The sequence below is a fragment of the Streptomyces sp. NPDC028308 genome (genome assembly GCF_055565855.1).
Genome location: NZ_JBVHTO010000006.1, coordinates 1 through 114,750 on the forward strand (window position 1 = coordinate 1; position 114,750 = coordinate 114,750).

Sequence of the window (114,750 nt, forward strand, 5' to 3'; positions counted from 1 at the left end):
TGATTTTTGGCACGCTGTTGAGTTCTCAAGGAACGGACGCTTCCTTTGTACTCACCCTCTCGGGCTTTCCTCCGGGCGCTTCCCTTCGGTCTTGCGTTGCAAACTCTATCAGTGATTTTCCGTCTCCCTGACCACCGGCCCCCGGACATGGGGAACGGATCCCGAGATAGGATCTGACAAGTTTGGGTGCTGCCGGGCAAGGACGCGTTGCCGCATCGCTCAGCCCCAAGCAGGTCTACGACTGTACCTCCGGCCCCCGAGTGGGTGCAAATCCGTTGGAGAGGTGGTCTAGACCTCTACTCGGGAGCTATCGTGCGGAACCGGCAGTTCATCTGACATACGCTGCTGAACAGTGCGCCGTCCGATACAGGGAGTGACGGCTCATTTGGATCTCCACCCCTGGGAGGCTTCCCATGACCACCGTGACGTCCCCTCTTGCAGGTCGCGCCATCGGGCTCGCCGCAGTGCCGGACCCCGTCTTCTCCGGAGCCATGGTCGGCCCCGGCACGGCCATCGACCCCGTGCGTGAGCCCTCCGAGGCGGTATCGCCCGTGGACGGAGTCATCGTCTCGCTCCACCCGCACGCCTTCGTCGTGGTGGACGGTGAGGGCCACGGCGTCCTCACCCACCTCGGCATCGACACCGTGCAGCTCAACGGCGAGGGCTTCGACCTGCTCGTCAACAAGGGCGACACCGTGACCCGCGGCCAGTCCGTGATCCGCTGGAACCCCGCCGCCGTCGAGGCCGCCGGCAAGTCCCCGGTGTGCCCGGTCGTGGCACTGGAGGCGACGGCCGAGTCCCTCTCCGAGCTCCGCGAGGACGGCGACGTGAAGGCCGGCGACAGCCTCTTCGGCTGGCAGTGACGGCAGTGCCGTCCCCGGGCGGCGACAGGACAACCACCGCGGCGGCGGGGCTCGCCGCACTATCGGAGACGGGTGAGATGGAGACAATGCTGCGAGGCGTCGGCGTGAGCCACGGTGTGGCGATCGGCGAGGTTCGGCACATGGGAACGGCGGTCCTCGAACCGCCTGCCAAGCAGATTCCCGCGGAGGACGCGGAGCGCGAACAGGGGCGCGCCCGCAAGGCCGTGGAAGCTGTGGCGGCCGATCTGACGGCACGCGGCAACCTGGCCGGCGGCGAGGCGCAGGCGGTGCTCGAGGCGCAGGCCATGATGGCCCAGGACCCCGAGCTGATGGCGGACGTGGAACGGCGTATCGCCGTCGGCAGCACCGCTGAGCGCGGCGTCTACGACGCGTTCGCCTCCTACCGTGCGCTGCTCGCCGGTGCCGGTGAGTACCTCGCCGGGCGGGTGGCCGACCTGGACGACGTACGGAACCGTATCGTCGCCCGGCTGCTCGGGGTGCCCATGCCGGGTGTCCCGGACAGCGACGAGCCGTACGTCCTCATCGCGCGTGACCTCGCGCCGGCGGACACCGCGCTGCTCGACCCGACGCTCGTCCTCGGTTTCGTCACCGAGGAGGGCGGTCCCACCAGCCACAGCGCGATCCTGGCGCGGGCGCTCGGTGTGCCGGCCGTGGTGGCCCTTCCCGGTGCGGGCGAGCTCGCCGAGGGCACGGTCGTCGCCGTGGACGGCAGCACCGGTGAGATCTTCGTGGAGCCGAGCGCCGAGAAGAAGGCGCAGCTGGAGGCCGCGGCGGCCGAGCGCAGGGCGGCGCTGTCCGCGTCGACGGGCCCCGGCGCCACCTCCGACGGGCACAAGGTGCCGCTGCTCGCGAACGTCGGCGGTCCCGCTGACGTGCCGGCCGCGGTCGAGGCGGGTGCCGAGGGCGTCGGCCTGTTCCGTACCGAGTTCCTCTTCCTGGACGACAGCGAGAACGCGCCGTCCGAGGAGAAGCAGGTGGAGGCCTACCGCCAGGTGCTGGAGGCGTTCCCCGAGGGCCGTGTGGTCGTGCGGGTGCTCGACGCCGGCGCGGACAAGCCGCTCGACTTCCTGACCCCGGCGGACGAGCCCAACCCCGCGCTGGGTGTGCGGGGACTGCGCTCGCTGCTCGACCACCCCGACGTGCTGCGCACCCAGCTGACCGCGCTCGCCAAGGCTTCCGAGGGTCTGCCGGTCCATCTCGAGGTCATGGCGCCGATGGTGGCGGACCGCATCGACGCGAAGGCGTTCGCCGACGCGTGCCGCGAGGCCGGGCTGCGGGCCAAGTTCGGCGCGATGGTCGAGATCCCGTCGGCCGCGCTGCGGGCGCGCTCGATCCTGCAGGAGGTCGAGTTCCTGTCGCTCGGGACCAACGACCTCGCGCAGTACACCTTCGCGGCCGACCGGCAGGTGGGTGCGGTGTCCCGGCTGCAGGACCCGTGGCAGCCCGCGCTGCTGGACCTGGTGGCGCTGTCCGCCGAGGCGGCCAGGGCCGAGGGCAAGAGCTGCGGTGTCTGCGGCGAGGCCGCGTCGGACCCGCTGCTGGCCTGTGTGCTGACGGGTCTCGGGGTGACCTCCCTGTCGATGGGGGCGGCGTCCATTCCCTATGTGCGGTCGACGCTGGCGAAGTACACGCTCGCGCAGTGCGAGCGGGCGGCCGCCGCCGCCCGGGCCGCGGACACCGCCGAGGAGGCGCGGAACGCGGCTCAGGCGGTGCTGTCGGGCGAGTAGGGCCGCATTCCGAGTGATCGGCTGTGGGCGAGGGGCGCTCCACCCGCGGGTGGGGCGCCCCTCGCGCGTTCAGTGCCTGTGCCCCCTGCCGGGTTCCTCCTCCCCCAGGTCGGGTGGTACGCAGTAGTCGACGCCGGACTCCGGGGAGACGAGGTCTCCGGAGTCGATGTCGGTGCAGTAGGCGTCGAAGACCTCGGCGGCCGTCAGCGGTACCAGTCCTTCGCCGCGCAGGCGCCAGCCGTAGATCCGGTCGGTGGTGCCGGGAGCGCTGGTGCGCATGACGAGTCCGCCCGGGGCCTGGGTGGCGATGCCGAGGGCCAGGACCGTGGCGAACTCCAGGGCCTCGCTCTCGTCCAGGCCGGCGGCGTCCTCGGTGGCCTCGGCGTGGAGGACGGCCATGAGCGACTCCGGCGTGGTGGAGACGCTGCACACCAGGTGGCGCTCGCCGGGGCCCGCGGTGTCGAGGATGCGGGTGAGCAGGTGGGTGGCCCGGGCGAAGGCGGCCTGTCCGATGTCCTCGCCGCAGGACGCGCAGTCGCCGATGCCGGCCAGGACGGTGGTCGCGTACTCCCAGGTCGCCTGTCGTACGGCCTCGTCGACGAGGTCCGGGACCAGGTCGGCGAGGGGCTGGCCCTCGTACGGGAGGGCGGGGCCCGTCGCGGCGAGCTCGGCTGTGAAGCGGGTGCGGCTGGCCGGGGCGTCGGGGTCGAGGCCGGTGTCGGAGCAGAACGCGGCGTACTCCTCCGGGTCGAAGAGGGCGACGGTGGTGTGGCCGCCCTGGGCGGCGAGTGTCCTGAGCAGGGCTTCGACCTGCTGGAGGTAGGTCCGGTGGTCGTCGAAGGTGAAGGTGCGGTAGCGCCGCATCGCGGCGAAGTCCTCTTCGTCGGTGAGCAGGCCGATGGTGCCGGCGATCTCGCGGCGCAGCACGCGTCGCATGGTCTGGTGTCGGGTGTGCGGCATGGTTCCCCCTGTGCACGGTCGATCAATGCTCACTCACAGTAATCGGGGGCACTGACAACGGCTGCTCTCGGAGCCGGTCGCGGACCAGGCGGTGCTGGAATCCGCAGGTCAGGGCGATGACCGCGCCGAAGACGGTCCATCCGGCGGGGCCGGTGGCGATGGCCGCGGTCACGGCGAGTGGCCCGAGGCTGCGCTGGACGGACTGGGCGAGCCCGTGGACGCCGAGGTAGCTGCCCTGTGCGGTGTCGGGGGCGAGGGCGACGGACAGGTCCCAGGAGACGGTCGCGTGCATCATCTCGGCGACGGTGAAGGCGACGGCCGCGGCGGTGAGAGTCAGGGTCGCGGTCACGGTTCCGCCGGTGCTGGAGAGGGCCATCAGGACGCCGCCGAGGGCGAAGACGGCGGAGAGCGGGAGGAGCAGGGCGCGGGCGGCCGCGGTGGTGGCGCCGAATCTGGCCAGGGGGACCTGGAGGGCCACGACCATGACGTTGTTGAGGACCATGAGCAGGGGTGCGAGGCCGTGCGGTGCGTCGCTGCCGTGGGCGATCCACAGGGGCAGGCCGACCTTGAACACCGCGTCGTCGAGGAAGAGGACGGTTTCGGTGGCGACGTAGGCCAGGTAGGTGCGGTCCCGCCAGGGGCCGGTCGTCCTCGCCGTCGTCGGGACGGGTTTTCCGGAGGCGGCGACGGTGCGCGACGGGGACGGCGGCTCGCCGCAGCGGCGGGTGAGGAGTGCGACGACGGCGAAGGAGAGGGCGTCGCCCACGAGGAGCCACCGGTAGGCCGCCGTGGTGCCGACGGCGAGGGCCGCCGCCGCGACCAGGCCGCCCACGGCCCAGCCCGCGTTGGCGACCGTGCGGTTCACGGCCTGGTAGCGGACGCGGTCGGGGCCCGCCACGCGTGCCGCGTAGAGCTTGGTGAGGACGTTGGCGGCCCGGTCGCCGAGGCTGCCGGCCGCCGAGAACACCAGCAGGAGCACGTAGTCGTCGGTGGTCAGCAGGGCGAGGGAGGCGGCGGCGCGCAGGAGTTGCAGGGCGATCAGGACATGGGTGAGCGGCAGGCGGTCGGCGATGCGGCCGCCGAGCGGTGCGCCGGCGATGCCGATGGCTCCGGAGACGGCGACGAGGGTGCCGACCTCGGCGACGGAGAGGCCGGTGACATAGGTGAAGTACAGGACGGAGACGGAGGCCCACAGGCCGCTGCCGATCCGGTCGACGAGCGCGATCCAGAGCATTCTCCGGCCGTCGGGGCCTCCCGGTATGCGTGTCGCCCATCCGGCCGCGCGGCGTGTCGGACTCACTGCTCCCCCTTGCTTCCAGTTATGTATTGATACATACTTGGTAACGTGGCAACACAATATGGGATCGCTGGTACGACAGCCAAGGGAATTGCCGCGTCCGTCGAACGCGGCGTGGCCGAAGGGGCGTTGAACCCCGGGGACGCCCTGCCGCCGGTGCGGCGTCTCGCCGACGGACTCGGGGTGAGCCCGGGGACGGTCGCGACGGCCTATCAGGAGCTGCGCCGACGCGGGATCGTGGTGACACGTGGGCGCGGCGGGACCGTCGTCGCCGCCGCGCCCACGGTCGCCTCGCGGCGGCCGCCCAAGGTGCCACCCGGCGTGCGCGACCTGGCCGGCGGGCATCCGGACCCCGCGTTCCTGCCCAGCCTGGTGCCGCCCTCGCGCCTCTCCCCCGGGGCGCGGTCGCACCGTGGCACGCCCCGGCTGGCGCAGCTGGAGCAGGCGGTCCGCGCGTGGCTGGCTCCGGACGGCGTGCCCACCGAGGGCGTGACCTTCGCGCACGGCGCGCTGGACCTGATCGGGCGGCTGCTGTCCGTGGAGCTGCGGCCGGGCGACGCCGTCGCGATGGAGGACCCCGGCTACCACCACCTGCTGGACCTGGTCACGGCGCTGGACCTGCGTACGGTGCCGGTGGCGGTGGACGACCAAGGGATCCGCCCCGACGCGTTGCGCGCCGCGGTGCGGGCGGGTGTGCGCGCGGTGGTGTGCAGTCCACGGGCGCAGAACCCGTACGGCGGCTGCTTCTCCGTGGCGCGCCGTGACGCGCTGGTCGCGGTGCTGCGGGAGCGGCCCGAGGTGCTGGTCGTGGAGAACGACCACGCGTCCGCCGTGGCGGGCGCCCCGCTGCACACGCTGACGTCCGGCGGTCTGGCGCGCTGGGTGCACGTGCGGACGGTGAGCAAGTTCCTGGGGACGGACCTGCGGTGGGCCGCGGCGGCCTGCGATCCGACGACCCTGGCCCGGCACGACGGCCGGCTGCTGCTGACCTCGGGCTGGGTCAGCCATCTGCTGCAGGAGACCGTCCACGGCCTGCTGGCGGACGAGGCCACGCGCGCGTCGGTGGCGCGTGCCGGGGAGAGCTACGGGCAGCGCCGGAGCGCGCTCGTCGGCGAACTCGCCCGGCACGGCGTCGAGGCCCGCGGAGTGAGCGGGATGAACGTGTGGGTGCCCGTGCGGGACGAGTCCGCCGTCGTCAACGGGCTGCGCTCGCACGGCTGGTGGGTCGCGGCGGGGGCGCGGTTCCGGCTGGCGTCCGGGCCGGGTGTGCGGATCTCGGTCGCGGATCTGGAGCCGGCCGACGCGCTGCGGCTGGCCTCGGACTTCGCCGCCGTGCTCGGCGAGTCCGAGGCCACCTACGGGGGTTGATCAGGAGCGCTTGCGGGCCAGGTCCTCGTAGAAGCGCAGGAGTTCGACGTCGTCCACGGACCCGACGTTGACGGCCTTCTCCAGGGAGGCGCCCTGGAGGAGGCGCTTGACCGGGACCTCGATGCGCTTGCCCGTGAGGGTGTGCGGGACGCCGGGGACCTCGATCACCTCGTCGGGCACGTGCCGTGGCGAGAGCTGCTCGCGGATCGTGCGCCTGATGCGGTCCAGCAGGGCGTCGTCGAGCACGGCGCCGGGCGCGAGGTGCACGAAGAGCGGCATCCAGTAGCCGCCGTCGGGCTGTTCGACGCCGATGACGAGCGATTCCTTGATCTCCGGGATCCGTTCGACGGCCTCGTAGATGTCGGCGGACCCCATGCGCACGCCCTGGCGGTTCAACGTGGAGTCGGAGCGGCCGTGGATGACGACGGAGCCGCGCGAGGTGACGGTGATCCAGTCGCCGTGGCGCCACACCCCGGGATACGTGTCGAAGTAGCTGCCGTGGTAGCGGCTGCCGTCGGGGTCGTTCCAGAAGCGGACGGGCATCGACGGCATGGGGTTGGTGACCACGAGCTCGCCGACCTCGTCGATCACGGGCTTGCCGGCCGGGTCCCAGGACTGGAGGTCCGTGCCGAGGCCGGGCGCCTGGAGTTCGCCGATGTGGACCGGGAGGGTGGGCACGGCGCCCGCGAAGCACGAGCACACGTCCGTGCCGCCGCTGACCGAGGCGATCCACAGGTCGTCGCGGACCTCGTCGTGCAGCCAGCGGAACCCGTCGGGAGGCAGCGGCGAGCCCGTGGTGGCCACGCACTGGACGCGCGAGAGGTCGAAGTCCCGGGAGGGGTGGACGCCCGCCTTGCGGCAGGCCATGACGTAGGCCGCCGAGGTGCCGTAGAGGGTGGCTCCCGTGCGCTCGGCGATACGCCACTGGGCTCCTGTGTCCGGGTACCCGGGGCTGCCGTCGTACAGGACGATCGTGGTGCCCGTGAGCAGGCCGGAGACGAGGAAGTTCCACATCATCCAGCCGGTGGACGTATACCAGAAGAAGCGGTCCTCCGGTCCCAGGTCGCAGTGCAGGCCGAGCTGCTTGAGGTGCTCGACGAGGATGCCGCCCTGGGACTGGACGATCGCCTTCGGTAGGCCGGTCGTGCCCGAGGAGTACAGGACCCACAGCGGGTGGTCGAAGGGGACCTGCTCGAAGACGGGCTCCACGTCGGCGGCGGTCAGCGCCGACCACTCCAGGGCGCCCTCGGGGGCCTCGGTGCCCAGCAGCGGGATGTGCACGACGGCGCGCAGGGTGGGCAGTTCGCGGCGCAGCTCGGCGACGGTGTCGCGGCGGTCGTGCTCCTTGCCGCCGTAGCGGTAGCCGTCGACGGTGAACAGTACGACCGGCTCGACCTGCTGGAAGCGGTCCAGGACGCTGCGGGCGCCGAAGTCCGGGGCGCACGAGGTCCACACGCCGCCCACGGCGGCCGTGGCGAGCAGCGCCACCACGGCCTGCGGGATGTTCGGGAGGTAGCCGCTGATCCGGTCCCCGGGGCGCACCCCGAGGGAGCGCAGCTCGGCTGTCAGGGAAGCGACCTGGCGGCGTAGCTCCGCCCAGGTCACGGGGCTCGGCTCGTGGGTCTCGTCGACGTACAGCAGGGCGGGCTCGTCCGCGCGGGTCCCCGCCGCGCGCAGGGCGTGCTCGGCGTAGTTCAGGGTGGCCCCGGGGAACCACTCGGCGCCGGGCATCGAGCGGTCGCCGAGTACGCGCGTGCAGGGGGTGGAGAACCGTACGTCGAACCACTCGGTGACGGCTTTCCAGAACGTGTCCAGCTCGTCGACGGACCAGCGGTGCAGCGCCGCGTAGCCGCCCGAGGCCGGGGCTCCGTGGTGTTCGGCCGCCCAGGACTGGAACCTGGTGACCTGTGCCCGGTCGATCCGTTCCCGGTCGGGCTGCCAGAGCGGCGAGGCGTTCGCTGAGGACATGGGGCGGCTCCCGGACTGTGCGCGTCGTGTGCGTCGGTCGCGCACGGGCAGGGGTGTGCGCGTCACGCGGCTGACACGGACGATGCCATGTGATCGACTTCCGCACCAGGGTGCGCCGCACATAGTCGGTGTCGTGAAGATGTGCCCACACCACGGGTGAACGGCAGTTGAACGGCCCTCCTCCGGGGCCTCGTGAATGGCAGGCTGAACAGCATGGACGGTCGTGACCTGGTGCGTTCGGTGATATCGGTCGGCTCGGGGGGTGCCACTCAAGGGTTGCGCACCGTGCGGGCCGCGTGGCGCAGGAGGCGTACGGACGCCGCCGGTCTGCCGCGGCGGGGGGCCGAGCGGGCGCGGGTGCCCGGCCCTGTGCTCGGCGTCGAGCCGGGCCCCGGGGGCGGCGTCATCAAGTTCACGCGCTCGGAGCTCCAGGTCAGCGTGGCGGCGAACGGGTCGCTGTTCTGGGGCTGGGACGGGGCCGGGCCCCTGCCGTCGCACGCCCTGTCGGGCGGCTGCCCCGAACCGGACCCCCGGGCCGTGCTGGAGCCCGACAAGGACGGGGGGTGGCGGATCGTGGCCGAGCGCCTCACCGTCGCCGTGTCGCGGCACGGGGCGATCGAGGTGCGTACGCCCGGCGGGGTGACGCTGCGCCGTGATCTGCCGCCCCGCTGGTGGGAGTCGGCCGAGGGGGGCGCGGCGCGCTGGATGCAGCGCTCTGAGGTGGCGGCGGACGCGCGGTTCTTCGGCCTGGGCGGGCGCGCCGCCGGGGCGCGGCTGCGCGACGGCACCTACCGGCTGTGGAACACGGATCCTGGGCGCGCCCTCGTGCCGGGCGACGACCCGCTGCACATCACCATGCCGGTGCAGCTGGTGGTGTCCGACGCGGGCACCCATCTCGTGTTCCACGACAACCCGTGGGATGGCGCGGTGACGCTCGGGGAGGGCGAGGAGGGCGCCGGTTCCGGGCACGACCGGCTCGGCACGTGCCGGCTCCGGATGGAGGGCGGGCCGCTGCGCTGCTGGGTCCTGGTGGGCACCCCCGCGCGCGTGCTGCACGCCTGGTCCGCGCTCACCGGGGCGCCCGCGCTGCCGCCGGCCTGGGCGCTCGGGCACCACCACGGGCGGTCGGACTTCGGCGGCGAGCAGGAGGTGCGGCGGATCGTCGGGGGCTACCAGGAGCGCGACCTGCCGCTCGGGGCGGTCCACCTCGATGTCGACCACCACGAGGCGCGCCGGGTGTTCACGGTGGACCGGGAGCGGTTCCCCAAGCTGCCGGTGCTCGCCGACGAACTGCGGCGCGACGGGATCCGGCTGATCTCGGTCGTGGACCCGGCGGTCGCCGCGGCGCCGGGCGTCGCCGTCCACGACAGCGGGGCGGCCGAGGACGTCTTCCTGCGCGACGGCGGCGGGAAGCCGGTCGAGGCACCGGCCCGGCCCGGCCGGTCCGTGTTCCCGGACTTCACAGACCCGCGGGTGCGGCGGTGGTGGGGACGGCTCTACGAGGAGCGGCTGGCGCAGGGGTTCGCCGGGTTCCGGCACGACATGAACGAGCCGACGTCGTTCGCGGCGTTCGGGGAGAACACCCTGCCGCGTTCGGCCCGGCACTTCCTGGAGGGCACCGGCGGGGACCATCGCGAGGCGCACAACGTGTACGCGCTGGGCATGGCGCGGGCCGGGTACGAGGGGCTGCGCGAACTGGCGCCCGGGGAGCGGCCGTTCGTGCTCTCGCGTTCCGGATGGGCCGGGATGCAGCGCTACGGTGGTGCCTGGTCGGGCGGTGTGGCGACGGGCTGGCCGGGGCTGCGGGCGTCGCTGTCGCTGGTGATGGGCCTCGGGCTCAGCGGGGTGCCCTACTCGGGAGCCGACGTGGGCGGGTCCGACGGACGCCCGTCACCGGAGCTGTACCTGCGGTGGTTCCAACTGGGCGCCTACCTCCCGCTGTTCCGTACGCACGCCGGGCCCCGGGCGGGCCGCCGGGAGCCCTGGGAGTTCGGTGACGACGTGCTGGCCCACGCGCGTGTGGCGCTCGCCGAACGGCGCCGCCTGCTGCCGTACTTCATGACACTGGCGCACCTCGCCCGCCGTACGGGGGCGCCCTACGTGCGTCCTCTGTGGTGGGGTGCGGCCGAGGACCGGGCGCTGCGCGACTGCGAGGACGCCTTCCTGCTCGGTGACTGTCTGCTGGTGGCTCCGGTGCTCGGTCCGGGGGCGGACCGGCGTGCGGTGCGGCTGCCGCGCGGGCGCTGGTACGACACCGTGACGGGAAGGGCGTACGAGGGGCCCGCCCAGGTGCTGGTCGACGCCCCCCTGTCACGGATTCCGGTGCTCGCGCGCGCGGGTGCCGTGGTGCCAGTGCGGGGCGACGACGGGGTTCTGGAGCTGGAGGTGTGGGCGCCCGCGCGGGGCCGCACCGGGGGCGGGCTGGTGGTGGCCGACGCCGGGGACGGGTGGGACGAGCCGGAGATCGAGCGCTATGTGACGCGCTGGGAGGGGCGGCGGCTGGTGGTCGAGCGGGAGTCCGACGGCGGCCCGGGCGAGCCGCTCCACCGGGTGCGGCTGCGCGGGCTCGGGGCCGGCTGAGCGGCGGCGGGGCCGCGGACGTATGGCATGCCCCGGGCTCGGCGGCCCGGGGCGTCGCTCAGATGTAGCGGCCGTCGAACCAGGCCCGGACGGCCAGCGTGTGCAGGGGGAAGGCGAGTTCGGTCGGCCTGCGCAGCAGGTGCCAGCCCTCCGTCTCGTCCGTGGCGGCGGACTCGGGGAGTCCGGCGGCGGGGCGTTCGGGGAGGAGCCCGAAGAGCAGCAGGTGCCCGTCGGGAGAGCTCATCGCGTCGATGAGCCGCACTTCGCGGCTCGCCGCCTCGATGCCCGTCTCCTCCTGGAGTTCCCGCACGACGGCGTGCCGCCAGTCCTCACGGTGGTCGACGAAGCCGCCGGGCAGGGCGATGCCTCCGCGCGCGGGGGCGATCGTCCGGGTGATGACCACCAGGGCGGCGCCCTGGGTGTCGTAGACGGGCTGCAGGGCCACCGCGACGGGAAGTGGGTTGCGGTAGGCGACCGTGGCGCACGCGGCGCAGGTGCGGGGCCAGCCGGAGACGCCCTCCCCGTAGGGCGCTCCGCAGCTCGAACAGTGGGAGTCCGGCGCGGGGCGGGCCGTCGGCGGGTGGTGGGTTACGGACACGCGCGGACTGTATCCGATCAAGTCGGGAGCCCCGTCGGGGAGGTGTCCGGAGCGCCTTCGGACTCTCGGCTCAGTGGGACGGGTTCAGCGACTTCCGGGACACCGGGAAGTCGAAGTAGGTGTCCGGGTAGGGCTCCGGCTTGTACGTGTAGTGCCACCACTCCTCGGCGAGGTTGACGAAACCGAGGCCTTCGAGGGTGCTCTTCAGAAGCAGCCTGTTGGCGCGCTGTTCGCCCTGGACGCGCGGGTCCAGGGTGTGCGCGAGGGTGTCGAAGCAGTCGTAACCCGTGCCCATGTCCACGGAGTTGTCGGGGAAGCGCTCCTTCTGGGGCGCGTAGCAGGGCAGAAGGGGCTGCCCGGGGACGTAGGGGCGCGTCGGGCGGGCCGGCAGCCGGACGATGGTGAGGTCGGTGGTGGAGCCGCGGCTGTGCCCGGACTTCTCGGCGATGTAACCGTCCTCGAACAGGCGGGTCTTGTCGACCCGCGGATAGAACTCCGCCTTCATCCGCTGGTCGTCGAGGTCCTCGGCCCAGCGCACGAAATGGTCCACCGCTCGCTGCGGGCGGTAGCAGTCGTAGACCTTGAGGCTGTAGCCGCGCCGCAGCAGCTTCGTCTGCGCCTTGTGCAGTGCCTCGGCGGCGGGCCGGGTCAGGATGCAGAGCGGCTGACGGTATCCGTCGACGCGCTCGCCCACGAAGTTGTGCGGCGTGAAGTACCGCATGTCTTGGAGGATCGTAGGGTCGACGGACCTGAGGGCCACGAAGTCCTCGGGCGCCCTCGGTCCCGGTTCGGCGCGGGCGGTGGCGGAGGCGGCGGTCACGGACAGCAGGGCCGCGAGTGTGGTCACCAGGCCCCGCAGCGCGGTGGAGAGTCGTGTCATGACCCTTGCGTCTATCAGGCCGGGGTTCCGTCTGGGAAGGGATCGCATACGGTCCGCGCGCCTCGGGGGATCTGGAGCCCGACGCGTCGCACGTCCGAGGATGCCGCGACACCCCGTGGCTGTGGACCTCCGCGCGCCGGGGTGTCCGGTTCTCCGCGGCCGCCCTGCCCAATCGGCGGCACCCGTGACACACTTCTGACGTCCCGTCAGATCCCGTTCTCTGGAGGACCCTTGCCGCGTACCCGCACACCGGTGGTGGCCGGCTGGTTCACCCAGGAAGAGGACGAGGACGGTTTCCGCCTGCTCGGCACGCGCTGCTCGGCGTGCGCCAGCGTCTTCTTCCCCCGCGAGGACGTCTGTTGCCGCAATCCCGGCTGCGGCGGGGGCGACCTGACCGAGACGCCGCTGTCCCGGCGCGGTCGCGTCTGGTCGTACACGGACAGCCGCTACCGGCCGCCTGCGCCCTACGTGTCCGACCCCGAACTCCCCTGGCAGCCCCGCACGTTGATCGCCGCGGAACTGGAGGCCGAGCGCATCGTCGTGCTCGGACCGGCGCCTGACGGGGTCACCGTCGCCGACCTCGCGGTGGGCATGGAGGTGGAACTCGTCCCCGGCGTGCTGAACGAGGACGCGGGGACGACCTGGACGACCTGGCACTGGCGGCCGGTGAAGGAGGCCGGGACGGCGGATCGAGGCGTGTCCGGCGGGCCGGGGGTGACGGCATGACCGGCGAGGTCGCGGTACTCGGCGCGGGCATGCACCCGTGGGGCAAGTGGGGCCGGGGCTTCGTCGAGTACGGCACCGTGGCCGCCCGGGCCGCACTGGCCGACGCCGGCCTGGACTGGCGGGACATCGGCTCGATCGTGGGCGCCGACACCGTACGGGGCGGATATCCCGGGTACGTGGCGGGCGCGACGTTCGCCAGAGCGCTGGGCTGGCAGGGGGCCCGGGTGACGAGCGTCTACGCGGCCTGTGCCTCCGGGGCGCAGGCCGTCGACACGGCGCGCGCGCAGATCCTCGCGGGGCTCGCGGACGTCGTGCTCGTGGTCGGCGCGGACGCGGCACCCAAGGGTTTCTTCCGCCCGGCCGGCGGGGAGCGCCCGGACGACCCGGACTGGCTGCGCTTCCGGATCCTCGGGGCGACCAACCCCGCGTACTTCGGGCTGTACGCGCGGCGGCGGATGGCCGTGCACGGGGACACGCCCGAGGACTTCGCGCGGGTCAAGGTGAAGAACGCCGCCGCGGGCGCCCTGAACCCGAACGCCCGCTACCGCAAGCGGGTCACGGCCGAGGAGGTCGCCGCCTCGGCGGTGGTGGCGGATCCGCTGCGCCTGCTCGACATCTGTGCGACCTCGGACGGCGGCGCGGCCCTGGTGCTGTCCAGCACGGAGTACGCCCGGCGGCACGGCGCGGCCGGGGCCGTACGGATCCGGGCCGTGTCCACGGTGACCCCCCGCTATCCCAACACCCTGTTGGACCTGCCGGACATCGCGACGGACTCCGCCGCGGCCGTGGCCGCGACCGGTGAGACCTTCCGCGCGTCGATCGCCCGTGCCGCGTACGAGGAGGCGGGCGTCGGGCCCGAGGACCTGTCGCTGGCCGAGGTGTACGACCTGTCCACGGCGCTGGAGTTGCAGTGGTACGAGGATATGGGGCTGTGCGGTGAGGGCGAGGCGGCGAAGCTGTTGCGGGAGGGCGCGACGGCGCTCGGCGGACGGACACCGGTGAACGCGAGCGGCGGCCTCGCGTCGTTCGGGGAGGCCGTCCCGGCGCAGGCCATCGCCCAGGTGTGCGAGCTGACTTGGCAGCTGCGGGGCGCCGCCGGGGGCCGGCAGGTGGCGGGGGCGCGGGTCGGCATCACCGCCAACCAGGGGCTGTTCGGGCATGGTTCGTCGGTGATCGCGGTGCGGTGACCCGGCGGCGCCCGGACGGGTGTGCGTACGCAGTGTGACCGGGCGGGAATGCTGCGTGAACAGCGTGTGAATCGCGTTCCGGCGTGCGCGAGCGGCGCCATCATGCTGTCCGTGCACTCCTGGACGGATACTCTCCGCTTCGCTTTCCAGCCGGTGGTCAACCTGACGACCGGAGGGGTCGCGGCGCTGGAGATACTCGCGCGTCCGGAGGCCGGGGACGTCCTCGCGCAGGCCCGCCGGGACGCGGAACTCGACGGACGGGTGGCCGCGTGGGCCGTGCGCGCCGCCGCCCGCAAGGAGACGCTGCTGCCCTTGCACGTCAACGTGTTCGCCGGGACGCTGGCGGATCTCGGGCGCCTGGCCGACCTGCGCGAGGCCGTACGGCAGGCCGGGCGGATGACGTGGGAGATCACTCTCGACATCGGCCCGCCGTACACGCACGTGCCCCGGCACGCGCTCCTGGAGGCGGTGGCCGGGCTCCGGGCGGAGGGCTTCCGGATCTGCGCGGACGGCGTCGGGGACGGCGACGTGCCCCTGCGGCTGCTCGCGGACCTCGATCCCGAACTCGTCAAGCTCGACGCGTCGTTGCTGAGCCGCCCGGCGGCGGTGCGGGCGATGCGCACGTTCTGCGAGCACTCGGGAGCGCTGCTGTCCGTCGAGGGCGTGGAGACGGAGGCGCAGTGCGCGGCCGCGGTCGCCGCCGGTGCGCAGCTCGCGCAGGGACAGCTGTTCGCCCCGCCGGCGCGGCTGCCCGCCGCCGACGTGTACGTGCCGCCCGTCTCCCCCGCCGTGACGGCCGTGCCCCGGTCGGGGCCCTCCGTACGGCAGTTCGTCCGGCCAGCCGCGCTGCTGCCTGCGACGGCGTCGGCGGGACGCGTGCGGGCGCTGCTCACCGGCTCGCCCGACGTGTCCGGGGTGCTGCTCGTCGACGCCTCCGGGGTGCCCGTGCGCTCGGTGCACCGGTCGCGGTTCCTGCTGTCGATGTCGGGGCGGTACGGGCACGCCCTGTACGCCGACCGGCCCGCCGCCAAGCTCGGTGACCCGCCGCGCACGGTCGGCGTCGACGCGACGGCGTGGGAGGTGCTGGACGTGGTCGCGGGCGGCGACCGGGACCGTACGTCCGACGATGTCGCCGTCGTCGACCGGCTCGGGCGGTGCGTGGGCGTCGTCCGTCTCGCCGACCTCGTACGGGCGCTGGCCGAGAGCCGGGTCGAGGAGGCGGCGGGGCTCAACCCGCTGACCCGGCTGCCCGGTTCGGACGCGATCACCGAGGAGGTGGACCGGCGGATCGCGGCCCGGCGGCCCTTCGCGCTGAGCTGGCTGGACGTCGACCACTTCAAACGGGTCAACGACGGGGCCGGGTTCGCGGCCGGGGACGAGCTGATCCGGGCGGTGGGGCGGGTGTTGCAGCACGCCGCGTCCGAGGCCACGCGCGTGGGGCACATCGGGGGCGACGACTTCCTGGTCCTCGCCGACCCCGGCGGCCTCGACCAGGTGGCCGCCTCGGTGCTCGACGCCCCCTGGTCGGCCGGCGGAATGGCGGTGACGCTGTCCCTCGCCACGGTGCTGTGCGCGCCCGGCGCGGTGACCGACCACCGGCAGGCCGCCGCGTGCCTCGCACCGCTCAAGCAGGCGGCGAAGGCCCTGCCGGGCGCGAGCTGGATCCTGGGGCGGGCGGGACTGCCCGGTCACGAGGTGCGCCGCGGCCCGGGCCCCATGGCGGCACAGGCGGGATGCGGGGCGGCCGAAGTGGGGTGAGGCGTCCGGGGCCGGGGCCGGAGCGCCGAGGCTCACCGACTTGTTCCTCCCGTCAACCACCTTTCCACGCAAGGGTGTTGACGACTCGGCGTGCTCGGCGTACCGGCTCCGGGAGCTGAACGGTCGCCGCACCGGCCCGGGCGCCGCCGTTCGCAGGCCCCGGCTCGCACACGGTCGCGAACGGTTCCGGTCGGCGACCTTGACGCCCTCTGAGTGCCGGTGAACACTTCCCGGTGTCAGTCGGCATCGCCGCATTCGGGCGTCTTCAGGCGCTGTACCGTCCGGGTTCCCGCCTGCACGAAGGGCCATCCCCCCACGGGCGATTCCGCTGCTACGGCACGCTCGTCACGGACGCCGGGCGGGGCGCGGGACCTCCCTGCCCTCGGCTGAAGTAGCCATGGGAAACGCACCCTGCACGGTGGACCGGGGCGGACCGCCCCGGGCGAGGGCCTAGGAGCCGCCATGAGCAACGGAGACATATTCGTCGGTGAGGTCATCGGCACCGCGATCCTCATCCTCTTCGGCGCGGGAGTCTGCGCCGCGGTCACTCTCAGATTCTCGAAAGCACAGGCGTCGGGCTGGATCGTCATCGCGTTCGGCTGGGGATTCGCCGTGCTGGCCGGCGCCTACACCGCCGCCCCGCTGTCGGGCGGCCACCTCAACCCGGCCGTCACCATCGGCGTCGCCGTCGACACCGGCGTGTGGGACAAGGTGTGGGTCTACCTACTCGGCCAGATGGTGGGCGCCATGCTCGGCGCCGTCCTCGCCTACCTGGTCTACCTCGCGCAGTTCCAGGCCAACGTCCGCAAGACGGGCACCACGGAGGGGACGGCGGACGAGCCGACACCGACCCTCGGCATCTTCTCCACCATCCCCGAGATCCGGAACCCGGTCGCCAACCTCCTCACCGAGGTCATCGCGACCATCGCCCTCGTGCTGCCGATCCTCGCCTTCGGCAAGAACATCGGCATCGGCATCGGTCCGGTCCCCGGGGAGCAGGGCATCTACGGCTCGGGCATCTCGGTCCTGCTGGTGTCCCTGCTCGTCGTCGGCATCGGGCTCTCGCTCGGCGGGCCCACCGGGTACGCCATCAACCCGGCGCGCGACCTGGGCCCGCGCATCGTGCACACGTTCCTGCCCATCCCGAACAAAGGCACCTCCGACTGGGGCTACTCCTGGGTCCCGGTCGTCGGCCCGCTGATCGGAGGGGCGCTCGCGGGCCTCCTCTACAACGCAGCCTTCTGACCTCGAGCGACCAAGGGGTATCCATGCCGGACAACGCCGAGAAGTACGTCGCCGCAATCGACCAGGGCACCACCTCCAGCCGCTGCATCGTCTTCGACCGGGCCGGCGCGATCGTCGCCGTCGACCAGCGCGAGCACCGACAGATCTTCCCCAAGCCCGGCTGGGTGGAGCACGACGCCACCGAGATCTGGTCCAAGGTGCAGGCCGTGGTCGCGGGAGCGATCGCCAAGGCCGGGCTGCGCGCCGACCAGCTCAGCGCTCTCGGGATCACCAACCAGCGTGAGACGACGGTGCTGTGGGACCGCGCCACGGGCAAGCCGGTGCACAACGCCATCGTCTGGCAGGACACCCGTACCTCCGCCCTCTGCGGCGAACTGGGCGGCACGGACGGGCAGGACCGTTTCCGCGAGCAGACCGGACTGCCGCTGGCCAGCTACTTCTCCGGGCCCAAGGCGGCCTGGCTGCTGGACAACGTGCCGGGTCTGCGCGCGCGTGCCGAACGCGGCGAGATCGCCTTCGGCACGATCGACTCGTGGCTGATCTGGAACCTCACCGGCGGCACGGACGGCGGACGGCACGTCACCGACGTCACCAACGCCGGGCGCACCATGCTGATGAACCTGGAGACCCTCCAGTGGGACCCGTCCATCCTCTCCGCGATGAACATCCCCGAGGCGATGCTGCCCGAGATCCGGTCCTCCTCCGAGGTGTACGGCACCGCCGTGGGCCAACTCGGGGGCGTCCCGGTCGCGTCGGCGCTCGGCGACCAGCAGGCGGCCGTGTTCGGCCAGGCCTGCTACGACGTCGGCACGGCCAAGAACACCTACGGCACCGGCAGTTTCCTGCTGCTCAACACCGGCAACCGGCCCGTCCCCTCGAAGAACGGCCTGCTGACCACGATGGGTTACAAGATCGGCGACGAGGCGCCGGTCTACTGCCTGGAGGGCTCGATCGCCATCACCGGGGCCCTGGTGCAGTGGTTCCGCGACCAGTTGGGGATCATCCGCACCGCGGACGAGATCGAGACGCTGGCGGCGAGCGTGGAGGACAACGGCGGGGCGTACATCGTGCCGGCCTTCTCGGGCCTGTACGCGCCCTACTGGCGTTCCGACGCGCGGGGTGTCGTCACCGGCCTCACCCGGTACGTCACCAAGGCGCACCTGGCCCGCGCGGTCCTGGAGGCCACGAGCTGGCAGACCCGCGAGGTCGTCGACGCCATGTACCAGGACTCCGGGGTGCAGATCACCACCCTGAAGGTCGACGGCGGCATGACCAAGAACAACCTCCTGATGCAGCATCAGGCGGACGTCCTGGGTGTGCCGGTGATCCGTCCGAAGGTCTCCGAGACGACGTGTCTGGGCGCGGCCTACGCGGCAGGACTGGCCACGGGCGTGTGGAGCGACCTCGACGAGCTCAAGACGCACTGGCGGAAGGACGTCGAGTGGACGCCGGTCATGGAGTCCGCCGAGCGCGACCGCGAGTACCACAACTGGCACAAGGCGGTGGAGAAGAGCTTCGGCTGGCACGAGGAGGGCGTGTGATCCGGCCGGTGAGGCACGCGCGCGTGGCATGACGTGAGCCGCGCGCGTACGACCCCGGTCGTCGGCGCTGCGTGCGTGTGGGTCCCCGTGGGCCCACACGCGCGTGCAGGAGTGCGGCCCGTACCCCGGTCGGCGGGGGTACGGGCCGCACGCACGGGCCGGCCGGCGCGGCGTACGGGTGCCGTCAGCCGGTGGCGGCCTCGCGGCGTACGGCGGCCTGGTCCATCGCGTGCTGGACGACCCTGATGAGTACTTCCTTGGCCGATTCGCGGTCCCGGGCGTCGCAGAGCACCACGGGGACGCCCTCGTCCAGGTCGAGCGCCCGGCGGACGTCCTCGGCCGGGTAACGGGCCGCGCCCTCGAAGCAGTTGACGCCCATCACGAAGGGGATGGAGCGCCGCTCGAAGTAGTCGACCGCGGCGAAGCAGTCCTCCAGGCGACGGGTGTCGGCGAGGACGATCGCACCGAGGGCACCGGTGGCCAGTTCGTCCCACAGGAACCAGAAGCGGTCCTGTCCCGGCGTCCCGAAGAGGTACAGCACCAGGTCCTCGCGGAGGGTGATGCGGCCGAAGTCCATCGCGACGGTGGTGGTCTTCTTGCTCTCCACACCGCTGATGTCGTCGACCGGACGCCCCGCCTCGGTGAGCATCTCCTCCGTCCGCAGCGGCCTGATCTCGCTGACCGCGCCGACGAGGGTCGTCTTCCCGACGCCGAAACCGCCGGCGACGAGGATCTTGAGCGTGACGGGCTCGACCGGAGGCTTGCCGCGCTCAGTTCGCCCGAAGATCATCGGTCTCTTCTCCTGCTTCGCTGGGGTCGGGCGGGGCGGACCGTGGCCGCCGCGCGGAATGTCGATGACAGGTACGTCTCCGGGGCGGGCATCCGCCGTCTCACTTCCGCCGGGTTCCGTGGCGGTCGTCCCGCCCTCGCGGCCGGGACGCCGTGCCCGCGCGGACGGCGGCGGAGCGGGTCCGGAGAGAGCGCTTCCCGGCCCGCCCTCGGCGGCCGGGCCGGGGCTGCCGGCCTGTCACGTCCTCACCCCGGTTCCGCCGCTCACAGCGCCCGGAGGCCGCTGATCACATCGCGCAGGATGCTCTCGTCCGGCAGCTCCGCGGGCGGTACGGGACGGGTCACGTGAACCAGTTCCTCGTCCACGAGGTCGCCGATCAGGACCCTGACCACGCCGATGGGGAGGTCGAGTTCCGCGGCGAGTTCGGCGACCGACTGCGGGGCGTCACGGCAGAGTTCGACGATGTGCACGTGCTCCGGGGACAGCGTCTGGTCCGCCTCGGGGTCGTCCGCGTGGGTCTCCGTGACGACCACCGCGATCAGGTCGAGCCGGTGCTGGGCCGGGCTGGTGGTGCGCCCGCGCGTCATGGCGTACGGACGGACCACCGGTCCGGCTTCGTCGTCGAACCAGTGGCTGGTCCCCTGACCGTCTCCGCTCATGCCATCCCACTACCCGTCGGTGGGCAGCTCGGTGCGCGGAGCCGCGCCCAGATGCACGCCGACCCGCTTGACCAGGAGCGTCATCTCGTAGGCGACCTGTCCGATGTCGGATTCGGCCTCGGAGAGGACGGCCAGGCAGCTGCCGTCGCCGGCGGCCGTGACGAACAGGAACGCGTCGTCGAGCTCCACGATCGTCTGCCGGACGCTGCCCGCCTCGAAGTGCCGACCGACCCCCTTGGCGAGGCTGTGGAACCCGGAGGCGACGGCGGCCAGGTGCTCGCTGTCCTCCCGGGTCAGGTCCTTGGAGACACCCGTGGGCAGTCCGTCGCCGGAGAGCACGATCGCCTTGCGGATGCTGGCGACCCGGTCCACCAGATCGTCGAGGAGCCAGTTGAGCTCCCCCGACGTCGCGCTGCTCACGGGGTGCCCTGCGGCCTTCGGTGCGGTCATCGACCGTCTCCCTCTGTCGTTCCTTGTGCTGAGCCGCCGTGGGCATCGTCGCCCCCGGCGTTCTCCTCGCGGCCGCGCTGCCAGCCCCGCTGGAGGGAGGCCATGCGGCTGCGTACGTCGTCGGCGTCACGTTCGGCGGGAAGCGGACCTTCACCCGCGGTCCTGTCGCGCTCGGTGCGCCGCTCGGGTCCGTCCTTCAGCTGCGGGGCGAGGCTGGCCTGCCGTACCCGGCGGGGCAGCGCGCCAGCGTCCGGGCTCTCCAAGCCGGTCGCGGCCGTCTCGTCCGTACCGCCCGGCCGGTCGGAGCGGCGCCCGCGCGCGGGGACGACGCCGTGGGCCTGACCGGGCTCGCCGTGCCGCCCGGAGGTGCCGGTGCGCTCGCTCCCGAGGGGAGCCGACGCTTCACCGAGTCCGCCGTCCGGCCCGCCCAGGGGATCGCCGCGTCCGCCGCCGAAGCGGCGCGACGACACGGGGCGCTCGGCGACGGCGCGTGCCGTGTCGGCGCGCGCACCGCGGCGGGCCGCCGAGGGCGCCGCCTCCTCGAACTCCGCGTGCCTGGACGGCAACGGCTCCGTACTCTCCGTCGACTCCCCCTCCGCGTCCCCGCGCCGGGACCGCGCCTCCGTCACCGGGCGCCCGTGCGAGCTGACCAGCTTGGGGGCCCTGCGGCGCTGCGGCAGCGGTACGGGGGCGTCGGGGTGGACCGGGTCGGCGGGGCGCGCCGACTCGCCGTGGCCCTCACGCGCCTGCTGGTGCTGCTCGCCGGGGACACCGGTGACGGAGCGGCGCGGCCGGAAGAGGCCGCCTCCCTCGCCGTCGTCCTCGCCCAGGACGCCGGGCAGGTCGCCCAGCGCGTCGAGGCCGACGGGGGCCTCCAGTTCGACGGGACCGTCCAGGATCGAGGCGGGCAGGCCCGGCAGCCGTACCGGGACCTGCGCCAGCGCCGCCTTGCGGTCCTGCTCGCTCCCGGTCTCCTTCGCCTGCGTCGCGCGGTCGAGGCGGAAGCCGGTGCCGTTCGTGTCGGGCACGTCGTCGGTGAGCAGCACGTCGGGGATGAAGACGACGGCCGTGGTGCCGCCGTACGGGGAGGGCTGCAGGGAGACGCGGACGTTCTGCCGCTGGGCGAGCCGGCTGACCACGAACAGGCCGAGCCGGTCGGTGTCGGACAGCTCGAACTCGGGGGTCTCGGCGAGCCGGAGGTTGGCGTCGAGCAGCGCCTCGGCGGCCATGCCGAGGCCGCGGTCGTGGATCTCCAGCGTGAAGCCGTTGGCGACGCGCTCCCCGAGCACCTGGACTGCGGTGTGCGGGGGCGAGAACACGGTGGCGTTCTCCAGGAGTTCGGCCACGAGGTGGGTGAGGTCGGCGACCGCCGGGCCGGTGACGGCGACCCGCGGCAGACGGCGTACCTCGATGCGCTCGTAGTCCTCGACCTCGGCGACGGCGGCGCGCACGATGTCCATGAGCTGGATGGGTTTGCGCCACTGCCGTGAGGGTGCCGCGCCCGAGAGGATGACGAGACCCTCGGCATGGCGGCGCATACGCGTCGTCAGGTGGTCCAGGCGGAACAGGTCGGCGAGTTCGTCGGTGTCCTCGGTCCTGCGTTCCATGGTGTCGAGCAGTGTGAGCTGCTTGTGCAGCAGGACCTGGCTGCGCCGGGCGAGGTTGACGAAGACCTCGGAGACGCCCTCGCGCAGTTCCGACTGCTTGACGGCGGCCTCGACGGCGGCGCGCTGGAGGGTGTTGAGGGCCTGGCCGACCTCGCCGATCTCGTTCTTGTCGTACTCCAGGCGCGGCACTTCCGTCTCCACGTCGACCTGTTCGCCCGCGGAGAGCCGGCGCATGACGCTCGGCAGCCGTACGCCGGACGCCTCGTGGGCCTCCAGCCGCAGCCTGCGCAGGTCGCGGATCAGGGTCCGGCCGATGCGCACGGACATGAACAGGGAGACGAGCAGGGCCGCCAGGCCCAGGACGCCCGCGATGGCGGCCTTGACGATGACGTTGACCGCCAGGGGGTGGACCCGGTCCCGGTAGCGGTCCTGGGCCTCGTCGTCCATTCGTCCCAGTTCGACGAGGGTCGCCCCGGCCGTCTCGTCCCAGCTCTTCGCGGTGATCCCGCGGGGCGCGCCCGGGGTCGCGGCGATGACGGCCTGTTCGGCGTTGCGCAGGGGCGCGGTGCCGGCGTTCTTCCAGTAGCGCTCGAAGCGGGCGCGTTCGGAGCCCGGCAGCAGCGGCAGGCTGGTGTCGTACAGCAGGCTGCGCTGGGCGACGAGGTCCGACACGTCGCGGATCTCGTCGTCGGTGATCCGGCCCGCGACGAGCGCCGAGCCGAGGAGCGCGTCCTCGCGGGAGAGCAGCTCCCGGGCGCGCCCGACGTTGGCCAGGGCCCGGCCCTGCTTGTCCATCTCGACGTTGTCCAGCACGTGGAGGTTGGCCAGGAGGACGTAGCAGGGGTCGACGATCCGGTTGTAGAGGTCGAGTGCCTGGGTCCGGTCGACGGTGCCCTCGTCGACGCCGTGGCGCAGCGAGTCGAGCCCGTCCAGGGCGTCCAGGATCGAGGCGACGCGCTCGCCGGTGCCCTCGCTCATCTCCCCGCGCACGTCCGGGTCCTCGGCGTTCCTGCGGACCTTGGCGACGGCCTTGTCGGTGGCGGCCCTGCTGCGCCTGAGCGCCGCCTGGGCGTCCGAGGCACGCGGGTCGGCGAGGTGGACGAGGCTCTGGCGGCGTTCCTGCTGGAGGACGCCGACGGTGTCCTCGGTGGCGAAACCGACCTTCTCGACGACGTCGGACACCTCGAACAGGTGGATCGCCTCGCGCCCGGTGAGCACCGTGGCGAAGCCCCAGATCGCGGTCAGGGACACGAGCGGCACGAGCAGCAGCGCCACGATCTTCCGGCGGATGGACTTCCCGCGAAAGCGCATGGCCTCCCCCAGCTCGACCCCCGCCGGCCCGGGGGCACACATGTGCGTCAACAAACGGCGTGAGCCTACTACCGACACAGCGGTATCTCGAAGGGCTGTCCGAACCTCCATCTGCCGTGTACCGCACGGGACATCAGCAGTTGTCCGTGCATTGCGGGAGATTGCCTCCCCGTTCCGGCACCCGCGTCGGGGCCACAACGCGTTCAACTGCCCGGCCGGTTGGCCGGAAAGCTTCGGTCGCCGGGAATCTTTGCCGGAGGTCGTTCGTCTTTCTGTACGGGAACGAGGGGCGGAACCGGCCACAAGGTGCCGCAGGCCGCGTCCAGGTCGCGTAAAACAGCGCAACCCGGGCAGGCCACTGGGAAGCGGGAGTCCTGAGGCACCAGGGCGAGCGGTCTGCTGGGGATGGGGAGTGACGAGTTGATGGGCACGGTGGAGCGCGAGGCGCTCAGGAGCGGCGTTGCGACGCCGGTGGCTGCACGACGGGGACCGCAGGCCCCCGATCCCGGCGCCACGACGGGCGGACGCGACGCGACGACGGCCGGGCCACGGGGCCCCCAGCGCGCGGGCGACGCCACTGGTCCACGCCCGGCCGACCCGCGCGGGGACGACAGCGGCACCCACCGGCTGGTCCAGGCGGACGAGGTGCTGACCGCGCCCCGGTCCACGGCGGAGAGCGGTGACCCGAGGGCGGGCGCGGGGTCCGGCGGAGCGGCCCGCGAGCGCGCCGAAGAGCGGTACTACTACCGGCCGTTGTGGGTCGAGGAGCCCGCGCGCAGGCGCCGGCTGCCCGATCCGGTGCGTACGGCGGCCGTGCGCGCCGTGATCATCATCGCGGTCACGCTCATGCAGGGCGTGGTGGCCTTCCTGTGCACCCTGGCCGGCTCCTGGCTGGCCTTCCCGATGGTCCTCAGCAGCGTCGCGAGCACCGTGGTCGCCACCTGGGCCGCCCTCGACGTCTGGGTCACCCGCCAGGTGTGGAACCAGCGGCACGGAGTGGTGTCCGTCCCGAGCAGCACGGCACGCGCGCTCAGGCGCGAGCGTCGCACGGCCCGCCGGCACGCCCGCACGGCGGAGCGCGCCCAGCAGCGGATACGGCGCCGGAGCGGCGCCCGCCGACTGTCGCACTCGTAGGCGCGAGGCGGAACGGCGTTCGCGGGTACGGGGTTGGCGCTTCGGCCTGTCGGTACGCGTTGTCGTGCCGACCTTGCCGGTACGGGGTTGCCAGGGCGGCCCTGAGTGCGCGGGGCCTCTCAGGGCCGGCCTTGTCGGTACGGGGTTTCCGGGTACCGGTCGGGGTAGCCGGGGCCGGGACAGTCGGTACGGGACTTGCTCGGCGGTCCGCGCTTGTACGGGGATTGCCGGATAGGCCTGACTGGTACGAGAGTTGCGCGTCGGCCTGATGAGGGTGGAGTCGCCGGGCGGCCTGCCAGCTGTGGGCGTCGCCAGGCGAACCGGCAGGGTCCCGCACGGGTCGTCCCCGCTCGCCGATCCAGGAGGCCGCTCATGACGACCCGTCCGCCCACGACCGGGCAGAACGACGACTCCGAACTGGCCGAGTTCGGCTACCGACCCGAACTCAAGCGCACCCTCGGCAACTTCCACACCTTCGCCGCCGGCATCAGCTACATCTCGATCCTCACCGGCACCTTCCAGCTCTTCTACTTCGGTTACGGCAGCGGCGGCCCCGCCTACTGGTGGTCCTGGCCGATGGTCTTCGCCGGACAGTTCATGGTGGCCCTGTGCTTCGCCGAACTGGCCGCCCGTCACCCCGTCGCCGGGTCCGTCTACAACTGGTCGAAGAAGATGGGCAATCCGCACCTCGGCTGGCTGGCCGGGTGGATGATGCTCGTCGCCTCCATCGTGTCGATCGCCGCCGTGGCCCTCGCCTATCAGCTGACGCTGCCGCAGATCTCGTCCGTCTTCCAGTTCGTCGGGGACGGCACCGGGAAGTACGACGTCGCGACGAACGCCGTGGTCCTGGCCACGGTGCTCATTCTCTTCACCACCCTGGTGAACGCCTTCGGCGTGAAGCTCATGGCCACCATCAACAGCGCCGGCGTCCTCGTCGAGCTGATCGCGACCGTCGTCCTCATCGTGCTGTTCGCCGTCCACATCACGCGCGGACCGCAGGTCGTCATGGAGACGCAGGGCCACGGGACCGGCGAGTCGTTCGGCTACCTCGGCCCGTTCCTCGTCGCCTCACTCGCGTCCGCGTACGTCATGTACGGCTTCGACACGGCTGCCTCCCTGGGCGAGGAGTCCCTGGACCCCTCGCGCAACGCCCCGCGCGCCATCCTCCGCGCGATCGTCGCCTCGTTCGTCCTCGGCGGGCTGGTCCTGCTGCTCGCGCTGATGAGCGTCGGCGGCCTCAAGGGCGAGAAGCTGTCCACGGACGGGCTGCAGTACATCGTCCTCGACGTGCTCGGACCGACGGCCGGCAAGGCGATGCTGTGGTGTGTGCTGATCGCGGTCACGGTCTGCGCGCTCGCGGTGCACACGGCGGCGATCCGGCTGGCCTTCGCGATGGCCCGGGACAACAACCTCCCCGCGTCCGCCCTGATGGCCCGGGTGAGCCCGCGATTCCGGACGCCGGTGCTGCCCGCGGTGATCATCGGCGTGCTCGCCGTGGCGATCCTCGTCGTGAACATCCGCCAGCCGCAGATCTTCACCGTCGTCACCAGCATCGGCATCGTCATGGTCTACCTCGCCTACCTCGGCGTGACCGTCCCGATGCTGGTGGCGCGTCTGCGCGGCACCTGGCGGCCCGCGGGCGACGGCAAGTTCTCGCTGGGCCGCTGGGGCCTGCCGGTCAACGTCCTCGCCGTGCTCTGGGGCACGGCCATGACCGTCAACCTGATCTGGCCGCGGTCCGAGGTCTACAACGCGGCGGCCCCGTACCACTGGTACCTGCGCTGGGGCGCGGTCCTGTTCGTCGCGGTGATCGCCGGTGGCGGGTACGCCTACTACTGGTTCGTCCAGCGGCACCGCACCGGCGTCCTCGCCGAGCACCGGCTGCACCCGCAGACGTCCGCCCCCACCGCCGCCCCCGCGACCGACTGACGGCGGACGTCTCCCCAAGGACGCGGAGCCCGGGCACGGTCACACGTGCCGTGCCCGGGCGAACGGCCGTCCGCTACGAGGCGCTCGGCGCCGGCCGCTTGTACATCCGCGTCGCGGTGATCTCACTGTGGCCGGGCTCCCCCGGGGCCGACTCCCGCGGCAGACCGGGCCGCAGGTGCTCCTCGACGCTGATGTACTTCAGCCCGGCCCGCAGGTCGGCGTCGTTGCGCAGCCGGATGACGAGCGGGAACTCGGCGAGCGCGGTCGTGTCGAACAGGCCGGTCGTGTAAAGGAGTTGGACGCCCAGCGCGTCGGACACGGCGCGCTGGAGCTCCAGCAGGTACGTCGCGTTGGCCCGCCCGATGGGGTTGTCGAGGAAGAGCGTGCCGGCGTGCCGGTGCTTGTCGCGGCCCCGGTCGTTGCTGCGCAGCGCCGCCATCGTGCAGTACAGGGCGATGGCGGCGGTGAGCAGCTGGCCGCCGGAGAAGACGTCGCCCATCTGCCCGACGGGGACGCGCTCGGCACGCAGCACGGCGTCCGGCTTGAGGATCTCGACGGCGACGCCCTTCGGGTGCAGTGCGGCGCTGACGCCCCGCAGCAGCAACGACATGCCGTCGCGGCGCATGTCCGAGTTCTTCTTGACCGCCGCACGCGTGGCCTCGTCGACGACCTCCCCGAGGCGCTCGGTGAGCGTCGCCTGGTCGGGCTCCTCGAAGCGGATGCGCAGGAACTCCTGCCCTGACCACTCGCCGAGCCCCTCGGGCAGCCGGGAGAGCCGCTGCGCGGACCGCAGGGTGGCGAGCGACGACTCCACGAGCCCCCGCAGCCGGTCGACGATCGAGTCCCTGTTCCGCTCCAGCTGCGCCAACTCGTCGGTGAGCACGCGCAGTCGGGGCGCGAAGGCGTCCGCCCACTTCTGGGCGTGCTCCGGCAGCGCGGCGGCGGGCAGCTCGCGGATCTGCTGCCGTGCCGGGGTGCGCACCTGCTCGTAGCGCGTGGAGTTGGCGTGCCGGACGAGGATGTCGCTCGCCTCGCGCACGGCGGCCTCGGCGGCGGACAGGTCGGCGGCGCAACCGCGCAGCGAGCGGCGGGTCTCGGCGGCGGCGTGCCGCGCCTCCTCCAGCGTCCCGGGGTAGGGCTCGGTCTCCTCCTGCTCCTCGTCCGGGTGCTCGCGCAGCAGGTCCCGGAGCAGGGCGGCCGTCTCCTCGAAGCCGCCGGCCGCGTCCTCCGCTGCGCGGTGCGCGTCGAGCAACTCGGAGTGCGCCTCCCGTGCCTGGCTCAACGCCTCGGTGCGGGCGGCGAGTTCGCCGGTGGCGGTGCGCAGCAGGGTCTGGGCGTGCTCGGCGTCCCGGGGCGTCAGCTCCTCGGGCAGTTCGGTGTGGGCTCCGCCGTCCTCGGGTGCGTGCCGCTCGGCCTCGCCGCGCAGCCGGCCGAGCTGCTCGCTCGCCGTCGACATCCGGGTCTCCAGGAGCTGGACCAGTTCCTCGGCGCGGGCCGCCGCGGCCTGCCGGGACGGGCCGTCGGAGCCGTCCGGCGACTCCAGGAGCTGTGCGGCGCGCGTGCGCACCTTGTTGCTGAGCCGGTCGAACTCGGCGATCGCCGCGCTCTCGTCGCTCTCGGCCCGGGCCTGTTCGGCGCGCAGGTCGGCGCCGACACCGACCTTCTCGTAGAGCTGGGAGGCGGCGCGGTAGGCCTCGCGGAGGGCGGGCAGTGAGGACCTGGCGGCGCCGTCGGTGCCCTCGGTGCCGTCTTCGGCTTCGACACCTTCGGGCACGCCCGCGATCTCGGCGCGCTCGGCGCGCAGCGCGCGGGCCGTGCGGCGGGCGTCGTCGGCGGCGCGCTGGGCGCCGCGCCGGTCCTCGTCGGCGGCACGTGCGCGCTCCAGGCAGTGCTGGGCGCGGCCCTCCGACTCGGCTGCCTCGTCGGCGAGTTCACGCAGCTTGACCTGCCAGGCGGCCCGTTCGCGCAGGCGGAAGGCGAGTCCGGCGAGGGCGTCGGCGGCACGCCGGGCCCGCTGGGCGGCCTCCTGCCGCTCGTCCCGTACGAGGGCCGCCTCGGCGGCCTCCTCGTCGGCCTCGGCGCGGACGGCCCGCGCCTCGGCCAGCTCGGCCTCCGCCTCCTCGGCGAAGGCGCGGGCGTCCCGGGCGGCGTCGGCGAGCTCCACGAGCCGCCCGGCCGGGCATCCGGCACGCCAGGACGCCAGGCGCGCCGCCAGCTCGCGGTCCTTGCCGAGCCGGGCCGCGAGGGTGCGGATCTCCTCGTCCCGGCCGGCCGCACGGACCCGCAGTGCCTGCCGCTCCTCGTCCGCGGCGTGCTCGTCGTGCATGGCCGGGTTGGGCGGTACGAGGAACACGTCCCCGCCGTCACCGGCACCCGGCGCCGGGGTCGGCGCGAGCAGTGCGGCGGCCGTGCCGACGGCGACGGCGGAGCGCGGCAGCAGCGCGGCCTCGGCGAGCGCCTGACGGGCCCGGGCGTGGGTGTCCGGGTCGGTGATGATCACGCCGTCGACGAGCTCGGGCCGGGCGGCCAGTACGCGGGCGTGGTCGACGGGGTCGACGGCTTGCGCGAGATAGCGCCAGCCGGGCAGCGCCGGGATGCCGTGCTCGCCCAGGTACTCGACGGTGGCCAGCACGTCCGGCCCCGGCGGCAGCAGCCCGCCGTCACCGAGCGCGCCGAGGATCCGCGCGTCGTCGGCCGCGGCGGTTCGCAGGTCGAAGAGCTGGCGCTCGGCGGAGGCGACGCCCTCGTCGAGCATGCGGCGCAACTCATCGGCGTAGCCGTCCAGTTCCTCCGGGCTGAGCGGGCTGCTCTGCCCCGGGTGGTCCGGCTCGCCGGCGCTCTCGTCCCGCCGGGGCTGCGGCACGCCCGCGCGCGCGGGGGCCCCGGGCAGGCCGAGCAGTTCCGTGAGCCGCTCCTCGCCCGCGAGGCCGAGTGCCGTGCGCCGCTCCGCGTCGTGGGCGCGCTCCGCGGCCGTCGCCGCGTCCGCCGCGCGGGCCGCGGTCAGTTCCGCGCGGGACTCGGCGGCGGCCGCCTCCCGGGCGTGCTCCGAGGCGCGTCGCGAGGCGTCCCGGGCGGTGTCCCAGGCGGCGACGGCGGATTTCTCGGCGTCGCTGGCGGCCAGCGCGGCCCGCGCCGGGTCGGCGTCCGGGGCGCTGTCGTCGAGCCAGCCGGCGCGCACCGCCTCGGCGGTCTCCTGCTCGACCTCGGCCAGCCGCTGGCGCAGGTGGCCGATCTCGCTGCGGGCGCGCTGCGCCTCGGTGGCGGCGGCCGTCGCGTCGCGGTGCGCCGCCTCGCCGACCTCCTGGAGTCCGGCGGACCGCTCCTCCTCCTCGTTGGCGAGCGCCTCGGCCCCTTCGGCGGCGCCGTGCAGGGCGCGTACGAGGTCGACGGCGGCCTTCGCCCGGGCGGCGAGCGCGGGTGCCGCGTCCCGCTCGGCCTCGCGGATCGCCGCGGCCACGCGCGCGGAGCGGTCGGCGGCGGCGCGGTGCCGCAGGACCAGTTCGGCGGCCTGCCAGGCGGCGTGCAGGGTCCGCGCGTCGGCGAGTTCCCGCTTCTGGGCCGCCGCGGACCTGTCGGCGGCGGCGAGGGCCAACGAGGCGTGCCGGTAGGCGAGTTCGGCGGCGACCAGTCCGCTCCGGGAGCGGGCGCCCTCGGCTTCGGTGACCGTGTGCGCGGCCGCGGTGACCTGCTGGGCGAGGTCGCCCACGCGGTGCCGCTCCTGGACCGAGCGCGCGGAGAGCCGCCTGGCCAGGGTGCGGGTGCGCCGCTCGGCGCCCGTGTGGATGTCCCGCGCGCGGCCGCGGGCCTCGGCGGCCTCGACGATCCTGCCGAGGAGATCCACGGACCCGGCGGTGAAGTCCCGTTCGGCGATGAGTTCGGCGCGCCTGCCCAGCTTGTTGCCGAAGCCGCCGACCAGGTCGGCGAGCCCGTCCGTGTCCCGGGTGTCGGTGACGGCGCGCAGCAGCAGGTCGGTGAAGTCGGAGTCCTTCTTGACCGCGAACAGGCCGGCGGCCTCGCCCTCGTCCGCGTTCATCTCGCGCTGGTAGCGGAAGAGTTCGGGGTCGAGGCCCAGGTCGCCGAGGTGCTCGTTCCAGCGGTCGTGGATCTCCTCCCAGTGCACCTCCAGGTGGGGGTAGGCCTTGCCGGCCTCGGTGATCGCGTCCCGGAAGCCCTTCATGGTGCGGCGCCGGCCCTGGGCGCCGGAGACGCCCTCGACCGGCGGCCGGACGGCGGTGGCCTCGGCGACGGGCAGGTTGTCCAGGCTCAGCCCGGGACCGGGCCGGAAGGAGTACCAGGCCTCGGCGAACTTGCGCGGGTCGTTGGAGACCTGCCGTCCCCGCCACTCGCTGACCTTGCCGACGACGACGCACTCGCCGGTCAGGGTGTGCTGCCACTCCAGCGCGACGTGTCCGCAGTCGTCCGCGAGGAGGAACTTGCGCAGGACGCCGGAGCTGGCGCCGCCCAGGGTGTTCCGGTGTCCCGGCAGCATCACCGAGAAGATCAGCTTGAGCAGGACCGACTTGCCGCCGCCGTTCTCCAGGAAGAGGACGCCCGCGGGTGCCGGGCGGCGCGGCGGCCCGACGGGCTCCTCCTCGAAGAACTCCGCCTGGGTGGGCGCGGGGTCGGGCACGGGCTCGCCGACGCCCCTCAGGTCCAGGACGGTGTCGGCGTAGCGCGCACCGGCGGGCCCGATGGAGTAGAGGCGGACCCGGGACAGCTCGTACATGGCGGCGGACTCTCGTGATCGTGTGGGGGGGGCGGTGCGGTCAGGAGTGGAACGGCAGTCCGGCGTCGGCGACGAGTTCCAGGTCGTCGGTCTGCTCGGCGGGCAGCAGGCTCGCGGTGCCGTCGGTGACCGGGACGACGCCCAGCTCCAGGAGTTCGGCCATGGCCGCGCTGCCCGCCATGTCCCGTACCTGGAGCTGGTAGCGGGCGGTGGTCCGGTACGTGCCCCCCGAGTCGTCGCCGGTGCGCTGGAGGAAACCGGAGTCGGTCAGGAACGCGACGGCCTTGCCGACGATGCCCGTCGTCGAACCGGCGAGTCTGCGCGCGTCCTTGGTGGCGCCGGTGGAGCTGCGCCGCGCCCAGATCCGCCAAGCGGCCTCCAGGCCCGGCGCGTCCGTCGCCGGGTCGGTGTTCTCGCCGGTCTCGTCGGCCCGCTCCTCCAGGCGCCGGCAGGCCTGCCGGACGAAGGCGTCGACGCCGTTGACCGTCACGCGCCCGATGTACCCGTCGTCGGCGAGGTCCTCGGGGCGCGGGAACGCCATGGCGGCGACGGCGAGATGCGCGAGGCCGTGCAGGAACCGGTCACTGGAGTCGGCGGACGTCCGGCGCGCGTAGTCGCCCATGCGGACGGCGAACACGGAGTCCTCGGCGGCGGTCACCGCCATCCCCGCGCGCGGGGAGACCTCCAGGACGACGAGGCCGAGCCCGGCAGCCACGGCGTCGGCGAGCCGGGCGAAGGGCGGGTCCTCGCGGTAGCGGCGCAGCAGTTCGGTGTACTCCTGGTCGCGGGCGGGCTGCAGTTTGGGCTGCAGTCCGAAGGCTACGAGCCGCGCCGCGTCGGCGGCGTCGGCGGGGGTGACGGCGGCGCTCGCCGGAGCGGCGGCTGCCTCCGGTTCACTCCACTCGACGTGCTCGGTCACGGCTCAGGCTCCTCGGTTCATCGGTACGGGGGTGACGCCCCGGTAGGGGGCGCGGGGTGCGGGGGCGGGCGGACACGCCACACCGGCGTGTGCGTGCCGCGGGCCCGGTCCGGCGGCCTGACCGGTCGAGCCGAGGCGGAAACCGAGGCCGGTCCACCGGGGCCCGACGCGCGGCGCGACACCAGGCCGGGCCGTCAACCGGCCCCCCGGGGCACGGCGGCGCGGGTGCGGTGCCTCTCCGGCCTGGGGTCGGTCGCCGGCTTGGGGCCCTGGACGCACGTGGGTGGACGGGGCAGGGCCTGCGGGCCGCCCGGGCTCGGTGTTCACGCCGCCTCCGTCCGGCCGGCGGCCATCCCGGCCGCGTCGAGCAGCGCCGTCCCGACGATGAGGTCCGCCCCGCCGAACTCGGGATCGTCCAGCTCGGTCCCGTCGTCCACGGCGAACAGCAGCTTCTCCTCGCCCTGACGGTAGGCGGTGCCGACCGGCGGGCTGGCCGCGTGCACGGCCAACAGGGCGACGAGGTAGGGCAGTTCGGGGTCCTTGCGGCGGGCCTCGGCGAGCAGCCCGGACAGCCGGCGGGGCGCGTCCGCGGGGAGTTCGAGCAGGTGCATGGCGGCGGCGAGCTGCTCCTCGCTGAACCGGCTGTCGTCCGGCGTGGCGATCAGGTCGGGTTCGGGCATCTCGGCGCCGAGGTGCTCCCGCTCCATGGGCGGCGTCAGCAGTATGTCCACGAGGTCCCCGACGCGCACCGAGACCGGCGTGCGCAGCCCGGTCCCGCGCGCGAAGAAGGCGTCCGTGACACGCGTCGCCTGTTCCACCGGGAGCGGCAGGACGGGCGCGACGAGGTGGCCGTACAGATCGATGCCCGAGGTGGTCATGGGCGTCGCGAAGGCCTGCCGGTCCTGCTCGGCGCGGAACAGCGGCCCCGCCTCCAGCAGCCGGGACTGCAGCAGGGTGTGCCGGCGGATGCAGTCCTTGACGATGTCCACGAGCTCGGCGGCGCGCCGCTTCTGCTCGGGGTCCTCGGACTCGTCTCGGGCCTTGCGGATGTTGGTGAGGATCGCGTTCTCGTGGCGGTAGCGGTCGGCGACGTGGTCGAGGGCTTCCGCGATCATGTCGGGGACGGCCTGGAGCCAGTCGACCGCGCGTACGTTGCGCCGGGTCGCGTCCAGTGCCCTGCGCAGCGTCTCCGAGTACTGCACGGTGCGGTACCGGGCCTGCTCGGCGGCGAGCTGCGCGTCGGCGAGCCGGCCCCGGCTGATCAGCACCTCCAGCTTGACCTCGGCGGCGATCTGCGCGCTCGTGACGTCCGTGTCGAGGGCGCCGACGAGGACGTTGACCGCCTCGTCGGTCGTACGGAGGTAGACGGTCCCCCCGTAGCCGGGCACCTCCTCGATCAGCTTGAAGTCGTAGTCGCGGCGGACGTAGGAACCGTCGGGCGCGAAGGTGCCGTACACGGCGCGGAAGCCGCGGTCGACGCTGCCGACGTTGATCAGGTTCTCCAGGACCCAGCGGGCCACGCGCTCGTGTTCGGCGACGGGCCGCTGCGGGGCCTGGGCCGCGATGCGGGGGATGAGGCGGGCCACTATCTGGTCGTGGTCGGCGCCCGTGTCGAAGTCCATGTTCAGCGTGACGAGGTCGATGGCGGCGAGGGCGACCTCCGCCATTCCGTACACCGAGTACTCCCCCGCGAGGTTGACCTTGCGGGCGTCGAGGTCGTGCAGCGGCGCGGTGCAGGCGAGCGCGCGAAGCCGCCGCGCCAGACCCTCGTCGGCGGCCGGGCCCGGGGCGGGGCGCGGCCCCGCGCTGAGCTGGGGCGGAACACGGTCCGTCGGTGCAGGCGAAGTCACGGTGCACAGACTAGGTCCTCGGTCTGACAACGGTCGAAACGACTCAGAAGCGCCCACGCTCCCGCGGCCCCGCCCCTCGCCGCCACAGCCCACGGGCCCCGCTCCCCGGACCCTCGCTCTCCCGCCCCGCCCCTTCGCGGCACACCCCGCGGCCCGCCTGCGGAACCCTCGCTTCCGCACCCCGCCACGCCATCGCGCGGGCACTCACGGACGCAGCGGATCGCGCGCCCGGCCGGTCCCGAGGACGTCAGCCTCAGGCCCCGCCCGTTCCTTGGTCGGAGACGCGTCGCGCGTACACCTCCACCAGTCCTTCGAGCGAGTCGTCGAGGTACTCCGCGAGGAGCTTCTCGGCCTCCTCGCCCCGGCCGGCCTCCAGGCTCTGGAGTATCCGCCGGTTGCGGGCCAGGTAGGGCTCGTGCAGCCGGCGCGGGTCGTCCACGACGTGGAAGGCGAGGCGCAGTTCGGCGAAGACGCTGCGCATGACCTCGTCGGTGCGGGTGCTCCCGGCGAGCGCCACGAGTTCCCGGTGGAAGTGGATGTTGGCCGTGGAGACGCCTTTCCAGTCGCCTTCCCGCGCCGCCCGGCGGCCCTCGGCGACGGCCGCCGCGAGCCCTTCGACAGCGTACGGCGGTGCGCCGAGGCCCCGGACGACGGCGCACTCGACGAGGGTGCGGGTGCGGTAGATGTCCCGCACGTCGTCGACGGTCAACACTCGTACGAAGACACCGCGGTTGAGCTCGTGCACGAGCAGCCGCTCATGGGTGAGCAGCCTGAACGCCTCGCGCAGCGTGTTGCGGGAGACGCCGAGCGCGCCGCCGATGCTGTCCTCGGACAGCCGGGTCCCGGGCGGGAAGAAGCCCTCGGCAATGCGGCTCCTGAGGATGTCCGCGACCCGCTCGGCGGTGCTGGTGCGGCCCAGCAGGGCGCGGTCGTCGGCCAGTCCGGTCAGCTCTGCCATGCCCGGAATTCAACCGCAGACCGCAGAACGAGACAACAGGGGTATTGAAGGATCGTTCAACGATCCTCTACCTTGGCGAGCAGGCGCCGACCGCACCCGTCCGGCGCCACCGCTTCCGCACGGCACGGCTCAGTCCTCACGCACCCTCCGTCCCTCACTGCGAGGTGCCCATGAGCACGACTCCTCCGCCACCGGCCCTGAAGACCGGCCCCTCGGCCGGCACGGGTGAACCGCCATCCTCCGACGGCCCCTTCGGGTGGCTGCGCGCGCTCGGCCCGCGGGGCCGCCGCGCCTTCGCCGGCGCGTTCGGCGGCTATGCCCTGGACTCGTACGACTACTTCACGCTGCCGCTGAGCATGGTCGCGCTCGCGGCCCACTTCGGCCTGGACAGCGGCCAGACCGGCCTGTTCACCACGGTCACCCTGGTCGTCTCCGCGATCGGCGGGGCCGTCGCCGGTGTCGTCGCGGACCGGATCGGCCGGGTCAAGGCGCTGATGATCACGGTGATCACGTACGCCGTCTTCACCGTGGCCTGCGGCTTCGCCCCCAACTACGAGACGCTGCTGGTGTTCCGGGCCCTTCAGGGGCTCGGTTTCGGCGGCGAGTGGGCGGTCGGCGCGATCCTCGTCGCCGAGTACGCGAGCCCCAGGCACCGGGGGCGCACCCTGGGCGCGATCCAGAGTTCCTGGGCCGTGGGCTGGGGCCTCGCGGTCGTCGTCTACACGCTGGTCTTCCAGTTCGTCGGCGACGATCTCGCGTGGCGGGTGATGTTCTGGACGGGCGCGCTGCCCGCGCTGCTCGTCGTGTGGGTGCGCCGCCGGGTGCACGACGCTCCGGAGGCGGCCGCCGAACGGCGGCGGAACCCGCAGAAGGGCTCCTTCGCGGCGATCTTCAGGCCCAGGAGTGCCGACGGTCCCGGCCTGCTGCGGACCACAGTCTTCGCGGGCCTGCTGTCCACCGGCGTCCAGGGCGGCTACTACACGCTGGCGACCTGGGTGCCCACCTACCTGAAGACCGAGCGGGGCCTGTCCGTCGTCGGCACCGGCGGCTACCTCACGTTGCTGATCTCCGGGGCGTTCCTCGGCTATCTGACCGGCGGCTATCTCACCGACCGGCTGGGCCGCAAACGCAACATCCTGCTCTTCGCGGTCCTCTCCGCCGCCGGCATCCTCACGTACGCGAACATCCCGAGCGGCGCCAACATCCTTCTCCTGGTGCTCGGTTTCCCCCTCGGCTTCTGCATGTCGGCCATCTTCAGCGGCTTCGGCTCGTTCCTCAGCGAGCTGTACCCGACGGCGGTGCGCGGCACGGGCCAGGGGTTCACGTACAACACGGGCCGCGCGGTGGGCGCCGTCTTCCCCACCCTCGTCGGCTTCCTGGCCGGCAGCTGGGGCGTCGGCGGCGCCCTGGTGTTCGGCGCGATCGGCTACGCGCTGGCCGCCCTGGCCCTGCTGGGACTGCCCGAGACGCGCGGGACGGAGCTCCGGTGAACCGCACCTCTCAGGACCGCCCCGTGACCCTGCGGGACGCCCACGCGCACGCGTGGAGCCCCGCCGACGCGCGGGCGCGCTTCCGCTCGGGCCTGTCGGGACCCACCGCCGGAGTCGCCGCGGGCCACACGCAGGCCAACCTGATCTCCGTCCCCGCCGACTGGGCGTACGACATGCTGCTGTTCTGCCAGCGCAACCCCAAGCCCTGTCCGGTCCTCGACGTCACCGACGCCGGGTCCTGGACCACACCGCTGGCACCGGGCGCGGACCTGCGCACCGACCTGCCCCGCTACCGCGTGTGGGAGCACGGCGAGCTGGTGGCCGAACCGACGGACGTGCGGACCCACTGGCGCGAGGACCTGGTGTCGTTCCTCATCGGGTGCAGCTTCACCTTCGAGTGGGCGCTGACCGAGGCGGGCGTGCCGATGCGTCACATCGAGCAGGGCCGCAACGTTCCGATGTACGTGACCGGCAGGCAGTGCCGTCCGGCGGGGCGGCTGCACGGCCCCATGGTGGTGTCGATGCGTCCGGTCCCGCCCGGGCACCTGGCCGCCGCGATCAGGGAGACCAGCCTGCTCCCCGCGGTGCACGGCAGTCCGGTGTACTGCGGGGACCCGGCGGGGCTCGGCGTGGGGGACCTGTCCGTCCCGGACTTCGGCGACCCGGTGGACACCGAACCGGACGACATCCCGGTGTTCTGGGCCTGCGGGGTGACGCCCCAGGCCGCGGTCATGGCGTCGCGCCCGCCCTTCGCCCTCACCCACGCCCCTGGGCAGATGTTCGTCACCGACGCCCGTGACGAGCAGTACCGCGTAGCCTGAGAAGGAGAACGGACACCCCATGACCCTGATCGATCTGAACGCCGACCTCGGCGAGGGCTTCGGCCGCTGGCGGCTCACCGACGACGAGCAGTTGCTGTCCGTCGTCACGAGCGCCAACGTGGCCTGCGGCTTCCACGCCGGGGACGCGATCACCATGCGGCGGGTGTGTGAGCTCGCGGCCGGTCGGGGCGTGCGGATCGGGGCCCAGGTCTCCTACCGGGACCTGGCGGGATTCGGGCGGCGCGCGATGGACGTGCCGCCCGACGAACTGGCCGCCGAGGTGGCCTACCAGATCGGCGCCCTGGAGGTCTTCGCCCGGGCGGCCGGCACGCGCGTGTCGTACGTGAAACCGCACGGCGCGCTCTACAACCGCGTGGTCCACGACGAGGCGCAGGCGCGTGCCGTCGTGGACGGCGTCCTGCTGGCCGGGGGCTCGCTGCCGGTCCTCGGGCTGCCGTCCTCCCGTCTGCTGGAGCTGGCGGCGGAGGCCGGGTTGCCGGCCGTCACGGAGGCGTTCGCGGACCGCGCCTACACCTCCGCGGGCACCCTGGTGCCCCGCACCGAGGAGGGCGCGGTGATCACGGACGGGGACGTGGTCGTCGAGCGGTCGCTGGGCCTGGCCCGCACCGGTGAGGTCGCCACCCGCTCCGGGGAACGCGTCACGGTCCGGGCCCGCTCCCTGTGCCTGCACGGGGACACCCCCGGCGCGGTGGACCTCGCCCGCCGGGTCAGGGCCGGCCTGGAGTCATCGGGCGTCCGCGTGGAGGCGTTCGCATGAGGACGCTCGCGGTCGGCGACCACGCCCTGCTCGTCGAGGTGGGCTCCGGCGAGGAGGCCCAGGCCCTGCACGCCGAGCTGCTGCGCCGCCGCGCGGAGGGCGACCTGAGCGCCGGGGAGATCGTGCCGGCGGCGCGCACGGTCCTGCTGGACGGCGTGCCGGACCCCGCCCGGCTGGCGGAGCGCCTCGGCGGCTGGACGATCCCGCCCCTGGCCGCCCGCGCGGACACGGCCGTCGAGATCCCGGTGCGCTACGACGGCCCCGACCTGGCCGAGGTGGCCGCCCTGTGGAAGGTGCCGCCGGGGAAGGTGGCCGAGATCCACGGGGCCACCGCGTTCCGCGTGGCGTTCTGCGGGTTCGCGCCCGGCTTCGGCTATCTCACCGGACTCCCCTCCCACTACGACGTCCCCCGGCGTGCGACCCCGCGGACGGCGGTCCCCGCGGGGTCGGTCGCCCTCGCGGGCCCGTACACGGGCGTGTACCCCCGCTCCTCGCCCGGTGGCTGGCAGCTCATCGGCACCACCGACGCCGTCCTGTGGGACCACCGGCGGGAGCCCGCCGCGCTGCTGGCCCCGGGCACGCGCGTGCGCTTCGTCCCGGCGGGCCCCTCATGACGGACCTGGCCCTCGCCGTCGTCCGCGCCGGCGCCCTGACCACTGTGCAGGACCGCGGGCGCCCCGGCCACGCCCACGTCGGTGTGCCGCGCTCCGGGGCACTCGACGGGCCGGCGGCCGCGCTGGTGAACCGGCTGGTGGGGAATCCGCCGGACGCCGCCGTCCTGGAGACCACGCTCGACGGCTGCGCGGTGCGGCCTCGGTGCGCGGTCACCGTGGCGGTGGGCGGCGCGCCCTGCCCGGTCACGGTGGACGGCCGGCCGGTGCCCTGGGGCGCGCCGGTCCGGATCGCCGCCGGGTCCCTCCTGGACGTGGGTCAGGCACGCGCGGGCGTACGCAGCTACGTGGCCGTCTCCGGCGGGCTGGCGGTGGAAGCGGTCCTGGGCAGCCGTTCCACCGACCTCCTCTCGGGTCTGGGCCCCCCGCCCCTGACCGACGGCGCGGTCCTGCCGCTGGGACCCGGGAACGGCACGCACGCGCGGGTGGACGTCGCCCCGCAGCCCGCCCCGCCCACCGAACTGGTGCTGCGCGTGACCCTCGGCCCGCGCGACGACTGGTTCACGGAGGCCGCCCTGCGCACCCTCACCGGCCGCACCTACGCGGTGTCCTCCGCGAGCAACCGCATCGGCCTGCGCACGGAGGGACCCGCCCTGGAGCGGGCCGTGCCGGGCGAACTCCCCAGCGAGGGCCTCGTCCTCGGCGCGGTCCAGGTGCCGGCGGACGGCAGGCCCCTGGTCTTCCTCGCGGACCATCCGACCACCGGCGGATACCCGGTGATCGCGGTCGTGCGCCCCGCGGACCTGCCCGCCGCCGCCCAGGCCGTCCCGGGCACACCGCTGCGCTTCGTGGCGGTGCGCCGGCGCGGCTGAGCACCCGAGCCCGGCGAGGGCGGCGCCCGGTCAGCCCGGGAGCGGCACGGGCGTGCCGAAGGCCCGGGGCGCCGCGTCGTGGGCGGCGAGGAAAGCGTTCACCGAGCCGGCCCAGCCGAAGCACTCGGCACGCGCGCGTGCCGCCCTCCTCCGTTCGGCCTCCGGCTGCGCCAGGAGCGAGCGCACCGCGTCCGCGAAGGACCCGCCGTCGTCGGCTGCGGTGAGACCCGCGGCCCCGATCACCTCGGTGAGCGCCGACGAGGCGCTGGCGACCACAGGGGTGCCGCAGGCCATCGCCTCCAGGGCGGCCAGCCCGAAGGTCTCCGCCGGACCGGGCGCGAGGCAGACGTCGGCGGACGCCTGGAGCGCGCCCAGCGCCGCCCGGTCGGCGACGTGCCCGAGGAAGGTCACGGGCAGTGCCCGCTCCCGGGCCCGCAGCTCCAGCCGGGCGCGCAGGGGACCGTCCCCGGCGACGACGAGCACCGCGCGCCGGCCGTGCCGCAGCAGTGCCTCCAGCGCGTCGAGCGCCGTGCCGGGCCGCTTCTCGACCGACAGCCGGGAGCACATCACCAACAGAGTCTCCCCCACGCGCGCGTGCCGTGCCCGCACCCCCGGGTCCCGCAGCGCGGGATGCCGTCCGGCGAGGTCGACGCCGAGGGGAGCCCGTACGACGTTGCGGGCGCCGATCCGCACGAACTCCCGGGCGGCGAACTCCGTGGTGCACACCACGCGCGCGTAGGTGTGCGCCGTACGGGTGTTGAGGGCGTCGGCGGCGCGCCGGGCCAGGCCCTCGGGGAGACCCCAGGTCCGCAGCACTCCGTCGGCGGTCTCGTGGGAGACCATCACGGCCGGCACCCGGGCCCGCCGCGCCCAGACCCCGGTCCAGCGCAGCGTGGTGCGGTCGCAGACCTCCAGTCGGTCGGGCGCGAGCGACTCCAGCAGCGCGGCGACCCGCCGCCGGTCGGTGAGGACCCGGTAGCCGCCGGTCCCGGGCAGCAGCGGCCCCGGCAGGGTGATCACGCGCCCCTGCTCGGTCGTGTGGTCGGTGAGGCGTTCCCCCGGGACGATCAGCACGGGCCGGTGCCCGGCCGCGAGGTAGCCGGCGCCCAGCTCCCGCAGCGCGGTCCGCAGGCCGCCCGAGGCGGGGGCGACGAAGTTGGCGAGCCGCACGATCCGCAGGCCCGTACCGGGGCTCGTACGGTCCTGGCCGGTGAGGGGGTTCATGCCGCCACCGCCGTCCGAGTGGAGAGCACGTCCGTGTAGTGGCCGATGAGCTGGTCGCCGACGGCGGCCCAGGTGCGGGTCTCCACCGCGTCTCGGCCGGCGGCCCCGTAGGCGGCGCGCAGCGCGGGGTCGGCGGCGAGCGACCACACCGCGTCCCGGACCGCCGCCGGGTCGCGCGGCGGGACGAGGAGCCCGGTGCGTCCGTGGGCCACCAGGTCCAGCGGTCCGCCCGCGGCGGGCGCCACGACGGGCACCGCGCTCGCCATCGCCTCCTGCACGGTCTGGCAGAAGGTCTCGAAGGGCCCGGTGTGCACGAAGACGTCCAGTGAGGCGAAGATCCGGGCGAGGTCGTCGCCGGTGCGGCGGCCGAGGAAGACGGCGCCCGGCAGAGCCCCGTCGAGCGCGGCCCTGCTCGGTCCGTCGCCCACCACCACGACCCGCACGCCCTTCATCCCGCAGACCCCGGCGAGCAGCTCGACCTGCTTCTCGGGGGCGAGCCGCCCGACGTAGCCGACGATCAGCTCGCCGCCGGGCGCGAGTTCACGGCGGAGCGCCTCGTCGCGCCGGTCCGGGCGGAAGCGGACGGTGTCGACGCCGCGCGGCCACAGCCGCACCCGGGGCACCCCGTGCGCCTCCAGGTCGTGCAGGGCGGCGCTGGAGGGGGCCAGCGTGCGGGCGGCGGCGGTGTGGACGGCGCGGATGCGCCGCCAGGCGGCGCCCTCCCCCGCCCCCATGTACGTACGGGCGTAGCCGGCGAGGTCGGTCTGGTAGACGGCCACGGCGGGAATCCGCATCCGGGTGGCGGCGGCCATGCCGCGCACGCCCAGCACGAAGGGGCCGGCCAGGTGGACGAGGTCGGCGCGGTGCTCGGTGATCGCCGCGGCGACGCGGCGGCTGGGGAGGGCGACCCGGACCTGGGGATAGCCGGGCAGCGGCAGGGAGGGGACCCGGACGACGGGGCACGGCGCGAGGGCGTCGGGCCCGCTCCCGGCCGCGGTGGCCGGGGCGACGACGAGGGGGGCGTGCCCGCGCTCGGCGAGGTGCCGGGCGGTCTGGAGGGCGCAGTGGGCGACGCCGTTCACGTCGGGCGGAAAGGACTCGGTCACGATGACGACACGCATAACCGTGTTGTCGTCGCGCCGGACGTGGACGCGTCAACGTGGATCTTTCCGGACGAGGAACGTCCCATGAGCGTTGCGCTGCGCGCCCGTCCGGCCGGGCCCGCGGCCTCGGCCGCCCGTCGTCAGGTCATCCGGCGTTCACACGGCGGGCATGTCCGGTCCGATCCGGCTGCGTACGGCCGTCTGCACCTCGGCCTCCTCGGCGGGGTCCGCGGCGAGCCGGCGCAGCTGGTCCACGACACGGGCGTCACCGGTCTCGGCGTGCCGGGCGGCGACCTCGCGGGTGGACTCCTCGCAGTCCCACAGGCACTCGACGGCGAACCCGGCGGGGAAGGAGGGGTCGGTGGCGGCCAGGGCGCGCGCGGCGCGGCCGCGCAGCTGGGACGAGGCGGTCTCACGGTAGATGTGGCGCAGTACGGGTCCCGCGCAGGCGATGCCGAGGCGTCCGGCGCCGTCCACGAGCGTCCACAGGGTCGGCGCGTCGGGCCCTTCGCCCCGTACGGCCTCGCGCAGGGCCTCGAGGACGAGGTCGCTGTCCTGTGCGCCGCCCCGGCAGGCCAGCATCCGGCCCGCGGCGGCTCCCAGGGCGTCCGGGCGGTGTGCCCAGCGCCGGGCCCGGTCGACGGCGGCGACGCTGCGCATCCGCTCGAAGGCGTCCACGGCGGCCTCCACGACCGGTGCGGTGCCGGCGGCCGCGGCGCCCTCGATCAGGTCGAGGACGTCCGGATCATTGCTGTCGGCGAGGTAGCGCAGGGCGGTGCAGCGGGCTCCGTCGTCCCCGTCGCGGGCGGCCTCGACGATCTGCGGACGGTCCTCGGGGCCGGCGACGGCGGAGAGGCAGCGGGCGGCCGGGACATGGAGCGCGGCTCCACGGTCGAGGCCCTCCTGGGCCCAGTCGAAGACGGCCCGCACGCTCCAGCCCGGGCGGGGCCCGGCCGGTCGCATCTGCCGTTGCCAGCGGTCGAAGGAGCCCTGTTCTTGGGCGGCACGCACGCGTGCGCCGATCGACGGGCGCGGATCCTCGGCCCACAGCCGCCAGGGCCGGGGTTCGAAGGCGTCGCGCACCTGCGCGGCCAGCTCGGCCTCACCGGCGGGATCGGCGGGGAACCGCGCGAGGACGGGGGCGGCGAGACTGCGCAGGCCCGCGTCGTCGTCACGCAGGGCGAGCTCGTCCAGGGCCCAGGCCCAGTTGGTGCCGGTGGCGGCGTAGCTGCGCAGCAGTTCCAGCGCGTCGCGCCTGCCGTACGAGGCGAGGTGGCCGAGGACCGCGAGGGCGAGGCCCGTGCGTGACTCGCAGGTGTCGAGGATGTCCTCGGCGTCGAAGAGGTGCCGCTCGATCTCGTCGAGCTCACCGCTCAGGTCGAGGAAGAGACGGGCGTAGTAGAGGGAGCGGTTCTCCACCTGCCAGTCGTGGCGGGGGTCGCGGAGCACGCACTGGTTGAGCGCCGCGAGCGCTTCGGCTCGCGGTGCGGTGAGCGCGTGCAGCGTGCCGTCGCCGCGGCCCCTCTGGAGCAGGCCGAGCAGCGTACCGCTGGGCGCTATGACCGGATCGAACATGGGAAACAGCCTCACATCAAGCGTCGACGCAACCGGGGATCGTGCTTTACCTGGCCGCGTGACAACACGTCGGGGCGCCCGCCGTTTCCTGCTTGCTGTAGACCATCTTCCTCTGCCTCTCGTCGGTGGCCCGTGCGGGCCGCGTCACGGCCCGCGCGGTGCGGCAACACCTGCCCAGCCATCGCGTCCGTGAATCACGACGTCATGATGACCCAGCGGTTCTTCCCGCCGCGACCGCATTTCCGGCGGCCCCGTACCGCCTCCCCCGTTTTCAGCGTTCTGCCTGGTCAGGGCAGTGAGTTCAGTGTGCGCCGAACAGTTCGAGCAGTTCTGTCCGGGCGAACATGCGGGCCGTGTCGACGGCCGAGGGGGTGCCCGCGGCCGGATCGGCACCGGCGTCCAGGAGGACCCGGATCACGGCTTCCTCGCCCTTGAAGACGGCTCCGGCGAGGGGGGTCTGCCCGCGGTCGTTGATCCGGTCCGCCTCGGCGCCGCGCTCCAGCAGGGCCCGCACCGCGTCCGCGTGGCCGTGGTAGGCCGCGAGCATCACCAGGGTGTCCCCGCGGTCGTTCGTGAGGTCGGCGGGGACGCCCGCGTCGACGTACTCCACGAGGGCCTCGGTCTCGCCTCGGCGCGCCAGATCGAAGATCTTGGTCGCCAGCTCCACGACCTCGGGGTCGGGGGCTTCACTCATCGGCCGGACCGCCTCTCACTTACGAGTGCTTCTGGGGACTGCGGGAGCTTACGACAGCGAGCGGCACCGTCGTGCCCGGGAGGGTACGACGGTGAACGGCGCGGCCGTACGGGTGAATCGCCAGCGTACTGGCTTCGGCGGCACATGAGCGGTGCCGTCCGAGGCAAAGATCACCACGGGCGCCGCCGGAGGCGTCAGCGGGTCCCGGGCGGCTCCGACGGCTCGGCCGTCCGGGCGAAATCTGGGGAATTTCACTCAGTTGCACCTTTTATCGTATGGATACATGCTGTGAGCCTGGAAGAACTCATGGTGACTGTCCCCACAACCAGGAGCCAAAAATGATCCTGTCCATCTCCGGCGTCGTCCTCCTCGGCATCATCGTCTTCCTCTTCTTCCGCAAGGACGGCCTGAAGGCGTCACACGCCATGGTCTCCGCGCTCTTCGGCTTCTACCTCGCCAGCACGGCCATCGCGCCGAGCATCAAGGCGGGCGGCGAAAGCCTCGCGGGGCTCCTCGGCGGAATCAAGTTCTGACGCCCCTCCCCTACGCACGCACGATCAGGAGACACCAGTGGCGCGGCGCCCTCTTCCCCGCATTCTGAGCAACGGCAGCGCACAGATCGCCCGGAGCCGGGAGCTGGCCCGGACGGCGGCCGACAGCGCCACCGATGTCCTCCACCCACTCATCACGATCACTCGTGGTCTGCGCCGGCTGGCTGGAGCCGGGCGGCGCAGGTGGGCCGACACACCGAAGGACCGGCGCGGGCCGCTCCTGTTCCTGGTCGCTTCGGTGGTACTGGTCGTGGCCCTCGTGCCGTACGGGCCGCTGCTCGCCGTCGTCACGGTGATGGCGGCGGCGGCCTGGAAGGGCCGCGAACGGCGGCCGTCGCAGCCCACGGGCCCCGACGAGCCGCAGACCAAGCGCCTGCAGTCGCTGTACGAGGCGCTCGTCCCGTACTTCTCGACGGCGGAGGACCCCGCCCCCCTCTACGCCCACGGCGGCGAGTGGGAGCAGGCATTCCCGTCCTACGAGTTCGACGACACCGGCCGCGTCTCGCGGCTGCTCGTCCGCTACCCGGCGTACTTCACGGACGGCGAGGCGGAGTCCCGCGCCCGCGTCGAACAGCTGCTGCACACCAAGTCGGGCCGCGGCCGCGAGTACCACTTCGTCTGGGACGAGGAGGGCAACGAGCTCTCCGTCTCCGTCCTGTCCCCGCTGCCCACCGACATCGCCGCCCAGCGATTCGTCACGGCGCCCGGCGAGACGGTCCTCGGCTTCACCGACCCGAGCGACGTCCAGCGCACGCTCCCCGTCACCCACGGCGAGGAGCAGCGCGACGTTCCCCCCGTCGTCTGGCGCACGGGCGTCCGCTCGACGGAGCCGCACCTGCTCGTCGCGGGCGAGCCGGGCAGCGGTACGACCACCCTGCTCCGCTCGATCGCCCTGCAGGCCCTGCAGCAGGGCGACGTCCTGATCGTCGAGGGCGGTGGGACCGGCGAGTTCGCGTGCCTGACCGGCCGCGACGGCGTCCTCGCCGTCGAGAGCGGCCTGACCGGCGCGTTCACGAGTCTGGAGTGGGCGGCGCACGAGACGGAGCGGCGGCTCGTCGCGGCGAACCGCGCCCGGCAGGCCGGCCGCCCGGCGCCCGACGACATCAGGCGCCCGCTGTGGATCCTGCTCGACCGTCCCAGCACGCTGGGGCTGCTCGCCGCAGCCGACGGGCGCAAGGACCCCCAGTCCCTGCTCCAGGTCCCGCTGCGGCACGGGCGCGCGGCCAACGTGACCGTCGTCGTGGCCGACCAGTTCGACAGCCTCGACGCCCTCTCCGACGCGGTGCGGCAGCACACCCGCGCGCGCGTGGTCCTCGGCCCGGCGTCCGCGGCGCAGCTCCAGGCGGTGCTGGGTGTGCCGCCGCACACCACGCCCACCCCGGACACCCCGCCCGGGCGGGGCTACGCGCGGCTCGGCTCGGGCCCCGTCCACCGCCTCCAGGTCCCGGCCACCCCGGACCCGTTCGACGACGCGACGAGCGAAGCCCATCGCCGCGCCGTGCTGGCCCTGCTGCCGGAGCGCACGACTCCGGTCGGGCCCGAGCACCTCGTCCCGGGAGAGGCGGACGCGGACGCGGAGATGGAGGCGGAGCTGGAGAAGAAGCCCGCCGTGGAGACGGAGAAGAAGCGCCCCGTCCCGGTCCTGGAGCCCATGCCGACCGAGGTCGCCGTCGCGGAGAGCTGAGGCGCCCGGCCCGGCCTACGCCACGAACGTGCGCGGCGCGTCGGACCCGCCGCCCGCGCCGGTCTCCACCAGCCGGGCCGCCGCGGCCAGCCGGACCGCCGCCTCCTCGGCCACCGCGCCGGACACCGTGAACGGCAACCGCACGTACCCCTCGAAGGCCCCGTCCACCCCGAAGCGGGGCCCCGAGGGCACGCGCACCCCGACCCGCTCCCCCGCCTCGGCGATCCGCGAGCCCGACAGGCCCCCGGTGCGCACCCACAGCGTGAGCCCGCCGCGCGGGACGGAGAACTCCCACCCGGGCAGCTCACGCCGCACGGCGGCGACCAGCGCGTCGCGGTTCTCCCGCGCCTGTTCCCGACGCACCTCCACGGCCTGCTCCCAGCCGCCGGTGCTCAGCAGCCAGTTCACCGCGAGCTGCTCCACGACGGGGGTCCCCAGGTCGGCGTAGGCGCGCGCCGAGACCAGGCTGCGGATCACGTCGGGGGCCGCGCGCACCCAGCCGATGCGCATCCCGGCCCAGAACGCCTTGCTGGCCGAGCCGACCGTGATCACCGTCGACCCGGCGGGGTCGAAGCCGCACACCGGGCGCGGCATCTCGACGTCCGCGTCCAGGTGCAGTTCGTTCATGGTCTCGTCGACGACCAGCACGGTCCCGGCGGAGCGGGCGGAGTCCACCAGCCGCCGCCGCTGGTCCTCGTCGGCGAGGGCGCCGGTCGGATTGTGGAAGTCGGCGACCACGTACGCGAGGCGGGGCGCGGACTCCCGCAGCACCTGGCGCCATCGGTCCATGTCCCAGCCCGCGAGGCCCTCCGCCATGGCGACCGGCACCAGTCGGGCCCCGGCCTCGCGCATCAGCTGGAGGATGTTGGCGTACGAGGGGGACTCGACGGCGATGCGTTCGCCGCGGCCGGCGAACAGGTGGCAGATCGCGTCGATCGCGCCCATCGCCCCGGTGGTCACCATGATCTGTTCGGGCATGGTCGGGATGCCGCGGGCGGTGTACCGCTCGGCGAGCATGGAGCGCAGGGCGGGCAGGCCGGCCGGGTAGTCGCCGTGGGTGTGCGCGTAGGGCGGCAGTTCCTCCAGGGCGCCCTGGACGGCGCGGGTGAGCCACGGCTCGGGCGCGGGCAGGGCCGCGGTGCCGAGGTCGATCATGGAGCCCAGCGCCTCGGGCGGCAGCGGTTCCAGGCCCCGCGCGGGCAGCGGGTTGCCCGCCGGGACGGCGGTCCAGCTGCCCGCTCCGCGCCGGGACTCCAAAAATCCCTCGCTGCGCAGCGCCTCGTACGCGGCGGCGACCGTGGTGCGGCTGACGGTCAGGGCCAGCGCCAGTTCACGCTCGGCGGGCAGCCGGGCGGCGACCGGTACGCGGCCCTCCAGCACGAGCAGCCGGATGCCGTCGGCGAGCGCGCGGTAGGCCGGCGGGCGGCGGGTGCCGGGGCCGGCGGGGCGGTCCTGCTGCGAGGTGAGGAGCCGGGCGAGCTGCGCCGCTCCCACCGCCGAAGTCCACTGCACCATGTCGACCAGTCCACCTTCCCCGAATTGGCCATGGATGACGACCGTTTCCACGCCACAGAGTGTCATGCGTCAGGCCACTGCCACCACACGGGGGATTCCTTTGTCCACACATTCCGGGTCCGGGCGGCTGCCCCTCCGGCTCGTCAAGCTGTACGCGGGCCTCGCCCTGCACGGCGCCAGTTCGGCGCTCCTGGTGCGGTCCGGCCTCGGTCTGGAGCCGTGGAACGTGCTCCACCAGGGTCTCGCGGAGCTGACCGGGCTGACCATCGGAGTGGTGTCGATCATCGTCGGGGCGGCGGTGCTGCTCCTGTGGATCCCGCTGCGCCAGCGGCCGGGGCTCGGCACGGTCTCCAACGTCTTCGTGGTCGGGGTGGCCATGGACGGCACCCTCGCCCTCGTGCCGGAGGCGCACGGCTTGACGGTCCGGGTCACGCTGCTGGTGGCGGGCATCGTGCTGAACGGAGTGGCGACGGGCCTCTACATCACGGCGGGCTTCGGTCCCGGCCCGCGCGACGGCCTGATGACGGGCCTGCACCGGCGCACCGGCCGCTCGATCCGCCTGATGCGCACCTCTGTCGAGGTGACCGTGGTGGCCACCGGCTTCGCCCTCGGCGGCACCGTCGGGGTGGGCACCGTCCTGTACGCGCTGGCGATCGGCCCGCTGGCCCAGCTCTTCCTGCGCGTGTTCGCCCCCGCGCCGGCACCGCCCGGCAGCACGGTCGTCGCCGCCGGTCAACCGGAGCGCGCGATACTGCCCGGGTGAGCACCCGCATACGCCATCCCTACCTCGACCACCCCGGCCCGATCCCCTTCGCCCACCGGGGCGGGACGGCGGAGGGCCTGGAGAACACCCTGTTCCAGTTCCGCCGGGCGGTCGAGGCGGGGTACCGCTACATGGAGACGGACGTGCACGTCACGGCGGACGGCCGGCTCGTCGCCTTCCACGACAGCACCCTGGACCGGGTGACGGACGGGGCGGGCCGGCTCGCCGACCTCCCCTGGGACGAGGTGCGCCACGCGCGCGTGGCGGGCCGCGAACCGGTACCCCTCTTCGAGGAACTCCTCGACACCTTCCCCGGGGTCCGCTGGAACGTCGACGTCAAGGCCGAAGGGGCGCTGCTCCCCCTGCTGAGTCTCATCGAGCGCACGGCCTCCTGGGACCGCGTCTGCGTCGGCTCCTTCTCCGAGGCGCGAGTGGCCCGCGCCCAGCGCCTGGCAGGACCCCGCCTCGCCACCTCCTATGGCACCCGCGGCGTCCTCGGTCTGCGTCTGCGCTCGTACGGGATGCCCGCCGTCCCGCGCCGTCCCGCGGTCGCGGCCCAGGTGCCGGAGACCCAGTCCGGCGTGACCGTCGTCGACCGCCGCTTCGTGCGCACCGCCCACGCGCGCGGCCTCCAGGTGCACGTGTGGACGGTGAACGAGCCCGCTCGCATGCACCGGCTCCTGGACCTGGGCGTGGATGGCATCATGACCGATCACATCGACACGCTGCGCGAAGTCCTGGAGGACCGGGGCACCTGGGTCTGAGCCCCCGCGCACCGTGCATCCACGGAGAGCGAGGGGCGCGGGTTGGGCACCGACACCGTGCGGGCGACGGAGGCCGACGAGGCCACCGGGCGGCGACGCGAACAACGCGGCTGGTACGTCTACGACTGGGCGTGCTCCGTCTACTCGACGAGTGTGCTGACCGTCTTCCTCGGCCCCTATCTGACCTCGGTAGCCAAGTCGGCGGCGGACGCGGACGGCTTCGTGCACCCCCTGGGCGTCCCGGTCCGCGCCGGCTCCTTCTTCGCGTACTCCGTGTCGGCGTCCGTGATCCTGGCGATCTTCGTGATGCCGCTGGCGGGAGCCGCCGCCGACCGCACGGGCCGCAAGAAGCCGCTGCTGGCGGCCGCCGCGTACGTGGGCGCCGCCGCCACCGCGGGCATGTTCTTCCTGGACGGCGACCGCTACCTCCTGGGCGGACTGCTGCTGATCGTCGCCAACGCCTCGCTGGCGGTCTCGATGGCCCTCTACAACTCCTACCTGCCGCAGATCGCCCCGCCCGAGGAGCGCGACGCGGTCTCCTCCCGCGGCTGGGCGTTCGGCTATGCGGCGGGTTCGCTGGTCCTGGTCGCGAACCTCGTCCTGTTCACCGCCCACGACAGCTTCGGCCTCTCCGAGTCGGCGGCCGTCCGCATCTGCCTGGCCTCGGCGGGCATCTGGTGGGGCGCCTTCACCCTCGTACCGCTGCGCGCCCTGCGCGACCGCCGTACGGCGCCGACGGGGCCCCCGGTGAACGGCTGGCGGCAGCTGGCCTCCACGGTCCGGGACATGCGCCGGCAGCCGCTCACGCTCGCCTTCCTGCTCGCGTACCTCGTCTACAACGACGGCATCCAGACGGTGATCTCGCAGGCGTCGGTGTACGGCTCGGAGGAACTGGGCCTCGACCAGTCCACCCTGATCGTCGCCGTCCTGCTGGTCCAGGTGCTCGCCGTGGCGGGCGCGCTCGGCATGGGGCGCCTGGCGCGCACGTACGGCGCCAAGCGCACGATCCTCGGCTCGCTGGTCGCCTGGACCGCGACCCTCGGCGCGGGATACTTCCTGCCGGCCGGCGCGCCCGTGTGGTTCTTCGTCCTCGCCGCCGGCATCGGTCTCGTCCTCGGCGGCAGCCAGGCCCTGTCCCGCTCACTGTTCTCGCATCTGGTGCCGAGCGGGAAGGAGGCCGAGTACTTCTCCACGTACGAGATGAGCGACCGCGGGATGAGCTGGCTGGGCCCGCTCCTGTTCGGACTCACCTACCAGCTGACCGGAAGTTACCGGGACGCGATCGTGTCCCTCGTGGCCTTCTTCGTCCTCGGGTTCGTGCTGCTCGCGCGGGTCCCGGTACGGCAGGCCGTCCGCGACGCGGGCAATCCCGAACCGGCCAGGATTTAGCGCGCGACGCCAAAGGCCGGTAGTGTACGCGTTTGGCCTGCCTGGCGTACCGTTACTGCGCGTCAAAGAACACGAAACGCCGGGTGACATCTTCTGTCAGATGTGACAAACCGGGCGCTGGTGGGTACAACAAGGGGCGGCTACGACGGCGACGCATGACCCACAACGGGAATCTTTACCGCCGACCGGACGTTGACCGGATGACGACGACAGCGACACCTGTCCTGTGGGCGACAAGCCCGGGAGGCACGATTCATGAGTGAGCGAGCTCTTCGCGGCACGCGCCTCGTGGTGACCAGCTACGAGACGGACCGCGGCATCGACCTGGCCCCGCGCCAGGCCGTGGAGTACGCATGCGAGAAGGGGCACCGGTTTGAGATGCCCTTCTCGGTCGAGGCGGAGATCCCGCCGGAGTGGGAGTGCAAGGTCTGCGGGGCCCAGGCACTCCTGGTGGACGGCGACGGCCCTGAGGAAAAGAAGGCCAAGCCCGCGCGTACGCACTGGGACATGCTGATGGAGCGGCGTACCCGAGAGGAACTCGAAGAGGTCCTCGAGGAGCGTCTGGCGGTTCTGCGCTCAGGCGCGATGAACATCGCGGTACATCCGCGGGACAGCCGCAAGTCCGCGTAACTCCTCCGGGAGCTGGGCGGCATACCGACACACGCACGACGACCGCGGGCACCGTACGTTCAGTACGGTGCCCGCGGTCGTCGTGCGTTCTGTTCTCTTCTGCGCCCCGGTCGGCTCTGTTCTGCGCCCGGTCGGTCGGCCCTGGTTCCCGCGCCGCCGTGGCGGCGCGGGAGCGCCGGTCAGCGGCCGAGCGGCGGGCGGCTGTCCACGGCCGGACCCTCGTCCCGCGGGCCCTCGTCCCTGATGACCTCGCCCTGGACGACCTTGCCGTCGGGACGGTGGATGCGGGACTGCCGGAAGGCGTCCTGGAAGGTGCCGGGGACGGCCGCGCGCATCCTGCGGTCCACGGCGCGCTCCGTGTAGGCGCTGACGGCCTTCTGGACCGGCGGGACCAGCAGCAGGAGACCCAGGGCGTCGGAGATCAGCCCCGGCATCATCAGGAGCAGACCGCCGAGCATCATCGGGCCGTTGCCCCGGGTGCCGCCGCCCGTGGGCGGCACCCCGCTCTGCTGTCGGCGCAGCGTCTCGTTCAGGTTGCTGAAGGCCCGGCGTCCGGCCCGCTTGACCACGACCGCGCCCAGCACGAAGCCCGCGAGGATCAACAGCAGGACGGTGCCCCCGCCCGCCGCGCCGGCCACCACGGTCAGCAGCCAGATCTCCAGCACGAGCCAGGCCGCGACGCCGAGCGGCAGGAAGGTACGCAGCCGCGAGCGCCGGGGCCGGGCGGGCTGCGTGGGGGTCGGAACGCCAGTCGTCATGCTCCCAGTGTGCCTGGGCGCGGCTCAGCGCGGGATAAGGGAATGATCAGTCGGGGCCGGTGCCGGGGGCCGTTCAGGTGGTCTTGCGCCCGAGGACCTTGCCGACCCGCTCCCCCACGCCCCACGTGGTGACCCGCCACAGTGCCTCGACCAGGATGTCGCGGCTCATCTTGGAGTCGCCCAGCTCCCTCTCGACGAAGGTGATGGGCACCTCGACGACGTGGTAGCCGGCCTTCACGGCACGGCGGGCGAGGTCGACCTGGAAGCAGTAGCCCTGCGAGGCCACCTCGCCCAGACCGAGGCCCTTGAGGGTCTCCGCGCGGAAGGCGCGGTAGCCGCCGGTGACGTCCCGGATCGGCACGTCGAGCAGGACGCGGGAGTACAGGCTGCCGCCGCGGGAGATGAACTCGCGGGACTTGGGCCAGTTGACGACCCGGCCGCCCGGCACCCAGCGGGAGCCGAGCACGAGGTCGGCGCCCTTGAGGGCGGTCAGCAGCCGGGGTAGTTCCTCGGGCTGGTGGGAGCCGTCGGCGTCCATCTCGATGAGCACGCCGTAGCCGTGCTCCATGCCCCAGCGGAAGCCCGCCAGATAGGCGGCGCCGAGGCCCTCCTTGCCCTTGCGGTGCAGCACCTGGACGTGCTCGTCCTCGACGGCCAGCTCGTCGGCGAGCTTGCCCGTGCCGTCCGGGCTGTTGTCGTCGGCCACGAGGACGTGCGCGTCGGGCACGGCGGCCCGCACCCGGGCGACGATCTTCTTGATGTTCTCCGCCTCGTTGTAGGTCGGAATGATCACCAAGGCCGTCCCGAGGGGGCCGAACTGTCTCCCCTGGGCTCCTGCCGCGAGGGTCCCGTCGCCGTCGTTCACCACTGCCCCTTCATGTCCGTACGCAGGGGTCCACCATAATGGCCGCGGCCCGCGTTGCCGCTCCGGCACGTACGTGTACGGGGTGTCCGTTCCCCCGGAGCGGCGAAGGCGGAGCGGCCGGCCGCGGACCGGCCCGGCGCCTCCGCTGCGGATCGGGGCCCGGCGCCCTTCGGGCCGACCAGGGACCCGCTGGCTGCGGGTCGACCGAAAGCCGTTGTCTACTGGACGTCCGGGCCCCACCCGGGTCGCACCTTCCCCCGCGCTCCGGCGGAGCGGGGAGGGACCCATCCGGCCGGAACGTTCCCTCGCCCCGCGGCTCGTGCGCTGGGCCTGGCACCCAGTGGTGGTGTGCCGGTGCGGCACACCATCCCTGACCCAGCGGCGCTGCGGCGACTGCGTGAAGTTCCCCGGCCGGACCTCCGGTGGTGGACCCGGCCGAACCTACCCGCCTCCCGCAGTCGGCTGTCAACAGTCGCCTGACCTGCGGTTATTCGGTCAACTGCCTGGTCAGTGCGGAGGATGCCCAGGTCGCGCACCGCGTCGGAGAACCCCGGCCAGCGCCGCGCGGGCCCGGCACATCACTCGTCCGGCCGTACGAATACCGTCCGGCCGCCGACGACCGTGCGCAGGCAGACCGGGAGGTCGGCGCCCGGGGTCAGGTCGGGCAGCCCGGGCGTGCCGGAGCGGGGGTCGGTGGACCAGCGCGCCACACGGTCGTCGGGTGCCTGGACGACGAGTTCCTCGGTGCGCCACACGGCGTAGTCCGCGGGGGCTCCGGGGACCAGAACACCCGCGTCGTCCCGTCCGACGGCGCGCCAGCCGCCGCGCGTATGCGCCGTGAACGCGGCGCGCACGGACACGCGGTGGGCCGGGGTGCGGTGGAAGGCGGCGGCGCGGACGGTGCCCCACGGGTCGAGGGGGGTCACGGGGCTGTCGGAGCCGAAGGCGAGCGGGACGCCGGCGCGCAGCAGCGCCGCGAACGGGTTGAGGGTACGGGCCCGTTCGGCGCCGAGGCGCTGGGCGTACATGCCGTCCTCGCCGCCCCACAGGGCGTCGAAGGCGGGCTGCACGGAGGCGGTGAGGCCCAGTTCGGCGAAGGCGGCGACGGTCTCGGGGGTGAGCATCTCGGCGTGCTCGACGCGGTGGCGGGCGGCGCGCACGCGGGCGAGTCCGACCTTCTCGGCGGCGGCGCGCATGCCGTCGACCACGGCGGTGACGGCGGCGTCCCCGATGGCGTGGAACCCCGCCTGGAGTCCGGCCTCGGTGCACCCGACGACGTGCGCGGCGACGGCGGCGGCGTCCAGGTAGGCGGTGCCGGTGTGGGCGGTGTCGGCGTACGGCTGGTGGAGGCAGGCGGTGTGCGAGCCGAGCGCCCCGTCGACGAAGAGGTCGCCGGCGGCGCCGACCGCGCCGAGGGCACGGGCCCGGGCGATGCCCTCGTCGCCGTGCTCTGCCCAGTAGCCGACGACGCGGGGGCCCGGCTGCTCGGCGGCGAGGGCCAGCAGCCCGGTGAAGTCGTCCTCGGAGGAGATCTCGGGGCCGGCGCACTCGTGGACGGAGCCGATGCCGAGCGAGGCGGCGTGGGTGAGCGCGGCGCGCTGCGCCTCGGTGCGCTGCGCGGGGGTGACGGCCCCGAACGCGGCGGCGCGCACGGCGTGGTGGGCGTCGCGGGTCAGCGGTCCGTCCGCGTACCCGGCGCGGCCGGTGACGCCGGGCACCAGGTCGAGCAGCGCCGTGGTGACGACGGCGGAGTGGACGTCGATGCGGGAGAGGTAGAGCGGGCGCCCGCCGGTCGCCTCGTCGAGTTCGGCGCGGGTCGGGGGCCTCCCGTCGGACCAGCGGGCGGCGTCCCAGCCGTGGCCGAGCAGGACCCGGTCGGCGGGGCGGGCGGCGGCGAAGTCGCGGACGAGGGCGAGGGCGGCGTCCAGGGAGGGGGCACCGGACAGGTCGAGGCCGGTGAGGGCGAGCCCGGTGGCGGTGGTGTGGACGTGGGCGTCGGTGAACGCGGGGGTGACGAGGGCGCCACCGAGATCCACGACGTCGTCGACGCCGCTCGCGAAGGCGTCGGCCGCGCCCTCGGAGCCGACCCAGGCGATCTGCCCGCGCTCGACGACCATCGCGGTGGCGAAGGGGTCCGCGGGGCTGTGGACTTCTCCACCGCGCAGCAGCACGGTGTCCGACGGGGCGGTGCTCTCACTCATGGGCACCAGTCTCGCCCCTAGGAGCGCCCCGGCCGCGCGCGGGGGCCGGGAAGCGGGCGGGGCGCCGTCAGATGCGCGGCGGCCGTGCCTCGTACGGGGTGGAGAGCACCACGGTGGTGCGGGTGGAGACGCCGGCGAGGGAACGCACCCGGGCGAGCAGCTCCTCCAGTTCGTGCGGCGTCGAGACGCGCACCTTGAGGATGTAGTTCTCGTCACCCGCGACGCTGTGGCAGGCCTCGATCTCGGGGACGCCCGCCAGCCGTTCCGCGATGTCGTCCGGGGCGCTGGGGTCGAAGGGCTTCACCGAGATGAAGGCGGTCATGGGCAGCCCCACGGCCGCCGGGTCGACGACCGCGGCGTAGCCACGGATCACGCCGCGCTGCTCCAGCCGGCGCACCCGCTGGTGCACGGCCGACGTGGACAGGCCCGTGGCCTTGCCCAGGTCGGTGTAGCTCATCCGCCCGTCCTCGACGAGCAGCTGCACGATCTGTCGGTCCAGCTCCTCCATGGCGCAAGAACCTACAGGGCGTTGATCCCGGCGGATACCGAGCGGCCCAGGTCATAGCCGGTTCGTGATGTCGGCGCCCGCCGCCGGGGCGCCGTCCGGGAGGGACGATCCGGCCAGGTCGGGCACCTGCGGGAGGCATGTGACGAACGCCACAGTTCCGCGGCGCACTCCGTGATGTTCTCGCGATTACCTCGCAGGCCCGACGGGAAGTGCTTGGTGTGGTCGAGGTCGCAGCGCCTTGTCGGCCCACCCGAGGGGGAGAATCCCATGCAGAGTCTTAAGCGCCCTGGTCGTTCCACGCCCAAGAGGCAGCAGCCCGTCCTTGAGCCCGAGCCGGAGGGTGTCGAACCGGACGCCCTGGACGGCGAGGAGTTCGACGCGTACGACACCTTCGAGATGTACCGGGTGTTCTGCCCGGACTGCGCGCAGCCGATCGCGCTCCTCGCGGACGAGGAGGTCCTGCCCGAGCACGCGCTGTGCGCCTCGCCGTGGAACCCCTTCGGGCTGACGGTGTGCGCCGGTACGGGCCGTTCGGCCGCCGACGCCCGTCCCGCCGACGAGACGACGGAGCCTCAGGAGCAGGACACCGCGCTGCTGTTGACGCTCCCTCAGGGGCTCGACTGGCGGAAGCAGCCCTTCTCGCACGTCGGCGGTCCGGGCTCGCGCCCGATGAGGGTCCCCGGCATGCGGCGTCACGCCGCCTGAGTCAGTCCTCGTAGCTGCCCTGCACCATGGCCCGCAGGCTGCCGTGGTGCAGGATCAGTGTGTCCGGGTCGGCCGGGACGGCGGTCTCGCCGAAGTGCACCTGCCGGTGGGCGACGCGCAGCATGACGATCGCCTGCCGCAGCGCCGCGTAGAGGACGTAGAAGTCCATGTGGCGGGGCTGTCCGAGGCGCTCGGTCAGGTCCTGGAAGAAGCGGTGGAGGTAGATCGTCCAGCCGAGGTCGACCTCGCGCGGGGCGAGGGCCGCCATCTCCCAGTCGAGGACGGCCGCGGGTTCGAAGCCGTCGTAGACGACGTTGCCGATGCGGGCGTCGCCCCAGGTGAGCACCGGCTCGCGCGGCCACAGCTCCTCCAGCCGGTCGAAGGCACTCTCGATGAGCGGTGAGCGCGGCAGGCCCTCGACGACCCAGTCGTAGTAGGCGCGTTGGGCCGTGACGTGCTCGCGCAGCCCGCCCGTCCCCCATGAGCGCAGGTACGGTTCCCGGCGCACGTCGATCCCGTCGTGCAGCCGCGCGAGGAGTCCGACCGTCGCGGCCTCCAGGTACTCGCGCTCCTCGTCGCTCGCGGCGTGCAGCCAGTTCCCCTCGTACGTGTAGGGCATCACGTCGGGCGGCACCCTGCCTTCGACGCGCTCCATGACGAAGAACGGCGCCCCGAGGGGTGCCGGGTCCTTCTCCAGCCACACCACTCGCGGCACCGGCAGCGTGGTGCGCTCGGCGACCAGGCGCATCGTGTGGAACTGCCGCGGCATGTCGTAGACGGGGAAGACCGCGTACGCGGCCGGGTCCGCCGCCAGTCGCAGCGCGCAGGCGCGGACGGGCGCCCGGGGGTGTTCCAGGTCGAAGAGCAGGGTCTCGCTGGACATGCCGTTCGACTCGGGGACGGTCACATGGGCGGCTTCGGCGCCCGGCAGCCGGGTGGTGAGCCAGGCGTTCAGCCGGCGGGTCAGCTCCTCCGGGTCCCGGGTCGTCGTGCGCGGACGGGGTGCCGTGGTCATCTCGCCACTCCCTTCAGGGCGCGACCGAGTCGAATCCGGTGAAGCCGCTGGGGTCGTGCCGGCCGAAGGAGGCGTGCTCGAAGATCCCGTGGCCGACCTGTCCGTCGAGCGTGAAGCGGGCCGCGTGGTCGGTCACGCCGTACGCGGCGAGCGGGTGCGCTCCCGGTCCGGCGAGGTCGTAGCGGCGGCGGTCGGTCCAGCCGCGCCCGCGCCAGGTGCCGTGCTGCCAGTCGTCGGCGGGCGGATAGCCGGCGCCGACCGCGAGCGGGGACGAGGTGAGCACCCGCACGCCCAGTTCGAGGGGCGCGCGGTGCCTGGGGTGGGTGAGGTGGACGACGGCGGACTCGGGGTGGCGCGTGCCGGGCCGGTAGGTGATGTCGGCCCGGGGCCAGCCGAGTTGGAGGTCTCGCTCACCGTGGCGCACGAGGGTCGCGTCGTTGAGCGAGCGGTGGCCGTCGGCGTCCTCCTCGGCGACGACCATCAGGAAGCGGTCCTCGAAGCGGACGGGCGACCAGATCCAGTGGAATCCCTCGGTCGGACTCTCCTCGGCGGTCCGGCCGCCCTCCTCGCCCGGGATCGGGCGCACGCCCCAGCTGCGGTCCCGGGTGCCGGTCCACTCCCCGCCGGACAGGGCGATCTCCTCGCCGCCGACCCGGATCCAGCCGTCGCAGTGCCCCGCCTGCACGAACCGCCTGCCCTCCAGCGTGAGCCGGCCGCCGCGCCGCTGGAGGTGGTGCGGTTCCCACAGTGCGGGGAAGTCCGCCGTCCAGTTGATCTCGCAGGACAGCCCGTCCGGGTCGCCGGGATCGGCGGCGCAGACCAGGACGAAGTCCTTGAGCGGGCGTTCGACGACGATGCGGAGCGGGCCGACGGACAGATTCATCCGGGTGTCGTCCCGCAGGGCGTCCGAGGCCCGTACGGCGTGCAGGGTGTCGCCCAGCCGCAGGGTCACATAGGCGTCGGTGACCCCCGTGTTCGGATACACGCCGAGGCCCATGATCAGTAGGGCCCGGCCTCCGTGGTCGAAGACGTGGAAGATGCAGCGGTCGTACGCGTTCCGGTCCCCTGTCGCCACGTGCTTCATGGACAGCGGGACCTGGTGCACGGGGTACTCGTCGAGGGCGATGGGGCGGTCGTCCGGCACGCAGGCCTCCTCGGGCGCACGGCAGTTGACGTCGCCCGGAGCGGTGCGGTGTCCCGGCGGCACAGCTGACGGTACGTCAGGTGGCGCCGCGGGGCCAGAGACGGGACGGCGGGCCCGGGGCGCCCGGGCCCGGGGCGCCGGCGCCCGCCCGAACACCCCGGTAGGGGCCCACCGCGAACTCAAGCCCGAATTCCCGCGCCGGTTACCTGCCCGCCGGTGCGCGCGTTGCCCGGGTATGACCCCCAGCTTCCCGGCCACCGGGCGTCGGCGCCGCATCTACGTCCCGCCCCCGGCGGCACCGGTTCCCCCGGGGCCTCAGCAGTACCAGGACCCGCCCATCTACCGCGCGCTGATCCGGACCTGGGCCGACCGCGGCCGCACGCTCCCGGGGCACGCCGACCCGGAGTGGGCCCGGCTGGCGGCGCCACCGGCCGGCCTGAGCCAGTTCGGCTCGGGCCGGGACCCGTTCAGCGTGAGTCCGGACCCGCGAGGTGACGGGCGATGACCATCCGCTGGATCTGATTGGTGCCCTCGACGATCTGGAGCACCTTGGCCTCGCGCATGTAGCGCTCCGCCGGGAAGTCCGCCGTGTAGCCGTACCCGCCGAGCACCTGGACGGCGTCCGTGGTGACCTTCATGGCGGCGTCCGTGCACAGCAGCTTGGCCATCGCCGCCTGCTTGGAGAAGGGCCGCTCCGCGTCGCGCAGCCGGGCGGCGGCCAGGTACAGCGCCCGGCCGGCCTCGATCTGCGTCGCCATGTCGGCGAGCATGAAGCGCAGCCCCTGGAAGTCGGAGATCGGCCGCCCGAACTGCTGCCGTCCGTTGGCGTACGCGACCGCCTCGTCCAGTGCCGCCTGGGCGACGCCGATCGCGCAGGCCGCGATGCCGAGCCGCCCCGAGTCGAGGGCCGAGAGCGCGATCGCGAAGCCCTGCCCCTCCTCGCCGATGCGCCGGTCGTCGCCGACCCGGACGCCGTCGAAGTGGACCTGCGCGGTGGGCGAGCCCTTCATGCCCATCTTCTTCTCGGGTGCGGCGGCGCTGAGGCCCGCCGCGTCGCCGGGCACCAGGAAGGCGGAGATGCCCCGGGGGCCCTCCCCGCCCGTGCGTGCGAGGACGGTGTAGAAGTCGGCGACCCCGCCGTGCGTGATCCAGGCCTTGGTGCCATTGATCACCCACTCGTCGCCGTCCCGGACGGCCTTCGTGCGCAGGGACGCGGCATCCGATCCGGACGAGGGCTCCGAGAGGCAGTACGCGCCGAGGAGACCGCCGCCGAGCATGGCCGGCAGGTGCTCGGCCCGCTGCTCCTTGGTGCCGTAGTTCGCGAGCGCGTGGCAGGACAGGGAGTGCACGCTGACGCCGAGGCCGACGGTCAGGCGGGCGGCGGCGAGCTCTTCGAGGACCTGGAGGTACACCTCGTACGGCTGGTCTCCCCCGCCGTACTCGGAGTCGTACGGGAGTCCGAGCAGGCCCGATCCGGAGAGGAGCCCGAAGACGTCGCGCGGGAACCGTCCGGCGTCCTCCTCGGCGGCCGCCTTCGGTGCGATCTCGCGCTGCGCGATGTCGCGGACGAGCGAGATCAGATCCCGCGCCTCGTCCGTGGGCAGTTGACGGTCCACCGGCTGCGGGGCGCGGTCAGGCATGTCGACGCTCTCCTCCCTGTCGGGCACGTCGGCGGCGCACGCCTGGGATGGGGCGGGTCCACCGGGTCTTTCAGTGCCCAGCCGATGCTGCCCGTCCGGGTCGCGGAAGGTGCTGATCAGCGGCTGTGGCGCTGTGAGTATGCCCGATCGGAGGCACCGAGTCACCAGTTAACGACCGCTTACTAAAAGAAAGGGAAATTGGTCCGAACCATTGACGCACTGGTCTAGTCCTCCTACTGTTCCTGCAACGCGTCACCGCGTTCATGCCAAACGGCAACCGGGGGCCCGGACCGCGCCTCTCCGCATCACCTCAGGCACCTCCCCCGCGGGTCCGGCAGCACGGCCCCCACACGTTCCCCTCCCCCCACGAGGAGACACGATGTCCCTACCGCACCGCTCCCGTCTCAGGACGCTCCTGTCCGCCGCGTGTTGCGCCGCCCTCGGCGCCGGACTGCTCGCCGGCGCGGGCGCCGCGGCGGCCGACGAGTCCGGCACCGCCACGGCCGCGCGTCAGACCACCGCCGCCGCGGCCGGCTCCAAGGTCGTCGGCTACTTCACCGAATGGGGCGTCTACGACCGGAACTACCACGTCAAGAACATCGAGACGTCCGGTTCGGCCGCCAAGCTCACCCACATCAACTACGCCTTCGGCAACGTCACCGGCGGCAAGTGCGCCATGGGCGACGCCTACGCGGCGACCGACAAGGCGTACACCGCGGCCCAGTCCGTCGACGGCGTCGCCGACACCTGGGACCAGCCGCTGCGCGGCAACTTCAACCAGCTGCGCAAGCTCAAGAAGCTGCACCCGAACCTCAAGGTGCTCTGGTCCTTCGGCGGCTGGACCTGGTCGGGCGGCTTCACCGAGGCCGCGAAGAACCCGGCGGCGTTCGCCCAGTCCTGCTACGACCTGGTCGAGAACTCCAAGTGGGCCGACGTCTTCGACGGCATCGACATCGACTGGGAGTACCCCAACGCCTGCGGTCTCACCTGTGACACCAGCGGCCGGGCCGCCTACAAGAACCTGATGGCGGCGCTGCGCGCGAAGTTCGGCAGCGGCAACCTGCTCACGTCGGCGATCCCGGCCGACGCGACCAGCGGCGGCAAGATCGACGCGGCCGACTACGCGGGCGCCGCGCAGTACGTCAACTGGTACAACCCGATGACGTACGACTTCTTCGGCGCCTGGGACGCGACCGGCCCCACGGCCCCGCACTCGCCGCTGAACTCCTACACCGGGATCCCGAAGGCGGGTTACCACACCTCCGCGACGATCGCGAAGCTCAAGGGCCTCGGCGTCCCGGCCTCCAAGCTGCTGCTCGGCATCGGCTTCTACGGGCGCGGCTGGACCGGCGTGACCCAGTCGGCACCCGGCGGCACGGCCACGGGCCCGGCGGCGGGCACGTACGAGCAGGGCATCGACGACTACAAGGTGCTCAAGACGAAGTGCCCGGCGACCGGCACCGTCGGCGGCACGGCGTACGCCAAGTGCGGCAGCGACTGGTGGAGTTACGACACCCCGTCGACCATCGCCGGGAAGATGAACTACAAGAACGCGCAGGGCCTGGGAGGCACCTTCTTCTGGGAGCTGAGCGGTGACACCTCGAACGGCGAGCTGATCAAGTCGATCAACTGAGCTGTTCGGCACCACACTTGGGGCGGGGGTCCGGCGGCTCCCGCCCCTTGGTCAGCCGTCCCGGCGGGCGGCGGCCGGAGTCACGTACGACGGGTCGATCTCCTCGACGGCCCGCAGCGCGCCGCCCAGCATCTTCACGAGCAGTTCGCGCATGGTGTCGCGTGACAGGTCCCGGCGGTCGATCCAGTCCAGGGTCGCGCCCTCGACACTGCACAGCCAGGCGAGCAGCGCCGCCCGGGGCAGCGGCGCGACGGCCGGCGGGCCGCCTCCGGCCCCGGCCGGGCGCATGGGTCCCCACGCCCCCTCGGCGATCGTGGTGATGATCGCCTCGCGCACGCCGTCACGGATGGCCTGCACCTCCGCGTCGAAACCGACGCCGCCGCTGATGATCGTGCGGTACGCGGCCTGGTGGTGCTCGGCGAAGCGGAGATAGGCGTCGATGGTGCGGTGCACGCGCTGGTCGGGGGGCAGGTCGAGACCGCCGGCCGCGCGGGAGACCAGGTCGGCGACCGAGTCCTCGACGATGGCCAGGTAGTAGCCGCGCTTGGACTGGAAGTAGTAGTAGATCAGCCCTTTGGCGACCTGCGCCTGCCGGGCGATGTCGTCCATCGACAGCGCGTCGTAGGACCTGTCGGCGAACAACTTCCGTCCGACCGCGATGAGTTCGGCGCGGCGGGCCACCGAGCGGTCGGTGCCTCGCGCACGTGGGCGGTCGAGACCGCGCTGCTGGCTGCTGTTCAATTCCGGCCCTGGTCTCCAACTGCCGACGGGACATCGGCAGTATGGCAGAGCCAGGTCAGCCGCCTGTTCGACGCCGACCGGCGGCTCCTGGGGCGCACCGGCCGCTTCGGCCGCGGTCGCGGTCTCGCGAGCCGGCGCCGGCGTCGCCGCCTCGGGTCACAGCAGTCCGAGCTGGGTGACGAGCATCGCCAGGACCACGACGAGGACCCAGCCGACGGCGTGTTCGAGGATCTTCGGCCCGTCTTCGCGGGGTCCGCCGGTGCGGGCACGGGCACGGGCGGCGGTGGCGGAGGTCGCGGTCATGGCTTCTCGCAGACGTGAGTGGTGCGGTGGCTCCCCGCCCGCCGGCTCCCCACCGACCCGACCACCTTGCCACCGGAGGAGGCCGTCGCGGTAGAGAGCTTGGTCACGCCGGCGCTTCCCGGGGTTCTCGGGCCCTGCAATCCCGTACGTACGTGCGGGGTGTGCGACCCCTCACACGTCACGCCCGGCTCCGGACCGGCTGGTGGACCCCGGTCCGGAGCCGGGCATGTGGGACCGCCCCGACGCTCCGCCGGACCCCTTCTACCGGACGCCCACCGCGGCGAGCGCCTTGCGCTGGCGCGCCGAGGCGTGTGCGGGGAAGTACAGGTAGCAGACCCCGCCGGTGCCGGAGACGACCTTGCCGGAGGCGTTGTAGCGCTTGGTGCGGAGCCAGATGTTCTCGAATTCGCGCCTGTTGTAGACCCGGCGCACGGCGTCGTCGCTCGGTGACGCCGGGTCGTTGGCGATCACGTCGCCGTCCGCGGTGAAACCGATGACGGTCATCAGGTGGCCCGAGGTGCCGTAGCCCGCCCCGGTCAGCTCCGTCTTGAGGAACGACTGCGACGTTATGGCCGGGATGCCGGCCGCGATCAGCGTCTCCAGGTCGGTGAGCGAGCCGAGCCGGGTCACCACGCCCTGGAGGTCCTTGTACGTCGCCGCGTAGGCGGCGTTGAAGGGCCAGTTGCCGCAGCCGTCGTACTGGTAGTCGTAGGTGAACCGGGCCGCGTGGCACACCTGCGGGTCCCGGTAGGCCGGGTCGACCCAGGCGAGCTGCTCCGCCGTGGGCCGGCGCCCCCAGTACTCGATGATCATCTGGGAGGAGGTGGGGCTGCACCAGGCCTCGCCGCCGTTGTCGTACTGCGGGTACTGGCCGGCGTGGATCTCCTGCGAGTACCGCGGGACGCTCAACTCACCGGCGAGGCCGGGCGTGGAGGCCGGGACGGTGAAGCGGTCGGGGACGTCGGAACCCATCACGCCGGCCCGCCACACCGTCGGCGTCAGGTCCGTGCCCGGGGTGCGGTACAGCGTGAGCCGCAGCCGGCAGGAGACCAGGCGCAGGCCGGAGGCGGCGTCGTCGACGGCGAAGGTGTCCGTCCAGACGGTGCTCTTGCCGTCGCTCTGGTCGTCGACGGAGGTCCGCCTGATGTCCTGGTCACCGGACGCCCAGCGGCCCATCACGTACCAGGGGGTGTCCGTGCCGTCGGAGTAGGTGCCCGTCAGCTCGATCTGGAGCCAGGTGCCGGCCGGGGTCCGCGCGTTCCACGAGGCGATGACCTCGGTGGCGGGGACGGTGAGCCGGTGGACCGGGGACGTCCAGGTCGCGTACTCCCAGGTGGCGGTCTTCTGGGTGTGCGGGTCGGTGTAGTCGGTGGTGCCCGCCGGGGTGGCGACGACGATGCCCGGCCGGGCGCCCGGGACCGCGCGGGTCCCCCGGGCGGCGCCCGCGCGCCAGTCGCGGTACGAGGTCCAGGCGTGGTTGTCCACGAGGCCGCCCGGGGCTTTCGCCGGGCGCGTCGGGGTGGCGGCGGCCGCCGGCCCCGCCGCACCGGCGGCCGCCACGGCCACGGCGGCGGCGAGGACGGTTCTACGGGACGGTTCGGAAGCTCTGGTCATGGGTGAGTGACCCCCAGTAGTCCGGAAGGGGCGGTTCGACAGCACGGCTGTGGCCCAACTATGGATGCCGGAGGCCGACTTCTGCCAGCACTTCGGGCCTCGCCGCGCCCACCAATATTGGTCGGGACCACTGGCATGACCTGCGCGTCCCGGTCCGGGCCGCGTCCAGGGGCCGGACGGGCGGGGGCCCCGGCGCACGGGAGTGCCGTGTGCCGGGGCCCGGTGGCGGCGGGTCAGATGAGGTCCATGGCGGCGACCTCGTCGGGGCGGCCGTAGCTGACCGGCCCCTGGAAGCGGCGGCGGGCGGTGGCGAACCACCAGACGGTCGCGATCACCAGGACGGCGGCCAGGGCGATCGGCGCGTAGTTGAACGTGTCGACGGTGATCGGCGAGGCCTGCGGCAGCATGAACAGGACGCTGCTGAGGAGGATCCAGGTGACGGCGAGGACACCGACCGGCCTGCTCCAGCGGCCCAGGTGCCAGGGGCCGGGGCGGAACTCGTCGCCGAGCCGCAACCGCAGGAAGATCGGCACGGCGTAGGCGAGGAAGAGCCCCACGACGTTCACGCTGACGATCGCCGTGAACGCGGTGTGGGACCACCAGCCCGGCAGCACCAACGCGAGGGAGCAGCCGACCGCCAGCCAGACCGCCTTGACGGGTGTGCGGGTGCGCGGTGAGACCGAGTGCCACCAGCGCGAGCCCGGCATGGCCCCGTCCCGGGAGAAGGCGAAGATCTGCCGGGTGTTGCTGGTCAGGTTGGCCAGGCCGCAGAAGAGCATGGCCCCGATGACGATCAGCAGGATCAGCTTCGCGGTGGCCGGGCCGAGGCCGTCCAGGAGGATCTGCACGGGCGGCGCCGAGGAGCCCGCGACCCGGTCGTAGTCCTGGATGCTGAGGACGAGCGCGAGCATGAGGACCAGACCGGTGACCGCCGACCATCCGATCGCGCGGGTGATCCCCTTCGGCGCGTTGACCGTGGCGCGGACGGTTTCCTCCGACATGTGGAAGCTGCCGTCGAAGCCGGTGAAGGTCCAACTGGTGACCAGCAGGCCGAGCATGCCGCCGTAAATCCCGTTGGTGAAGCCGGTGTTGTTCGCGAAATGCGTGACGAACGACGTCGGCTGATGATGGTCGGGCATCACGGTGAGCGTGCCGACGATGACGACGAGTCCGATCAGCAGCCACCACACGGAGATGCGGTTGAGGAGTGCGACCACCCGCACGGTGTAGGTGTTGGCCAGTCCCTGGAGCACGATGATCAGCGCCGTGATCAGGACCGTCTGGTGGGCGGTGGGCTCGTACGAGGGCCACTGCAGCGCGACGAACGCCTGGATGAAGGTGGCGGCCGCGTATCCGGTGGCGGCCGTGCCGCCGACCTGGCCGACGAAGTTGAGCCAGCCCGTGTACCAGGACCAGGCGCCCTTGTGCCGTCTGGCGAGTTTCCCGGCGGAGAAATAGAGAGCTCCGCTCGTCGGGTAAGCGGAAGCGACCTCCGCCATCGCGGCCCCGATGAAGAGCACCATGACGGAGACGCCGATCCAGCCGAAAACGAGAATGCGCGGGCCGCCCGCGTTCATTCCGTATCCGAAGGAGGAGAAAATACCCGAGACGATGTTGATGATGGTGAACGAGATCGCGAAATTGTCGAACGCCTGGAATCGGCGGGTGAGTTTCCGTGGATATCCCATCGCATGGAGCGTGGCGTCGTCGTCGAGCGCCGCGGCGTCCGCGCCGCCGCGGGCTCTCGTGCGCGGGGCCGATAACCGTTCTGACACAGCCGGGCCTTTCTCGTGGGGGGGGGGGAGGTGGGGCGGAGGACCGGGACGGATGGGTCAGGCCGCTCCGGGGACGGGCAGCCCGCAGGTCCGCCGGGCTCGGGAGAGCTGGTCCTCGGGATCGCCGAACACGCTCCAGGGCATCCGGGACGCGTACGGGCCCATGGCCATGAGGACGGCCCGCGCCTCGAACTCGCGCTGGGCCATGACCAGTGCGTGCGCCAGGTACGCCAGGTCGAGCACGGGCGTGAAGCGGTAGCCGGCCACGTGCGGCAGCCAGTTCTGGTAGACGGCGAGCGCGGCAGACCGCCACTGCGGCTGCTCCCAGACGCGGTCGGCGAGCAGCTGGGAGGGGTCGTAGCTCTCGACCAGGGCCACCAGCGGCAGCAGCCGCAGAGGTGAGGAGACCGGCGCCCGCTGGCTCAGGAAGGCCGCGACGTCCCAGGCCGCGTTCACCGAGCCGCCGTGCCGGGTGAAGAAGAACGCCAGGAAGCGGTGGTGCCCCTCGCGGTGCCAGGGGTCGAGCCGCAGGATGTGCGAGAACAGCTGCCAGGGGCCGGACGGCGCGGTGAGAAGTCCCTGCGGGGCGGGATCGCGGATGTCGTGGAGCCGGGCCATGGCCAGTTTGGCCACCGACGGCGTGGGGTCGTACGGCGCCGTCGTCGCGGCGCGGTCGCAGGCCGCCACCGCGATCCGCTCCAGCGCCTCGGCCCGCTCGTCCCGGGCGTCGGCGGCCCGCAGCGCCCGCAGCACGGCCACCCGCGCCCACAGCAGGGCCGCTTCGGGGCCCGGCTCCTCGGCCAGCCAGCGTTCCGCGAGATCGGAGTCGGCGGCCTCGGAGGCAAGGACCAGGGAGCGGTGGGCGCGCAGTCCGAAATCGCGGCGCGTCTCGGCCAGCGCCTCGTGGGCACTGAGATACCGGCCGGCTCTCACATCGGTGCAGACGCTCGCGAGCCTGCGGTCGTCGGCAGCCGGATGCCACACGTACTGCCCCTCGAACAACCCCGCGGTCATGTTCCCCTGTCCGTCCCCGTACGACACCGCTGCGCCGTGTCCGCCGACGGTGCCGCATTTCGGTCAGGACGCGGCCGGCCCCGCACGGACAGCAACACGAAGACTACTCAGCATCAAGGGCAACCGGAACGGCACCGTGGAATTGGCAGGTTCTACCCCCCTCAGGCGCGGCGGCGGGAATGACCGACCGTTTATTCGTTCAATTCGACACCATCCGCCTTCCTCCGAATTCTTCCGGTATCGACCGCTGTAGAATGTGCGATCGGAATATGCCCCCCTCAGAGCACCCCCGGGAACCGTCATCCACGACCTCGCGACCCGCATCCGCCGGCTGCCGCCCTCCTGCGGTCCCGTACGCCTCGTCGGCGTCGACGGACACGCGGGCTCCGGGAAGACGACCTTCGCCGGGCGGCTGGCGGCGGCACTCGGCGGCGCACCCGTCCTGCACCTCGACGACATCGCCACCCACGAGGAGCTCTTCGCCTGGACCGGGCGCCTGCTGCGGGAGGTCGTCGAACCCCTCGGCCGCGGCGAGGACGCGCGCTACCGGCCCTACGACTGGCGGGAGCGGCACTTCGGGACGGCCAGGGCGCTGCCGCCCGCGCCCGTCGTCCTGATGGAGGGGGTCGGCGCCGGCCGCCGGGAGCTGCGCCCGCACCTCGCGGCGCTGCTGTGGATGGAGCTGCCCCGCGAGGAGGCATGGACGCGTGGGCGGGGACGGGACGGAGCGGCCCAGGAGGAGTTCTGGGACGGGTGGGTCACGGCGGAACACCGGCACTTCGCGCAAGACCCCTCCCGGCCCTTCGCGCAGCTTCTGGTACGACAGCGGCCCGAGGGATACGAGGTGCTGCCAGGGCCTGCTGGTACCGCGGAATCGGACCACTTGCTCACTCACGGTGACGGACCGTCCGCAGTGTGCTGAACTTGTGAAGAGCCTTGCGGCCGAACTTCTCCGAGTGCTCCAACTCGGCTTGACCGGGGGGCCGTACAGGTCTTACGTTCTGAATGTGCGGCCGTTCGAGGCCGCCCCCAGACGCGAAGCCCCCGGTTGTTCCCCCGTGATCGGGGGCTTCGTTCTGCTCCCGATCCAATTTCCGGACGCTTTGAGCCCTCATTTGCTCACCCTGGGTCACCGTCACGTGTGCGCCCCGTCCGCTCCCACCTCGCAGAACGAGGCGTGCGGCACCCTACGGCCGACCCCTGCTCCGCAGGTACGATGCCCTTCGGTGCGACTTCGGACGGCGGCTCTGCGCACCGGGCAACTCCCGTCCGCGGCACAGCGGTTCGACGAAGGCTGTCGGCGGGCACCGGCCCGGCGGCACACCCATCGGGGGCACGGTTTGTGGGGGACGTGATGGACTTCGGCACGCAGGGCCCACAGGCCCCGGCCGACCTCGCCTGGCTGCGGGGCGTCGACGCCTACACGATGGGCGCCTATCCACAGGCGGAGGAGGAGTTCCGCGACGCGGTCCGGATCGACCCGGGGATGGCCGACGGCTGGCTCGGGCTGCACGCGCTGCGCGTGGACACGACGACCGCGCTGCTGCGCATGTTCCGTCACCGGGACCGCTTCGGCGAACAGCGCTCCCGGCACCGCCGCACCCTCAACTCCTGGTACTGGCTGGGCTGGTGGGTGCAGCCCGTGCTGGAGAGCCCTCGCGACCTGCTCCTCGCGCACGCCTCGCACTGGCTCGACGGCCGGCACGTCCCGGAACTGGACCGGGCGCTCGCGAGCCTGCCGCCCGTCGACGCCGACCCGCAGGTGCGTTTCCTGCACGCCTGCCGCGCCTACCTGGTCAAGGACTGGGAGCAGCTGGTCCGGCACACGGACCCGCTGATCGACGACCCCATGCTCGGCATCGAGGCCGGCCTCTTCGGCGGGATGGCCCGGGTGCGCCTGGAGATGTACGGGCACGCCGAGCCGCTCCTGTCCTCGGCCCTGATGCGCTGCCGCAGCGAGCAGCCGCAGCGCAAGGAACTGCGCTACTGGCTGGCCCGGGCGCACGAGGGCACCGGGCGGTCCGCGGCCGCCCTGCCGCTCTACCGGGCCGTGCACCGGGTGGACCCGGCGTTCATGGACACCTCGGCAAGGCTGGCCGCGATCTCCGAGGGCGACGGGTACGACGACGCGGCCGACTTCGCGGCGATCACCCTCGCCGGGGTGGGGCAGGACGTGCTGGAGGGGCCGGACGGTGTGGACCCCCTCTTCGGCACGGAGGGACGGGAGTTGAAGCTCTCCGAGCCCGAGCCTCCGCCACCCGGGGCACCGCCTCCCGAGAGGGACCCGGTGCGGGAGAAGACCGTGATCCCGGTGCAGTCGCCGCCGACCGGGCCCACCGATCCGGCACTGCTGGAGGAGGCGCTCGCGGAGCTGGAGGGGATGGTCGGTCTCGAACCCGTCAAGCGCCAGGTGAAGGCGTTGTCCGCGCAGCTGAACATGGCGCGGCTCCGGGCCGGCCAGGGCTTACCCGTGCAGCCTCCCAAGCGCCACTTCGTCTTCTCCGGCCCCTCGGGCACCGGCAAGACCACGGTGGCCCGCATCCTGGGCCGGGTCTTCTACGCCCTCGGCCTGCTCGGCGGCGACCATCTCGTGGAGGCCCAGCGCGCCGATCTGGTGGGCGAGTACCTCGGCCAGACAGCCGTGAAGGCCAACGAGCTGATCGACTCGGCGATCGGCGGCGTCCTGTTCGTGGACGAGGCCTACTCGCTCTCCAACTCGGGCTACGGCAAGGGCGACGCGTACGGCGACGAGGCCCTGCAGGTGCTGCTGAAGCGGGCCGAGGACAACCGCGACCATCTCGTCGTCATCCTCGCCGGCTACCCCGAGGGCATGGACCGCCTGCTGGCCGCCAACCCGGGCCTGTCCTCCCGCTTCACGACCCGCGTCGACTTCCCCTCGTACCGTCCCCTCGAACTCACCTCCATCGGCGAGGTGCTGGCCGCCGACAACGGCGACGTGTGGGACGAGGAGGCGCTCGACGAGCTGCGCTCGATCGCCGGGCACGTGGTCGACCAGGGCTGGATCGACGAGCTGGGCAACGGCCGCTTCCTGCGCACCCTGTACGAGAAGAGCTGCGCGTACCGCGATCTGCGGCTCACCGGCTACCCCGGGACGCCGTCGCGCGACGACCTGTCGACCCTGCGGCTGCCGGATCTGATGCAGGCGTACGGGGAAGTGCTGTCCGGGCGGGGGCCGCAGGACCCGTCGGCTCTCTGACACCACGGCCCTGCCCACCGGAGGGGCCGCTCTCGCGGCCCTCCGGTTCGAGCGGGTCAGCCGGCCAGCGCCTGCTCCTGGGCCGCGCTCACGCGCGGCTCCGAGACACGCACCGGCTGCGGCGCCTCGCGGTGCGCCGGGTCGCGGACCTCGCCGACCAGGAGCTCCAGGACGTCCTCCAGGGCGACCAGGCCGAGCACCTTCCCGGACGCGTCGGCGACCTGGGCGAGGTGGGTCGCGGCACGCCGCATCACCGTCAGGGCGTCGTCCAGCGGGAGTTCGGCCCGCAGGGTCGTCATGGGCCGCCAGACGTGCTGCGGCACCGCCCGCTGGGACTCCTCCAGGTCGAGTACGTCCTTCACGTGCAGGTAGCCCATGAAGGCGCCGTTCTCCGCGGCCACCGGGAAACGGGAGTAGCCGGTGCGGGCGGTGAGCGCGACGACCTGGCCGGGGGTGACCGAGGGACCCACGGTCACCAGGGAGGCCCGGCCGAGGAGGACGTCCGTGACCGGGCGGGAGCCCAGCTCCAGCGCGTCCTCCAGGCGCTCCTGCTCCTCGGGGTCGAGGAGGCCGGCCTGACCCGAGTCCTCCACCAGGCGGTTGAGCTGCTCGCTGGTGAAGACGGCCTCGACCTCGTCCTTGGGCTCGACGCGGAACAGCCGCAGGATCAGGCGCGCGCAGGCACCGAGGGCCACGGTGACCGGACGGCAGAGGCGCGCGAAGGCGACCAGCCCCGGGCTGAGCCACAGCGCGGTCTTCTCGGGCGCCGCCATCGCCAGGTTCTTCGGGACCATCTCGCCGATGACGAGGTGGAAGAAGACGACGAGGGCGAGCGCGATGACGTAGCCGAGGGGGTGGATCATCCCCTCGGGCAGCCCGGCCGCCTCGAAGCCGGGCTCCAGGAGGTGGGCGACGGTGGGCTCGGCGACCGCGCCGAGGGTGAGGGAGCAGACGGTGATGCCGAACTGGGCGGCCGCCATCATCTGCGGAAGCCGCTCCAGGCCGTACAGCACCTGGCGTGCCCGGGCGGTCCCGAGCGGTTCGATCTGGCTGCGCCGTACGGAGACGAGCGCGAACTCGGCGCCGACGAAGAAGCCGTTGGCGAGCACGAGCAGGGCGGCGAACAGGAGTTGGAGCAGGGTCATCGGACCGCCTCCGCGACAGCCGGGGCGTCCGCGGTCCTGACCAGCCGGACACGCTCGGCGCGGTAGTGGCCGACCTGGCGTACCGACAGGCGCCAGCCCGGGAGTTCCGCCTTGTCACCGGGGGCCGGGATGCGGCCGAGCAGGTCGGCGACGAGGCCGGCGACGGTCTCGTACGGGCCTTCGGGCACGTCCAGGCCTATGCGCTGGAGGACGTCGACCCGGCAGCTGCCGTCGGCGTCCCACGCGGGCCGTCCGTCCTCCGGCGGCGCCGCCGCGAGTTCCGGCACGTCCTTGGCGTCGTGCTCGTCGCGGACCTCGCCGACGAGTTCCTCGACGATGTCCTCCAGGGTGACCACACCCGCCGTGCCGCCGTACTCGTCGACGACGACGGCGATCGGCTGCTGGCTGCGCAGCTGCTCCAGGAGCGGCTGCACGGGCAGGGTCTCCGGGACGAGCAGCGGTGCCTGGGCGATCCGACCGACGGGGGTGCGCAGCCGGTCGTGCGAGGGCACCGCGAGGGCGTCCTTGAGATGGACCATGCCGACGATCTCGTCGATCCGCTCCCGGTAGACGGGGAACCGCGAGAGGCCGGTGGCCCGGGTGAGGTTGACGACGTCCTCGGCGGTCGCCGAGGACTGGAGCGCGCTGACCTTCACGCGCGGGGTCATGACGTGCTGCGCGGTCAGCTCGCCCAGGGACAGGGTCCGCACGAAGAGGTCGGCCGTGTCCTGTTCCAGCGCGCCGGCCTGGGCCGAGTGCCGGGCCAGCGAGACGAGCTCACCGGGGGTGCGGGCGGAGGCCAGCTCGTCGGCGGGTTCGACGCCGAGGGCGCGTACCAGCCGGTTGGCCACGGTGTTCAGCGCGGCGATCACCGGGCGGAACAGGCTGGAGAAGGCGTGCTGCGGGCCCGCGACGAAACGCGCGACCTGGAGCGGACGGGACACCGCCCAGTTCTTCGGGACGAGTTCGCCGATCACCATCTGCACCGCCGAGGCGAGCAGCATGCCGACGACCACGGCGACGCCGGAGACGGCGCCTTCGGGGACGCCGATCGCGGTGAAGGGTCCGTGCAGCAGTTCGGCGAGCGCCGGTTCGGCGAGCATGCCGACGACCAGCGAGGTGATGGTGATGCCGAGCTGGGTGCCGGAGAGCTGGAAGGACAGCTCCTTGAGCGCGTTCACGACCGTACGGGCGCGGCGGTCGCCGTCGGCCGCGGCGCGCTCGGCGTCGGGGCGGTCCACCGTGACGAGGCCGAACTCGGCCGCCACGAAGAAGCCGTTGGCGAGGATCAACAGGAACGCCGCCCCGAGGAGCAGCAGGGGGATGGTCATGATGCCGCCGCCTCGCTGTGTCGGGAGGGGGCGGCGCAGGTACTACAGGACGATCCGTCCATCGCTGGAGGGAGTCACTCCTCGGGTAGCAGGAGCCCCCGGGCACCGGTCGGAGCCACAGGGGCGGAGGCGCAACGAAAACGCCTCCGTCACCAGATTAATCAAGACACGGGCCGGAACGTCAGGGGAGAATCCCCCGAGCCCGCCCCGATTGTCTGTGAGACCGCTCTCGGTCTACCCCTCGGACTGCCCGGGGTCGTGGACCGCGTGGGCCTCGGCGAGGGCGCGCAGGGCGCGGGCGTCCTCGATGGCCCGCTGCTTGGCGATGCCGGGCTGGATGCCGAGGGCGGGCATGCTCGTGCCGTCGCTGAGGTCCAGGAACACCCAGGGATCGCCGGGACGCAGGTTGACCTGGAGGATCTCCGGCCATGCGAGGCGCCGCCTGCCGACGATGTTGACGACGGTCACCCCGGCGTCGTCGGCGACGACCTTGGGCCGGGCGAGCAGCAAGAGGACCGCGCACAGCAGCGCCGCGGTGAAGACGAAGCTCAGGCGCTCCCCCGGGCTGAGCTGCTCCAGGAGCATCGCGACGGTGGTGATGACCACGAAGATCGCGACGCCCGCGGTGAGCAGGACGGCCCGGGTGCGCGAGGGCCGGAAGGTGACAGGGAGCACGGGCAGTTGCGCCATGGGTGTGGTTCCGTCTCCCGGTCAGAGCCGGCAGGCGTGGATGGCGGTGGTCAGGATGGCGCGGGCGCCGAGCTCGTACAGGTCGTCCATGATCCGCTGGGCTTCCTTGGCGGGGACCATCGCGCGGACGGCGACCCAGCCCTCGTTGTGCAGCGGGGAGATGGTCGGCGACTCCAGGCCGGGGGTGAGCGCGACGGCCCGCTCCAGGTGCTCGGCGCGGCAGTCGTAGTCCATCATCACGTACGTCCGGGCGACCAGGACGCCCTGGAGGCGGCGCAGGAACTGCTGGACCTTCGGCTCGGTGGCCTCGTCCACGTCCGCGCCGACCCGCCGGACGACGACGGCCTCGGACTTCATGATGGGCTCGCCGAAGACCTCCAGGCCCGCGTTGCGCAGCGAGGTGCCGGTCTCGACGACGTCCGCGATGACCTCGGCGACGCCGAGTTCGATGGCGGTCTCGACGGCTCCGTCGAGGTGCACTACGGAGGCGTCGACGCCCTTGTCGGCGAGGTACTTGTCGACGATGCCCTCGTAGGAGGTGGCGACGGTCATGCCGGTGAGGTCCTCGACCGTCCCGGCCGTGCCCGGCTTGGTGGCGAAGCGGAAGGTGGAGCGGGCGAAGCCGAGCGGGAGGATCTCCTCGGCGTTGGCCCCGGAGTCGATGAGCAGGTCGCGGCCGGTGATGCCGATGTCGAGCCGCCCGGAGGACACGTAGATCGCGATGTCGCGGGGGCGGAGGTAGAAGAACTCGACCTCGTTGACCGGGTCGACGATGCGCAGCTCCTTGGACTCCCGGCGCTGCTGGTAGCCGGCCTCATGCAGCATCTCCGCCGCAGGGCCTGACAGGGAACCCTTGTTGGGGACGGCGATGCGCAGCATGAGGTCGGCTTCCTTTGTTCGTTCGTACGGTGCGGGAGCGGGAGGGACGGCTCAGAGGTGGGCGTAGACGTCGTCGAGGGAGATGCCGCGGGCGACCATCATCACCTGGACGTGGTAGAGCAGCTGCGAGATCTCCTCGGCGGCTGCCTCCTTGCCCTCGTACTCCGCGGCCATCCACACTTCGGCGGCCTCTTCGACGACCTTCTTGCCGATGGCATGGACCCCCTTCCCGACCAGTTCGGCGGTGCGGGAGGTGGCGGGGTCGCCGCTGGCGGCCTTGTGCTGGAGCTCGGTGAAGAGCTCCTCGAAAGTCTTCTTGGACATGGTGCTGCCTACCCTACGCGCAAGCGCCGGTGCCTCAGCGCCAGGGTTCGGATACCGAGCGCAGTGTGGCCGCGGTCGCCACGGCGGCCGTCACCGCCTCGTGGCCCTTGTCCTCGTGGGAGCCCTCGATGCCCGCACGGTCGAGCGCCTGCTCCTCCGTGTCGCAGGTCAGTACGCCGAAGCCGACGGGGACGCCGGTGTCGATGGAGACCTGGGTCAGTCCCTGGGTGACGCCCTGGCACACGTACTCGAAGTGCGGGGTCCCGCCGCGGATGACGACACCGAGCGCGACGATCGCGTCGTAGCCGCGGCCCGCGAGGACCTTCGCGACGACCGGGAGCTCGAAGCTGCCCGGGACCCGGAGCAGGGTCGGCTCGTCGATCCCCAGTTCGTGCAGGGCCCGCAGGGCGCCGTCCACGAGGCCGTCCATCACCTTGTCGTGCCACTGTGCCGCGATGACCGCGACGCGCAGGTCGCCGCAGTTGCGTACGGACAGTTCAGGTGCACCCTTGCCGCTCACGTCTCTCCTCAGCGTTCTTTCTCGTACTGCTCGTGCTGTTCGTGCTGTTCGGTGCTGCTACTGGTTGTTGCAGGCGGACACTGCGGTCGTGTCCAGCCAGGGCAGGTCGTGCCCCATCCGGTCCCGCTTGGTGCGCAGGTAGCGGAGATTGTGTTCGCCCGCCTGGACGGGCATCGGCTCCCGGCGGTTGACCTTCAGGCCGTGCCGCACGAGCGCCTCGGTCTTCTCCGGGTTGTTGGTCATCAGGCGCAGGCTGCGGACGCCGAGGTCCTGGAGGATCTGCGCGCCGGCGCCGTAGTCGCGGGCGTCCGCGGGCAGCCCCAGTTCCAGGTTGGCGTCGAGGGTGTCACGGCCGCGCTCCTGGAGTTCGTAGGCGCGCAGCTTGGAGAGCAGTCCGATGCCGCGCCCCTCGTGTCCGCGCAGGTAGACGACGACTCCGCGGCCCTCGGCCTGGATGTTGAGCAGGGACGCCTCCAGCTGGGGGCCGCAGTCGCAGCGCAGCGAGTGGAAGACGTCGCCGGTGAGGCACTCGGAGTGGATGCGGACGAGGACGTCCTCGCCCTCGCCGATGTCGCCGTGGACCAGGGCGACGTGCTCGACGCCGTCCACCGTGGAGCGGTAGCCGAACGCCGTGAACTCGCCGAAGGCGGTGGGCAGCTGGACCTCGGCCTCGCGGCGCACGGTCGGCTCAGCGGTGCGGCGGTAGGCGATCAGGTCCTCGATGGAGATGATCGTCAGGCCGTGCTTGCGGGCGAAGGGGATCAGCTCGGGCAGCCGCAGCATGTGGCCGTCCTCGCCGGCGATCTCGACGATCGCTCCCGCGGGGCGCAGCCCGGCGAGGCGGGCGAGGTCGACGGCGGCCTCGGTGTGGCCGTTGCGGACCAGGACGCCGCCGAGCCTGGCGCGCAGCGGGAAGATGTGGCCGGGGCGCACGAAGTCGCCCGCCTCGGAGCCGCCGTCCGCGAGCAGCCGCAGGGTGGTGGCGCGGTCGGCCGCGGAGATGCCGGTGGTCACGCCGTGCGCGCCGCTCGCGTCGACGGAGACGGTGAAGGCCGTCTTCATCGACTCGGTGTTGTCGTCCACCATCTGCGGGAGCTGGAGGCGGTCGAGTTCGTCGCCCTCCATGGGCGCGCAGATCAGACCGCGGCACTCGCTCATCATGAAGGCGACGATCTCGGGGGTCGCCATCTCGGCCGCGATGACGAGGTCGCCCTCGTTCTCGCGGTCCTCGTCGTCGACGACCACGACCGGGCGGCCGGCCGCGATGTCGGCGATGGCCCGCTCGACCGGGTCGAGCGCGAAGTCCTCGATGTTGTCGGTGCTGTACCAGACGGGCGCCGTGGTCATGCCGGGGCTCCTTCCAGAGTGGGCCGCGCATCCCGGCGGGAGCGCAGCCACCAGTCGCGCATGCCCCACAGGACGAGCGCGCCGTAGACGACGTAGACGAAACCGGAGAAGGCGAAGCCGTTGGCGAAGTTGAGGGGGACGCCCACCAGGTCGACGAGCAGCCAGGCGAACCAGAACTCGACCATGCCGCGCGCCTGGGCGTACATGGCGACGACGGTGCCGACGAAGATGTACGCGTCCGGCCAGGGGTCCCACGAGAGCGTGGGGTAGGCCGTGAAGAGGCCGCCGACCGCGAGGGTGCCGGCCGCTGCGGCGCCGACCAGGCAGGCGCGTTCGCGCCAGGTGGCGAAGCGGATGGCGACGGAGCCGTCCTGCGCCTGTCCCCGGCCGCGGTTCCACTGCCACCAGCCCCAGAGGGCGACCACCATGACCACGACCTGCTTGCCGGCGCTGCCGGTGAAGTGGGCCGTGGCGAAGGCGGCGAACAGGATGACGCCGGACAGGAACTGCACGGGCCAGGTCCATATGGAGCGCCGCCAGCCGAGGGCGAGGGCGATCAGACCGATCGTGTTGCCGATCATGTCGGACCACTTGATGTGCTGGTCGAACAGCGTGAACGCCTCGGAGTTCAGCCAGTTCACGACGTCACCCCGGGGAGGCCGGGCAGCCCGGCCGGCTGCTCCGCCCGCGCGCCGAGCAGCCGCTCGACGTACTTGGCGATGATGTCGACCTCGAGGTTGACCGGGTCGCCGGCCTGCTTGAGGCCGAGCGTGGTCAGCGCGAGGGTGGTGGGGATGAGGCTGACGGTGAAGTGGGCGGGGCCCGCCTCGACCACGGTGAGGCTGATGCCGTCGACCGTGATGGAGCCCTTCTCGACCACGTACCGGGAGAGGCCCGCGGGCAGGGAGATCTTCACGATCTCCCAGTTCTCGGAGGGCCGGCGCTCCAGGACCGTGCCGGTGCCGTCGACGTGGCCCTGCACGATGTGGCCGCCGAGACGGGCGCCGACGGCGGTGGGGCGTTCGAGGTTGACACGCGATCCGACGGACAGGGCGCCGAGACTGGAGCGGTCCAGGGTCTCCGCCATCACGTCGGCGGTGAACTCGTCGCCCTCGTGGTCCACGACGGTCAGACAGACGCCGTTCACCGCGATGGAGTCGCCGTGCTGGGCGTCCTGAGTCACGACGGGTCCGCGGAGCCTGAAGCGGGAGGCGTCGCCGAGGTTCTCGACGGCGGTTACCTCGCCCAGCTCTTCGACGATTCCGGTGAACACTTCCCGGGTCCTCCCTGCCTCTTGGGGCACGGACTCCGGGGCCTGTCGATGACGACAGAATCAACGGACGACGACATCAGGGGCGACGCCGGACGGAAGTCCGTCCACGAGGGAACGGACCTACTACGGCGGCGTGCATGATGCCCGCCCGCCGCGCACTGCCTCCCATCCGGACTTTCACCGTCGGTCCAGGAATTTCACCTGGTCAACCGGCCACTGGATGCGGCCGGGTCGCGGACTGTAACCGCCGGTTCGGAATTACACCGACCCCGGAGTGCGCTGCTTCTGGTACAGGGCCAGTGTGCCACGACTGATCCGCACCCATGCGGGTGAACCCCTGTGTGGTGGCTCACAGGACGTTTCCATGGACTTCTGCGCGCGGCTCGGGCCAGGTCAACTCCGTTACGGGTGACGGGTTCCGCGTTTGGTCCATACCTATTGACGCTCTGGTCTAGTCCTCTTAGGGTCGGCGATCACGGCCTCGTTGAGCCCGGCCCCCGAACGGCCCGGCGGCGGTGACGAAAGGCCCTTGCCCGCCGCCGGGTCCCACCATGGAGAGGGCGGCCCGGGAAGCGACCGGGACGCCGGACCGGCGGGCCCGGCCGGGGATGTCACATTTCACGGCCGCTTTCCCGTCCTGTCGGTGCGAGGGCGTTCCAGTCGGGGACGCCCGGCGTCCGGAAGGCTGAACGACATGAGCACAGTCCTGGTGACCGGCGGCACCGGAACCCTCGGCCGGCTCGTCACCGAGCGGCTGCGGGCGGGCGGCCACGAGGTGCGGGTCCTCAGCAGGCACGCGCAGCCGTACGCCGTCGACCTGCGCGCCGGCGGGCCCGGCCTGGACGCGGCCGTCGCCGGTGTGGACACGATCGTGCACTGCGCGAGTGCCCCGCGCGGTGACGAGCAGGCGGCCGCGCACCTCGTCGCGGCGGCCCGGAAGGCGGGTGTGCCGCATCTGCTCTACATCTCGATCGTCGGGGTGGACGCGGTGCCGCTCGGCTACTACCGGTCCAAGCTCGCCGTCGAGAAGCTCGTCGAGGAGTCGGGGTTCGGCTGGACGATCCTGCGCGCGACCCAGTTCCACGACCTGGTGGTACGACTGCTCGACGGGCTGTCCAAGGTGCCGGTGCTGCTGCTTCCGGCCGGGGTGAGCGACCAGCCCGTCGAGGTCTCCGACGTCGCCGACCGGCTGGTCGAACTGGCGGTCGGGGCTCCGGCGGGGCGCGTCGAGGACATGGGCGGGCCCGAGGTCCGGACGTTCCCCTCGCTGGCGCGGGCGTACCTGCGGGCCACCGGGAAGCGGCGCCCGATGGTGGGGGTGCGGCTCGCGGGCAAGGCGTACCGGGGCATGCGGGCCGGGGGCCACCTGACCTCGGAACACGCGGTCGGGAAGGGCACCTTCGAGGAGTACCTGGCGCGCCGCTTCTGAGCGGTCCGGCCCGCCCCTCGCCGACCCCCGGGGTGCGCCCGTACGCCGCCGTCCCTGCCGAGGGTCCCCGTACGGAGCTCGGGGACCGGCATAGCGGTGCGAGGCGGGCGCCGATGCGTTGGCGCGAGCTCGGGCAACCAGGCCCGCCACGCCAGCCCGGGAACTCAACGCGTCAGCCCGGGCCAGGGGACCCGGTGCGTCAGCCCGGGCTAGGGGACCCGGTGCGTCAGCCCGAGGCCGGGGGCCCAGCAAGTCAGAAGCCCGGAACCCTGTGCGTCAGCCCGAGCCCCGGTACCCAGCACGCCAGAAGCCCGGAACCCGGTGCGTCAGCCCGAGGCCGGGGACCCAGCCCGTCAGCCCGAGGCCGGGACCCCAGCCCGTCAGCGAGCCCGGAACCCGCGCGTCAGGCCGAGCCCCGGGACCCGGCCCATCTGCCCGAGCCGGGAGCCCAGTGTCAGCCCGAGGCCGGGACCTCAGGCCGTCAGCGAGCCCGGAACCCGCGCGTCAGGCCGAGCCCCGGGGCCCGGCCCATCTGCCCGAGCCGGGAGCCCAGCGTCAGCCCGAGGCCGGGGCCCCAGCCCGTCAGCCCGAGCCGGGAGCCCAGCCCGTCAGGCCGAGCCCCCGGGGCCCGGCCCATCAGCCCGAGCCGGGGAAACGACCGAGTCAGTGCGAGCCCGGGAACGGCGTCGGCCGGCCCCCCGGCGGGAACAGCGCGTCCTGGGCGCCGTCGCGGGCCGTCAGGAGCGCGCCGCGCAGGACGGCCGCTCCGCCGAGGGAGCTCGCCCGGACCTCCGTCGGCAACGGCGACATACGCACGAGCCGCCGCGACACCCGCGCGGCCAGCGCCTGCCCGCCCGCCTGCCCGGTCTCGCCGCCGAGGACCACGCAGCCGGGGTCCAGCACGGCGATGACGGACGCGGCGCCGATGGCGACGCGGTCGGCGAGGACGTCGAGGAACCGGTCGGCTCCCGGGTCACCGGGGGTCGCCACCGCCCGCCGCACCAGCGCCGCGGCGTGCGGCTCGTGCGGCGGCGCGTCCGCGGTGACGCCGTGCTCGGCCGCGAGGGCGGCGATGGCGGCGGACCCGGCGAGGGAGTGGAAGCCGCCCTCGCAGTCGGTCGCCGAGGGGAGGGTCGTGGTGCCCGGCACCGGCAGGAAACCGATCTCGCCCGTGCCGCCGGAGGCCCCGCGGCGGAGGGCGCCGTCGAGCACGACGGCGGCACCGGTGCCGTGGCCGAGCCAGAGCAGTACGAAGGTCTCGCGGTCGCGGGCCACCCCGTCGCGCTGCTCGGCGAGGGCCGCGAGGTTGGTCTCGTTCTCCACCAGGACCCGGGCCGGCAGGCGTTCCTGGAGGGCCGCGATCAGCCGCCGGTGCCACTCGGGCAGGCCCGAGGAGTCGCGCAGTTCACCGGAGGCCGGATCGATCAGGCCGGGGGCGCCGATGCCGACCGTGTGCAGCCGTTCCGCGCCGGCCTCCTTGGCCGTACGTTCCACCAGGGAGACGGCCTGCTCCACGGCGGCGCCCGTCCCCGCGTCGCCAGCGATCGGGAGCGACGCCCGCCCGAGCTCGGTGCCGAGCAGGTCGGCGACGACGACCGTGACCCCCTCGGTCCTGACGTCGAGGGCGGCGAGCTGCGCCCGGTCGGCGACGATGCCGTACACCCGGGCGTTCGGGCCGCGGCGCTGTTCCCCGGACTCCCCCACGACCGCGATCAGACCGGCGGCGGTGAGGCGTTCGACGAGGTCGGCGACGGTGGGCCGGCTCAGTCCCGTGAGCTGCTTCAACCGGCCGGCCGTCAGGGGGCCCTCCTGCTGCAGGAGCCGCAGGGCGAGCCGGTCGTTGATGGCCCGGGCGGTGCTCGGAGATGCGGGCATGCCGGGATCCTTCCAGATGCGGAGGGCCCGCGGCCCCGGGCCACCGGCTCTGCATCGTCTATTTATCAGGCAGGGTTCCTGATAGTTTACGTCGGCAGCACGGGAGGACGTCCGGGAGGGGCAGCGACAGCATGAGCGAAGTGATCTACGACAAGCGCGAGTTGAGGCGGGCGCGGTACGCCGTGGCCGCCGTGTTCGCGGTGCACGGCGCGGTCACCGGCTCCTTCGCCACGCGCGTGCCGTGGATCCAGGACCACGCCGGCATCGGTGCGGGCCAGCTCGGCATCGCGCTCGCGTTCCCGGCGATCGGGGCGTCCGTGGCCATGCCGCTCGCGGGCCGGATCACGCACACCTTCGGCGCCCGCACGGCCCTGCGCGGGCTGCTCGCCCTGTGGACGCTCTCACTGGTCCTGCCGGCCCTCGCGCCGAACCTGCTCACGCTGTGCCTCGCGCTCTTCACGTACGGGGCCACGGCGGGGATGGCGGACGTGGCCATGAACGCGCTCGGGGTCGAGGTCGAGAACCGCCTCGACCGGTCGATCATGTCCGGGCTGCACGGCATGTGGAGCGCGGGCGCCCTGGCCGGTTCGGCGGCCGGCACCCTCGCCGCGCACCTCGGCTCGGACGCGCGCCTGCACCACGTGCTGGCGTCGGCGGTGCTGACCGTGCTCGGCCTGGTCGCCTGCCGATGGGTGCTCGACCTCAAGCCCACGGAGGACGAGGAGCCGCCGCCGCGGTTCGCGCTGCCGCCCAAGTCGGCGCTGCTCATCGGCGCGGTCGGGTTCTGCGCGGTGTTCGCCGAGGGTGCGAGCCTGGACTGGTCGGCGGTCTATCTGCGGGATCAGCTGGACACCTCGGCGGGGCTCGCGGCGGCCTCCACGACCGGCTTCACGCTCACCATGGCGATCGCGCGGCTCGCCGGCGACAAGGTCGTGGACCGCTTTGGGGCGGTGCGCACCGTGCGCGTCGGGGGTGTCCTCGCCACGCTCGGCGGTCTGCTGGTGGTGTTCGCGGGGAATCCGGCCGCCGCGATGGCCGGCTTCGCCCTGATGGGCCTCGGCATCGCGGTCGTCGTGCCGCTGGCGTTCGCCGCGGCGGGCCGCAGCGGCCCCAACCCCAGCCTGGCCATCGCGGGCGTCGCCACCATCACCTACACCTCCGGGCTGGTGGCGCCCAGCGCGATCGGCACGCTGGCGCAGGCGACCAGCCTGATGGTGTCGTTCGGCCTGGTGACCGTGCTGGCCTGCGGCCTCGCCGTCTTCGCGGGCGTCCTGCGCGCCGGAGACCGCAACCGCGCGCAGGTCAGTCCCCCGAGCGCAGCAGTTCCCGGCCCACGGTCCTGAACCGCTCGGTCCACGGCGTCGGGCGCAGCGTGCCGGCGTCGAGCCGGACGAGCACCCGGATGCCCTGCGCGTAGGTCACGGCGCCGTCGGCCGAGCAGAAGCGGAAGCCGTACGTCAGTCCGGTGTTCCCGAGTCGCTCCAGCCAGAGGTGGACGGCGTACTCGCCGGGCCGGTTCACCGGGGCCTCGTAGCTGATGCGCAGTTCCCTGACCGCGTTGCAGAAGTCGCCCGCCGCCTCCCAGTCGCCCTCGAAACCGAAGCCGCGCTCGTGCCAGAAGGCGGTCCAGGCGCGCTCGACCAGGACGGGATAGCGGGCGTTGTGGAGCAGTCCGAGCGCGTCCAGGTCGTCGAAGTGGACGGTGACGGGGACGAGCCGGCCGTGGGTCGGGGCGGGTACGGCGGGCGGTGCTTCGACGGTCACGGGCGGGGCTCCTGAGGGTGCCGGACGGAACGGTGGAACCGCCCCATACTAAGCAACCGCTCAGCAGCCCCCGACGGGGCGGTGCAGGTCAGCCCGCTATCGAGTCCAGCTGCTCCGCGGCGGGCCGCAGCTCCCAGAGGTCTCCGCCGGGCGGTGTCTCCAGCCGTGGCAGCGCCGCGCGGGCGGCCCGGTCCCCCGCGTCGGCGGCCGCGTGCACGACGTCGCTCGCGGCGAAGCGGTGGAACTCCAGCTCCGGGTACGGCCAAGGCCGCGCCCCCGTCGCGGCGGGCAGCAGGAAGTCGACCGCCTTGAACAGGCTCTGCCCGTCCGGCCCTTCGTACGCCCAGAGGTTCACACCGACGTGCCGGCCGACGGCCGCGAGCCGGGTGTAGGCGACCAGGTCGAAGGTCGAGTAGTGCCAGCTGCGGGTGCGGGCGAGCTCCTGCGGCTGGCTGCCGTCGGCGGCGATCTGCGGGTCGATGCGCGCGGACCGGGCGTCCAGGACGGTCCGCCGGGCGAGGTCCCGGTCGCCGGTCGCGCCGGCGAGGGCGGCGAGCAGCAGGTCGTAGAACGTGCCGTGGTTGTTCTTCGCCGCGCCCTCCTCCTTGCCGAAGGCGCTGTCTGTCAGCCAGTCGCGGAACCCTGTGTTCCAATCGCGCATCGCGGAGCGGTCGCCCTTCGTCCAGCCGGGGGCGCCCGTTTCCAGGATCGCGACGGCGTCGAGGACGCTGGTGTACGACTGCGAGAAGTCGATGATGCCGATGGCCCGGCCGTCGTACCGGCAGGGGATGAACTGCCCGTGGTCCAGGTTCGGGTTCATCCGGGTGTCCGGGGCGAGGAACCAGGTCCGCAGCACCGAGGCCGCCTTCTCGGCGTACCGCCGCTGTCCCGTGTAGTACCAGGCCAGGGACAGGTCGTAGGCGGAGTCGAAGACCTTCTCCGCGTCCTGCCGGTCGGTGCCGGTGTCGACCTCGGGATTGCGCTGCCCGTCCCGCTGGACGTAGGGGCAGCCCCAGGGGTTGTCCGCGGTCCTGGGCTGCGAGGGCCACCAGTACGGGGCCTGGCTCAGGTAGTCGTGCACGTCGCCGCCGGGCGCCGGGCGGGGTTTGTCGACGACCGTCCAGGGACCCTGGTCCAGCCAGCCGTCGGCGCGGGCCGTAAGGCTCCGCAGCGCGCGCACGAGCCGGGGATCGCCGCGGTCCAGCCGGGCCTTGGCCCGCTGGAGTCCGGCACCGTCCAGGACGACGGTCCCCGGGACCCGGGGCGCCGGGTGGGCCGTGGCGGAGGGGGTGACGCCGGCGGCGAGGGCGGCCACGGCCACCAGGACGACGCCCAGGCGCGATCGTGCACGCATCGAGCACTCCGATCAGATATATGAACGCAGTTCACGAGTGGGATTGGGTGAGCGTAGGACCCCCGCACAGCCATGACAATGGTCCGGACACATTCACGTACGAAGAAAGCGAAGCCTCACCATGGATCTCGGCGTGCGCTGGAAGCTGCACGGTGACGGGCGTACGCCCGCACCCGGAGCGGTGGTCCGCCCCGACGAACGCCTGTCGTGGCCCCGCACGTTCGGGCTCGGCGCCCAGCACGTGGTGGCGATGTTCGGGGCGTCCTTCGTGGCACCCGTGCTGATGGGCCTCGACCCCAACCTCGCGATCATGATGTCCGGCGTCGCGACCGTCATCTTCCTGCTCGCGACCCGCGGCCGGGTGCCCAGCTACCTCGGCTGCTCCCTGTCCTTCGTGGGCGTCGCCGCGGTGATCCGCGCCCAGGGCGGCACGAGCGCCACGGTGACCGGCGCGGTCCTCGTGGTGGGCGTCGCGCTGTTCCTCGTGGGGCTGGCCGTGCAGCGGTTCGGGGCGCGGATCATCCACGCGGCCATGCCGCCGATCGTCACCGGCGCGGTCGTCATGCTGATCGGCTTCAATCTCGCGCCCGTGACGGCCACCACCTACTGGCCGCAGGACCAGTGGACGGCGCTCCTCGTCATGCTGTTCACGGGTCTGGCCGTGGTGTGCCTGCGTGGATTCTGGTCCCGCGTGGCGATCTTCCTGGGCCTGGTCTTCGGCTACGCGATCTCGTGGGTCTTCGACCGGGTCTTCGGGCGGATCCACTCCGTGGACGCGAGCGGCAAGCTCACCGACCACTGGCGGCTCGACCTCTCCGGGGTCGGCTCCGCGGACTGGATCGGCCTGCCCTCCTTCCACGGGCCGAGCTTCCAGTGGTCGGCGATCCTCGTCGCGCTGCCGGTGGTGATCGCGCTGGTCGCCGAGAACGCCGGGCACGTGAAGGCCGTCGGCGAGATGACCGGCGACCCGCTGGACGACAAGCTGGGCACCGCGATCTCCGCGGACGGCGTCGCCTCCGTGCTCTCCACGGCCGTCGGCGGCCCGCCCAACACCACGTACTCCGAGAACATCGGCGTGATGGCCGCGACCCGCGTCTACTCGACGGCCGCCTACTGGGCCGCCGCCGGTTTCGCGCTCCTCTTCGGCCTGTGCCCCAAGTTCGGCGCGGTCGTCGCCGCGATCCCGGGTGGCGTCCTCGGCGGCATCACCGTGATCCTGTACGGCATGATCGGCCTGCTCGGCGCGCAGATCTGGCTGAACGCGGGTGTCGATCTGCGCAACCCGCTGAACCTGGTGCCGGCCGCCGCGGGCATCATCATCGGCGTCGGCGACGTCACCATGACCTTCACCGACACCTTCTCGCTGAGCGGCATCGCGCTCGGCACCCTCGTCGTGATCACCGGCTACCACGCCCTGCGGGCCATGGCCCCGGCCCACCTCAGGACGCAGGAGCCGCTGCTCGACTCCGGCACCTCGTCCTACGACGCCGCGGACGCAACGGCGGAACCGGAGCCCGCCAGGAATCGGCACGCCGACTCCTAGGCGTGCGCGGCCCGGAAGGTCCCCGAAGTGCCGCCGCGGCGCCGGGCACGCACGGCTGAGGCGGGACGGTTCGCCCACTCCCCCGGTGGGCGCCGTTCCCCCGTTCTGGGGAAGCGTCCGGCCCGGCGGCCCCGCCGCCGGGCCGGGACTGGCACCCTGCCCCCATGGCGCAGTTGGAAGTGTTCACCGGACCTGTCGACGCGGTCGTCCTCCGTATGCGCGCCCTCGACGCGGACCTGCCGGAGCGGGACGGCGTCGCCGTCTTCAACCGCGTCTACCTCGCCGTCACCGAGGAGGTGGCCCGGCGCCTGGGCACCGGGCACTTCCCCGACGCCGAGGCCGCGACCGCTCTGGACGTGCGGTTCGCGCAGCGCTACCTGGCGGTGGCCGAGGAGGAGCACCGGCCCGCCTGCTGGCGGCCGCTGTTCCAGTTCCGCCGCCATCCCGGCGTACGGCCGCTGCAGTTCGCGCTGGCGGGCATCAACGCGCACATCGGGCACGACCTGGCGTTCGCGGTGGTGGACACCTGCCGCGGCCTCGGCTGCGAACCGGCCGATCTGGAGGACGAGTTCGAGCGCGTGGGCGATCTCCTCGTCTCGCTGGAGGAGCGGATCCGCGAGGAACTGATGCCGGGTCCCGACCTGCTGCAGATCGCCGACCCGCTCACGCATCTGCTCGGCTCCTGGAGCCTGGAGCGGGCCCGCGACGCCACGTGGTCGGCGGCCCGCGCCCTGTGGGCCCTGCGCGGACTCCCGGACCTGGCCGAGGAGTTCGGCCGGCGGCTCGACGCGGCGGTGGGCCTGACGGGCCGCATGCTGCTCACGCCACTGCCGGACTGAAGCCCGCCCGGCCGGGCCCCGTACCGGGGGCGGGGAACCGGCCGGCTCCCCGCCCCTGTGCGGTCAGTCCTCGGGCAGTTCCACGGGCGCGATCTCGTCGTAGACGTCGCCGGGGCCCGGGTTGGTCGGGTCGGTGGCGCCGCCCAGCTGGCGCATCACGCCCCAGACCGCGTTCAGCGCGGTCTGCACGGCGCCCTCGGCCCAGCCGGCCGTCCAGGAGATGTCGTCGCCCGCGAGGAAGATCCCGCGCTTGTCCTCGGGCAGCCGGTCCTGCATGAAGTGGGTGAACAGGCGTCGCTGGTAGCGGTAGTGGCCCGGCAGGTTGGCCTTGAACGCGCCCATGAAGTAAGGCTCGTTCTCCCAGGACACGGTCACCGGGTTGCCGATGATGTGCTTCCGGATGTCGACCTTCGGGTAGATCTCGCCGAGCGACTTGAGCATGACCTCCATCCGCTCGTTCGCGGACAGCGGCAGCCACTTCAGGCTGTCGTCGCACCAGGTGTACGACAGGCAGATGACCGCCGGCTTGTCGGGGCCGTCGTCCAGGAGGTACGTGCCGCGCGTCATCCGGTCGGTGAGCGTCATCGACATGACGTCGCGGCCAGTCGGATCTCCGTTGTCGTCGACGGCCTTGTCCAGCCAGAACGGCCGGTCGACCGGCACGAAGAGCTTGCTCGACTCCATGTAGTGCGTGCGCTCGATCGCCGTCCAGTGGTCGATCGGGAAGAGCGAGTCGTCGCAGGCGATCTTCGAGAGCAGCATCCAGGACTGGGCGGTGAAGATCGCCGCCCGGTACGTGCGGATGTCGCCCTTGGCGTCCGTGACGGTGATCCGGTTGCCAGCGGTGCGGCCGAGCCGGGTCACGGCCGGGCGCGGGTCACCGCCGTGCAGCGTCGCCAGCGAGGTGCCGTACGCCCAGTGCACGATCTTCTCCGGCTCGCGCTCCCACAGGCGCAGCGGAAGCTGCTGGGAGCCCCCGACGATGCCGCGGTGGTGGTCGTCGGCCTCGGTGTAGACGACGCGCAGGATCTCCAGGATGGAGTTCGGGAAGTCGGTGTCCCAGCCGCCGGTGCCGAAGCCGACCTGGCCGAATATCTCGCGGTGCCGGAAGGACTTGAAGGCGTCGGAGTCGCAGAGGAAGCCGTAGAAGGTCTGGTTGTCGAGCTTCTCGACGAGCTTGGACCAGATCTCGCGGATGCGCGGGACGTCGCGCTCGCGCATGGCCTGGTTCATGTCGGAGAAGTCGGCGCCGTCCTCCAGGCAGGCGTTCCACGCGGCGGCGACCTGGCGGTACACCTCGGGCAGGTCCTCGACCGTCTCGGCGTAGTGCGACTCGCCCTTGAGGTCGACCACGGTCGACGGCGTGGACTCGGCCAGCGGGTTCGGGAACGGCCGGGTCTCCAGGCCCACCAGGTCGATGTAGTGCTGGAGGGCGGTGGAGGACGGCGGGAAGCGCATGGCGCCCATCTCGGCCGTGAGGGAGGGGTCGCAGCCCTCGAAGCCGACGGTGCGCAGCCGGCCGCCGATCTGGTCGGCCTCGTACACGACGGGCTTGAGGCCCATCTTCATCAGCTCGTACGCGGCCACGATGCCGGAGAGGCCGCCGCCGATGACCGCGACCTCGGTGCCGTGCTCGGTGGCGGGTATCTGGCCGAGGCCCGCGGGGTGCGCGAGGAAGTCGTCGTACGCGTACGGGAAGTCCGGGCCGAACATGGTGATCGGCGGCTGCTGCGCGTCGGCGTGGGGGACGGCGGTGGGCACCGTGGACGTCATGGGGTACGGACTCCTTGCGGGAAAGCTGGGTGCGGGGAGAGGGCGGCGGCAGGACTCAGACGAGCGACCCGTAGAGGCCGGGGCGGCGGTCCTTCAGGTACGGGTTCGCCTCGCGTGAGGCCGCGAGGAGGACGGGGTCGGCGTCGGCGACGACCAGTTCCTCGCCGCGGCCCGCCCGGGTACGGGCGACTCCGTCGGGCCCGGCCAGCACGGACAGCCCGACGAACTCGAACTCCCCTTCCCGGCCCGCGCGGTTGACGTAGGCGACGTACATCTGGTTCTCGAAGGCCCGCACGGGGACGACGGACTCGGCGACGAACTGGAAGGGGTGCATCTGCGCGGTCGGCACCAGGAGGAGGTCGGTGCCGGCCAGGGCGTGCGCCCGGACGTTCTCCGGGAACTCGACGTCGTAGCAGATCATGAGGCCGACGCGCAGTCCGCCGAGGTCGGCCTGGACCGGGGGCTGGTCGCCCGGGGTGAAGTGGTCGCGCTCGAAGCAGCCGAAGAGGTGGGTCTTGCGGTAGTTCGCCAGGGGGCCGTCGGCGGTGACCAGCTGGACGGAGTTGTAGACCCGCTCGCCGTCGCGCTCGGGATAGCCGTAGGCGACGGCGACGCCGTGCCGGGCGGCGATCGCGGTGATCGCGTCGGCGGAGGCGCCGTCGGCGGGCTCGGCGAGGCGGGCGATGTCGTCGCCGATCGCGTAGCCGGTCAGGAACATCTCCGGTGCGACGAGCAGCCCGGCGCCCGCGGCGGCGGCACGGCCCGCGGCGTCGTCGAGAACCTTGATGTTCTCGTCGACGGAGCCGGGGCGGCCGGAGCTCTGGAGCAGGGCTGTGCGCATGCGTGTTCCTCACCGGGACGGAGGGGGTTCGGGGGGCGGGCGACCAGCGAGGTCGCCCCGATAGACGGTACGGTCGCCGGGCTCGGCGGGACAAGGAGCAGCCGTTGCGCGCCGGTGAACGATTCGTTGCGTACGGGCGGGGTCCGACGGCGATTCGTTGCGCGCCTCGGGGCGCGGGCCGTCGTCTTCGCTGCGGGCGTGTCCGCGGAGGGTCCCCGGGGGGCCTGCGACGGGCCGGACCGCACTCCGGTACCGGCCCGTACGCGACCGGCGCACTAGCGTCCCGGCGACCGACCGGACGCGGCCCAGGTGGCACCCGGCTCAGTCCCGCCCCCGTGACCCGTCGGCCCCCGTCCTAGGTCGGCGAGCCCGACGAGAAGCGCCTCAGCAGCGGTGACAGGACGAGCACGGACTTGGTCCGCTCCACGAAGGACTCGCCCGCGATCCGCTCAAGGACCCGCTCGAAGTGCCGCATGTCCGAGGCGAAGACCTGGACGACCGCGTCCGCCTCCCCGGTGACGGTGGAGGCGGCCACGACCTCTTGGTAGCGCTCCAGGCCCCGCTGGATGGTCTCCGGCGAGGTGTTGCGCCGGCAGTAGATCTCGACGAACCCCTCGGTCTCCCAGCCGAGCGCCGCCGGGTCGACCCGGACGGTGAACCCGGTGATCGCCCCGGTGGCCCGCAGCCGGTCCACGCGCCGCTTCACGGCGGGGGCGGACAGGCCGACCAGTTGCCCGATGTCGGCGTAGGAGCGGCGGGCGTCCTCGGCGAGGGCGTGCACGATGCGTTCGTCGAGATCGTTCAGCAAGGCGGGTGGTTCACTTCTCTGGGATGGCTGCGGTGTCAGCGATGGCCGGGGAGCCGGGGGAGGCCAGCTTCGAGCGCCGGTGGCCGTAACTGAAGTAGAACACGAGCCCGACGGCCATCCAGACCCCGAAGACCACCCAGGTGACGGCCGAGAGGCTGCACATCATCCAGACGCAGAACGCGAAGCCGAGCACGGGCAGCAGCGGCGACAGCGGCACCCGGAACGTGCGGTCCATCTCCGGGCGGGTGCGGCGCAGCACCACGACCGCGATGTTGACCAGCGCGAAGGCGAAGAGCGTGCCGATGCTGGTGGCGTCGGCGAGCTGACCGAGCGGGATCGCGGCGGCGAGGACACCGCAGAACAGCGAGACGATCACCGTGTTGGCGCGGGGCGCGCCGGTCCTCGGGTGGACGCGGGAGAAGACCTTGGGCACGAGCCCGTCGCGCGACATGGCGAAGAGGATGCGGGTCTGGCCGTAGAGGACGGTGAGGACCACGCTGGCGATGGCGATGACGGCGCCGGCCGCGAGCAGGGTGCCCCAGACGGTCTGCCCGGTGACGTCCTTCATGATCCCGGACAGCGCGGCCTCCGAGTCGCCGAACCCCTGCCAGGGCATGGCGCCGACCGCGACGGCCGCGACGACGACGTACAGCGCCGTCACGATGACGAGCGAGAGCATGATCGCGCGCGGCAGGTCGCGCTGGGCGTTCTTCGCCTCCTCGCCCGCGGTGGAGGCGGCGTCGAAGCCGATGTAGGAGAAGAAGAGCGTGGCTCCGGCGGCGCTGACGCCCGCCATGCCGAGCGGCATGAAGTGCTCGTAGTTGCCGGACCGGAAGCCCTGGACGCCGATCGCGCAGAACATCAGCAGCGCGGCGATCTTCACGACCACCATGATCGTGTTGGCGCGGGCCGACTCCTTGGCACCGCCCAGCAGGAAGGCCATCGCCAGCAGGACGACGATGAGCGCGGGCAGGTTGAAGACGCCGCCGTCGCCGGGCGGCGCGGAGAGGGCGTCCGGGATGGTGACGCCGATCGTGCCGTCGAGCAGTTCGTTCAGGTACTCGCCCCAGCCGACGGCGACGGCCGCGACCGAGACGCCGTACTCCAGGACGAGACACCAGCCGCAGATCCAGGCGATCAGCTCGCCCATCGTTGCGTACGCATACGAGTACGAGGACCCGGAGACCGGGATGGTGCCCGCCAGCTCGGCGTAGGAGAGCGCCGAGAACAGGGCCGTGAGTCCGGCGATCACGAAGGACAGCGTGACCGCGGGACCGGCCTTGGGGACGGCCTCGCCGAGGACGACGAAGATGCCGGTGCCGAGGGTGGCACCGATGCTGATCATGGTCAGCTGCCAGAGGCCGAGGGAGCGGCGCAGGGTGCCGCCCTCTCCCTGGCCGCCCTCGGCGACCAGGCGTTCCACCGGCTTGCGCCGCATGAGGCGGGCGCCGAGTCCGGGGGACGGTGGGCCGGAGGGGGTCCGGGACTGCGGGGGTGCGCCTTGGTCGAGCACGCTGGCTCCTTCATCGCTGCCGGTCGGGCGGGCTGGGACCGGCGGCATCCCCGGACGACGGGGACCCACCGAGCGGGGTCCCCGCCACACCATGTACAGCGCTCGACCCTATGAGCCGGGGCTTCACGGGCGTAATGCAGCAACCTTGCGCGTCTCCGCAAGATCGTTGTGTTCCTCGCGGTGCAGCGCACGTTCGTTGCGCGGGGGCTTTCGACCGTTGCGCGGCGTTCCCGGAAGGCCTCCGGGCGGGGTGCCCCCCTCCCCCGCGCCGGCCCGTCGGGGGGTACGCCGACGGCCCCCGTGGTCGCTCCACGGGGGCCGTCCGGGGTGACGGTGTGTCAGTTCCAGCTGGCGTGCAGCGGCTTGCCCTCGGCGTAGCCGGCGGCGCTCTGGATGCCGACGATGGCCTTCTCGGCGAACTCCTCCAGGGAGTTGGCGCCCGCGTAGGTGCAGGACGAGCGGACGCCCGCGATGATCGAGTCGATCAGGTCCTCGACCCCGGGCCTGGCCGGGTCGAGGAACATGCGCGAGGTGGAGATGCCCTCCTCGAACAGCCCCTTGCGGGCGCGGTCGTAGGCCGACTCCTCGCTCGTCCGGTTCTTGACGGCGCGGGCCGACGCCATGCCGAACGACTCCTTGTAGAGGCGCCCGTTGGCGTCCTGCTGGAGGTCGCCCGGCGACTCGTAGGTGCCCGCGAACCAGGAACCGATCATGACGTTGGACGCACCGGCGGCCAGCGCCATGGCGACGTCGCGCGGGTGACGGACACCGCCGTCGGCCCAGACGTGCTTGCCGTACTTCTTCGCCTCGGCGGCGCACTCCATGACCGCGGAGAACTGCGGGCGGCCGACGCCGGTCATCATGCGGGTCGTGCACATGGCGCCGGGGCCCACACCGACCTTGATGATGTCCGCGCCCGCCTCGACGAGGTCCCTGACACCCTCGGCGGCGACGATGTTGCCCGCTGCGATCGGGACCTGCGGGTCCAGGGCGCGCACCGTCCTGATGGCGGCGATCATCGACTCCTGGTGCCCGTGCGCGGTGTCGATGACGAGGGTGTCGACGCCCGCGTCGAGGAGCTGCTTCGCCTTGCCGGCCACGTCGCCGTTGATGCCCACGGCGGCGGCGATACGGAGCCTGCCCTGCGCGTCGGTCGCCGGGGTGTAGAGCGTCGCGCGCAGGGCGCCCTTGCGGGTGAGGATGCCCGCGAGCCTGCCGTCCTTGTCGACGGCCGGGGCGTACCGGCGGTTGGCGCCGTCGAGGCGGTTGAAGGCCTCGCGCGGCTCGATGTCCGCGTCGAGCAGCAGCAGGTCCCTGGACATGACCTCGGAGAGCTGCGTGAAGCGGTCGACGCCGGAGAGGTCGGTGTCGGTGACCACGCCGACCGGGCGGCCGTCGCCGTCCACGACGACGCCCGCGTTGTGCGCCCGCTTCGGCAGCAGGGCCAGCGCGTCGGCGACGGTCTGGTGGGGGGCCAGGATGATCGGGGTGTCCAGCACCAGGTGGCGTCCCTTGACCCAGGAGACGACCTCGGTGACGACCTCGATCGGGATGTCCTGCGGAATGACGACGAGGCCACCGCGACGGGCGACGGTCTCGGCCATCCGGCGCCCGGCGATCGCGGTCATGTTGGCGACGACGAGCGGGATGGTGGTGCCCGTGCCGTCCGGCGAGGCGAGGTCCACGCCCTGGCGGGATCCGACCGCGGAGCGGCTCGGCACCATGAAGACGTCGTCGTACGTCAGGTCGTACGGGGGCTGGATGTCGTTGAGGAAACGCACGTGCTGCACATCCCAGTCGATCAGAGGTGGCCCCCGGACAGGTCAGCCAGGGGGAAGAGCACGTACTTCATTGTCCCATGACACCGCGTGTGCACGGCCCGGACAGATCATCCAGGCTGGTCAGCGGGTGGTTGGTCGGATCCTCCAAGGTCCAGGACGACCGAGAGCGCGGCGCCCCCCGGATACGGCCCCGCGGCGGACGCCAGGACCTCCTGCGCGATCGCCCACTCCCCCGGCCGTGCGCCCGCGTACTCCCGCCAGCCGCCGACCACGAGCAGCCGGCCCGGACTCGCGGGCCCCCAGTCGGGGTCGCCGAGGCAGTCCGCGAGGGCGTCCCAGTTGCGGCCGAACCAGTCGGGCAGGCCGAGCGCGCGCACGCAGCGCTCCATGAAGGCGTCCCGGCCGGTGACGCCGGTGAGGTCGAGCGGGGTCACGCAGCCGGGACTCGGGCACGGCGGGCAGGTCCCCCGCCCAGGCGGGAGTGGAGACGGCCGGGGAGGGCGCCGCGTCCGGCGGAGTGCCCGTGTCCGCCGGGGAGCAGCCCGCCAGCAGGACCGCCAGGCAGACGAGAAGGCCGGCGAAGAGGCGGGGAACGGACCGGGGCGACATGCCGCCGATGCTCCCACAGCCACCCCCGCCTGCCGCGCCGCCCCGCACGCCGTCGCACCGGCGGTCGGTCCGCGAGGGCCCGCCGGTCCGACGTGAGACCCCCTACGACCCTGGTCGGGCACTGCCCGGTTCGCGGCCCTTCAGGGCCCCGGACGCGGAAGGACCCGCAGCCCCGAGGGTCTGCGGGTCCGATTCGGCCGGCGGCTCACCGACGCGTCGGTCAGGGGCCGTCCGGGTCAGCCCGGTCGAGGGCGGGACGCGGGGCCGGGCCCGCCGTCATCAGATAGTCCGCCGCCGACGTGTCCGTCACCAGGCTGGTGACGAGACCGGAGCGCAGCACCGCGTCGATCGCGGCGGCCTTGCGCTGGCCGCCCGCGATCGCGACGACCTCGGGGATACGGCGCAACTGGTCCGCCTTGACGGTGATGCACCGCTCGCCGAGGTCACGTCCGACCCGGCGCCCCTCGGAGTCGAAGAGGTGCGCCGACATCTCGGCGGCGACCCCGAGCGAGGCGTAGTGCCCGCGCTCCTCGTCGCTGAGCATGTCGTGCACCGTCGAGATGCCCGGCTCCCAGGACCCGATGGAGACGCAGGCGACCGTGACCTTGTCGAAGTACTCGAAGGCGCGGGCGAGCCCGGTCTGGTTGCGCAGCGCCGCCGCGGTGGCCGCGTCCGGCAGCAGCATCGGCGCGTAGATGGGATGGGCGTCCCCGCCCGACACCTGGGCGGCCCGCCGTACCGCCTCCACCGAACCGCGCTCGGCGGTCCCGGCGTCGTAGACACCCGTCAGCTGCACCACCGTGCACGGGGGCAGCCTGGACAGCTCGGCGGCCATGTGGATGGTGGAGCGGCCCCACGCGAGGCCGAGCACGTCCCCCTCGTTGACCAGCTCGGCGAGCAGGTCCGCGGCGACCTCCCCGAGGTTCTCGGGGTCGGGCGACTCCTCGGCGTCGGCCGGGGACTCGACCACGACGGCGTGCCTGAGGCCGTAGCGGGCGCGCAGCGCGTCCGAGCGCTCCGCGTCCAGCTCGGCAGGTACACGGATCTCGATCCTCACGAGATCCCGTTCGAGAGCGGTCTCCAGGACCCGGGCCACCTTGAAGCGGCTGACACCGAACTCCTCGGCGATCTGGATCTTGGACTTGCCCTCAAGGTAGAAGCGGCGGGCCATGGCCGCCGCCTGGACCAGCTCAGCGGGCCCCATCCGCATGGCTGACCGGCCCGCCGACATACCCGACACGGCGATCTCCTCACTGCTGTTCACACTCTGGATTCGCCGTTCATCCTTGCAGATCCGGCGTACTTGATCCGCCCCGATGGGCGGCGTTCACGTTCCCTTGGTTCAGTGGTCGCACGCCCAGGAGGCATGGGCGGTCACCGCCTCCGCCTGCGTGCGCAGTGCACGTACCGCCTCGGCCGGGTCGGAGGCACCGTAGACCGCCGATCCGGCGACGAAGACGTCGGCGCCGGCCTCGGCGCAGCGCTCGATGGTGGAGGCCGAGACGCCCCCGTCGACCTGGAGCCACAGTTCGAGGCCGTGCTTGCTGATCAACTCGCGGGTGCGGCGGATCTTCGGGAGCATGATGTCGAGGAACGACTGGCCGCCGAAGCCCGGTTCGACGGTCATGATCAGCAGCATGTCGAGCTCGGGGAGCAGATCCTCGTACGGCTCGATCGGGGTCGCGGGCTTCAGCGCCATGGAGGCCCGGGCGCCCTTGGCCCGGATCTCGCGGGCGAGCCGCACCGGCGCGGCGGCCGCCTCGGCGTGGAAGGTGACCGAACCGGCCCCCGCTTCCACGTACTGGGGCGCCCACCGATCGGCGTCCTCGATCATCAGATGGCAGTCCAGCGGAGTGTCCGTCGCCCGGGCCAGGGACTCTACGACCGGTACCCCGAGCGTGAGGTTCGGTACGAAATGGTTGTCCATGACGTCGACGTGGAGCCAGTCGGCTCCCTCCACCGCCTTTGCCTCCTGGGCGAGGCGCGCGAAGTCGGCGGACAGGATGCTGGGGTTGATCTGCACGGCCATGACCCAAGACTGCCATGCCCGGCCCCGGTTGCTCCCCCCGGTCCGGACCTGGGCCGCAGCGCGGAGTTTCTGGGCCGTTCGGCGGATGTCGCGGAATGGCCGGACATGCCATGCTGGTCGGCTCACCGGCTCCAGAAGCGGCTACGGGGGTGGCCATGACGGACGGGAAGGAGCGCCGGGTGCGCCAGGGACTCATCGGGTTCGTGTGCGGGCGGCGCAGCAAGTGGGTCGTCGTCGGCCTGTGGCTGGTGCTGCTCGTGATGGCGGCGCCGCTCGCGACGAAGCTCACCGACGCCCAGGACAACGACGCCGCCTCCTGGCTGCCGGGCACCGCCGAGTCCACCCAGGTCCTGCACCTCTCGGAGGGCTTCAGGCCCGAGCAGATCCCCGCGGTCGTCGTCTACGCGCGCGACAGCGGCCTGACCGGCGAGGACCGGCGGCAGATCAGCGAGGACGTCCGCGAGATCAAGGCGCTGACCGCCCACGGGGTGCGCGGCCCCGAGACGCGCGGACCCGTCTACGACGACCGGACGGCACCCCGGGCGGCCGAGATCTTCGTGCCGATCACGATGGACGAGAAGGGCTGGAAGGAGATCGCGCCCGCGGTCGACTCGATCCGTGACCGGGTGGGCGAGGGCGGCGACGGGCTGGCCGTGCACATCACCGGGCCCGGCGGTACCTCCGCCGACTTCTCCGAGGCGTTCGAGGGCATCGACTCGACGTTGCTGTTCGCCGCGATGGCCGTCGTCATCGTGATGCTGCTCCTCACCTACCGCAGCCTGACGCTGATCGTCGTCCCGCTGATCGCGGTGGTCGTCGCGCTGTTCACCTCCCAGGCGCTGATCTACCTGCTGGCGGAACACGCGGGCCTGACGGTCAACGGGCAGAGCGCGGGCATCCTCACGGTCCTCGTCTTCGGCGCCGGCACGGACTACGCGCTGCTGCTCGTCGCCCGCTACCGCGAGGAGCTGCGCCGGCACGAGGACCGCCACGAGGCGATGGCCCTCGCCCTGAACCGGGCGGGACCGGCGGTCCTCGCCTCGGGTGCCACCGTCGTGCTCAGCATGCTGGTGCTGCTGGCCGCCGAGATGAACTCCACGCGCGGTCTGGGCCCGGTGGCCGCGATCGGCGTCGCGGTCGCCCTCCTCGCCATGATCACCCTCTTCCCGGCCCTGCTGCTGGTCTTCGGCCGCTGGATCTTCTGGCCCTCCGTCCCCCACCTCGGCTCGCCCGACCCGACCGCACGCGGCCTCTGGGCCCGGATGGGCGGCCGCATCTCCCGCCGTCCGCGCGTCATCTGGATCGGCACGGCCCTCGCCCTCGCGGTGCTCTCCCTCGGCCTGCTGCAGATCCGCGCCGAGGGCATCGGCAACGCCGACGCGTTCACCGGCAAGCCGGACTCGATCGCCGGGCAGGAGGTGTCCGCGCGGTACTTCCCGGCGGGCAGCGGCGACCCCCTCGTGATCGTGGCCGACGAGACGAGCAACGCCGAGGTCCGCAGCGCGGTCGCGCAGACCAGGGGTGTGGTGCCCGACAGCATCACCGTGCCCCCGGGCACGAGACCCTCGCACGACGGCAGGGTCCTCTTCGAGGCGACGATGACCGCGCCGTCCGACAGCGAGGCCGCCAAGCAGACGGTGGAGCGCGTACGGGACAACGTGCACGCCGTGCCCGACGCCGACGCCCGGGTGGGCGGCGGCACCGCGGCCCTGCTCGACATGGACGCGGCGACGACGCACGACAACCTGGTGATCATCCCGGCGGTCCTGGCGGTCGTCCTGCTGATCCTGATGCTGCTGCTGCGCGCGGTGGTGGCACCCCTGCTGCTGATCGGGACGGTCGTCCTGTCCTTCACGGCGGCGCTGGGCGCCAGCGCGCTCGCCTTCCGCCACCTCTTCGACTACGCGGGCGAGGCGACGGACTTCCCGCTCTTCGTCTTCGTCTTCCTGGTGGCTCTGGGCATCGACTACAACATCTTCCTGACCACCCGCATCCGCGAGGAGGCGGCCCACCAGGGCACCCGCCCGGGCGTCCTCACCGGTCTCGCCGCGACCGGCGCGGTGATCACCTCGGCGGGCCTGGTCCTCGCGGGCACCTTCGCCGCCCTGGGCACGCTGCCCATGGTCGCCTTCGCCGAGATCGGTTTCGCGGTCGCGCTGGGCGTCCTGCTGGACACCTTCATCGTCCGCTCGGTCCTCGTGACGTCCCTGTTCCTGGACGTCGGACCGAAGGTGTGGTGGCCGCACCGGCTGTCCCGCGAGGACGCGGCGGAGCACCGGAACCCGGCCCCCACGGAACCGGCTTCACGGCCGGGCGGCTAGGGCCTGTCCGGCGGATCATGCCGGAGACGCGGGGTCTGGCACGCCCGTCTGCGGCGTTGTCGTCGGGGCCCGACGACACCCACGGGGCCCCTCCGCTCACGCCGTCCGGCGGATGAGCGCCAGGTACATGGCGTCCGTGCCGTGCAGATGCGGCCACAGCTGCACGTCGGGGCCGTCGCCGACTGCCGGGACCCCCGGCAGGAGCGGACGGGCGTCGAGCAGCTCGGCCGCACCGTCGTAGTGCTTGAGCACGTCGTCGACGACCGCGCGGGTCTCGGCGAGGTGCGGTGAGCAGGTCGCGTACCCGACGACGCCGCCGACCCGCACGGAGTCGAGCGCCGTGCGCAGCAGCCCGCGCTGGAGCGGCGCGAAGCCCTCCAGGTCCTCGGGCCGGCGCCGCCAGCGGGCCTCCGGACGGCGGCGCAGGGCACCGAGGCCCGTGCAGGGCACGTCCATCAGGACCCGGTCGAAGGTGCCGGGACGCCACGGCGGGCGGGTGCCGTCGGCGGTGACGACCTGGTACGGGCCGGGGTTCCCGGCGAGCGCCTTGGCGACGAGTCCGGCGCGGTGCGGCTGCTTCTCGGCGGCGAGCAGCACGGCCCCGCGCTCGGCCGCGAGCCCCGCGAGCATGGCCGCCTTGCCGCCGGGGCCGGCGCAGCCGTCGAGCCACTTCTCGTCCGGTCCGTCGAGCGGCGCGTTCGCCAGCGCGAGGGCCACCAGCTGGCTGCCCTCGTCCTGGACCCCGGCGCGCCCCTCGCGCACGGCGTCGATGGCGCCCGGCTCGCCGCCCTCGGTGAGCCGCACGGCATACGGGGACCAGCGGCCCGGCAGCGCGTTCTCCTCGCCGAGCACGTCGAGGAGTTCGCCGGCGCTCGACCGTCCGGGCCGGGCGACGAGGGTCACCTCGGGCCGTTCGTTGTCGGCCTCCAGCAGGTCCTCGATCCCGGCGCGGCCACCCCCGAGGGAGTCCCACAGCGCGGAGACGATCCAGCGCGGGTGCGAGTGCACGACGGCGAGATGGTCCTCGGCGTCCTCGTCGTACGGCGGCGCGACCTGCTCCAGCCAGGCGTCGAGGTCCTGCTGCGCGATCTTCCGCAGGACGGCGTTGACGAACTTGGCGCGCCCGTCGCCGAGTACGACCCGGGCCAGCTCCACCGAGGCGGAGACGGCGGCGTGCGTCGGGATGCGGGTGCCGAGGAGCTGGTGGGCGCCGAGGCTGAGCACGTCCAGGACCGGCGGGTCGACCTCGCGCAGCGGCCGGTCGACGCAGGCCGCGATGACCGCGTCGTACGTGCCCTGCCTGCGCAGCGTCCCGTACACCAGCTCGGTGGCCAGCGCCGCGTCCCGCCCGTCGAAGCCGCCCTTCTCCCGGGCCTTGCGCAGCAGCGGCGGCAGGACGAGGTTCGCGTACGCGTCCCGCTCGTCCACGGCCCGCAGCGCCTCGAAGGCGAGGATGCGGACGGGGTCCTTCTGGGGACGACGGTAGGGCTTGCCCGGCCTGCTCGGCCGACGGGACTGCTCGCTCACAGGAAAGGTGCTCCGGATCCGGGAAAAGGTGCGCCTCTCAGCGTACGCCGCGCCCGGACACCCGGACCCCGGTCACCCCCGTCCGCCTCGTCAGGAGCCGAGCCGCTCCCCGGAGGGGATACGCACCCCGCGTGCCCAGTCCGCGGCGCGCATCGGCTTCTTGCCCTGCGCCTGGACCCACAGCAGCTCGACGGCGTACGAGCCGGTGCCGACGTGCACGCTGTTCTTGCCCACCGCCAGCTCCCCGGGGGCGAGTTCGGTGCGCTCGGGCACGGCGGCCACGTGGATCAGCTTCAAGCGCTCGCCGCGGAAGACGGTCCACGCGCCCGGCGCCGGCGTGCAGCCCCGGACGACGCGGTCGATGCGCAGGGCCGGTGCGGACCAGTCGACGTGGGCGTCCTCGACGGTGATCTTCGGGGCCAGGGAGATGCCCTCGGCGGGCTGCGGAACGGCCTTGACGGTGCCGTCCTCGATCCCGTCCATGGTGGCGGCGAGCAGTCCGGAGCCGGCGAAGGCGAGCCGCGTGAGCAGGTCCCCGCTGGTGTCGGTGGGACGGATCTCCTCGGTGACCGTGCCGTAGACGGGGCCGGAGTCCAGGCCCTCCTCGATCAGGAAGGTGGACGCGCCGGTGATCTCGTCGCCCGCCATGATCGCGTGCTGCACGGGGGCCGCGCCCCGCCAGGCCGGCAGCAGCGAGAAGTGGAGGTTGACCCAGCCGTGCGCCGGGATGTCCAGGGCGACCCTCGGCAGCAGCGCGCCGTACGCCACGACGGGGCAGCAGTCCGGCGCGATCTCCCTGAGCCGCGCCAGGAACTCCTCGTCCCGCGGCTTCACGGGCTTGAGGATCTCGATGCCGGCCTCCGCCGCGCGCTCGGCGACGGGACTCGCGACGAGCCTGCGGCCCCGCCCGGCCGGTGCGTCGGGCCGCGTCACGACGGCGGCGACCTCGTGCCGGCCGGAGGCGAGCAGAGCGTCCAGGGCGGGAACGGCGACCTCGGGGGTACCTGCGAAGACGAGCTTCATGGGTGGCGGCTGGCCTCTCGGGCGGAAGTGCGGTCAGGCCCGCGCGGGCCGGCGGAGCGGTGCCGTGCGGGGCGGCGCACCAGTCTATGAGCCCCGCGCCCGCCGGGGACGGTCAGCCCCACGAGGCGGCGGCGTCGCCCGGCCGGGTGGCCGGCCCCGCCGGGGACGCACCCCGCGGGAGGCACCTCTGCCCCGCCGGGGTCCTCGGGGGCGTGCGTCGAGATGCGCGCCCCGTGCATATGCCCTTACGCCCCCGCAGCGTGACCACTGACCCCGTAACGCGTTGTCAAGAGAGAGTTGACTCAACGGGCCGCGATCGCGGCCCGGTCCTTTTCCGCAACGCCGGTTCGAGAGGCTTGTTCATGGCCGACCACGCAACCCACGACGCCCAGGCTCGGGCCAGCCTGCACTTGCTGGTGCGGGACATCGAGCGGGTCCGCCGGCAGGTGGACGCGCTGCGCACGCTCACCGCCCAGCTGGGCAACGTCTACCGCCCGCGCCGCTCCGGCCCCTCGACGGGCTTCGTCGTCTACGGGCGTGCCCCCGCGCCGACCGTCCGCCTCGCCCAGGAGCTGCGGGACAGCGTCGAGACCCTGGTGACGGCCGCCGTGGACTTCGACCGCTCGCTGGGCTTCTCGTGGGACGCGGTGGGCTCCGCGCTCGGCGTCACCAAGCAGGCGGTGCACCGCCGTTACGGCGCCCGCCGCGCCGCCGCCCAGGCCGCCGCCGAGGCCGAGCGCGCCACCGAGCCGTCGAGCACCCGCACCGTCGCCGTCAACACCGGTATCCCCTCGGTGCCCACCGTCCCGGCCGCCCGTTCCATGCCGACCCAGCCGACCGCGGGAAGCCCGACCCTCCGCGAAGAGGTCAGGCCGACGGCCTTCCCGAGCCCGCGCAACGGCTGACGCCCGCCCTCCACCGCCTCCCGGCCCACCACCGGGAGGCGTCCCCGTCTCCGGCCAGGGGCGCCCCCCACGGACCCGTCCAGCGCGTCGCGTGCGAGACCGACCGGCCTCCGATCTCCGGCCGCCGACTCCTGGCGTACCCCCGACGGATGACTCCCGATGCCGTCCGCGCGCCCGTCCGGCCCGCCGCGCGCCCCTACTCGTCGTGAGGGCCGACCTGACCGCTCGGGCGTACGGGCCGACCTGACCGCTCGGGCGCCGGTACGTCGCCGGACCCGCCGGCCCCCGCACGCGCCACCCGCGTCCCCCGGCCACACGTACCGGCGGACCACCCGGCGCCACCGATCGCCGTCAGCGGTCAGCGGTCAGCGGTCAGCGGTCAGCGATCAGCCGATGTCCAGCGGATCGATCCGGATGCGGACCGGCTCCTGCCCGCCACGGGCCATCCGCGCCGCCTGCGCGGTCTTCAGCGCGGCCGCCAGCGCGGCGCCGCTGCCCGGCGGTACGCGGATCAGCACCCGCTCCCAGTGCTCACCCGGGGGCGGACCCCCGACCCGCCGCGGACGCCCCGGCTCCGTGAAGGGGACCGGCACCGGCCCCAGCACCTCGGCGTCGCCCGGGAGCTCGGCCGCGGCGAGGAAACCCGCGAGCCCGTCGGCCGTACCGGACACGGCGGCCATCCGGGACACCGGGGGAAATCCGAGCTCGGCCCGCTCGGCGAGCTCCCGCACCGCGTGCCCCACGGGGTCCCAGCGGACGAGCGCCTGCACGGGCCGCAGCGTCGGCTCGGCGACGACGACCACGGTCCCACCTGCTCCCTGGGCGCGGACGAACGCCGCGGCGCCCAGCCAGCGCCGCAGGGCCTCCTCCCCCGCCCGCAGGTCGGGCCGCCCGAGCATGGCCCAGCCGTCGAGCAGCAGGGCGGCCGCGTACCCGCCCTCGGCGACGGGCTCGGCGCCCGGTGTGCTCACGACGAGCGCGGGGGCCTCGGACACCGTGTCGAGCACCTGCTCGCGCCCGGAGGTCCGCACCGGAACGGCCGGGAACGCCCGCCCCAGCTCCTCGGCGGTCCGCCGCGCCCCCACGACCTGCGCCCGCAGCCGGAACCCCCCGCACTCGGGGCAGTGCCAGGCGGTCTCGTCCCGGCCGCACCAGCCGCAGCGCAGGGCCTCGGCGTCCTGGGCCTCCAGCGGCCCGGCGCAGTGCCGGCACCGCGCGGGCGCCCGGCACTGGGCGCAGGCCATCCGGGGCACGTATCCGCGCCGCGGCACCTGGACGAGGACGGGCCCCTGCCGCAGCCCCTCCCTGACGATCTGCCAGGCGAGGGTCGGCAGCCGGGCGGCGCGCGCGGCCTCGTCCCGGGCGAGATCCCCGTCCCCGACGGTCCGCACCAGGGGCGCGCAGGCCCTCACCTGCTCCCGCTCGGCGACCAGGGGCAGGGCCCACCCGCTCTCGACGAGCTGGGCCGCCTCCACGGTGCAGCCCCAGCTCCCCAGCAGGAACGCGCACTTGTCGCGGGCGGCCCGCAGCTCCAGCACCTCGCGGACGTGCGGGAAGGGGGCGTTGTCGTCGCTGTGCGCCGCGTCCCCGTCGTCCCAGACGACCACCAGTCCCAGATCCCGTACGGGTGCGAACATCGCGGCGCGGGTCCCCACCACGGCGCGCACGGCTCCGCGCCGGACGGCGAGCCACTCCCGGTAACGGCGCTCCTGGCCCGCGTCCGCGGTCAGCAGCGCGTGCCGGCCCTCCCCCAGCAGATCCGTCAGGGCCGCGTCCACGCGCGCGGCGGGCCGGCCTGCCGGTACGACGACCAGGGCCCCGCGTCCTGAGGCCAGGGTGGCCTGGACGGCGCGGGCGATCTCCTCGGCCCACTGCGGGCCCGGCAGGGCGGTCCACACGGCGCGCGGCGCCCCGCCGGAGGCGAGGGCGCCGAGGAACTCCGCGCCTCGCACGTACCGCGTCCAGGTCCCCGGGTCGGGGGCGGCGGGCGGCGGGGGCGGGCCGGGCATGACGGCCGCCTCCGCGCGCGCGTGCCGGGGCGGGACCGCCAGCTGGAGCACGTCCGCGAGGCTGCCCGCGTACCGGTCGGCGACGGCGCGGGCGAGTCCGAGCAGGTCGGCTCCGAGCACCGGCTCGGGCGACACCACCTGGGCCAGGGCGGCGAGCGGTCCCGCGTAGTCGGACTCGGCGACGCGGTCGACGATGAAGCCGTCGATCAGACTGCCGCCTTCGCGCCGCCCGTCCCGCACATTGCGCCCGCCGGCACCGAACCGCACCCGAACCCGCACCCCGGGCCGGGCGATCTCGTCCAGCTCCTCGGGGACGGCGTAGTCGAAGTACCGGTCGAGGTGGAGCACGCCCTTGTCGACGACGACCCGGGCGACGGGGAGCTCCTTCGCCAGGGCGGCGCCCCGCCAGGTCCGCGGCTTCGCCTTCGGCACCTTGGCCTTGCGCACCGCCTCCCGGACCAGCGCAAGCTGCTCGGGCGGCGCCCCGTCCGCCGCCCCGCCCGCCCGCCCGTTTTCGCTGCTCACGCCTGCATTCCTACCAGACCCCACCGACAGCGACCCACGTCGCGGACCGGCGCCCCCGGCCGCCGGAACGGCCCCCGAACGCGCCCGGACGCAACGGAAAGGCCCGGCGTCCCCGTGGGGAGGCCGGGCCTCGTGGCCGTGGACGGGAGGGCTACAGCCCCGCCGCCTTGCGCAGCGCGTCCACCCGGTCCGTGCGCTCCCACGTGAAGTCGGGCAGCTCTCGGCCGAAGTGACCGTACGCGGCGGTCTGGGAGTAGATCGGGCGCAGCAGGTCGAGGTCGCGGATGATGGCCGCAGGGCGCAGGTCGAAGACCTCGGTGATGGCGGTCTCGATGCGCTCGGCGTCGACCTTGGCGGTGCCGAAGGTCTCGACGAAGAGACCGACGGGCTCGGCCTTGCCGATCGCGTAGGCGACCTGGACCTCGCAGCGGGTGGCGAGGCCCGCGGCGACCACGTTCTTCGCGACCCAGCGCATCGCGTACGCGGCGGAGCGGTCGACCTTGGACGGGTCCTTGCCGGAGAAGGCGCCGCCGCCGTGGCGGGCCATGCCGCCGTACGTGTCGATGATGATCTTGCGGCCGGTGAGGCCGGCGTCGCCCATCGGGCCGCCGATCTCGAAGCGGCCGGTCGGGTTCACCAGGAGGCGGTAGCCCTCCGTGTCGAGCTTGATGCCGTCGTCCAGGAGGGCCTTCAGCTCGGGCTCCACGACGAACTCGCGGATGTCGGGCGCGAGCAGCGAGTCCAGGTCGATGTCGGAGGCGTGCTGCGAGGAGACGACGACGGTGTCCAGGCGGACCGCCTTGTCGCCGTCGTACTCGATGGTGACCTGGGTCTTGCCGTCGGGACGCAGGTAGGGGATGGTCCCGTTCTTGCGCACCTCGGACAGGCGCCGCGAGAGGCGGTGCGCGAGGTGGATCGGGAGCGGCATCAGGTTCGGCGTCTCGTCGGTCGCGTAACCGAACATCAGGCCCTGGTCGCCGGCGCCCTGACGGTCCAGCTCGTCGTCGTCGCCCTCGACGCGGTTCTCGTACGCCGTGTCGACGCCCTGCGCGATGTCGGGCGACTGCGAGCCGATGGAGACGGAGACGCCGCAGGACGCGCCGTCGAAGCCCTTCTTCGAGGAGTCGTAACCGATCTCGAGGATCTTGTCGCGGACCAGCTGGGCGATCGGCGCGTACGCCTTGGTCGTGACCTCTCCGGCCACGTGCACCAGGCCGGTCGTGATGAGCGTCTCCACGGCGACCCGGGACGTCGGGTCCTCGCGCAGGAGCGCGTCGAGAATGGTGTCGCTGATCTGGTCAGCGATCTTGTCGGGGTGACCCTCGGTCACGGACTCCGAGGTGAACAGGCGACGGGACACAACGCTCCCTGGGGTTGCAGCGGCTGCTGGCTGATCATTGGCGGACGGGACGGAGGCTGCGCCCGGCGTCGTCCGTGAACAGTTTATCGGTCGCGCTCGTCCGCGGGCCCACCCGTCTCGCCTCTCGGGAGTGCTGTGACCTGCGGCACGGGCATTCTGCCCAATGCGTGTCGCTCTCCGCCAGGGTCGCCACGCCCGAATCGGCGTGGTGTGTGCCGCCGGACGGAGCTAACGGGCCGGCGGGCGGAGGCGTCCGGCCACCAGGTCCCACACGATCTCGGCCAGTGCCTCCTTGGGCCCGTACGGCACCGGGGTCTCGCTGCCGTCCGCGCCGAGCACCACGGCCTCGTTCTCCTCGGAGCCGAAGGTCTTGCGCTCCCCCACCTCGTTGACGACGAGGAGGTCGCAGCCCTTGCGCTCCAGCTTGCCGCGGCCGTTGGCGAGGACGTCGTCCGTCTCCGCGGCGAAGCCGACGATCACCTGGTCCGGGCGGGCGCGGTCGGCGGAGATCTCCGCGAGCACGTCCGGATTGCGGACCAGGACGATCGGCTCGGGCTCCTGGCCGTCCTTCTTCTTGATCTTCCCGGTCGCGTACGCCGCCGGGCGGAAGTCGGCCACGGCGGCGGCCATCACCACGGCGTCCGCGTCGGAGGCGGCCTTGAGCACGGCCTCGCGCAGCTGCACGGCGGTACCCACCCGGACCACGTCCACGCCGGCGGGGTCCGGCAGGCCGGCGTTCGCGGAGACGAGTGTCACCCTGGCCCCGCGGGCCGCCGCGGTGCGGGCGAGGGCGTAGCCCTGCTTGCCGGAGGAGCGGTTGCCGAGGAAGCGGACGGGGTCGAGCGGTTCGCGCGTGCCGCCCGCGCTGACGACGACGTGCCGGCCGACGAGGTCGGGCGCGCTCACGCCGCGGGCGAGCACCCGGCGGCAGACCTCGAAGATCTCGGTCGGATCGGGCAGCCGGCCCTTGCCGGTGTCGACGCCGGTGAGGCGGCCGACGGCCGGCTCGATCACGACGGCACCGCGGCGGCGCAGCGTGGCCACGTTCTCCTGGGTGGCCGGGTGCTCCCACATCTCGGTGTGCATGGCGGGGGCGAAGACGACCGGACAGCGGGCGGTGAGCAGGGTGTTCGTGAGGAGGTCGTCGGCGAGGCCGTGGGCGGCCTTGGCGAGCATGTCGGCGGTGGCGGGCGCGACGACCACCAGGTCGGCGTGCTGTCCGATGCGGACGTGCGGGACCTCGTGGACGTCGGACCAGACCTCGGTCGAGACGGGGTGGCCGGAGAGCGCGGACCAGGTGGCGGCGCCGACGAAGTGCAGTGCGGACGCGGTCGGGACGACGCGCACGTCGTGACCCGACTCCGTCAGCCTGCGCAGCAGCTCACAGGCCTTGTACGCGGCGATGCCGCCGCTGACGCCCAGAACGACCTTCGGCTTGTCCACCAGGGTCTCCCCGCACTAGAGAACGTACGACGCGCTCGGAGGAGCACGACTCCATGCTGCCGCACCGCCCGGAGGCGGTTCCGGCGCCCCGGCACACCGCAGGCCCGACAGTCACGCTGCCGGGCCTGGGATGAGCGGTCGGGCGATCAGGTCGCGGGGCCCTCGACGGCCTCGGACGTCAGCAGGCCCGCGTTGATCTCGCGCAGGGCGATGGAGAGGGGCTTCTCGTGGACGTGCGTGTCCACGAGGGGACCGACGTACTCGAGGAGACCCTCGCCGAGCTGCGAGTAGTAAGCGTTGATCTGACGGGCGCGCTTGGCCGCGTAGATCACCAGGCTGTACTTCGAGTCGGTGGCCTCGAGGAGCTCGTCGATCGGAGGGTTGATGATGCCCTCGGGAGCGGTGATGGAAGAGGACACGCTCTGCCTTCCGAAAGGTGGGATGAGATCAGTGAAGATCACACAACGTTCATCAAGGCTAGCAGCTCGCGCGCCACGTCCTCGACGGAGGTGTTGACCAGGGTGATGTCGAACTCGGACTCGGCCGCCAGTTCGATCTTGGCCGCGGCCAGTCGGCGCTCGATGACCTCGGGCGGTTCGGTGCCGCGCCCGGTGAGCCTGCGCACCAGCTCCTCCCAGGAGGGCGGGGCCAGGAACACCAGCTGGGCGTCCCGCATGGACTCGCGGACCTGCCGGGCTCCCTGGAGGTCGATCTCCAGGAGGACCCCCTCGCCCGCCTCCAGCCGCTCCATCACGGCGGCACGCGGCGTGCCGTAGCGGTTGCCGGCGAACTCGGCCCATTCGAGCAGCTCGCCGTTGGCGATCAGCTTGTCCATCTCCTCGTCGCTGACGAAGAAGTAGTGGACCCCGTGCTTCTCACCGGGGCGGGGCTTGCGGGTCGTCGCCGACACCGAGAGCCAGACCCCGGGGTGTTCCTTGCGCATATGGGCGACGACCGTGCTCTTGCCGACCCCGGAGGGGCCGGAGAGCACGGTCAGCCGCGAACGTTCACTCATGCAGCGATTATCCAGGTTCTCAGGAGTGCCCGAGAACGTCAGCCGGCGGTGCTGCCGAACTCGCGCTCCAGGGAGGCGATCTGGTTGGAACCGAGACCCCGCACGCGGCGGCTCTCGGAGATCCCGAGTCGCTCCATGATCTGCTTGGCGCGGACCTTGCCCACGCCCGGCAGGGACTCGAGGAGAGCGGAGACCTTCATCTTGCCGATGACGTCGTTCTCCTGACCCTGCTTGATGACCTCGTGAAGGGAGGCGCCGGAGTGCTTGAGTCGATTCTTGACCTCGGCCCGCTCCCGGCGAGCCGCGGCGGCCTTTTCGAGCGCGGCTGCGCGCTGTTCAGGGGTAAGGGGCGGAAGAGCCACGCCTACGTCACCTCGGATGTCGAACTGTCGGATACGGACCGGTGAGGAACCTAGTCGCCCCACACCTGGGGAGACACGGGCTACAGGCTCGCCCGATCTCCCCCACTGCCTGGAGGGCGTGGGAGGTGCCCTCACTCGACGGAGACTAGCGGGCAAGTCCGCCGGAGTCAGCGAGAACAGCGGAAAAGTCCTGGTCAGCCTCCGTCGAGCCTGACATTCCCGACATTACGCCCCGGATTTGAGGATGTATTCAGACTCAAGGCGGCCGAGAGACGCTCATCGACGGACTCAAACGGTCGCGACGGCCGTCCGGATCTCCTCCGCGAAACGGTCCGCGGAGCTCCGGAGCGCGGCGACGTCGGGTCCGTGCCGCAGCACACCCCGGCTGACGTTCGGCACCACCCGGCGCACCGCCGCGCCGAAGACGCCCGGCAGATCGGCCGGCGTGGCCCCCTGGGCGCCGATGCCGGGCGCGAGGAGCGGACCGTTGATGTCCAGGTCGTAGGAGGAGAGATCGCCGAGCGTGGCACCCACGACCGCCCCGAAGGAGCCCAGGGGCGTCTCTCCCGCGTTCTCGGCGGCGAGGTGGGCCAGCATGGTCGCCCCGACGCTGCGGCCGTCCGCACGGACCGCGTGCTGCACCTCGCCGCCCTCCGGGTTGGAGGTCAGGGCGAGGACGAAGAGCCCGGCGCCGCTCTCCCGCGCCAGCTCCACCGCGGGCTTCAGCGAGCCGTAGCCGAGGTACGGCGACACCGTGAGCGCGTCCGAGAACAGCGGGGCGTCCTTGCGCAGGAAGGTCTCCGCGTACGCCGCCATGGTGGAGCCGATGTCGCCGCGCTTGGCGTCCATCACGACCAGCGCGCCGGCCGTCCGCGCCTCCTCGACGGACTTCTCCAGGACGGCGACGCCGCGCGAGCCGAACCGCTCGAAGAAAGCGCTCTGCGGCTTCAGGACGGCGACCCGATCGGCGAGCGCCTCGACGACGGTGCGGCTGAAGCGCTCCAGGCCCGCGAGATCGTCGTTCAGGCCCCAGTCGGTGAGCAGGGAGGCGTGCGGGTCGATACCGACGCACAGCGGGCCCCGGTCGTCCATGGACCGGCGCAGCCGGGCGCCGAAGGGCTCCAGGGTCATGCGGACTTCCTCACGTCGGCGCCGACCGCGTCGGCGAGGGTGGCGTACGGGCTCGTCCGCAGGCGGGCGGCGAGACCCTTGTGGATGGCGCGCCCCCAGAAGGGGCCCTCGTAGACGAAGGCGCTGTAGCCCTGGACCAGGGTGGCGCCGGCCAGGATCCGCTGCCAGGCGTCCTCGGCGTTCTCCACGCCGCCGACGCCCACCAGGGTGATCCGGTCGCCCACGCGCGCGTAGAGGCGGCGCAGGACCTCCAGGGAGCGTGCCTTGAGCGGGGCGCCGGACAGGCCGCCGGTCTCCTTGACGAGGGCGGGGTCGGACCGCAGGCCGAGACCCTCACGCGCGATGGTGGTGTTGGTGGCGATGATGCCGTCCAGGCCGAGCTCCACGGCGAGGTCGGCGACGGCGTCGACGTCCTCGTCGGCGAGGTCCGGCGCGATCTTGACGAGCAGCGGCACCCGCCGGTCGCTGACCGTCCGGTCGGCGGCCTCGCGGACGGCGCTCAGCAGCGGGCGCAGGGCCTCGGTGGCCTGGAGGTTGCGCAGGCCGGGCGTGTTCGGCGAGGAGACGTTGACGACCAGGTAGTCGGCGTGCCGGGCGAGCCGCTCGGCGGACTTCACGTAGTCGCCGACGGCCTCCTCCTCCGGGACGGCCTTGGTCTTGCCGATGTTGACGCCGACGATCGTCCGGAAGACCGGCGTGCGGGCGGCCAGGCGCTCGGCGACGGCCGCCGAGCCGTCGTTGTTGAAGCCCATGCGGTTGATGAGCGCCCGGTCCGGCACGAGGCGGAACAGCCGCTTGCGCGGGTTGCCGGGCTGCGCCTCGCCGGTGACCGTGCCGATCTCGACGTGGTCGAAGCCGAGCATCGCCATCCCGTCGATGGCGACCGCGTTCTTGTCGAAGCCGGCGGCGAGGCCGAAGGGGCCGTGCATGCGCAGGCCGAACGCCTCGGTGCGCAGTTCCTCGTACCGGGGGGCCAGCGCCGCCGCGACGAAGGTCCGCAGCACGGGGACGCGGACGGCGAGACGGATCCAGCGGAAGGCGAGGTGGTGCGCCTGTTCCGGGTCCATCCGCTTGAAAACCAGGCGGAAGTAGAGCTTGTACATGTCTCCGTGTCCTCATGAAGAGGGGGACACCGTTTCCGGTGTCCCCCTCGGGCTGCTAGTCGCGGGCCGCGATCAGATGCTCGGCGTGTTCCTGCAGGGAGCGCACGCCGACGTCGCCGCCGTTGAGCGCGTCGATGCCCTGGACGGCGGCGGCGAGCGCCTGCACCGTCGTCAGACACGGGACGGACCGGGCCACGGCCGCCGTGCGGATCTCGTAGCCGTCGAGGCGGCCGCCGGTGCCGTAGGGCGTGTTGACGATGAGGTCGACCTGGCCGTCGTGGATGAGCTGGACGATGGTCTTCTCGCCGTTCGGGCCGACGCCCTCGGACTGCTTGCGCACGACCGTGGCGTTCAGGCCGTTGCGCTTGAGCACCTCGGCGGTGCCGGACGTGGCGAGCAGCTCGAAGCCGTGGGCGACGAGTTCGCGCGCCGGGAAGATCATCGAGCGCTTGTCGCGGTTGGCGACCGAGATGAAGGCGCGGCCCTTGGTGGGCAGCGGCCCGTAGGCGCCGGCCTGCGACTTGGCGTACGCGGTGCCGAACACCGAGTCGATGCCCATGACCTCGCCGGTGGAGCGCATCTCCGGGCCGAGGACGGTGTCGACGCCGCGGCCGTGGATGTCGCGGAAGCGCGACCACGGCATGACGGCCTCCTTGACGGAGATCGGCGCGTCGAGCGGCAGGGTGCCGCCGTCGCCGTTCGCCGGGAGCAGGCCCTCGGCGCGCAGCTCGGCGACGGTCGCGCCGAGCGAGATGCGGGCGGCGGCCTTGGCCAGCGGCACCGCGGTCGCCTTCGAGGTGAAGGGCACGGTGCGCGAGGCGCGCGGGTTGGCTTCGAGGACGTAGAGGATGTCCCCGGCCATGGCGAACTGGATGTTGATCAGGCCGCGGACACCGACGCCCTTGGCGATGGCCTCGGTGGAGGCGCGCAGCCGCTTGATGTCGAAGCCGCCGAGGGTGATCGGGGGCAGGGCGCACGCCGAGTCGCCGGAGTGGATGCCGGCCTCCTCGATGTGCTCCATGACGCCGCCGAGGTAGAGCTCCTCGCCGTCGTACAGGGCGTCGACGTCGATCTCGATGGCGTCGTCCAGGAAGCGGTCGACCAGGACCGGCCGGGAGGGGCTGATCTCGGTGGACTCGGCGATGTACGACTCCAGGCGCGTCTCGTCGTACACGATCTCCATGCCGCGGCCGCCGAGCACGTACGACGGGCGGACGAGGACCGGGTAGCCGATCTCGTCGGCGATGGCCTTGGCGCCCGCGAAGGTGGTGGCGGTGCCGTGCTTGGGGGCCGGGAGGCCGGCCTCGGCGAGCACGCGGCCGAAGGCGCCGCGGTCCTCGGCGGCGTGGATCGCCTCGGGCGAGGTGCCCACGACCGGTACGCCGTTGTCCTTGAGCGCCTGCGCGAGGCCCAGCGGGGTCTGGCCGCCGAGCTGGACCACGACACCGGCGATCGGGCCGGCGAGGGACTCCGCGTGCACGATCTCCAGCACGTCCTCGAGCGTCAGCGGCTCGAAGTACAGGCGGTCGGAGGTGTCGTAGTCGGTGGAGACGGTCTCCGGGTTGCAGTTGACCATCACGGTCTCGTAGCCGGCGTCGCTGAGCGCGAAGGAGGCGTGGACGCAGGAGTAGTCGAACTCGATGCCCTGGCCGATGCGGTTCGGGCCGGAGCCGAGGATGACGACCGCAGGCTTCTCGCGGGGCGCGACCTCGGTCTCCTCGTCGTAGGAGGAGTAGAAGTACGGCGTCTTCGCGGCGAACTCGGCGGCGCAGGTGTCGACCGTCTTGTAGACCGGGCGGACACCGAGGGCGTGCCGGACCTCGCGGACGACGTCCTCGCGCAGGCCGCGGATCTCGGCGATCTGGGCGTCGGAGAAGCCGTGCCGCTTGGCCTCGGCGAGCAGGTCCTGGTCCAGCCGGTCGGCGGCGGCCAGCTCGTCCGCGATCTCCTTGATCAGGAACATCTGGTCCACGAACCACGGGTCGATCTTCGTCGCGTCGAAGACCTCCTCCGGGGTGGCTCCGGCGCGGATGGCCTGCATGACGGTGTTGATGCGCCCGTCGGTCGGCCGGACGGCCTCTTCGAGGAGCTGCTTCTTGTCGCGGGGCTCGCCGACGAAGGTGAACTGCGAGCCCTTCTTCTCCAGGGAGCGCAGCGCCTTCTGGAGCGCCTCGGTGAAGTTGCGGCCGATGGCCATGGCCTCGCCGACCGACTTCATGGTGGTGGTGAGGGTGGAGTCCGCGGAGGGGAACTTCTCGAAGGCGAACCGGGGCGCCTTGACGACGACGTAGTCGAGCGTCGGCTCGAAGGAGGCCGGCGTCTTCTCCGTGATGTCGTTCGGGATCTCGTCCAGGGTGTAGCCGACGGCCAGCTTGGCGGCGATCTTGGCGATCGGGAAGCCGGTGGCCTTGGAGGCGAGGGCCGAGGAGCGCGACACACGCGGGTTCATCTCGATGACGATGATCCGCCCGTCCTCGGGGTTCACCGCGAACTGGATGTTGCAGCCGCCGGTGTCGACGCCGACCTCGCGGATGATCGCGATGCCGATGTCGCGCAGCCGCTGGTACTCGCGGTCGGTCAGCGTCATCGACGGGGCGACGGTGATCGAGTCGCCGGTGTGGACGCCCATGGGGTCGAAGTTCTCGATGGAGCAGACGACCACGACGTTGTCGTTCTTGTCGCGCATCAGCTCCAGCTCGTACTCCTTCCAGCCGAGGATGGACTCCTCCAGGAGCACCTCGGTGGTCGGGGAGAGCGTCAGGCCCTGGCCGGCGATGCGGCGCAGCTCGTCCTCGTCGTGGGCGAAGCCGGAGCCGGCGCCGCCCATGGTGAAGGAGGGGCGGACGACGACGGGGTAGCCGCCGAGCGTCTCGACGCCCTGGAGCACGTCGTCCATGGAATGGCAGATGACCGAGCGGGCGGACTCGCCGTGGCCGATCTTCTTGCGGACCTCTTCGACGACGTCCTTGAAGAGGTCGCGGTCCTCGCCCTTGTTGATGGCCTCGACGTTGGCGCCGATCAGCTCGACGCCGTACTTCTCCAGCACACCCTGCTCGTGCATGGAGATCGCGGTGTTGAGGGCGGTCTGGCCGCCGAGCGTCGGCAGCAACGCGTCCGGGCGCTCCTTGGCGATGATCTTCTCGACGAACTCCGGGGTGATCGGCTCGACGTAGGTCGCGTCGGCGATCTCCGGGTCGGTCATGATCGTCGCCGGGTTGGAGTTGACGAGGATCACGCGCAGGCCCTCGGCCTTGAGCACGCGGCACGCCTGGGTGCCGGAGTAGTCGAACTCGGCGGCCTGGCCGATGACGATCGGGCCGGAGCCGATGACCAGGACGGACTGGATATCGGTGCGCTTAGGCACGCTGGCCCTCCATCAGGGATACGAAGCGGTCGAACAGGTAGGCGGCGTCGTGCGGGCCGGCTGCCGCTTCGGGGTGGTACTGGACGCTGAAGGCCGGCTGGTCGAGGAGCTGGAGTCCCTCGACGACCTGGTCGTTCAGGCAGACGTGGGAGACCTCGGCGCGGCCGAAGGGGGTCTCGGAGACCCGGTCGAGCGGGGCGTCGACGGCGAACCCGTGATTGTGCGCGGTGACCTCGACCTTGCCGGTCGTACGGTCCTGCACCGGCTGGTTGATGCCGCGGTGGCCGTACTTCAGCTTGTAGGTGCCGAAGCCGAGGGCGCGGCCGAGGATCTGGTTGCCGAAGCA

94 protein-coding genes and 1 riboswitch (1 of these 95 only partly in view) are annotated in these 114,750 nt (G+C 72.9%); of the genes, 32 read left to right on the plus strand and 62 right to left on the minus strand.

The genetic code is table 11. The annotated features are described in order from the left end of the window. Positions 1-413 precede the first annotated feature (413 nt). Both ACZ4VA_RS14480 and ptsP read left to right on the plus strand, forming a co-directional pair. Positions 414-863 carry a PTS sugar transporter subunit IIA gene (locus ACZ4VA_RS14480; RefSeq protein ID WP_355790503.1) on the plus strand — a complete coding sequence of 150 codons (450 nt, stop codon included), beginning with the start codon at positions 414-416 and terminating at the stop codon, positions 861-863. A 77-nt stretch (positions 864-940) separates the two neighbouring features. Further along, positions 941-2,611: a phosphoenolpyruvate--protein phosphotransferase gene (gene ptsP / locus ACZ4VA_RS14485; RefSeq protein WP_355790505.1), complete on the plus strand. Its 1,671-nt coding sequence runs from the start codon at positions 941-943 to the stop codon at positions 2,609-2,611. Positions 2,612-2,680: 69 nt separating this feature from the next. On the opposite strand, the gene ACZ4VA_RS14490 is transcribed toward ptsP, so the two are convergent. After that, entirely contained in the window at positions 2,681-3,571 is an 891-nt protein-coding gene (locus ACZ4VA_RS14490; RefSeq protein ID WP_355790508.1) for a hypothetical protein, read from the minus strand. Positions 3,572-3,593: 22 nt separating this feature from the next. Beyond that, positions 3,594-4,805, minus strand: coding sequence for an MFS transporter (locus ACZ4VA_RS14495; protein ID WP_388906822.1), 1,212 nt, complete (start codon positions 4,803-4,805; stop codon positions 3,594-3,596). A gap of 111 nt (positions 4,806-4,916) precedes the next feature. Here ACZ4VA_RS14495 and ACZ4VA_RS14500 point away from each other — a divergent pair, with 111 nt between their 5' ends. Then, entirely contained in the window at positions 4,917-6,236 is a 1,320-nt protein-coding gene (locus tag ACZ4VA_RS14500) for an aminotransferase class I/II-fold pyridoxal phosphate-dependent enzyme (RefSeq protein WP_468081511.1), read from the plus strand. Here the strand turns inward: ACZ4VA_RS14500 and ACZ4VA_RS14505 are convergent, their stop codons facing one another. Then, the gene (locus ACZ4VA_RS14505) at positions 6,237-8,204 is read right to left on the minus strand and encodes an acetoacetate--CoA ligase (protein ID WP_468081513.1); all 1,968 of its coding nucleotides are present in this window, start codon (positions 8,202-8,204) and stop codon (positions 6,237-6,239) included. Positions 8,205-8,417: 213 nt separating this feature from the next. Between ACZ4VA_RS14505 and ACZ4VA_RS14510 the strand changes: the two genes are divergently transcribed. Beyond that, the gene (locus ACZ4VA_RS14510) at positions 8,418-10,784 is read left to right on the plus strand and encodes a glycoside hydrolase family 31 protein (protein ID WP_356166368.1); all 2,367 of its coding nucleotides are present in this window, start codon (positions 8,418-8,420) and stop codon (positions 10,782-10,784) included. A 58-nt stretch (positions 10,785-10,842) separates the two neighbouring features. Here the strand turns inward: ACZ4VA_RS14510 and ACZ4VA_RS14515 are convergent, their stop codons facing one another. Together ACZ4VA_RS14515 and ACZ4VA_RS14520 are read right to left on the minus strand one after the other, a co-directional pair. Continuing rightward, entirely contained in the window at positions 10,843-11,382 is a 540-nt protein-coding gene (locus ACZ4VA_RS14515; RefSeq protein ID WP_452923965.1) for an NUDIX domain-containing protein, read from the minus strand. Between the two features lie 70 nt (positions 11,383-11,452). Next, positions 11,453-12,262, minus strand: a complete 810-nt coding sequence (locus tag ACZ4VA_RS14520; protein ID WP_389392058.1) for a M15 family metallopeptidase — start codon at positions 12,260-12,262, stop codon at positions 11,453-11,455. 252 nt (positions 12,263-12,514) lie between these two features. On the opposite strand from ACZ4VA_RS14520, the gene ACZ4VA_RS14525 reads away from it, so the two are divergent. From ACZ4VA_RS14525 to glpK, 5 genes are all read left to right on the plus strand, one after another. After that, positions 12,515-12,988, plus strand: coding sequence for a Zn-ribbon domain-containing OB-fold protein (locus tag ACZ4VA_RS14525; RefSeq protein WP_468081825.1), 474 nt, complete (start codon positions 12,515-12,517; stop codon positions 12,986-12,988). Next, on the plus strand, positions 12,985-14,175 hold the full coding sequence (locus tag ACZ4VA_RS14530; protein ID WP_389392057.1) for a lipid-transfer protein: 1,191 nt from the start codon (positions 12,985-12,987) through the stop codon (positions 14,173-14,175). The genes ACZ4VA_RS14525 and ACZ4VA_RS14530 overlap by 4 nt, the downstream gene beginning before the upstream one ends. A gap of 111 nt (positions 14,176-14,286) precedes the next feature. Beyond that, positions 14,287-15,933 carry an EAL domain-containing protein gene (locus ACZ4VA_RS14535; protein ID WP_468081517.1) on the plus strand — a complete coding sequence of 549 codons (1,647 nt, stop codon included), beginning with the start codon at positions 14,287-14,289 and terminating at the stop codon, positions 15,931-15,933. A 462-nt stretch (positions 15,934-16,395) separates the two neighbouring features. Then, positions 16,396-17,178 carry an MIP/aquaporin family protein gene (locus ACZ4VA_RS14540; protein ID WP_389392055.1) on the plus strand — a complete coding sequence of 261 codons (783 nt, stop codon included), beginning with the start codon at positions 16,396-16,398 and terminating at the stop codon, positions 17,176-17,178. Between the two features lie 23 nt (positions 17,179-17,201). Further along, entirely contained in the window at positions 17,202-18,719 is a 1,518-nt protein-coding gene (gene glpK, locus ACZ4VA_RS14545; protein ID WP_355793697.1) for a glycerol kinase GlpK, read from the plus strand. A 184-nt stretch (positions 18,720-18,903) separates the two neighbouring features. Here glpK and ACZ4VA_RS14550 read toward each other — a convergent pair whose 3' ends face one another. From ACZ4VA_RS14550 to ACZ4VA_RS14565, 4 genes are all read right to left on the minus strand, one after another. Further along, positions 18,904-19,509, minus strand: coding sequence for a GTP-binding protein (locus ACZ4VA_RS14550; protein WP_355794419.1), 606 nt, complete (start codon positions 19,507-19,509; stop codon positions 18,904-18,906). 263 nt (positions 19,510-19,772) lie between these two features. After that, entirely contained in the window at positions 19,773-20,168 is a 396-nt protein-coding gene (locus ACZ4VA_RS14555) for a DUF742 domain-containing protein (protein WP_355794420.1), read from the minus strand. 9 nt (positions 20,169-20,177) lie between these two features. Beyond that, entirely contained in the window at positions 20,178-20,618 is a 441-nt protein-coding gene (locus tag ACZ4VA_RS14560; protein ID WP_355794421.1) for a roadblock/LC7 domain-containing protein, read from the minus strand. Next, complete coding sequence (locus ACZ4VA_RS14565; protein ID WP_452923960.1) at positions 20,615-23,536, minus strand: sensor histidine kinase; 2,922 nt, start codon at positions 23,534-23,536, stop codon at positions 20,615-20,617. Before ACZ4VA_RS14565 ends, ACZ4VA_RS14560 begins: the two co-directional genes overlap by 4 nt. 648 nt (positions 23,537-24,184) lie before the next feature. Between ACZ4VA_RS14565 and ACZ4VA_RS14570 the strand changes: the two genes are divergently transcribed. Both ACZ4VA_RS14570 and ACZ4VA_RS14575 read left to right on the plus strand, forming a co-directional pair. After that, positions 24,185-24,670: a hypothetical protein gene (locus ACZ4VA_RS14570; RefSeq protein ID WP_388906967.1), complete on the plus strand. Its 486-nt coding sequence runs from the start codon at positions 24,185-24,187 to the stop codon at positions 24,668-24,670. 372 nt (positions 24,671-25,042) lie between these two features. After that, on the plus strand, positions 25,043-26,599 hold the full coding sequence (locus ACZ4VA_RS14575) for an APC family permease (RefSeq protein WP_468081521.1): 1,557 nt from the start codon (positions 25,043-25,045) through the stop codon (positions 26,597-26,599). Positions 26,600-26,672: 73 nt separating this feature from the next. Here ACZ4VA_RS14575 and ACZ4VA_RS14580 read toward each other — a convergent pair whose 3' ends face one another. The 4 genes from ACZ4VA_RS14580 to ACZ4VA_RS14595 all read right to left on the minus strand — a co-directional run bounded on the left by ACZ4VA_RS14580 (position 26,673) and on the right by ACZ4VA_RS14595 (position 35,052). Then, entirely contained in the window at positions 26,673-31,325 is a 4,653-nt protein-coding gene (locus tag ACZ4VA_RS14580; RefSeq protein ID WP_468081523.1) for a hypothetical protein, read from the minus strand. A gap of 40 nt (positions 31,326-31,365) precedes the next feature. Further along, the gene (locus tag ACZ4VA_RS14585; RefSeq protein ID WP_356166394.1) at positions 31,366-32,244 is read right to left on the minus strand and encodes a hypothetical protein; all 879 of its coding nucleotides are present in this window, start codon (positions 32,242-32,244) and stop codon (positions 31,366-31,368) included. 323 nt (positions 32,245-32,567) lie between these two features. Beyond that, positions 32,568-34,094 carry a hypothetical protein gene (locus ACZ4VA_RS14590; RefSeq protein ID WP_356242236.1) on the minus strand — a complete coding sequence of 509 codons (1,527 nt, stop codon included), beginning with the start codon at positions 34,092-34,094 and terminating at the stop codon, positions 32,568-32,570. A 253-nt stretch (positions 34,095-34,347) separates the two neighbouring features. After that, the gene (locus ACZ4VA_RS14595) at positions 34,348-35,052 is read right to left on the minus strand and encodes a GntR family transcriptional regulator (protein WP_355792562.1); all 705 of its coding nucleotides are present in this window, start codon (positions 35,050-35,052) and stop codon (positions 34,348-34,350) included. A 170-nt stretch (positions 35,053-35,222) separates the two neighbouring features. Between ACZ4VA_RS14595 and ACZ4VA_RS14600 the strand changes: the two genes are divergently transcribed. From ACZ4VA_RS14600 to ACZ4VA_RS14620, 5 genes are read left to right on the plus strand one after another with little or no spacing between them, the layout of a single operon-like run. Further along, positions 35,223-36,542 carry an MFS transporter gene (locus ACZ4VA_RS14600; protein ID WP_468081526.1) on the plus strand — a complete coding sequence of 440 codons (1,320 nt, stop codon included), beginning with the start codon at positions 35,223-35,225 and terminating at the stop codon, positions 36,540-36,542. Continuing rightward, entirely contained in the window at positions 36,539-37,363 is an 825-nt protein-coding gene (locus ACZ4VA_RS14605; protein ID WP_355792568.1) for a putative hydro-lyase, read from the plus strand. Before ACZ4VA_RS14600 ends, ACZ4VA_RS14605 begins: the two co-directional genes overlap by 4 nt. 19 nt (positions 37,364-37,382) lie before the next feature. After that, positions 37,383-38,141 carry a LamB/YcsF family protein gene (locus tag ACZ4VA_RS14610; RefSeq protein WP_356166402.1) on the plus strand — a complete coding sequence of 253 codons (759 nt, stop codon included), beginning with the start codon at positions 37,383-37,385 and terminating at the stop codon, positions 38,139-38,141. Next, the gene (locus ACZ4VA_RS14615) at positions 38,138-38,755 is read left to right on the plus strand and encodes a 5-oxoprolinase subunit B family protein (protein ID WP_452923951.1); all 618 of its coding nucleotides are present in this window, start codon (positions 38,138-38,140) and stop codon (positions 38,753-38,755) included. Before ACZ4VA_RS14610 ends, ACZ4VA_RS14615 begins: the two co-directional genes overlap by 4 nt. Beyond that, positions 38,752-39,624, plus strand: a complete 873-nt coding sequence (locus ACZ4VA_RS14620; protein ID WP_468081529.1) for a 5-oxoprolinase subunit C family protein — start codon at positions 38,752-38,754, stop codon at positions 39,622-39,624. Before ACZ4VA_RS14615 ends, ACZ4VA_RS14620 begins: the two co-directional genes overlap by 4 nt. Positions 39,625-39,654: 30 nt before the next feature. Here ACZ4VA_RS14620 and ACZ4VA_RS14625 read toward each other — a convergent pair whose 3' ends face one another. The 4 genes from ACZ4VA_RS14625 to ACZ4VA_RS14640 all read right to left on the minus strand — a co-directional run bounded on the left by ACZ4VA_RS14625 (position 39,655) and on the right by ACZ4VA_RS14640 (position 44,220). Further along, positions 39,655-40,848 (minus strand): glycosyltransferase, encoded by a 1,194-nt coding sequence (locus ACZ4VA_RS14625; RefSeq protein WP_389392046.1) that lies wholly within the window; start codon positions 40,846-40,848, stop codon positions 39,655-39,657. Continuing rightward, positions 40,845-41,969, minus strand: a complete 1,125-nt coding sequence (locus tag ACZ4VA_RS14630) for a glycosyltransferase family 4 protein (protein WP_468081532.1) — start codon at positions 41,967-41,969, stop codon at positions 40,845-40,847. Before ACZ4VA_RS14630 ends, ACZ4VA_RS14625 begins: the two co-directional genes overlap by 4 nt. Positions 41,970-42,107: 138 nt before the next feature. Next, entirely contained in the window at positions 42,108-43,526 is a 1,419-nt protein-coding gene (locus tag ACZ4VA_RS14635; protein ID WP_389392044.1) for a HEAT repeat domain-containing protein, read from the minus strand. Positions 43,527-43,827: 301 nt separating this feature from the next. Further along, the gene (locus tag ACZ4VA_RS14640; protein WP_355782597.1) at positions 43,828-44,220 is read right to left on the minus strand and encodes an ankyrin repeat domain-containing protein; all 393 of its coding nucleotides are present in this window, start codon (positions 44,218-44,220) and stop codon (positions 43,828-43,830) included. Positions 44,221-44,558: 338 nt separating this feature from the next. Here ACZ4VA_RS14640 and ACZ4VA_RS14645 point away from each other — a divergent pair, with 338 nt between their 5' ends. Next, positions 44,559-44,753: a hypothetical protein gene (locus ACZ4VA_RS14645; protein WP_121404479.1), complete on the plus strand. Its 195-nt coding sequence runs from the start codon at positions 44,559-44,561 to the stop codon at positions 44,751-44,753. Between the two features lie 37 nt (positions 44,754-44,790). After that, positions 44,791-46,455 (plus strand): P-loop NTPase family protein, encoded by a 1,665-nt coding sequence (locus ACZ4VA_RS14650; RefSeq protein WP_356166419.1) that lies wholly within the window; start codon positions 44,791-44,793, stop codon positions 46,453-46,455. Between the two features lie 15 nt (positions 46,456-46,470). Here the strand turns inward: ACZ4VA_RS14650 and ACZ4VA_RS14655 are convergent, their stop codons facing one another. Further along, positions 46,471-47,970 carry an SCO1417 family PLP biosynthesis transcription factor gene (locus tag ACZ4VA_RS14655; RefSeq protein WP_356166422.1) on the minus strand — a complete coding sequence of 500 codons (1,500 nt, stop codon included), beginning with the start codon at positions 47,968-47,970 and terminating at the stop codon, positions 46,471-46,473. 64 nt (positions 47,971-48,034) lie between these two features. Between ACZ4VA_RS14655 and yczE the strand changes: the two genes are divergently transcribed. The 4 genes from yczE (at position 48,035) to ACZ4VA_RS14675 (ending at position 51,516) form a co-directional block, all read left to right on the plus strand. Beyond that, positions 48,035-48,733: a membrane protein YczE gene (gene yczE, locus ACZ4VA_RS14660; RefSeq protein WP_468081536.1), complete on the plus strand. Its 699-nt coding sequence runs from the start codon at positions 48,035-48,037 to the stop codon at positions 48,731-48,733. Further along, the gene (locus tag ACZ4VA_RS14665; RefSeq protein ID WP_355792437.1) at positions 48,730-49,497 is read left to right on the plus strand and encodes a glycerophosphodiester phosphodiesterase family protein; all 768 of its coding nucleotides are present in this window, start codon (positions 48,730-48,732) and stop codon (positions 49,495-49,497) included. Before yczE ends, ACZ4VA_RS14665 begins: the two co-directional genes overlap by 4 nt. Before the next feature lie 42 nt (positions 49,498-49,539). Next, positions 49,540-50,886, plus strand: coding sequence for an MFS transporter (locus ACZ4VA_RS14670; protein WP_468081538.1), 1,347 nt, complete (start codon positions 49,540-49,542; stop codon positions 50,884-50,886). A gap of 255 nt (positions 50,887-51,141) precedes the next feature. Continuing rightward, positions 51,142-51,516 carry an RNA polymerase-binding protein RbpA gene (locus ACZ4VA_RS14675; protein ID WP_003977404.1) on the plus strand — a complete coding sequence of 125 codons (375 nt, stop codon included), beginning with the start codon at positions 51,142-51,144 and terminating at the stop codon, positions 51,514-51,516. Positions 51,517-51,695: 179 nt separating this feature from the next. On the opposite strand, the gene fxsA is transcribed toward ACZ4VA_RS14675, so the two are convergent. The 4 genes from fxsA to ACZ4VA_RS14695 form a co-directional block, all read right to left on the minus strand. Continuing rightward, positions 51,696-52,274 (minus strand): FxsA family membrane protein, encoded by a 579-nt coding sequence (fxsA, locus tag ACZ4VA_RS14680; RefSeq protein WP_355795153.1) that lies wholly within the window; start codon positions 52,272-52,274, stop codon positions 51,696-51,698. Positions 52,275-52,347: 73 nt separating this feature from the next. Next, positions 52,348-53,139, minus strand: coding sequence for a polyprenol monophosphomannose synthase (locus ACZ4VA_RS14685; RefSeq protein ID WP_355795155.1), 792 nt, complete (start codon positions 53,137-53,139; stop codon positions 52,348-52,350). A 578-nt stretch (positions 53,140-53,717) separates the two neighbouring features. Beyond that, entirely contained in the window at positions 53,718-55,340 is a 1,623-nt protein-coding gene (locus ACZ4VA_RS14690) for an amidohydrolase (RefSeq protein WP_356166429.1), read from the minus strand. A 67-nt stretch (positions 55,341-55,407) separates the two neighbouring features. Then, positions 55,408-55,848 (minus strand): Lrp/AsnC family transcriptional regulator, encoded by a 441-nt coding sequence (locus tag ACZ4VA_RS14695; RefSeq protein WP_355790884.1) that lies wholly within the window; start codon positions 55,846-55,848, stop codon positions 55,408-55,410. A gap of 267 nt (positions 55,849-56,115) precedes the next feature. Between ACZ4VA_RS14695 and ACZ4VA_RS14700 the strand changes: the two genes are divergently transcribed. Further along, positions 56,116-56,553: a hypothetical protein gene (locus ACZ4VA_RS14700; RefSeq protein WP_355790887.1), complete on the plus strand. Its 438-nt coding sequence runs from the start codon at positions 56,116-56,118 to the stop codon at positions 56,551-56,553. A 1-nt stretch (position 56,554) separates the two neighbouring features. Here ACZ4VA_RS14700 and ACZ4VA_RS14705 read toward each other — a convergent pair whose 3' ends face one another. The 3 genes from ACZ4VA_RS14705 to ACZ4VA_RS14715 form a co-directional block, all read right to left on the minus strand. Next, the gene (locus tag ACZ4VA_RS14705) at positions 56,555-57,568 is read right to left on the minus strand and encodes a phosphotransferase family protein (RefSeq protein WP_468081542.1); all 1,014 of its coding nucleotides are present in this window, start codon (positions 57,566-57,568) and stop codon (positions 56,555-56,557) included. Positions 57,569-57,581: 13 nt separating this feature from the next. Beyond that, on the minus strand, positions 57,582-58,712 hold the full coding sequence (locus tag ACZ4VA_RS14710; RefSeq protein WP_356166435.1) for an Rv3169 family protein: 1,131 nt from the start codon (positions 58,710-58,712) through the stop codon (positions 57,582-57,584). A 467-nt stretch (positions 58,713-59,179) separates the two neighbouring features. Then, complete coding sequence (locus ACZ4VA_RS14715; protein WP_356166441.1) at positions 59,180-60,352, minus strand: acyl-CoA dehydrogenase family protein; 1,173 nt, start codon at positions 60,350-60,352, stop codon at positions 59,180-59,182. A 379-nt stretch (positions 60,353-60,731) separates the two neighbouring features. Here ACZ4VA_RS14715 and ACZ4VA_RS14720 point away from each other — a divergent pair, with 379 nt between their 5' ends. After that, positions 60,732-61,985, plus strand: a complete 1,254-nt coding sequence (locus ACZ4VA_RS14720) for a glycoside hydrolase family 18 protein (RefSeq protein WP_468081545.1) — start codon at positions 60,732-60,734, stop codon at positions 61,983-61,985. A 51-nt stretch (positions 61,986-62,036) separates the two neighbouring features. Here the strand turns inward: ACZ4VA_RS14720 and ACZ4VA_RS14725 are convergent, their stop codons facing one another. The 5 genes from ACZ4VA_RS14725 to ACZ4VA_RS14745 form a co-directional block, all read right to left on the minus strand. Then, the gene (locus ACZ4VA_RS14725) at positions 62,037-62,726 is read right to left on the minus strand and encodes a TetR/AcrR family transcriptional regulator (protein ID WP_356166671.1); all 690 of its coding nucleotides are present in this window, start codon (positions 62,724-62,726) and stop codon (positions 62,037-62,039) included. Between the two features lie 156 nt (positions 62,727-62,882). Continuing rightward, on the minus strand, positions 62,883-63,029 hold the full coding sequence (locus ACZ4VA_RS14730) for an SCO1431 family membrane protein (RefSeq protein WP_356242196.1): 147 nt from the start codon (positions 63,027-63,029) through the stop codon (positions 62,883-62,885). Between the two features lie 261 nt (positions 63,030-63,290). Next, positions 63,291-64,643: a peptidase C39 family protein gene (locus ACZ4VA_RS14735; protein ID WP_468081548.1), complete on the minus strand. Its 1,353-nt coding sequence runs from the start codon at positions 64,641-64,643 to the stop codon at positions 63,291-63,293. Positions 64,644-64,876: 233 nt separating this feature from the next. After that, positions 64,877-66,418 carry an amino acid permease gene (locus ACZ4VA_RS14740; protein WP_355787683.1) on the minus strand — a complete coding sequence of 514 codons (1,542 nt, stop codon included), beginning with the start codon at positions 66,416-66,418 and terminating at the stop codon, positions 64,877-64,879. Between the two features lie 57 nt (positions 66,419-66,475). Further along, positions 66,476-67,432: a hypothetical protein gene (locus tag ACZ4VA_RS14745; RefSeq protein WP_356166450.1), complete on the minus strand. Its 957-nt coding sequence runs from the start codon at positions 67,430-67,432 to the stop codon at positions 66,476-66,478. Between the two features lie 256 nt (positions 67,433-67,688). Here ACZ4VA_RS14745 and ACZ4VA_RS14750 point away from each other — a divergent pair, with 256 nt between their 5' ends. Both ACZ4VA_RS14750 and ACZ4VA_RS14755 read left to right on the plus strand, forming a co-directional pair. Then, the gene (locus ACZ4VA_RS14750; RefSeq protein ID WP_356242192.1) at positions 67,689-68,354 is read left to right on the plus strand and encodes a uridine kinase family protein; all 666 of its coding nucleotides are present in this window, start codon (positions 67,689-67,691) and stop codon (positions 68,352-68,354) included. 432 nt (positions 68,355-68,786) lie between these two features. Beyond that, the gene (locus ACZ4VA_RS14755; RefSeq protein ID WP_356166456.1) at positions 68,787-70,649 is read left to right on the plus strand and encodes an AAA family ATPase; all 1,863 of its coding nucleotides are present in this window, start codon (positions 68,787-68,789) and stop codon (positions 70,647-70,649) included. Positions 70,650-70,705: 56 nt separating this feature from the next. Here ACZ4VA_RS14755 and ACZ4VA_RS14760 read toward each other — a convergent pair whose 3' ends face one another. From ACZ4VA_RS14760 to ACZ4VA_RS14800, 9 genes are all read right to left on the minus strand, one after another. Beyond that, on the minus strand, positions 70,706-71,794 hold the full coding sequence (locus tag ACZ4VA_RS14760) for a hemolysin family protein (RefSeq protein WP_355784821.1): 1,089 nt from the start codon (positions 71,792-71,794) through the stop codon (positions 70,706-70,708). Continuing rightward, positions 71,791-73,125, minus strand: a complete 1,335-nt coding sequence (locus ACZ4VA_RS14765; protein WP_356166459.1) for a hemolysin family protein — start codon at positions 73,123-73,125, stop codon at positions 71,791-71,793. Before ACZ4VA_RS14765 ends, ACZ4VA_RS14760 begins: the two co-directional genes overlap by 4 nt. A 234-nt stretch (positions 73,126-73,359) precedes the next feature. Next, the gene (locus tag ACZ4VA_RS14770; RefSeq protein WP_468081552.1) at positions 73,360-73,815 is read right to left on the minus strand and encodes a PH domain-containing protein; all 456 of its coding nucleotides are present in this window, start codon (positions 73,813-73,815) and stop codon (positions 73,360-73,362) included. 21 nt (positions 73,816-73,836) lie between these two features. Beyond that, entirely contained in the window at positions 73,837-74,694 is an 858-nt protein-coding gene (gene hisG, locus ACZ4VA_RS14775; protein WP_355791320.1) for an ATP phosphoribosyltransferase, read from the minus strand. A gap of 51 nt (positions 74,695-74,745) precedes the next feature. After that, positions 74,746-75,018, minus strand: a complete 273-nt coding sequence (locus ACZ4VA_RS14780; RefSeq protein WP_119106228.1) for a phosphoribosyl-ATP diphosphatase — start codon at positions 75,016-75,018, stop codon at positions 74,746-74,748. Between the two features lie 34 nt (positions 75,019-75,052). Next, positions 75,053-75,538 carry a 6,7-dimethyl-8-ribityllumazine synthase gene (gene ribH, locus ACZ4VA_RS14785; RefSeq protein WP_468081555.1) on the minus strand — a complete coding sequence of 162 codons (486 nt, stop codon included), beginning with the start codon at positions 75,536-75,538 and terminating at the stop codon, positions 75,053-75,055. 57 nt (positions 75,539-75,595) lie between these two features. Continuing rightward, on the minus strand, positions 75,596-76,885 hold the full coding sequence (locus ACZ4VA_RS14790; RefSeq protein ID WP_468081556.1) for a bifunctional 3,4-dihydroxy-2-butanone-4-phosphate synthase/GTP cyclohydrolase II: 1,290 nt from the start codon (positions 76,883-76,885) through the stop codon (positions 75,596-75,598). Then, positions 76,882-77,526, minus strand: coding sequence for a nicotinamide mononucleotide transporter family protein (locus ACZ4VA_RS14795; RefSeq protein WP_356166465.1), 645 nt, complete (start codon positions 77,524-77,526; stop codon positions 76,882-76,884). Before ACZ4VA_RS14795 ends, ACZ4VA_RS14790 begins: the two co-directional genes overlap by 4 nt. Beyond that, positions 77,523-78,158 (minus strand): riboflavin synthase, encoded by a 636-nt coding sequence (locus tag ACZ4VA_RS14800; RefSeq protein ID WP_468081559.1) that lies wholly within the window; start codon positions 78,156-78,158, stop codon positions 77,523-77,525. The genes ACZ4VA_RS14795 and ACZ4VA_RS14800 overlap by 4 nt, the downstream gene beginning before the upstream one ends. A gap of 151 nt (positions 78,159-78,309) precedes the next feature. Then, positions 78,310-78,440, minus strand: a riboswitch (FMN riboswitch). Positions 78,441-78,852: 412 nt separating this feature from the next. Between ACZ4VA_RS14800 and ACZ4VA_RS14805 the strand changes: the two genes are divergently transcribed. Continuing rightward, complete coding sequence (locus tag ACZ4VA_RS14805; RefSeq protein ID WP_468081561.1) at positions 78,853-79,587, plus strand: SDR family oxidoreductase; 735 nt, start codon at positions 78,853-78,855, stop codon at positions 79,585-79,587. Between the two features lie 663 nt (positions 79,588-80,250). Here the strand turns inward: ACZ4VA_RS14805 and ACZ4VA_RS14810 are convergent. Next, positions 80,251-81,462 (minus strand): ROK family transcriptional regulator, encoded by a 1,212-nt coding sequence (locus tag ACZ4VA_RS14810; protein WP_356166471.1) that lies wholly within the window; start codon positions 81,460-81,462, stop codon positions 80,251-80,253. Positions 81,463-81,593: 131 nt separating this feature from the next. On the opposite strand from ACZ4VA_RS14810, the gene ACZ4VA_RS14815 reads away from it, so the two are divergent. Continuing rightward, positions 81,594-82,805 (plus strand): MFS transporter, encoded by a 1,212-nt coding sequence (locus tag ACZ4VA_RS14815; protein ID WP_356166474.1) that lies wholly within the window; start codon positions 81,594-81,596, stop codon positions 82,803-82,805. Here the strand turns inward: ACZ4VA_RS14815 and ACZ4VA_RS14820 are convergent. Together ACZ4VA_RS14820 and ACZ4VA_RS14825 are read right to left on the minus strand one after the other, a co-directional pair. Continuing rightward, the gene (locus ACZ4VA_RS14820; protein WP_356242184.1) at positions 82,765-83,226 is read right to left on the minus strand and encodes an acyl-CoA thioesterase; all 462 of its coding nucleotides are present in this window, start codon (positions 83,224-83,226) and stop codon (positions 82,765-82,767) included. The genes ACZ4VA_RS14815 and ACZ4VA_RS14820 overlap by 41 nt on opposite strands. An 88-nt stretch (positions 83,227-83,314) precedes the next feature. Continuing rightward, positions 83,315-84,580 carry an alginate lyase family protein gene (locus tag ACZ4VA_RS14825; RefSeq protein WP_468081564.1) on the minus strand — a complete coding sequence of 422 codons (1,266 nt, stop codon included), beginning with the start codon at positions 84,578-84,580 and terminating at the stop codon, positions 83,315-83,317. Between the two features lie 121 nt (positions 84,581-84,701). Here ACZ4VA_RS14825 and ACZ4VA_RS14830 point away from each other — a divergent pair, with 121 nt between their 5' ends. Beyond that, a complete protein-coding gene (locus tag ACZ4VA_RS14830) occupies positions 84,702-86,123 on the plus strand; it encodes a uracil-xanthine permease family protein (protein WP_468081566.1) in 1,422 nt (473 codons plus the stop codon). 164 nt (positions 86,124-86,287) lie between these two features. After that, positions 86,288-86,962: a DUF5995 family protein gene (locus ACZ4VA_RS14835; RefSeq protein ID WP_355791270.1), complete on the plus strand. Its 675-nt coding sequence runs from the start codon at positions 86,288-86,290 to the stop codon at positions 86,960-86,962. Between the two features lie 63 nt (positions 86,963-87,025). On the opposite strand, the gene ACZ4VA_RS14840 is transcribed toward ACZ4VA_RS14835, so the two are convergent. The 8 genes from ACZ4VA_RS14840 to rpe all read right to left on the minus strand — a co-directional run bounded on the left by ACZ4VA_RS14840 (position 87,026) and on the right by rpe (position 96,316). After that, positions 87,026-88,735, minus strand: a complete 1,710-nt coding sequence (locus tag ACZ4VA_RS14840) for a flavin monoamine oxidase family protein (protein ID WP_355791273.1) — start codon at positions 88,733-88,735, stop codon at positions 87,026-87,028. A 55-nt stretch (positions 88,736-88,790) separates the two neighbouring features. After that, a complete protein-coding gene (locus ACZ4VA_RS14845; RefSeq protein WP_355791276.1) occupies positions 88,791-89,576 on the minus strand; it encodes a carbon-nitrogen hydrolase family protein in 786 nt (261 codons plus the stop codon). Between the two features lie 355 nt (positions 89,577-89,931). Next, positions 89,932-90,384, minus strand: coding sequence for an Lrp/AsnC family transcriptional regulator (locus ACZ4VA_RS14850; RefSeq protein WP_037621108.1), 453 nt, complete (start codon positions 90,382-90,384; stop codon positions 89,932-89,934). Between the two features lie 10 nt (positions 90,385-90,394). Then, positions 90,395-91,897 carry an amino acid permease gene (locus ACZ4VA_RS14855; RefSeq protein WP_389391939.1) on the minus strand — a complete coding sequence of 501 codons (1,503 nt, stop codon included), beginning with the start codon at positions 91,895-91,897 and terminating at the stop codon, positions 90,395-90,397. Positions 91,898-92,235: 338 nt separating this feature from the next. After that, entirely contained in the window at positions 92,236-93,678 is a 1,443-nt protein-coding gene (locus ACZ4VA_RS14860; RefSeq protein ID WP_355791053.1) for a GuaB1 family IMP dehydrogenase-related protein, read from the minus strand. Between the two features lie 107 nt (positions 93,679-93,785). Beyond that, entirely contained in the window at positions 93,786-94,112 is a 327-nt protein-coding gene (locus tag ACZ4VA_RS14865) for a barstar family protein (RefSeq protein ID WP_468081570.1), read from the minus strand. A 395-nt stretch (positions 94,113-94,507) separates the two neighbouring features. Further along, positions 94,508-95,551 carry a sugar-binding transcriptional regulator gene (locus ACZ4VA_RS14870; RefSeq protein ID WP_356166495.1) on the minus strand — a complete coding sequence of 348 codons (1,044 nt, stop codon included), beginning with the start codon at positions 95,549-95,551 and terminating at the stop codon, positions 94,508-94,510. Between the two features lie 78 nt (positions 95,552-95,629). Further along, on the minus strand, positions 95,630-96,316 hold the full coding sequence (gene rpe, locus ACZ4VA_RS14875) for a ribulose-phosphate 3-epimerase (protein ID WP_355790159.1): 687 nt from the start codon (positions 96,314-96,316) through the stop codon (positions 95,630-95,632). 155 nt (positions 96,317-96,471) lie between these two features. On the opposite strand from rpe, the gene ACZ4VA_RS14880 reads away from it, so the two are divergent. Then, a complete protein-coding gene (locus ACZ4VA_RS14880; RefSeq protein WP_355790157.1) occupies positions 96,472-98,637 on the plus strand; it encodes an MMPL family transporter in 2,166 nt (721 codons plus the stop codon). 96 nt (positions 98,638-98,733) lie between these two features. Here the strand turns inward: ACZ4VA_RS14880 and ACZ4VA_RS14885 are convergent, their stop codons facing one another. Together ACZ4VA_RS14885 and fmt are read right to left on the minus strand one after the other, a co-directional pair. Further along, positions 98,734-100,164, minus strand: coding sequence for an RsmB/NOP family class I SAM-dependent RNA methyltransferase (locus ACZ4VA_RS14885; protein ID WP_356166501.1), 1,431 nt, complete (start codon positions 100,162-100,164; stop codon positions 98,734-98,736). A 90-nt stretch (positions 100,165-100,254) separates the two neighbouring features. Further along, positions 100,255-101,187 (minus strand): methionyl-tRNA formyltransferase, encoded by a 933-nt coding sequence (fmt, locus tag ACZ4VA_RS14890; RefSeq protein WP_388906889.1) that lies wholly within the window; start codon positions 101,185-101,187, stop codon positions 100,255-100,257. Between the two features lie 362 nt (positions 101,188-101,549). Between fmt and ACZ4VA_RS14895 the strand changes: the two genes are divergently transcribed. Next, the gene (locus ACZ4VA_RS14895; RefSeq protein ID WP_356166507.1) at positions 101,550-102,092 is read left to right on the plus strand and encodes a hypothetical protein; all 543 of its coding nucleotides are present in this window, start codon (positions 101,550-101,552) and stop codon (positions 102,090-102,092) included. Between the two features lie 386 nt (positions 102,093-102,478). Here ACZ4VA_RS14895 and ACZ4VA_RS14900 read toward each other — a convergent pair whose 3' ends face one another. The 10 genes from ACZ4VA_RS14900 to carA form a co-directional block, all read right to left on the minus strand. Continuing rightward, positions 102,479-104,626: a primosomal protein N' gene (locus ACZ4VA_RS14900; protein WP_468081574.1), complete on the minus strand. Its 2,148-nt coding sequence runs from the start codon at positions 104,624-104,626 to the stop codon at positions 102,479-102,481. A 151-nt stretch (positions 104,627-104,777) separates the two neighbouring features. Beyond that, entirely contained in the window at positions 104,778-105,986 is a 1,209-nt protein-coding gene (metK, locus tag ACZ4VA_RS14905) for a methionine adenosyltransferase (RefSeq protein ID WP_355793032.1), read from the minus strand. Positions 105,987-106,214: 228 nt separating this feature from the next. Beyond that, positions 106,215-107,429 carry a bifunctional phosphopantothenoylcysteine decarboxylase/phosphopantothenate--cysteine ligase CoaBC gene (gene coaBC / locus ACZ4VA_RS14910; RefSeq protein WP_468081577.1) on the minus strand — a complete coding sequence of 405 codons (1,215 nt, stop codon included), beginning with the start codon at positions 107,427-107,429 and terminating at the stop codon, positions 106,215-106,217. A gap of 146 nt (positions 107,430-107,575) precedes the next feature. Then, on the minus strand, positions 107,576-107,848 hold the full coding sequence (gene rpoZ / locus ACZ4VA_RS14915; RefSeq protein ID WP_019059732.1) for a DNA-directed RNA polymerase subunit omega: 273 nt from the start codon (positions 107,846-107,848) through the stop codon (positions 107,576-107,578). A 38-nt stretch (positions 107,849-107,886) separates the two neighbouring features. Continuing rightward, on the minus strand, positions 107,887-108,444 hold the full coding sequence (gmk, locus tag ACZ4VA_RS14920) for a guanylate kinase (protein ID WP_452924578.1): 558 nt from the start codon (positions 108,442-108,444) through the stop codon (positions 107,887-107,889). 38 nt (positions 108,445-108,482) lie between these two features. Then, the gene (locus tag ACZ4VA_RS14925; protein ID WP_010988268.1) at positions 108,483-108,806 is read right to left on the minus strand and encodes an integration host factor; all 324 of its coding nucleotides are present in this window, start codon (positions 108,804-108,806) and stop codon (positions 108,483-108,485) included. 288 nt (positions 108,807-109,094) lie between these two features. Next, positions 109,095-109,937 (minus strand): orotidine-5'-phosphate decarboxylase, encoded by an 843-nt coding sequence (gene pyrF / locus ACZ4VA_RS14930; protein ID WP_468081580.1) that lies wholly within the window; start codon positions 109,935-109,937, stop codon positions 109,095-109,097. Continuing rightward, the gene (locus ACZ4VA_RS14935; protein WP_468081582.1) at positions 109,934-111,040 is read right to left on the minus strand and encodes a quinone-dependent dihydroorotate dehydrogenase; all 1,107 of its coding nucleotides are present in this window, start codon (positions 111,038-111,040) and stop codon (positions 109,934-109,936) included. The genes pyrF and ACZ4VA_RS14935 overlap by 4 nt, the downstream gene beginning before the upstream one ends. 55 nt (positions 111,041-111,095) lie before the next feature. Further along, the gene (gene carB, locus ACZ4VA_RS14940; RefSeq protein WP_468081584.1) at positions 111,096-114,404 is read right to left on the minus strand and encodes a carbamoyl-phosphate synthase large subunit; all 3,309 of its coding nucleotides are present in this window, start codon (positions 114,402-114,404) and stop codon (positions 111,096-111,098) included. Then, positions 114,397-114,750, minus strand: the 3' end of a protein-coding gene (gene carA / locus ACZ4VA_RS14945) for a glutamine-hydrolyzing carbamoyl-phosphate synthase small subunit (protein WP_355780889.1). The gene runs 789 nt beyond the window's last position; only the last 354 of its 1,143 coding nucleotides appear in the window; the start codon falls outside the window, past its right edge; it ends in the stop codon at positions 114,397-114,399. The genes carB and carA overlap by 8 nt, the downstream gene beginning before the upstream one ends.

What these genes read in the sequence shown, in the direction of transcription:
- fxsA (WP_355795153.1), bottom strand. Translation starts at nt 52,274, where the DNA reads ATGACGACTGGCGTTCCGACCCCCACGCAGCCCGCCCGGCCCCGGCGC.
- ACZ4VA_RS14530 (WP_389392057.1), top strand. Translation starts at nt 12,985, where the DNA reads ATGACCGGCGAGGTCGCGGTACTCGGCGCGGGCATGCACCCGTGGGGC.
- fmt (WP_388906889.1), bottom strand. Translation starts at nt 101,187, where the DNA reads ATGAAGCTCGTCTTCGCAGGTACCCCCGAGGTCGCCGTTCCCGCCCTG.
- ACZ4VA_RS14655 (WP_356166422.1), bottom strand. Translation starts at nt 47,970, where the DNA reads ATGGTGCAGTGGACTTCGGCGGTGGGAGCGGCGCAGCTCGCCCGGCTC.
- ACZ4VA_RS14845 (WP_355791276.1), bottom strand. Translation starts at nt 89,576, where the DNA reads ATGCGCACAGCCCTGCTCCAGAGCTCCGGCCGCCCCGGCTCCGTCGAC.
- rpe (WP_355790159.1), bottom strand. Translation starts at nt 96,316, where the DNA reads ATGGCCGTGCAGATCAACCCCAGCATCCTGTCCGCCGACTTCGCGCGC.
- glpK (WP_355793697.1), top strand. Translation starts at nt 17,202, where the DNA reads ATGCCGGACAACGCCGAGAAGTACGTCGCCGCAATCGACCAGGGCACC.
- ACZ4VA_RS14615 (WP_452923951.1), top strand. Translation starts at nt 38,138, where the DNA reads ATGAGGACGCTCGCGGTCGGCGACCACGCCCTGCTCGTCGAGGTGGGC.
- ACZ4VA_RS14895 (WP_356166507.1), top strand. Translation starts at nt 101,550, where the DNA reads ATGGCCGACCACGCAACCCACGACGCCCAGGCTCGGGCCAGCCTGCAC.
- ACZ4VA_RS14690 (WP_356166429.1), bottom strand. Translation starts at nt 55,340, where the DNA reads ATGAGTGAGAGCACCGCCCCGTCGGACACCGTGCTGCTGCGCGGTGGA.
- ACZ4VA_RS14675 (WP_003977404.1), top strand. Translation starts at nt 51,142, where the DNA reads ATGAGTGAGCGAGCTCTTCGCGGCACGCGCCTCGTGGTGACCAGCTAC.
- ACZ4VA_RS14805 (WP_468081561.1), top strand. Translation starts at nt 78,853, where the DNA reads ATGAGCACAGTCCTGGTGACCGGCGGCACCGGAACCCTCGGCCGGCTC.
- ACZ4VA_RS14595 (WP_355792562.1), bottom strand. Translation starts at nt 35,052, where the DNA reads ATGGCAGAGCTGACCGGACTGGCCGACGACCGCGCCCTGCTGGGCCGC.
- ACZ4VA_RS14510 (WP_356166368.1), top strand. Translation starts at nt 8,418, where the DNA reads ATGGACGGTCGTGACCTGGTGCGTTCGGTGATATCGGTCGGCTCGGGG.
- ACZ4VA_RS14495 (WP_388906822.1), bottom strand. Translation starts at nt 4,805, where the DNA reads ATGCTCTGGATCGCGCTCGTCGACCGGATCGGCAGCGGCCTGTGGGCC.
- ACZ4VA_RS14835 (WP_355791270.1), top strand. Translation starts at nt 86,288, where the DNA reads ATGGCGCAGTTGGAAGTGTTCACCGGACCTGTCGACGCGGTCGTCCTC.
- ACZ4VA_RS14730 (WP_356242196.1), bottom strand. Translation starts at nt 63,029, where the DNA reads ATGACCGCGACCTCCGCCACCGCCGCCCGTGCCCGTGCCCGCACCGGC.
- ACZ4VA_RS14705 (WP_468081542.1), bottom strand. Translation starts at nt 57,568, where the DNA reads ATGACCACGGCACCCCGTCCGCGCACGACGACCCGGGACCCGGAGGAG.
- ACZ4VA_RS14840 (WP_355791273.1), bottom strand. Translation starts at nt 88,735, where the DNA reads ATGACGTCCACGGTGCCCACCGCCGTCCCCCACGCCGACGCGCAGCAG.
- ACZ4VA_RS14620 (WP_468081529.1), top strand. Translation starts at nt 38,752, where the DNA reads ATGACGGACCTGGCCCTCGCCGTCGTCCGCGCCGGCGCCCTGACCACT.
- ACZ4VA_RS14700 (WP_355790887.1), top strand. Translation starts at nt 56,116, where the DNA reads ATGCAGAGTCTTAAGCGCCCTGGTCGTTCCACGCCCAAGAGGCAGCAG.
- ACZ4VA_RS14565 (WP_452923960.1), bottom strand. Translation starts at nt 23,536, where the DNA reads ATGCGCTTTCGCGGGAAGTCCATCCGCCGGAAGATCGTGGCGCTGCTG.
- ACZ4VA_RS14830 (WP_468081566.1), top strand. Translation starts at nt 84,702, where the DNA reads ATGGATCTCGGCGTGCGCTGGAAGCTGCACGGTGACGGGCGTACGCCC.
- ACZ4VA_RS14560 (WP_355794421.1), bottom strand. Translation starts at nt 20,618, where the DNA reads ATGACCGCACCGAAGGCCGCAGGGCACCCCGTGAGCAGCGCGACGTCG.
- ACZ4VA_RS14760 (WP_355784821.1), bottom strand. Translation starts at nt 71,794, where the DNA reads ATGACCCTGCTCCAACTCCTGTTCGCCGCCCTGCTCGTGCTCGCCAAC.
- ACZ4VA_RS14580 (WP_468081523.1), bottom strand. Translation starts at nt 31,325, where the DNA reads ATGTACGAGCTGTCCCGGGTCCGCCTCTACTCCATCGGGCCCGCCGGT.
- yczE (WP_468081536.1), top strand. Translation starts at nt 48,035, where the DNA reads ATGCGTCAGGCCACTGCCACCACACGGGGGATTCCTTTGTCCACACAT.
- ACZ4VA_RS14720 (WP_468081545.1), top strand. Translation starts at nt 60,732, where the DNA reads ATGTCCCTACCGCACCGCTCCCGTCTCAGGACGCTCCTGTCCGCCGCG.
- ACZ4VA_RS14780 (WP_119106228.1), bottom strand. Translation starts at nt 75,018, where the DNA reads ATGTCCAAGAAGACTTTCGAGGAGCTCTTCACCGAGCTCCAGCACAAG.
- ACZ4VA_RS14625 (WP_389392046.1), bottom strand. Translation starts at nt 40,848, where the DNA reads ATGAACCCCCTCACCGGCCAGGACCGTACGAGCCCCGGTACGGGCCTG.
- gmk (WP_452924578.1), bottom strand. Translation starts at nt 108,444, where the DNA reads ATGAGTGAACGTTCGCGGCTGACCGTGCTCTCCGGCCCCTCCGGGGTC.
- ACZ4VA_RS14540 (WP_389392055.1), top strand. Translation starts at nt 16,396, where the DNA reads ATGAGCAACGGAGACATATTCGTCGGTGAGGTCATCGGCACCGCGATC.
- ACZ4VA_RS14645 (WP_121404479.1), top strand. Translation starts at nt 44,559, where the DNA reads ATGATCCTGTCCATCTCCGGCGTCGTCCTCCTCGGCATCATCGTCTTC.
- ACZ4VA_RS14600 (WP_468081526.1), top strand. Translation starts at nt 35,223, where the DNA reads ATGAGCACGACTCCTCCGCCACCGGCCCTGAAGACCGGCCCCTCGGCC.
- pyrF (WP_468081580.1), bottom strand. Translation starts at nt 109,937, where the DNA reads ATGACCCTGGAGCCCTTCGGCGCCCGGCTGCGCCGGTCCATGGACGAC.
- ACZ4VA_RS14880 (WP_355790157.1), top strand. Translation starts at nt 96,472, where the DNA reads ATGACGGACGGGAAGGAGCGCCGGGTGCGCCAGGGACTCATCGGGTTC.
- hisG (WP_355791320.1), bottom strand. Translation starts at nt 74,694, where the DNA reads ATGCTGCGCATCGCCGTCCCCAACAAGGGTTCCCTGTCAGGCCCTGCG.
- ACZ4VA_RS14695 (WP_355790884.1), bottom strand. Translation starts at nt 55,848, where the DNA reads ATGGAGGAGCTGGACCGACAGATCGTGCAGCTGCTCGTCGAGGACGGG.
- ACZ4VA_RS14505 (WP_468081513.1), bottom strand. Translation starts at nt 8,204, where the DNA reads ATGTCCTCAGCGAACGCCTCGCCGCTCTGGCAGCCCGACCGGGAACGG.
- ACZ4VA_RS14935 (WP_468081582.1), bottom strand. Translation starts at nt 111,040, where the DNA reads ATGTACAAGCTCTACTTCCGCCTGGTTTTCAAGCGGATGGACCCGGAA.
- ACZ4VA_RS14480 (WP_355790503.1), top strand. Translation starts at nt 414, where the DNA reads ATGACCACCGTGACGTCCCCTCTTGCAGGTCGCGCCATCGGGCTCGCC.
- ptsP (WP_355790505.1), top strand. Translation starts at nt 941, where the DNA reads ATGGAGACAATGCTGCGAGGCGTCGGCGTGAGCCACGGTGTGGCGATC.
- ACZ4VA_RS14745 (WP_356166450.1), bottom strand. Translation starts at nt 67,432, where the DNA reads ATGACCGCGGGGTTGTTCGAGGGGCAGTACGTGTGGCATCCGGCTGCC.
- ACZ4VA_RS14630 (WP_468081532.1), bottom strand. Translation starts at nt 41,969, where the DNA reads ATGCGTGTCGTCATCGTGACCGAGTCCTTTCCGCCCGACGTGAACGGC.
- ACZ4VA_RS14635 (WP_389392044.1), bottom strand. Translation starts at nt 43,526, where the DNA reads ATGTTCGATCCGGTCATAGCGCCCAGCGGTACGCTGCTCGGCCTGCTC.
- ACZ4VA_RS14810 (WP_356166471.1), bottom strand. Translation starts at nt 81,462, where the DNA reads ATGCCCGCATCTCCGAGCACCGCCCGGGCCATCAACGACCGGCTCGCC.
- ACZ4VA_RS14575 (WP_468081521.1), top strand. Translation starts at nt 25,043, where the DNA reads ATGACGACCCGTCCGCCCACGACCGGGCAGAACGACGACTCCGAACTG.
- ACZ4VA_RS14640 (WP_355782597.1), bottom strand. Translation starts at nt 44,220, where the DNA reads ATGAGTGAAGCCCCCGACCCCGAGGTCGTGGAGCTGGCGACCAAGATC.
- ACZ4VA_RS14825 (WP_468081564.1), bottom strand. Translation starts at nt 84,580, where the DNA reads ATGCGTGCACGATCGCGCCTGGGCGTCGTCCTGGTGGCCGTGGCCGCC.
- ACZ4VA_RS14770 (WP_468081552.1), bottom strand. Translation starts at nt 73,815, where the DNA reads ATGGCGCAACTGCCCGTGCTCCCTGTCACCTTCCGGCCCTCGCGCACC.
- ACZ4VA_RS14815 (WP_356166474.1), top strand. Translation starts at nt 81,594, where the DNA reads ATGAGCGAAGTGATCTACGACAAGCGCGAGTTGAGGCGGGCGCGGTAC.
- ACZ4VA_RS14715 (WP_356166441.1), bottom strand. Translation starts at nt 60,352, where the DNA reads ATGCCTGACCGCGCCCCGCAGCCGGTGGACCGTCAACTGCCCACGGAC.
- ACZ4VA_RS14555 (WP_355794420.1), bottom strand. Translation starts at nt 20,168, where the DNA reads ATGAGCGGAGACGGTCAGGGGACCAGCCACTGGTTCGACGACGAAGCC.
- ACZ4VA_RS14755 (WP_356166456.1), top strand. Translation starts at nt 68,787, where the DNA reads ATGGACTTCGGCACGCAGGGCCCACAGGCCCCGGCCGACCTCGCCTGG.
- ACZ4VA_RS14610 (WP_356166402.1), top strand. Translation starts at nt 37,383, where the DNA reads ATGACCCTGATCGATCTGAACGCCGACCTCGGCGAGGGCTTCGGCCGC.
- ACZ4VA_RS14765 (WP_356166459.1), bottom strand. Translation starts at nt 73,125, where the DNA reads ATGACCATCCCCCTGCTGCTCCTCGGGGCGGCGTTCCTGTTGATCCTC.
- ACZ4VA_RS14735 (WP_468081548.1), bottom strand. Translation starts at nt 64,643, where the DNA reads ATGACCAGAGCTTCCGAACCGTCCCGTAGAACCGTCCTCGCCGCCGCC.
- ACZ4VA_RS14520 (WP_389392058.1), bottom strand. Translation starts at nt 12,262, where the DNA reads ATGACACGACTCTCCACCGCGCTGCGGGGCCTGGTGACCACACTCGCG.
- ACZ4VA_RS14490 (WP_355790508.1), bottom strand. Translation starts at nt 3,571, where the DNA reads ATGCCGCACACCCGACACCAGACCATGCGACGCGTGCTGCGCCGCGAG.
- ACZ4VA_RS14790 (WP_468081556.1), bottom strand. Translation starts at nt 76,885, where the DNA reads ATGACCACGGCGCCCGTCTGGTACAGCACCGACAACATCGAGGACTTC.
- ACZ4VA_RS14550 (WP_355794419.1), bottom strand. Translation starts at nt 19,509, where the DNA reads ATGATCTTCGGGCGAACTGAGCGCGGCAAGCCTCCGGTCGAGCCCGTC.